We start from the raw sequence: 113,908 nt of genomic DNA on the forward strand, positions 1-113,908 counted from the left end.
ACAGGTCGAGGCATCGGCCACCGGCACGGCAGCCTCCTGCTGATCGAACGGCTCGACCGCAGCGACCTGTTCGAGCGCCTGCACCGCCACGCCGTGGACCTGGTCCAGCCGCACCGGGCGGGCGCCGATCCAGTCCTGCACCCGCGCACGGTTGACAGCCACCGACGCTGGGTCGTCGCCAACCTCGGCCTTGAGGTTCAGCGCGTCGAACGGTGCCTGGCTGATGCCGCCGACCCGCGTGCTCATGAAAGCGCCGATGGCCGGATGGCTGAAGACGGGCCAGAGGCCGCGAGCGTCGTGTCGCGTCGACGGTGGCGGCAGCACCCGCATCAGTCCTGGGCGTCCGGACAGGCCGACGGCTGGGCGGCCTGGAAGGCCGGCAGCGCCATGCAGGCCTCGAAGACGCGCATCACGTTCGGAAGGTCATCGAGACGGCAGTCGAAACGCTGGGCGTTGAAGATCTGGGGCACCAGCACGCAGTCGGCCAGTCCGGGCGTGTCGCCGTGGCAGTAGCGGCCGGTCTGCGCCTCCTGGTTCAGGCGACGTTCGACCACTTCAAGCCCGCCTTCGACCCAGTGGCGATACCAGGCGTTCTTGGCGTCCTCGCTGATCGCCAGGTCCTTGACCAGGTAGCGCAGCACGCGCAGGTTGTTCAGCGGGTGGATCTCGCAGGCGATGTCGAGCGCCAGCGAGCGGACCCGCGCCCGCCCGAGCGGATCGGCCGGCAGCAGCGCCGGCTCGGGCCGGGTCTCGTCGAGGTATTCGATGATCGCCAGCGACTGGCTGATCGACTGGTCGCCGTCGACCAGCAGCGGCACCAGGCGCTGGGCCGAGCGGGCGGCGTAGTCGGCGCCCTGCTGCTCGTTGCGAACCAGATGCACGGGCAGGTAGTCGTAGGACAGGCCCTTGAGCGCCAGGGCGATGCGGACCCGGAAAGAGGCCGAGGAACGGTGGTAGTTGTAGAGCTGCATGGTCTTCCTGAAGGCGCTGGAATCATGCCATGCGGACCCTCGCCGCTACACTGGAACGATGCCTCTCACGCCCCGCATCAAGCACTGCCGAGCCTGCGGCACGCCGGTCGAATACCGGGTGCCGGTCGATGACAACCGGGAGCGCGCGGTGTGCCCCGCCTGCGGCGAGATCCACTACGAGAACCCGCTGAACGTGGTCGGCACGGTGCCGCACTGGGAGGACAAGGTCCTGCTGTGCCGCCGCAACATCGAGCCCCAGCGCGGCCTGTGGACCTTGCCCGCCGGCTTCATGGAACTGGGCGAGACGACCGCCGAGGGCGCCGTGCGCGAGACCGTCGAGGAAGCGGGCGCCGCGATCGAGCTGCTGCCGCTCTACACCGTGCTGAACGTGGTCCGCGCCGGTCAGGTCCACCTGTTCTACCGCGCCGCGCTGCAGCACCTGACCTTCGATCCGGGGCCCGAGACGATCGAGGTCGGGCTGTTCAGCGAAGCCGACCTGCCCTGGCACGAGCTGGCCTTCCGCACCGTGCGGGTGACGCTGGAGCACTACTTCGCCGACCGCCGCCGTGGCCAGTACGGCATGCACCACAGCGACATCACCTGAGCCCGGTCACCGCCGGATCACCGGCGCGCCGACCGGGCGACGCCGACCGGCGCACCGCCCCACGCGTTCCGACCGCCCCCCAACGGCCTTCGACATGACCGACGCCGCAGTGCCTCCGCCCTCTTCCGCGCCTGGAACCGAAGCACCGGTCGAGGGGCCGGATCCGGTCATCGCCCGGCTGCGCGAGGACCTGATCCACCCCGATCCGCTGCTCGACTGCCTGATCGAGGTCTGCCGGCTGCACGGCGTCAACGTGTCGCGTGCCGCGCTCAGCGCCGGCCTGCCGCTGGAGGAAGGTCGCCTGACGCTGGAACTGGCCGACCGCGCCGCCGCCCGGGCCGGCATGAGCACGCGGCTGCAACGGCTGCGCCGCACCCGGATCGACCCGGCGACGCTGCCGGCCATCCTGCTGCTCAAGGGCGGCAACGCCTGCGTGCTGCTGGGCTGGACGCCCGAAGGCGACGCCCGCGTGCTGCTGCCCGAGACCGGCCAGGGCGCGATCGTCATGCACCGCAACGAGATGCGCCGGCGCTACACCGGTGTGGTGCTGTTCGTGCGGCCGCACTTCCGCTTCGACGAGCGCACGCCGCAGCCGGCACCGCCCGACACCGGCCACTGGTTCTGGTCGGCCGTCAACAGCCAGCGCGGCGTCTACCGCGACGTGCTGTGGGCGGCGCTGCTGATCAACCTGTTCGCGCTGGCCTTCCCGATCTTCACGATGAACGTCTACGACCGCGTGGTGCCCAACCACGCCACCGAGACGCTCTGGACGCTCGCCGTCGGCCTGCTGATCGTGCTGGGCGCCGACCTCTGGCTGCGATTGCTGCGCAGCCGCTTCGTCGACGAGGCCGGCGCGCGCATCGACCTGCAACTGTCGGCCAGCCTGCTCGAACGGGTGCTGGGCATGAAGCTGGAGAACCGGCCCGCCTCGGTCGGCAGCTACGCGGCCAACCTGCGCGGCTACGAGCAGGTGCGCGACTTCATCGCCGCCTCCACCGTCACGACGCTGATCGACCTGCCCTTCGCGGTGCTGTTCCTGCTGGCGATGACCTGGATCTCCGGCTGGCTGGCCCTGCCGGTGCTGCTGGCCTTTGCCGCGATCCTGTTCATGGGCTGGACGCTGCAGGGCCGCCTGCACCGGCTGGCCAAGTCGACCCACCAGGCCAGCGCCCAGCGCAACGCAACGCTGGTCGAGGCGCTGACGGGGCTGGAGACGCTGAAGACCCAGGCCGCCGAAAGCGTCATCCAGGCCCGCTGGGAGCGCGGCAACCAGTTCCTCGCGCAGGCCCAGGTCGCCATGCGCGGGGTGGCCAACCGGGCCAGCTACGGCACCTCGACGCTGGTGCAGACGGTCTCGCTGCTGATCGTCGTGATCGGCGTCTACCTGATCAACGACCGCCAGCTGACGATGGGCGCGCTGATCGCCTGCACCACGCTGGGCTCGCGCGCGCTGGCGCCGGCCGGCCAGATCGTCGGCCTGCTGATGCAGTACCAGGGCGCGCGCACGGCACTCGATGCGCTCAACGCGGTGATGGCCCAGCCGATCGAGCGCGAGGCCGGCCTGAACTTCCTGCACCGGCGCGAACTGCGCGGCGAGATCGAGCTGCGCAACGTCCACTTCGCCTACCCGGGCCGTGACGACGCGGTGATCGACGGCGTCAGCCTGCGCATCCAGCCGGGCGAGCGGGTCGCGCTGATCGGCAAGGTCGGCTCGGGCAAGAGCACGCTGCAGAAGCTGATGCTGGGCCTCTACCAGCCGCGTTCCGGTGCGGTGCTGCTCGACGGCATCGACCTGCGCCAGCTCGATCCGGCCGACGTGCGCCGCAACCTGGCCTACGTCTCGCAGGACATCACGCTGTTCTACGGCACGCTGCGCGAGAACATCACGCTCGGCATGCCCTACGCGGACGACCAGGCGGTCGCGACCGCCGCCGAGATCGCCTGCCTGACCGAGTTCATCCACCGCCACCCGCGCGGCTACGACCTGCCGGTGGGCGAACGCGGCGAGCTGCTGTCGGGCGGCCAGCGCCAGAGCGTCGGCCTGGCCCGCGCGCTGCTGCACAACGCGCCGCTGCTGCTGCTCGACGAGCCGACCAGCGCGATGGACTTCTCGACCGAGGCGATGGTGACCCGCAAGGTCGCCGAGTTCTCGGTCGGACGCACGGTCGTGCTGGTGACGCACCGCACCTCGATGCTGGCGCTGGTCGACCGCGTGGTGGTGGTCGACGCCGGCCGCATCGTCGCCGACGGCCCGCGCGACGCCGTCCTGGAGGCCCTGCAGTCGGGCCGGATCACGAGGGCCGCATGAGCGCCAACGACACCCCCCGCCCCGACACCGCGCCGGCTGGCCAGACGACGCTGATCGGCTCGGCCGCCTCCGCCGCGCCGGAAGCCGCCACCGAACCCGGCCGCTTCGAGCGCGCCCGCCTGATCGCCCATCGCGTGCTCAGCCAGGTCTTCGGCCGCACCGTCGACGACCTGCCCGATCCGGGCGCCGAGCAGCGCTCGCGCCAGAACCGCTTCAACTACGAATACGAGGCGCTCGACCTGATGAGCCGCGAGCAGACGGCGCGCGCCCAGCGCATCGTCCGCGTCGTCGCGTTGACGGTCGGCGTGCTGCTGCTGTGGGCGGCGGTCGGCCAGATCGACGAGGTCACGCGCGGCGACGGCAAGGTGATCCCGTCGCGCCAGCTGCAGGTGGTGCAGTCGCTCGACGGCGGCGTGGTCTCGGAGATCCTGGTGCGCGAGGGCGACAACGTCGAGGAAGGCCAGCTGCTGCTGCGCATCGACGAGACCCGCGCGACCTCGGGCGTGCGCGAGAGCGCCGCCCAGGTGTTCGCGCTGAAGGTCCGCCAGGCCCGGCTGAAGGCGCTGGCCGAGGGCGCCAGCTTCAACCCGCCGGCGCCGCAGCCGGGCAATGCAGAGGAAGGCCGCATCGTCGACGAGGAGCGCAACCTCTACAACGCCCGCGTCAGCGAGCTGCAGGCGACCCTGTCGGTCAGCGAGCAGCAGCTCAACCAGCGCGAACAGGAACTCGGCGAGGCGCGCGCCCGCCAGTCGGCCGCCCAGCGCGCGCTGGCGATCTCGCGCCAGGAACTGCAGAAGACCCGGCCGCTGCTGGCGACCGGCGCCATCTCCGAGGTCGAGGTGCTGCGGCTGGACCGCGAGGTCAGCCGCAACCGCGGCGACGTCGAGCAGGCCGCCGCCCAGATCGCGCGGGTCCAGGCCGCCATCGGCGAGGCCCGCCGCAAGCGCCAGGAGACCGAACTCCAGTTCCGCAACGAGGCCCGCCGCGAACTGTCGGACGTGCTCGGACGCCTCAGCGCGCTCAACCAGGGCGCCGTGGCGCTGGCCGACAAGGTGAGCAAGGCGCAGGTCAGGTCACCGGTGCGCGGGCGGGTCCAGCGCCTGCTGGCCAACACCGTCGGCGGCGTGCTGCAGCCGGGCAAGGACATCGTCGAGATCGTGCCGCTGGACGACACGCTGGTGCTGGAGGCCCGGGTCGAGCCCAAGGACATCGCCTTCATCCACCCCGGCCAGGCGGCCTCGGTGAAGTTCACCGCCTACGACTTCTCGATCTACGGCGGCCTGGACGGCGTGGTCGAGAACATCAGCCCGGACACGCTGATCGACGAGCGCGGCAACGCCTACTACCTCGTCCGCGTGCGCACGACCCGGCCCGAGTTCGGCGAGGACCAGCCCATCATCCCGGGCATGACCGCGACGGTGGACATCCTGACGGGCAAGAAGTCGGTGCTGTCCTACCTGCTCAAGCCGATCCTGAAGGCCCGCGCCTACGCCTTGCGGGAACGTTGAGCGGCCGGTCGACCGCCGACCTGAACTGAAAATTTCGCGCCCTGCACGGTTCGTGACTTCTGCACGCGTCACATGCACCAGATATGTGTTTCGAGGTGTGTGACGCGTATCAATCCGGCGGTTTCGGAATCGTCGTCCTGCAGTCGAAGCGATATGCTTCAACTCCATACATGGGTCACTTCAACCATTGCTTGAAGTTGGTCAGACTGCCTTCCTTGAGCAGTCTCCGGCGACCCGCTGCAAGCTTGGAGTGCACGACGTCATGGCCGATACAACCGACAACCTGGCTCCCGAGGCCGATCCGGGCGTGGCTGCCGCCGCCGCAGCGGCCGCGAGTGCCGCCTCGGCGCCGCAGGACATCCCGAGCCTGAAGTCGGTCCAGCTGATCCCCGACTACGTCCCGGCCCGCCTGCCCGCCGGCATCGTGCTGGGCATCACCGGCGAGGTGGTGATCCGCACGCCCGACGGCACGCTGCGCCAGCTCAAGGTCGGCGACGAGATCCGCAAGGGCGACATGATCCTGACGTCGCAGGACGGCATCGTCGAGATGAACGCCGAAGGCAGTCGCCTGGCGCGCAGCCCGATGGGCAACGACCTGCTGATCGACCCGCCGTCGGCCGGTATTGGCGACCCGGGTTCGCTGCTGCCGGGCCTGCGCATCGGCCGGATCGAGGAAGCGGTCGGCGGCCAGTCCTGGGACATCGCCGGCGCCGGCGGCGACCAGCGCGGTTTCGGCGAGCTGATCGCGCCCGAGCTGCTCGGCAACGACGTCAACGCCGGCATCGCCACCGTCATCCCGGCGCTGACCATCGCCAGCACGTCGGCCAACGAAGGCGGCGGCACCCTGCCCTTCACGATCACGCTGACCCAGCCGGCCGACCGGCCGCTGGTGATCAACCTCGACACCGGCGGCCCGGCCGACACCGCCACGCCGATCGTCGACTACGGCCAGATCGAGCACTCGCTGGACGGCGTCACCTGGACCACCGGCACCGTCGTGCAGGTGCCCACCGGCACGACCACCATCCAGGTCCGCGTGACGCTGGTGCCCGACAACATCCACGAGCCGACCGAATCGCTGACGCTGATCGGCCGCATCACCGACCCGGCGACCGACCTGCCGGCCGGCGGCGGCAGCGGCGTCGGCTTCATCCTCGATGACGACCCGGTGCCGACCGTCGTCACGGTGACGCCGCGCAACCCGGACACCGTCGGCAACGACAACATCGCCGACGTGCTCGAAGGCACGACCGCGCCGAACACCGTCACCTATGACGTCGTGCTGAGCAACCCGTCCAGCACGCCGACGACCTTCAACGTCGGCCTGGCCGGCCAGGCCAGCGGCGCGACCGGTGCCGCCGATCCGGCGACCGACCTGGGCCTGATGACCGTCACCTACCCGGGCGGCCAGCCGATCGTGGTCAGCGGTGGCTCGATCACCGTGCCGGCCGGCGTCACCGGCTTCACGATCGAGATCCTGACCCAGCCCGACGCGCTCGACGAGAACAACGAGACCTTCGCGCTGACCGTCGGCGGCGTGACGCAGCTGGTGACCATCCTGGACGACGACTCGTCGCCGATCGTGTCGTCATCGGTGATCCAGCCGTTCGAGGAAGGCGCGAACGTCAACCTCGGCCTGACCGCCCCGACCGACCCGGACGCCGGCACGACGCTGACCATCACCGTCACCGGCCTGCCCGTCATCGGCACCGTGCTGATGGCCGACGGCACCCCGGTCACCAACGGCAGCACGATCAGCGCGACCCAGCTGGCCGGCCTGCAGTACCAGCCGCCGGCCGACTACCTGCCCGGCACGCCGGTCGGCAACTTCACCTACAGCGTCAGCGACGGCACCAACGTCACCAATGGCCAGACGGTGATCGACCTGCAGCCCATCAACGACCGCCCGGTCGCCGTCAACGACAGCCTGGCGGCGACCGAGGACGTCGTCGCGAACTTCACCGCCGCGCAGCTGCTGTCCAACGACACCGACGTCGACACGCCGCACGACCAGCTGCGCATCGTCTCGGTCACCAGCGGCACCGGCGGCACCGCCACGCTGAACGCCGATGGCAGCGTGAGCTTCACGCCGACCGCGAACTTCAACGGCCAGGCCAGCTTCACCTACACGATCAGCGACGGCAGCCTGGAGAGCGCCCCGGCCACCGCGACGCTCAACGTCGCCTCGGTCAACGACCTGCCCGTCATCACACTGCCCTCGACGGGCGCGGCCGGCCTGACGACGCTGGAGGACAGCGCCATCGTCTTCACCGGCGCCAACGCGCTGCGGGTGTCCGATGCCGACGGCCCGGACACCTTGCTGTCGGTCACCGTCAACGTCACCCAGGGCACGTTCTCGCTGGGCTCGACGACGACCGGAGGCCTGCAGTCCGTCTCGGACAACGGCACCGGCAGCGTCCACCTGGTCGGCACGGCCGCCGCGATCAATGCGGCGCTGAACGGCTCGACCTTCCTGAACAACCCCGACCAGTACAGCCACGCCAACGGTGTTCCGGCCGCCGGCCAGCCGACGCCGACGCTGAGCCTGTCGGTCAACGACGGCATCGCGACGGTCAACAGCCCGACCTCGAACCTGGTCGTCCAGGCGGTCACCGACATCGTCTCGGCGACCACGCTGACGACCAAGAACACGCCCTTCACGGTCGACCTGACCAACGGCTTCGAGGATCCGGGCGCGACCGTCACGCGCATCAATGGCCAGGCGATCACGATCGGCGGCAGCATCGTGGTCGACCACGGCACCGTCACGCTGCTCGATGCCCATCGCATCACCTACACGCCCGACACCGACTTCATCTCCCCCACCCGGAACGGCCTGCCCGACGGCGTGCTGCAACCCAGCACCTTCGACTTCACGGTCCGGGCCGGCGGCAGCACCGAATCGACCATCTACAACGTGCAGGTGGCCGACACGCCCGCCGCGCCGCTGGCGGTGGCCCAGAGCGCCACGGCACCGACGGCCGACACGCTGACGGGCCTGGCCGGCCACAGCGACGTGTTCGCCTGGAGCCTGGCCGACGCCGGCACCGAGGTCGCACCGCACGCCTGGCAGGTCCAGAACTTCGACACCGCACCGGCAAGCCAGAACGGCGACGTGCTCGACCTGCGCGACCTGCTGGTCGGCGCGACCACCGGCAACATCGGGCAGTACCTGGACTTCGCCCAGGTCGGCGGCAACACCGTCGTGACCGTCAACAACGACGGTCAGGGCGCCGCCAACATGAGCATCACGCTGCAAGGCGTCGACCTGCACGCGGGCCTGGGCCTGGGGGCCGACGCGACCGATGCGCAGATCGTCTCGGCGATGGTCGCGCACGGCAAACTGCTGGCCGACATCACGACCACCTGAGCGCTCAGGGCCGGACCGCCGGTCCGGTCCAGGCGTCGAAGCCGACGTCGCGCACGCTGTCCAGATCTTCCGGACGGGCCACGCCCTCGGCTCCGACCTGCAGCCCCAGCCCGCGCAGCGTCGAGACCAGGCCACGAACGAACTGCTGGCGTGCCGGCTGTTCGGCCAGTTCATGCACCAGCGACGGCGACAGCTTGACGTAGTCGATGCCGGCCTGGGCGGCCAGCGCGAAGTCGGGTACCCGCTCGCCGGCGTGTTCCAGCCCCACCCGCACGCCCAGCGCGCGGACCTGCCGGCCCAGTTCGACCAGCGCATCGGGCTGGCGTGCCACCTGGACGGCATCCACGTCGAAGGACAGCCGCGTGGCCGCCGCACCGGCCGAGCGCAGCCGTGCCAGCAGACGCGGCAGGAAGCCGACCGTCAGCAGGGACACCGGCGAGACGCTGACGCAGCGCGGCCGGCCGTCGGCGGCGATGGCGCGCAGGGCCAGGTCGAGCGCGCACAGGTCGATCTCGGGCATCAGCCCGGTGCGCATCGCGTGGGGCAACCAGTGCGCGGCGACCTCCAGCGGACCGGCCGGCAGCAGCTGCAGGCGCAGCGGACATTCGAGGTGCAGCAGCCGGCCTTCGCGGTCGACCACCGGGAACTCGCCCAGCTGCGCGCGACCTTCGACCACCGCCTGCCGGATCGCCAGCCGCCAGGCCTGCTCGCCGCCGAGCGTGGCGTGGCTGGTCGCGGCGGCACCGAACTCGATCGCGCCGGGTTCGCGCGCCTCGGCCCGGGCCAGCGCGGCGTCGGCGGCGGCCAGCACCTCGGGCATCGGTTGGCCGACCACCAGCGGCTGCACCGCCAGCACCACCGCGACGCCCTCATAGGACTGGAGCCGCTCGACCAGGCGCGTCATCAGCTCGACCGGCACGCCGTCATGCCAGCCGGCCGGGCCGTGCACGACGGCCAGGTCGCTGCCGTTCAGGCGACCGCAGAACAGCGGCGACAGCGTGCCCAGCGGCAGGCGAAGTCGGTCGGCCAGCAGCTTGAGCATCGCGTCGGTGGCCAGGTGACCACGCTGCCGGTTCAGCTCGGCCAGCCCGGTCACCCGCAGCAGCAGCAGATGGCCGGCACCCGGCCCTTCATGGTCCAGGCGGGCCTGCAGCTGGGCCAGGAAATGGCTGCGGTTGGACAGGCCGGTCAGCCCGTCCTCGTTGGCCAGACGGCGCAGGTGTTCCAGCGCGGTCGTCTGCTCGACAAACTGGCTGTGGACCCGCTCGACCATCGTGTTCATCGCCCGGGCCAGCGCCCGCAGCTCGGGGGTCGCCGGCTCCTCGGTGGTGACGTAGCGGCGTTCGCTGAGCGCCTCGGCTTGGGCGACGACGGCGTCCAGCGGACGGCGCAGCCGCAGCACCGCGACGTGCGAGACCACGCCCGCGACGACACCCAGCAGCAGCATCCAGACCGTCGTGCTGAGCGCACCGTTCCACAGGTCGGCATAGGCGAAGACCGGCTGGCTGACGACCTCGACCTGGCCGATCGGGGTCCAGCCCGACGTGACCTCGGCGCGGCCGGGAATGGAGTCGATCGGCACCAGACGCTCGAACCAGACCGGCACGTCCGACAACCGGGGCTCGGCCCGGCGCACGAACAGCTCGCCGCCCTGTGGCGACAGCAGCCGGATCGACTGGTAGTGGCCGATGTCGAACTGCGAGGCGATCGCCAGCTCGATCAGGCTGCGGTCACCGCCCTGCTGGGTCAGCGTCAGCGCCAGCGACTGGGCGTTGTCGCTGTTCTTGAGCGCCAGCTGGGTCTGCAGATAACTGCGCGCCGTCCAGGTCGTCACCAGCACGCTGCCGACCAGTGCAAACAGGATCAGGGTGGCCACCAAGGCGCGCACCTGGCGTATCAGGGACATAAGGCACCCACGGAGTTACAAGACATCACAGAAAACCCTGTTCACGGGCCCGCGCGAGCAAATCACGCCAGCGCGACAGACGCGCCAGCGGATCGCCGGCACCCGGACCCTGGGTTCCGGTCCAGAGCCCTTCGGCGTTGAAACTGAATACCGGCGACAGATCCGGTCGGCGCGATGCCGGGCGAATCTCGGGGACGAGATTGTCCAGAATCGAGGGGTCGCTCGCGCCCGGCACCGGATAGTAGGCGAGCACCATGTGCGCCTGCTGACTGGAGCCGCCCGGGCCGTTCAAGGTCGCCTTCACATACACCAGCCGCAGGCGCGCCGGCTGGACGCCGGCGGCGATCAGGCTGAAGTACTTGGCGATCGCATAGTCCTCGCAATCGCCAGCACCCCGGCCGAGCATCTCGATGGGCGTCGCCCAATAATCGATCTGGCCCCACACGTCGATATCGTCGCGGAACATCACCCGCCGATTGACGAACTGGTTGACCTGCTGGAGCCGGGTCTCGTCGTCCTGCCCGGCCAGCTGGCTGACCAGATCGACCAGCGAGCGCATCGCCTCGGGCGCCTGCCCGCCTTGGCGCAGGGCCGACTGTCGCAGTCGATCCACATCCCAGGCCGACGAATCCCGGCCGGCGAGCAGCAGCGCCAGACCCAGCAACATCAGCAGAAGTCCCGACGACAGGCGCCGCAGATGCAGAGAAAAAATGCCGAAAACCCGCCTTCCGGTCACAAGTTGTGACCCGCTGGCGGTTTGCAGGATCGGCAGGAATCTCGGCATCGCTACCTTATCGGTCGGCAGTCCGGCAAGTTGAGCATGCACCGGCGACACCCAGAAGGCACTGCAAGGCCGAAAAGCCGCCGCTTATCGAACGTCTCGCTTGGGTTGCCTTGCCCAAGCACAGGGCGCTGTGGAATAATGTCCAAAATTAATATCGATGCGGTTCCGCATCTGCCACCACCATGATCAAGCCGTCCTTCCCGATGATTGGAAAACTGGCGCTGGCCTGCCAGATCGCCATGGTTTTCCCGGCCTGGTCGCAGGGTCCTGCGGCCGATCCGCTGAAGGATGCGGCGCAACGCGCGATTTCCACCAACCCGGAAGTCACCGCCCGCCTGAATGCTTTCCGGGCGGCTGTCGAGGAAGTCGGCGTGGCACGCGGCGCGTATTTGCCGCGAGTCGACCTGAGTGCCGATGCGGCACGAATCCGCGACCGCATCGAGAACCGCACGCCGATCAACAGCACGATGAACAGCACCGGCGTGGCCCTGACCGCGACGCAATTGCTGTGGGACGGGCTGAGTACCGTCAACCAGGTCCAGCGACTCGACCACGCGCGTCTAGTTCGGTATTTCGAATTCATCGATGCGAGCGAACAGGCTGCGCTCGAAAGTACCCGCGCCTATTACGACGTGTCACGTGCCCGCAAGCTGGTGCAACTGGCCGAGGACAACTATGTCCAGCACCGCCAGGTGTTCGAGCAGATCCAGTCGCGCGTCAAGGCGGGTGTCGGCCGCGGCGTCGACCTGGAACAGGTCGGCGCGCGTCTGGCGCTGGCCGAATCGAATCTGGCCACCGAGACGGCCAACCTGCATGACGTGACCGAGCGCTACCGCCGCATCGTCGGCGCGCTACCGCCCGCCGACCTGCCGCTGGGCAATGCGCTGGACCGCGGCCTGCCGGTCTCGGCCGGCAAGGCGGTCGAACAGAGCGTCAAGCGCAATGCGCTGGTGGCGGCCGCCGTCGAGAACTACCGTTCGTCGCAGTCGCAGAGCAAGGAGCGCGACGGCCTGTGGCAGCCACGTGTCGAGGCTCGCCTGCGCAGCGGCGCCGGCAACAACTTCGACGGCGTGCCGACGCAGAAGCGCGAGACCACCGCCGGCCTGTATCTCAACTGGAACCTGTTCAACGGCGGTGCCGACCAGTCGCGCATCCGCCAGGCGACCAACCTGCTGAACCAGGCGGCCGACCAGCGTGACAAGGCCTGCCGCGACGCCCGCCAGGCGGCGGCGATCGCCTTCAACGATGTGCGCACGCAGACCGAGCAGATCGGCTATCTCGACCGCAACGTCCAGTCGACCGCCAAGGCCCGCGACGCCTATCGCCAGCAGTTCGACATCGGCCAGCGCAGCCTGCTGGACGTGCTGAACGCCGAGAACGAGCTGTACGTCGCGCGTCGTGCACTGACCTCGGCTGAACATGACCTGTCGATCGCCAAGGCGCGCACGCACGCCTCTTCGAGCATGCTGGTCGCGGTCCTGGAACTGGTGCGTGCCAGCGAGGCCAACGAGGAGCCGGAAGACGGTCGCTTCTGGCAGGCCGACAACGACGCGGCCACGCGTTGCCCGGTCAGCGCCACCGAACTGGCCCTGACGACCAAGTCCGATCTGGACGCCCGTGCCCGTCAGACCGCGCCGTTCGAGGTCTCGGCCGTGACCGCACCGCCCGCCGCCTCACCGGCGCCGGCCGCCCGTTCGCTGCCGCCCGCCCCCGCCGAGGCGCCGGCCGTCTCGTCGGTCTCGCAGCGACTGCTGGACTGGTCGGCGGCCTGGTCCAGCAAGGACGTCACGCGCTACCTGAGCTTCTACGACGCCAAGTTCCAGCCCGCCAAGGTCTCGCGCAAGGCCTGGTTCGACAACCGCACCAAGCTGCTGCGCAAGCCCGGCCCGATCGACCTGCGCATCAGCAATGTCCAGCGCAAGACGATCTCGCCGACCCGCGTCGAGACCCGTTTCGACCAGGACTACAGCTCGGGCACGGTCAAGGACAAGAGCCAGAAGGTGCTGGTCTGGCAACGTCGCGGCACCGAGTGGTACATCGTCTCGGAATCGAGCCGCTAAGGCCCTGCCGCCTCACTTGCGCATCAGGGTGCTCTTGCCGAACAGGCTCTCGACCAGGTCGACGGCCAGTTCGGCGGTCTGGTTGCGCAGGTCGAAGGCGGGGTTGAGCTCGACGACGTCCAGCGAGGCCAGCCGGCCGGTGTCGGCAATCATCTCCATGCACAGCTGGGCTTCCCGGTAGGTCGGACCGCCGGGCACGGTGGTCGCCACGCCCGGCGCGATGCCGGGGTCGAGGAAGTCGACGTCGAAGCTGACGTGCAGGTGGGTGCGATCGTCGAGCGTGGCCAGCGCCAGCTCCATTGCATGGCGCATGCCCATCTCGTCGATGTAGCGCATGTCGAAGACCTCGATGTCCTGCTCGTGCACCAGGCGCTTCTCGCCGGCATCGACGCTGCGGATGCCGATCTGCCGGATCGCCTTCGACGAGATCGCCGGCACCGCCCCCGACATGCTCGTCAACGCGGCCGGACCGAGCCCGCACAGGCATGCGACCGGCATGCCGTGGATGTTGCCGCTGGGGGTGATGGCCGAGGTGTTGAAGTCGGCGTGCGCGTCGAGCCACAGCACCCGCAGCTTGCGGCCGGTCTCGCGGCAGTGGCGCGCCACGGCGCTGATCGAGCCGACGCCCAGGCAATGGTCGCCGCCCAGCATGATGGGCAGGTGACCGGCCTTCAGGCTGGCATGGACGGCGTCGTGCGCCAGCTGGTTCCAGGCCACCACCTCGTCGAGATGGCGATAGCCATCGTTCGGCGGCAGCCACGGATTGGCCGGACCGCTGACGTTGCCGCGGTCGTGCACGACCAGGTCATGGGCCTCCAGGCGCTGCCGGATGCCCGCCACGCGCAAGGCCTCCGGTCCCATCGAGGCCCCCCGGGCCGAGGCACCGACATCGGTCGGAACGCCGATCAGGTCGACGATCCGGGGCGGCTGGCTGCGCGGGTCACTCATCTCAGACATCCTCGGCATGGGCACCGGCCTGCGGCTCGGAGCGGTCCAGGTCGTAATAGGCCGACAGGTGTTCCCAGGCGTCGTCCGCGGTCTCGACGAACTGGAACAGGCGGACATCGTCCGCGCCGATCATGCCGGTCTCGATCAGCAGCTCGAAGTTGATCAGGCGGGTCCAGAACTCGCGCCCGAACAGCAGGATCGGTCGGCGGCGCGACTTGCCGGTCTGGATCAGCGTCAGCGTCTCGAACAGCTCGTCGAGCGTGCCGAAGCCACCGGGGAAACAGACCAGCGCGATGCTGCGCATGACGAAGTGCATCTTGCGCAGCGCGAAGTAGTGGAACTGGAAACACAGTTCCGGCGTGATGTAGGCGTTGGGCTCCTGCTCGTGCGGCAGCACGATGTTCAGGCCGATGCTCTTGCCGCCCACCTCGTGCGCGCCACGGTTGCCGGCCTCCATGATGCCGGGGCCGCCACCGGTGACGACATAGATCGGCGTCTCCAGGCGCCGCGACTGCTCGGTCACGATGCTCGCGAAACGGCGCGCCTCGTCGTAGTAGCGGCTCATCTGCTGCTGCGTGCGGGCACGCGCCAGGGCAGCGGCATCGCCCGCCGCCTCGGCCTCGGCGATGCGCTCGGCCGCCGTCTCCGGCGGCACGATGCGGGCACTGCCGAAGATCACGATGGTCTGCTCGATGCCCTGTTCCTGCTGGACCAGCTCGGGCTTGAGCAGCTCCAGCTGCATGCGCACCGGCCGCAGTTCGTCGCGCAGCAGGAAGGCGTTGTCGGCAAAGGCCAGGCTGTAGGCGCTCTCCGGACCGCTGTAGCGCGACGGCAGCTTCAGGGCCTGCGCCTCTTCCTCGGCGCTGGGGAAGTTGCGCACGGTCGAACGACCGGGCGCGTTCTTGGGGTGATGCTTGTCCATGGACTCAGGATAGCGGCGGACGGTGTCAAGGCAAGGTCAGGACCGGCGCGGTGGCGGTCTCAGTGACGCTTGCCGCAGACCGTGCAGGTGGTGTCGCGGCCGACCCGGATCTCGGTCCATTCGAGCGTGCGGCCATCGAGCATCTGCAGCCGTCCGGCCAGCGAGGTGCCGATGCCGGCGAGCAGCTTGAGCGCCTCGGCCGCCTGCATCGTGCCGATGATGCCCACCAGCGGCGCGAACACGCCCATCGTCGCGCAGCGGACCTCTTCCATGCCGGCATCGGGCGGGAAGACGCAGGCGTAGCAGGGGTGCGCATCGCCCCGGCTGTCCCACACGGAGATCTGGCCATCGAAGCCGATCGCGGCCCCCGACACCAGCGGCTTGCGGTGCGCGACGCAGGCCGCGTTGACCGCGTGCCGGGTCGCGAAGTTGTCGCTGCAGTCCAGCACGACATCGGCCTCGGCCACCCAGGCGTCGAGCAGCGCCGCATCGGCGCGCTGCTGCATCGGGCGGACGGTGACCTCGGGGTTGAGCGCCGCGACGGTCGCGGCCGCCGACGTGACCTTCGGCCAACCCACGCGCGCATCGGTGTGGGCGATCTGGCGTTGCAGGTTGGTCCGGTCGACGGTGTCGTGGTCGGCCAGCGTGATCGTGCCGACGCCGGCACTGGCGAGGTAGAGCAGCGCCGGCGAGCCCAGCCCGCCCGCACCGATCACCAGCGCATGGCCGCGCACGATGCGGCGCTGGCCCTCGACGCCCAGGTCGTCGAGCAGGATGTGACGGCTGTAGCGCAGCAGCTGGTCGTCGTTCAGGTCGTCGCTAGGTTGATCGGTCATGGAGGTGTTCCCGCTGAGGGTCGCAAGGATAGTCAACGAATGCGGCCCCAAACGACGAAGGGGCCCGCAGGCCCCTTCGCATTGGTGCGCCGTGACGCTTCAGTTCGTCGCGGCCTCGCCGGGCTTGCGCTCGACCTGGGTCTTGCTGACCTGGACCGTCTTGCCCTTCAGGCGGTTGAGCGCCTGCTGCAGCTGGAAGTCCTCGTTGGAGCCGAACTCGGGCAGACGCGGCGGCGCCTTGTCCTTGCTGGCCGATGCGTTGGCTTCCTCGAGCTTCTTCAGCGCCTCTTCGCGAGCCTTCTCGCGCGCGGCGTCCTTCTTGGCATCGCTGGCTCCGGCGGCGGCGCCCAGGTGACGGTCAAGGTCGGCCTCGCGCATGCGCAGGACGGCAAACGGGCTGCCCTCGGCGGTCTCGTCGACCAGCACGTCCGGCACGATGCCCTTGGCCTGGATCGACTGGCCGGACGGCGTGTAGTAGCGCGCGGTGGTGATCTTCAGCGACGTGTTGGGCATCGGCAGACGCGTCAGCTCGCTTTGCACCGACCCCTTGCCGAAGGTCTGCGAGCCCATGATGACGGCGCGCTTGTGGTCCTTCAGCGCGCCGGCCACGATCTCGCTGGCCGAGGCCGAGCCCTCGTTGACCAGCACCACCACCGGCACGTTCTTGATCAGCGCCGGGATGCTCGCCAGCACGTCGTTGCCGTCACGCGAGTAGTAGGCCGGCGCCGCACGCAGCGTGCTGCGCGACTCGGCGATCTGGCCGTTGGTCGTCACGACGATCGCGTCGCGCGGCAGGAAGGCCGCCGTCACGCCCACCGCCACGTCGAGCAGGCCGCCCGGGTCGTTGCGCAGGTCGAGCACGAGACCCTTGAGGCTGGGCTCCTGCTTGAGGATGTCCTTGAGCTGCTCGGCGAAGTCGCGCAGCGTCGGTTCCTGGAACTGGTTGATGCGGATCCACGCGTAACCCGGCTCGACCACCCGCGAGCGCACGCTCTTGGTCTTGATCTCCTCGCGCACGATGCTGACCGGGAAGGTGCGGTTCTCGGACTTGCGCAGGATGGTCAGCATCACCTTGGTGTTGCTCGGGCCGCGCATGCGCTTGATGGCCTGGTCCATCGTCAGGCCCTTGACCACCGTGTCGTCGATGCGGGTGATCAGGTCGCCGGTCTTGATGCCGGCGCGGTCGGCGGGCGAGCCCTCGATCGGCGAGACCACCTTGACCAGGCCGTCCTCCATCTCGATCTGGATGCCCACGCCGGTGAACTTGCCGCTGATGCCCTCGTGGAATTCCTTGAAGGCCTGGCCCTCGAAGTAGGCCGAGTGCGGATCCAGCCCGGCCACCATGCCGCCGATCGCGTCGCGGATCAGCTTCTTCTCGTCGACCGGCTCGACGTACGAGCGCTTGACGAGATCGAAGACCGCCGCGAGCTGCTGCATGTCCTCGATGGGGAGCGGCGACATCGCGCTGCGCGCGGTGGCCTGCAACTGCATCGTCGCCAGGGCCCCGGCCACCGCTCCTGCCAGCACCCAGCCCGCCACCTTCAACTTGCTACCCATGATGTCCATCCTCGCCGGGCCTGACATCAGACCCCTTCTGCATGGCACGGGAGTATAGGTGTCGGCCCCGTGACCCAGCAGGCTTGCAGGCCTCTGGAAAGGTCGATCAGCACGGCCTTCCCGGCTGTTTCATGCTGTTTCCGTGGCAATGGTCACCCCCCGGCTGCGGGGGCCGGGGGAAAGGTCACGACATGGTCGACCTGGGCCCGCACGCCGATCCACTCGCCGACGGCATGGTCATGGTGTGACGGCACGTGCGCCAGCACCTGTTCGCCGCTGGCCAGCTGCAGCGTGTAGAGGAACTCCGAGCCGCGGAAGGCCTTGGCCTGGATGCGCGCCTTCACCGGGCTGTCGTCGTCGTGGACGATGTCGTCGGCGCGCAGCAGCACCTCGCAGCGGCCGCTGGCGTCGGGCATCGGGCATTCCTGCGGATCGGCCAGTTCGCCCAGCGGCGTCAGCACCCGCGCGCCGCCGGCGTCGACACGGACCTCGCCGGGCGTGAAGACGCCATGCCCGACGAAGGTCGCGACGAAACGGGTTGCCGGGCGGTGGTAGAGCGCGTACGGCTCGTCCCACTGGTCGAGCTGGCCGTGCTGCATCACGCCGACCTCGTCGGCCACGGCGAAGGCCTCCATCTGGTCGTGGGTGACAAACAGCGCGGTCGTGCCGGTCTGCTTCAGGATCGCGCGGACCTCCTGCGCCAGCCGCTCGCGCAGGTCGACATCGAGGCTGGAGAACGGTTCGTCCATCAGCAGCAGGCGCGGCTGCGGCGCCAGCGCCCGGGCCAGCGCGATGCGCTGCTGCTGGCCGCCCGACAGCTGGTGCGGCAGGCGCCGCGCCGCGCCGCCCAGGCCGACCAGGTCGAGCATCTGCGCAACCCGGTCGCGCTGCTCCGCGCGCGACAGGCCGTGCAGCCCGAATGCGACGTTCTGCGCCGCCGTCATGTGCGGGAACAGCGCGTAGTCCTGGAACACCATGCCGACGCGGCGTTCGCGGGCGTCGAGGTGCAGCCCGCTGGCGGCGTCGCTGACCGGCTGGCCGTCCAGCGAGATCCGGCCCGACTGCAGCCGCTCCAGCCCGGCGACCGCCCGCAGCAGCGTCGTCTTGCCGCAGCCCGACGGCCCCAGCAGCGCGCCGATCCGGCCGCGTGCCAGCCCGAGCGACACGTGGTTCACGGCCGGGCGCGCGCTGCCGGCGTACTGGACGGTGGTCTGGTCGATCTGGAGGTACATGCTGGGGATCACGGACGGGGCCGCCTGGGTGCTCGACCTATCATAGCCAGCGCATGCCAATGACAATCATTCTCGATCGCAGCCGGAGCCCTGCATGAGGCTGGCCGGCACCGCCCTCGGTCTCCTGTGCCTGCTGCTGGCCCTGCCGGTGCTGGCCCTCGCCAGCGCCTGGCTGAGCCTCGACAGCGCCGCGCTCGACGTGCTGCGCCACCAGCTGACCACCGTGCTGCCGGGCTACAGCCGCGGCTCGCTGGTGCTGGCCGTGGCGGTCGGCGTCGGCGTGGCGGTGGTCGGCACCGGTGCGGCCATCGCGGTGACGCTGTTCGACTTCCCCGGCCGCCGCCTGTTCGAGCTGACCCTACTGCTGCCGCTGGCGATGCCGGCCTACGTGCTGGCCTACGTCTACACCGACACGCTGCAGTCCAGCGGCCCGCTGCAGATCTGGCTGCGCGAGCAGACCGGCGCGCGCGGCGCGCTGTGGCCGGACGTGCGCAGCCTGTGGGGCGCCGTCATCCTGTTCGTGCTGGCCCTCTACCCCTACGTCTACCTGCTGACCCGCACGGCGCTGGCCGGCCGGGGCTCGACGCTGCTGGAGGCCGCGCGGCTGCTGGGCGCCGGACTGGTGCGGCGCATCGTCACCATCGCGCTGCCGCTGGCGCGCCCGGCCATCGCCGCCGGCGTCTCGCTGGCGCTGATGGAGACGCTGGCCGACTACGGCGTCGGCGCCTATTTCGGCCTGCAGACCTACACCACCGGCATCTACCGCGCCTGGCTGTCCTTCGGCGACCGGCTGGCCGCCGCGCAGCTGGCGACCGTGCTGCTGGTGATCGTCGGGGCGCTCGCCTGGGCCGAACACCGCGCCCAGGCCCGCCTGCGCTACGCCAGCAGCCGGCCGCTCGGACGCGCTGCCGATGCCCAGCCGCTGCGCCTGACCGGCCTGCCCGCCGCCGTCGCCGTGCTGGCCTGCGCGCTGCCGGTGCTGGCCGGTTTCGTGATCCCCGTGGCCCTGCTGCTGCGGCTGGTCGTGCGCGAGGCGCTGTACGGCGAGTTCGGCCTGCCCTGGGCACGTTTCCTGGCCTGGTCCTGGACGACGCTGCAGCTGGCCGCCAGTGCCGCGCTGCTCGCCGCCGCGCTGGCGCTGGCCCTGTCGCTGGCCTTGCGCTGGCGGCCCGGCCGGCTGCTGCAGGCGGGCGTGCGGGTGGTCTCGCTGGGTTACGCCGTGCCGGGCGCCGTCATCGCGATCGGCCTGTTGCTGCCGGCCGGCTGGCTGCAACAGCGTTTCCCGGAATCGACCTGGGGCACCGTGCTGACCAGCACGACGCTGGGCCTGGTCTACGCCTACCTGGTGCGCTTCTCGGCGGTCGCGCTGCAGTCGGTGCAGGCGGGGCTGTCGCGCCTGCCGACCAGCCTGGACGAGAGCGGCCGCATGCTCGGCGCCGGCCCGCTGCGGCTGTTCCGGCAGGTCCACGGGCCGCTGCTGCTGCCGTCGGTGCTGGGTGCCGCGCTGCTGGTCTTCGTCGACGTGATGAAGGAACTGCCGGCCACGCTGGTGCTGCGCCCGTTCGACAGCGACACGCTCGCCGTGGTCGCCTACCAGCTCGCCCGCGACGAGCGCCTGGCCGAGGCCGCGCTGCCGTCGCTGGCGATCGTGGTGGTCGGCCTGCTGCCGGTGCTGCTGCTGGCGCGCGCCATCCGCCGCGCCGACCGCTGAGGTCCGGCCGGACAGGCTCGCGCGATGGACGACGACCTGGTCGTGCTGCGCCCGCAGGGGCTCTACTGCCCGCCGGGCGACTTCTGGATCGACCCGTGGCGGCGGGTCGACCGGGCCGTCATCACCCATGCCCATGCCGACCACGCCCGCAGCGGACACGGCCATTACCTGGCCACCGCCGTCAGCGCCGGCGTGCTGCGCGCGCGGCTCGGCGACATCCGACTGCAAGGCCTGGCCTATGGCGAGACGGTCGACCACCACGGCGTGCGCATCAGCCTGCACCCGGCCGGCCACGTGCTGGGTTCGGCCCAGGTCCGGCTCGAACACGGCGGACGCGTCTGGGTCGCCTCGGGCGACTACTACCTGCGCGGCGACGCCCCGCCCGGCGAGCCGGCCAACCCGACCTGCGCGCCGTTCGAGCCGGTGCGCTGCGACACCTTCATCACCGAGTCGACCTTCGGCCTGCCGATCTACCGCTGGCGCCCGGAGGCCGAGGTGTTCGGCCAGATCGACACCTGGTGGCGCGACAACGCGGCGGCCGGCCGGCCCAGCCTGCTGCAGGGCTACAGCTTCGGCAAGGCGCAGCGGCTGCTGGCCGGCGTCGATGCGGGCCTCGGCCCGATCGCCGTCCACCCGACCGTCGAGGCCGTCAACCGGGCCTACCGCGACGCCGGCATCGACCTGCCGCCGACCCGCCGCCTGGACGACCTGAGCCCGGCCGAACGCTGCCGCGCCCTGCTGGTCGCCCCGCCGTCGGCGCGCCAGGGCGCGTGGCTAGGCGACACGCCCGAGCCCGCCATCGCCTTCGCCAGCGGCTGGATGCAGGTGCGCTCGGCGCGCCGCCGGCCCGGCCTGGACCGCGGCTTCGTGCTGAGCGACCACGCCGACTGGCCCGGCCTGCAACGTGCCATCCGCGCGACCGGCTGCGAGCGTGTCATCGTCACCCACGGCCAGGAGGCGGTGATGGTGCGCTGGCTGCGCGAACAGGGCCTGGACGCCGGCCGCTTCACGACCCCGTACGGCGACGACCGCCACGAGGCATCCGACAATCCGTGACATGAACGACACGCCCGCCATGCCCCCCCACCACGACCCGGCCGGATCGCCGCTGGGCCAGGTCTCGGCCTACCGCGACACCTACGCGCCCGAGCTGCTGTTCCCGATCCAGCGCCAGCCCAAACGCGACGAGATCGGCGTCGCCCTCGGCGGCAGCGCCCTGCCCTTCATGGGCTGCGACCTGTGGACCGCCTACGAGCTGTCCTGGCTCAACCAGCGCGGCAAGCCGCAGGTGGCGCTGGCGCAGGTGACGGTGCCGTGCGAGTCGCCGGCGATCGTCGAGAGCAAGTCGTTCAAGCTCTACCTCAACAGCTTCAACATGAGCCGCTTCGATTCGGCCGATGCCGTGCGCGAGGTGCTGCAGCGCGACCTCAGCGCCGCCTTCGGCCAGCGCGTTGGCGTGAAGGTCCTGAGCGCACACGACTTCGCGGCCCAGCGCATCGAGGAACTCGACGGCGTCGACCTCGACCGGCTGGACCTCGACTGCGACACCTACACGCCGTCGCCCGAGCTGCTGACCGCCGCCTTCGACCAGAACCCGGTGACCGAGACGCTGACCTCCGGCCTGCTCAAGAGCAACTGCCTGGTGACCGGCCAGCCCGACTGGGGCAGCGTGCAGATCCGCTACAGCGGCCCGCAGATCGACCAGGCCGGGCTGCTGCGCTACCTCGTCAGCTTCCGCCAGCACAACGAGTTCCACGAGCAGTGCGTCGAGCGCATCTACATGGACATCCTGACGCGCTGCAAGCCGGTCCAGCTGCAGGTCTACGCCCGCTACACGCGACGCGGCGGCCTCGACATCAACCCCTGGCGCACCAGCCACCCGGCCACGCCACCGCGCAATGTGCGCACCGCGCGGCAGTGAGCCTTTGCCACGCCCGGCAGGAGACGACACCGTGATCACGCTCTACGGCATCCCCAACTGCGACACCGTCAAGAAGGCCCGTGCCTGGCTGGAGGAGCAGGGCCTGCCCTATGCCTTCCACGACTTCAAGAAGGCCGGCGTCCCCGAACCCGAACTCGACGGCTGGCTCGCGGCCGTCGGCTGGGAGACGCTGGTGAACCGCTCGGGCACCACCTGGCGCAAGCTCGACGAGGCCGTCCGCGCCGCCGTCGTCGACACACCGACCGCCCGCGCCCTGATGCTGGCGCAGTCCAGCGTCATCAAGCGCCCGGTCGTGCGCTGGCCCGACGGCCACACGACGGTCGGCTTCAAGCCCGACGACTGGTCCCGGCACATCGCCAAAGCCCGCTGAGCCGCATCCAACTCTCCCCCTGCCAAGGGGGAGTACGCCAACGGCGGGAGGGGGTGGTTTTCGGGCTCTGGCGCCCTGCCCAACCACCCCAGCACGCCACCGCCCCATTCCCCTCCTCCGGAGGGGTACGCCGTAGGCGAGGGCTGGTGGTTTTCGGGCTGTAGCGCCTTGCCACCAAACCACCCCGTCAGGCTGCGCCTGCCACCCCTCCATAGAGGGGAATGAAGACCCGTTGCCGAAGGCAACGCTGTTGCGCCGTAGGCGGGGGGTTTTCGGGCTGTAGCGCCTGCCCCCAATTCCCCTCCTCCGGAGGGGTACGCCGTAGGCGGGGGGTGGTGGTTTTCGGGCTGTAGCGCCCTGCCACCAAACCACCCCGTCAGGCTGCGCCTGCCACCCCTCCATAGAGGGGAACGAAGACACGTTGCCGAAGGCAACGCTGTTCTCGACATCCACCCCACATTTCGATAAGCTTGGAATCATGGATGAAAAGACCGCCGTCATCGCCCTGGCCGCCCTGGCCCAGGAAGCTCGTCTGCGCGTGTTCCGTGCGCTGGTCGGCGCCGGGCCCGAAGGCATGACGCCGGGGGCGTTGTCGGCGTTGCTGGACATCCCCGGCTCGACGCTGTCCTTCCACCTGAAGGAGCTGGCCAACGCCGGTCTGGTGGAGGTCGAACGCGACGGCCGCAATCTGCATTACCGCCCGGCGCTGGCCGCGATGGACGCCTTGATCGGCTACCTCGGCGACCACTGCTGCATGGGCCAGTCCTGCGCCGCGCCGGCTGCCCGGCGACGCAGCGTCTGCTGAACACCCTCTTGTCCCACGACGATCCGGAGCCCCGCATGAAGCGTTTCCACGTCCACCTGCATGTCGACGACCTGGCGCAGAGCGTCGCCTTCTATTCGCGCCTGTTTGCCGCCGAGCCGACCCGCGTCGAAGGCGACTACGCCAAGTGGATGCTCGATGACCCGCGCCTCAACTTCGCGATCTCCACGCGCGGTGCGAAGGCCGGCATCGACCATCTCGGCTTCCAGACCGACGACACGGCCGAGCTGGCCGAGCTGAAGGCGCGCGCCGAGTCGGCCGACCTGGCGTTGCTCGATGAAGGCCAGACGACCTGCTGCTACGCCCGCAGCGAGAAACACTGGATCACCGACCCGCAGGGCATCGCCTGGGAGCAGTTCCACACGCTGGCCGACATCCCCGTGTTCAACGAGGCTCCCGCGCCTGCAGCGGTCACCCCGGCAGCCGCCTGCTGCACCCCGACAACCCGCGGCAAGCCGATCGGCATCGCGGTGAAGTCGTCCACCGGCTGCTGCTGAGGACGCCCCGCCCATGTCGTCCACGGTCCTTCAGGCGCCCGCCGCCGCCCGCCCCGCGCCGATGAGCGTGTTCGAGCGCTACCTGACCGTCTGGGTCTTCCTGTGCATCGTCATCGGCATCGCGCTGGGCCAGTGGCTCAGCGGGCCGGTGCGTGCGATCGGCCGCATGGAGGTCGCGCAGGTCAACCTGCCGGTCGGGCTGCTGATCTGGATCATGATCATCCCGATGCTGCTGAAGGTCGACTTCGGCTCGCTGTCGCAGGTCCGCCAGCACTGGCGCGGCATCGGCGTCACGCTGTTCGTCAACTGGGCCGTCAAGCCCTTCTCGATGGCGCTGCTGGGCTGGCTCTTCGTGCGCCATGTCTTCGCGCCGTGGCTGCCGGCCGGGCAGTCCGACAGCTACATCGCCGGGCTGATCCTGCTGGCCGCCGCGCCCTGCACCGCGATGGTCTTCGTCTGGAGCCGGCTGACCGGCGGGCATCCGCTGTTCACGCTGTCGCAGGTGGCGCTGAACGACACCATCATGGTGTTCGCCTTCGCGCCGATCGTCGCGCTGCTGCTGGGCCTGTCGGCCATCGTCGTGCCGTGGGCGACGCTGGTGACCTCGGTGCTGCTCTACATCGTCATCCCGGTGCTCATCGCGCAGCTGGCGCGGCGCTGGTTGCTCGGCCGCGGCCAGGCCGCCTTCGATGCGGCGCTCGAGCGCATCGGCCCGTGGTCGATCGCGGCGCTGCTGGCCACGCTGGTGCTGCTGTTCGCGTTCCAGGGCCAGGCCATCCTCGACCAGCCGCTGGTGATCGCGATGCTGGCGGTGCCGATCCTGATCCAGGTCTTCCTCAACGCCGGACTGGCCTACTGGCTCAACCGCCGGCTGGGCGAGTCGCATGCCGTGGCCTGCCCGTCCGCGCTGATCGGCGCGAGCAACTTCTTCGAGCTGGCCGTGGCCGCCGCGATCAGCCTGTTCGGCTTCGAGTCCGGCGCCGCGCTGGCCACCGTGGTCGGCGTGCTGATCGAGGTCCCGGTGATGCTGCTCGTGGTCCGCATCGTCAACGAAAGCAAGGGCTGGTACGAGGCCGGCCTGCACACCCGGAGTCCAGCATGAGCAACAGCAACCGCACCATCACGATCTTCCACAACCCCTCCTGCGGCACCTCGCGCAACACGCTCGCGCTGATCCGCAACAGCGGCGTCGAACCCGAGGTGATCGAGTACCTGAAGACGCCGCCCGGCCGCGACCGGCTGGTCGAGCTGATCGCCGCGCTCGGCATCCCCGTGCGCGCGCTGCTGCGCGAGAAGGGCACGCCCTACGAGGAACTCGGCCTGGCCGACCCGAACTGGAGCGACGACCAGCTGATCGACTTCATGGTCGCGCACCCGATCCTGATGAACCGCCCCATCGTCGTGACGCCGCTGGGCACCCGCCTGTGCCGGCCGTCCGAGGCCGTGCTCGACATCCTGCCGACGCCGCAGCAAGGCGCCTTCACGAAGGAAGACGGCGAGGCGGTGGTCGATGCCAGCGGCCAGCGTGTCCGGCGCTGACAGCAACGGCAACGGCGCCGGTCTGGCGTCGGCACCGGGCTTCCTGACCGATCCGACCCGCCACGTCTTCTTCACCGGCAAGGGCGGCGTCGGCAAGACCTCGCTGTCGACGGCCACCGCGCTGAAGCTGGCCGATGCCGGCCGGCGGGTGCTGCTGGTCAGCACCGACGCGGCATCCAACCTCGACGAGATGCTGGGCATCGAGCTGCGCAACTCGCCCGTGCCGGTGCCCGGCGCGCCGGGGCTGTCGGTCCTCAACATCGACCCGGACCAGGCCGCCGAGTCCTATCGCCAACGTGTGCTGGCGCAGATGGACGGCGGCGCCAGTGCCGAGGAAATCGCGACGGTGCGCGAGCAGCTCTCCGGCGCCTGCACGACCGAGATCGCGTCGTTCGACGAGTTCGCGACGCTGCTGGCCGACCCGGCCGGCGGCTACGACCACGTGGTCTTCGACACCGCCCCGACCGGTCACACCTTGCGGCTGCTGAGCCTGCCCAAGGCCTGGACCGGCTTCCTGGCCGGCAACGACCGTGGCGCATCCTGCCTCGGTCCGCACTCGGGCCTGAAGATGCAGGAGGCCCGCTTCCAGGCCGCGCTCGACGCGCTGGGCGACCCGGCGCGCACGACGGTCGTGCTGGTGGCGCGCCCCGAGCCCGGCGCGATCGCCGAGGTCGCGCGGACGTCGCAAGACCTGCAGGCGCTGGGCCTGCGCAACCAGCGCCTGGCGATCAACGGCGTCTTCCACGCCAGCGACCGCAGCGACGCGGTGGCCTGCGCGATCGAGGCGGTCGGGCAACAGGCGCTCGCCGCCCTGCCCGCCGTGCTGCAGGCCCTGCCGCAGGACCGCGTGCCGCTGCGTCCGTGGGACACCGTCGGCCTGGTTGCCCTGCGCGCCCTGCTCGCCGATGGCGGAAACACCCTGGACAACGAGGGGGACGCGCCGACATCGGCACCCGGCGATCTGCCGGATCTGCCGGATCTGCCGGATCTGCCGGACCTGCCCGGGCTGGCCGCACTGGCCGATGACCTGGGCCAGGCCGGGCACGGGCTCATCATGGTCATGGGCAAGGGCGGCGTGGGCAAGACGACCGTGGCCGCTGCGCTCGCGATCGGGCTGGTCCGGCGCGGCCACTCGGTCCACCTGAGCACCACCGACCCGGCCGCCCACCTGGCGGCCACGCTGGACGGCGAGGTCGAAGGCCTGAAGCTCAGCCGCATCGACCCGAAGGCCGAGACACAGCGCTACATCGACAAGGTCATGGCGGCCCGTTCGCCCGGGCTGGACGAGGCCGCGCGGGCGCTGCTGCTGGAAGACCTGCAGTCGCCCTGCACCGAGGAGGTGGCCGTGTTCCACGCCTTCTCCCGCATCGTCGGCGAGGCCCGCAGCGCCTTCGTCGTGCTCGACACCGCGCCGACGGGGCATTCGATGCTGCTGATGGACGCCACCGGCGCGTACCACCGCCAGATGACGCGCGAATTCGAGGGCCACGGCGCGGCCCGCATCGTCACGCCGCTGATGCGGCTGCAGGACCCGGACTACACCCGGATCATCCTGGTCACGCTGCCCGAGGTGACGCCGGTCTCCCAGGCCGCCGCGCTGCAGGAAGACCTGCGCCGCGCCCGCATCGAGCCGCATGCGTGGGTCATCAACAAGAGCGTGCTGGCCGCGGGAACGCACGATCCGCTGCTGGCCGCCCGGCTGGCCGGCGAACGCCGCCAGATCGCGCGCATCGGCGCCGGCCTGGCCCGGCAGACCTGCATCGTGCCCTGGCTGACGGTGCCACCGGTGGGCGTGGCGGAGCTGGCCCGGCTGGTGACGACGACGCCGCGCTGACCGCTCAGGCCGGCGATCGTTCGCCGGACCGGGCCTCGTCCTGCCCCGACCCCGGCCGCGCCAGTTCCAGCCGCAGCGGCAGGTTCAGCGTCACCAGCCAGCAGGCCAGCAGCATCACGCCCGAGCCGAGCAGCGCAGCCATCAGGCCGCCCCATTGGTAGAGCAGGCCGGACATCAGCGTGCCGAAGAAACGTCCGAGCGCGTTGGCGGCGTAGTAGAAGCCGACGTCCTCGGCGGCCTTCTCGGAGCCGGCGTAGGCCAGCACCAGGTAGGAATGGACCGACGAGTTGACCGCGAAGGCGAAGCCGAACAGGCCCAGTCCGGCCACCACGACCCATTCGAGATGCGACACCTGCAGCGCCACCAGGCCGGCCAGTGCCAGCGGCACGACGGCCAGCAGGGCCGACCAGAGCCGCGCGGCCGGCACCTCGGTGCTCAGGCCGTCGGCGCTGCGCCGCACCAGGGCCGGGGCGCTGGCCTGCACCACGCCGTAGCCGATGGTCCACGCGGCCACGAAGCCGCTGACCATCGTGAAGGTCCAGCCCGATGAATACAGGAACACCGGCACGCCGACGACGAACCAGACGTCGCGCGCGCCGAACAGCGCCACGCGTGCAGCGGCCAGCAGGTTGATGCCCCGGTTCTTGGCGAACAGTTCCTTGGCCGACCCGGACGCCTTGCTCTTGCCCATCAGCGGCGGCACGAAGCCGACCACGCCCACGAAGACCAGCGCCAGCAGGCCCGCCATGATCCACAGGGCGACCTGGAAACCGACCGCCTGCAGCAGCAGCCCGCCCAGGAAGAAGCCGATGCCCTTCATCGCGTTCTTGCTGCCGGTGAAGAAGGCGACCCACTTGAACAGCTGACCCGACGCCTCGCCGGCCGTCGCCTTGATGGCCGACTTGCTCGCGGTCTTGGTCAGGTCCTTGGCGATGCCGCAGATGCCCTGCGCACCGACCACCCACGCGACCGACAGCGCAACCGACCAGGTCGGCGACAGCGCCGACATCAGCAGGAAGCCGGTGATCTCCGTGAACAGGCCGACGCTCAGCATCCGCTTGATGCCGTAGCGCGTGGCGAGCCAGCCGCCCACCAGGTTGGCCACCACGCCCATCGCCTCGTAGAGCAGGAACAGGAAGGCCAGCGTGAACGGCGAGTAGCCCAGCCGGTAGAAGTGCAGCAGCACCAGCATCCGCAATGCGCCGTCGGTGAGCGTGAAGCCCCAATAGGCTGCGGTGACGATCGCGTAGTTCCGTGTTCCCGTGTTCATGAGCGGTGCACCGGTCACAGGCCGCGCTGCTGCAGGTGACAGGCCAGGTCGACCATCCGGCAGGCATAGCCCATCTCGTTGTCGTACCAGGCGTAGACCTTCAGCAGGGTGCCGTCGGTGACCATCGTCGACGGGGCGTCGACGATCGAGCTGCGGGTGTCGCGGGCGTAATCGGCGCTGACCAGCGGGCGCGTCTCGTAGCCCAGGATGCCCGCCAGCGGACCGCGTGCGGCGGCCTCGAACAGCGCGTTGACCTCGTCGACGCTGGTCTCGCGCTTCATCTCGAACACGCAGTCGGTCAGCGAGGCATTGAGCACCGGCGCGCGCACGGCATGGCCGTTGAGCTTGCCCTTCAGCTCGGGGTAGATCAGCGCAATGGCGGTGGCGCTGCCGGTCGTCGTCGGCGCCAGGCTCTGCATCGCGCTGCGGGCGCGGCGCAGGTCCTTGTGGGGCGCGTCGACCACCAGGTTGGTGTTGGTCGGATCGTGGATCGTGGTGATCTGGCCGTGCCGGATGCCGATCGCCTCATGCACGACCTTGACCACCGGCGCGAGGCAGTTGGTGGTGCACGACGCGGCCGTGACGATGCGGTCGCGCGCCGGGTCGTACAGCTCGTGGTTGATGCCCACGACGATGTTGAGCACCCCGCCGACCTTGACCGGCGCGGCCACGATGACCCGCTTGGCGCCCCGGTCGAGGTGGCCCTGCAGCGTCTCGGGCGTCAGGAACCTGCCGGTGCATTCGAGCACCACGTCCACCCCCAGGTCGCCCCACGGGATCTCGGCGGCGCTGGCGTGCGACGAGAACGACAGGCGCCGGTCGTCGATGCGGACCGAGTCCTCGCCCTCGGCGGCGATGTCGGCCCGCCAGCGACCCTGCACGCTGTCGAAGGCCAGCAGGTGGGCGGTGGCCGCCGCGCCGCCCTTCAGCTCGTTGAGGTGCACGACCTCCAGCCGGTTGCCCGCGCGCGGATCGTCGCTGCCGCGCTCGGCTGCGCCCGTCGCGGCGCGCAGCGCCAGTCGGCCGATGCGGCCCATGCCATTGATGCCCACTCGCATGTCGGTTTCCTCGGGGTGCGTCGGACGCACGTTCTAACATTTCTAGATCCATCGAATCTTCCGGGGATTCCATGACAGATTCATGACGACGCCGAGCCACTGCCCCGATCCCACCCCGGTCACGCCGCGACCGGTTCGGCCGGCCCGGTGGAAGGCTCCTGACCATCCGGCCGGAAGCGCGCCCGGCGGGTCCGCCAGACGCGTCCGAAAACCCTCGTCAGATCAAGCACTTGTCGACGCAGCCCCGGACTTACCCGCAGGGCTTGATTTCCGGCATGTCTCTTGAGAACTCTCCATCGGCACACCCGGGAGCGGTGAGCGAGGAGACAAGACGATGGAGACCTTCTACGAGGTGATGCGGCGCCAGGGCATCTCGCGGCGCAGCTTTCTCAAATACTGTTCGCTGACCGCGACGTCGCTGGGGCTGTCGCCGGCCTTCGTGCCGCAGATCGCGCATGCGATGGAGACCAAGCCGCGCACCCCCGTGCTGTGGCTGCACGGGCTGGAATGCACCTGCTGCTCGGAGAGCTTCATCCGCAGCGCGCATCCGCTGGCCAAGGACGTCGTGCTGTCGATGATCTCGCTCGACTACGACGACACCCTCATGGCCGCCGCCGGTCACCAGGCCGAGGCGATCCTCGAGGAGGTGATGACGAAGTACAAGGGCAACTACATCCTGGCCGTCGAGGGCAACCCGCCGCTCAACCAGGATGGCATGAGCTGCATCATCGGCGGGCGCCCGTTCGTCGACCAGCTGCGCCACGTCGCCAAGGACGCCAAGGCCATCATCAGCTGGGGCTCGTGTGCCAGCTGGGGCTGCGTGCAGGCCGCCAAGCCCAACCCGACGCGGGCCACGCCGGTCCATCAGGTGATCACCGACAAGCCCATCATCAAGGTGCCCGGCTGCCCGCCGATCGCCGAGGTGATGACCGGCGTCATCACCTACATGCTGACCTTCGACCGCATCCCCGAGCTGGACCGCCAGGGCCGGCCGAAGATGTTCTACAGCCAGCGCATCCACGACAAGTGCTACCGCCGGCCCCACTTCGACGCGGGCCAGTTCGTCGAGCACTTCGACGACGAGTCGGCGCGGCGCGGCTACTGCCTCTACAAGGTCGGCTGCAAGGGTCCGACCACCTACAACGCCTGTTCGACGGTGATGTGGAACGAGGGCACCAGCTTCCCGATCAAGGCCGGCCACGGCTGCATCGGCTGCAGCGAGGACGGCTTCTGGGACAAGGGCTCGTTCTACGACCGCCTGACCAACATCCACGCCTTCGGCGTCGAGGCCAACGCCGACCAGATCGGCGGCACGGCGGCCGGCGTCGTCGGTGCTGCGGCGGTGGCGCATGCGGCCGTCTCGGCGATCAAGCGGGCCGGCACGAGCCCGGCCGGATCGAGCCCGGCGACCGCCGACACCGCCCGCTGAACCCCATCCATCCAGGAGACACCACGCCATGGGCGCTTACGAGACACAGGGCTTCAAGCTCGACGACACCGGCCGGCGCATCGTCGTCGACCCGGTCACGCGCATCGAGGGCCACATGCGCTGCGAGGTCAACCTCGACAGCAACAACGTCATCCGCAACGCCGTGTCGACCGGCACGATGTGGCGCGGCCTGGAGGTCATCCTCAAGGGCCGCGACCCGCGCGACGCCTGGGCCTTCGTCGAACGCATCTGCGGCGTCTGCACCGGCTGCCACGCGCTGACCTCGGTGCGGGCGGTGGAGGACGCGCTCGGCATCCGCATCCCGAAGAACGCCCACCTCATCCGCGAGATGATGGCCAAGACGCTGCAGGTGCATGACCACGCGGTCCACTTCTATCACCTGCATGCGCTGGACTGGGTCGACGTGGTGTCGGCGCTGAAGGCCGATCCGAAGAAGACCAGCGAGCTGCAGCAGCTGGTCTCGCCGTCGCACCCGCTGTCCTCGCCGGGCTACTTCCGCGACATCCAGAACCGGCTGAAGAAGTTCGTCGAGAGCGGCCAGCTCGGCCCCTTCATGAACGGCTACTGGGGCAACAAGGCCTATGTGCTGCCGCCCGAGGCCAACCTGATGGCGGTGACCCACTACCTGGAGGCGCTCGACCTGCAGAAGGAATGGGTCAAGGTCCACACCATCTTCGGCGGCAAGAACCCGCACCCGAACTACCTCGTCGGCGGCGTGCCCTGCGCGATCAACCTCGATGGCGACGGGGCTGCCGGGGCGCCGATCAACATGGAGCGGCTGAACTTCGTGAAGGCCCGCATCGACGAGATGGTGACGTTCAACAACAACGTCTACATCCCCGACGTGCTCGCGATCGGCACGATCTACAAGCAGGCCGGCTGGCTGCACGGCGGCGGCCTGTCGGCCACCAACGTGGCCGACTACGGCACCTACGAGAAGGTTGCCTACGACCCGAAGACCCAGCAGCTGCCCGGCGGCGTGATCCTGGGCGGCAACTGGGACGAGATCCACCCGATCGACCCGCGCGACCCCGAGCAGGTGCAGGAGTTCGTCAGCCACAGCTGGTATCAGTACGCCGACGAGACCAAGGGCCTGCACCCGTGGGACGGCGTGACGGAACCGCACTACGAGCTGGGCGCCAAGACCAAGGGCACGCGCACCGCCATCGACCAGATCGACGAGAGCGCCAAGTACTCGTGGATCAAGGCCCCGCGCTGGCGCGGCCATGCCGTCGAGGTCGGCCCGCTGTCGCGCTACATCCTGGCCTACGCCCATGCGAAGAAGGGCAACACCTACGCGCAGCGGCCCAAGGAACAGATCGAGCAGTCGGCTGCGGCCATCAACCACGCGATCCCCAAGGCGCTGGGCCTGCCCGAGACCACCTACACCGCCCAGCAGCTGCTGCCCACCACCATCGGCCGCACGCTGGCCCGGGCGCTGGAAAGCCAGTACTGCGCCGAGATGATGGTCGACGACTTCAACGAGCTGGTCGCCAACATCAAGGCCGGTGACCGCGCCACCGCCAACGTCGAGAAGTGGGATCCGAGCACCTGGCCGAAAGAGGCCAAGGGCGTCGGCACCGTGGCCGCGCCGCGCGGCATGCTGGGCCACTGGATCCGCATCAAGGACGGGAAGATCGAGAACTACCAGTGTGTCGTGCCGACCACCTGGAACGGCAGTCCGCGCGATGCCAAGGGCCAGATCGGCGCCTTCGAGGCCAGCCTGATGAACACGCCGATGGTCAATCCCGAGCAGCCGGTGGAGATCCTGCGCACGCTGCACAGCTTCGACCCGTGCCTGGCCTGCTCGACCCACGTGATGAGCCCGGACGGCGCCGAGCTGGCGACCGTCAAGGTGCGCTGAGAAGAACCCCATCAGGAGACACGCATGACACGCAACAAGACCTGGGCCGCCACGATCGGCCTGACGCTGGCGGGCGGCGCCTCGGCGCATGGCGGACATGGTGGGCAAGGCGGGCAAGGGCATGTGCATGACCTGTTCGCCGAGCTGTTCGGCTCGCTGCAGGTCGACCCGTCGCTGACCCTGTGGCTCGCCGTCGGCGCCATCGCCGTCGGCCTGCTGCTGGCCCGTTCGAGCCGCTGAGTGCCATCCACAGGAGGCCCCATGAACCACGCCACCCTGGACACGCCGGCCCGCCGGCTGGCCGATGCCACCGGCATCGACGACGCGGCGGTCGCGGCCGCGCCGTCGATCAAGTCGGTCTATGTCTACGAGGCCCCCGTGCGCCTGTGGCACTGGGTCAACGCGCTGGCCATCACCGTGCTCGCCGTCACCGGCTACTTCATCGGCCGGCCGCTGCCGACCGTGGCCGGCGAGGCCAGCGACCATTTCGTGATGGGCTACATCCGCTTCGCCCACTTCGCCGCCGGCTACGTGCTGGCGGTCGGTCTGCTGGGGCGGATCTACTGGGCGATCGTCGGCAACGCCCATGCCCGCGAGCTGTTCACGCTGCCCCTCTTCAGCCGGGCCTACTGGCGCGAGGTGGTGACGATGCTCAAGTGGTATGCCTTCCTGGTGCCGCAGCCGAACCAGTATGTCGGCCACAACCCGATGGCGCGGCTGGCGATGTTCACGGGCTACTTCCTCGTCACGCTGTTCATGGTCTGCACCGGCTTCGCGCTGTATGGCGAAGGCGCGCAGGCCGGTTCGTGGCAGAGCCGCCTGTTCGGCTGGGTGATCCCGCTGATGGGCCAGAGCCAGGACGTGCACACCTGGCACCGCATGGGCATGTGGTCGCTGGTGATCTTCGTGATCCTGCATGTCTACGCAGCAATCCGCGAGGACATCATGGGCCGCCAGAGCATCGTCAGCACGATGATCTCGGGCTTCCGGACCTTCAAGAGATGAGCGGCGCACCGAACCGCACCACGGTGCTGGGGATCGGCAACGTGCTGTGGGCCGACGAGGGCTTCGGCGTGCGCTGCGTCGAGGCGCTGCAGCAGCGCTGGGACCTGCAGCCCGAGGCGCAACTGATCGACGGTGGCACACAAGGGCTCTACCTGATCCAGCATGTGCAGTCGGCCCGCCACCTGCTGATCTTCGACGCGATCGACTACGGCCTGCCGCCGGGCACGCTCAAGGTCGTCGACGACGACGAGGTGCCGCGCTTCCTGGGGGCCAAGAAGATGAGCCTGCACCAGACCGGCTTCCAGGAGGTGCTGATGCTCGCGCAGCTGACCGGCCACTACCCGCAGCGCATCCGCCTGATCGGCTGCCAGCCCGAAGAGCTGGAGGACTACGGCGGCAGCCTGCGCCCGGTCGTCCGCGCGGCGATGGGGCCGGCGCTCGAACTCGGTCTGCAGACGCTGCGTGACTGGGGCCATGTCGCCGCTGAACGCCGCGCGCCGCTGGCCCAGGACGATGCGGTGACCGTGCCGACCTTGGCCCTGGGCGCCTACGAGGCCGGTCGCCCGCCGGCCGAGCAGGCCTGCCGCGTCGGCGACGACCGCTTCCTGGTGCAGGCGTCGCGCTGACCCCGCGCACGAAGGAAAGCCGCCCATGTGCATCGGACTGCCCCTGCAGGTGCTCGCCACCCGCCCCGGTTACGCCACCGTCGCCGGCCAAGGCCCGCGTGCCGTGCCACGCGAGGTCGGCACGCTGCTGGTCGACCCGCCACGGCCGGGCGACTGGCTGCTGGTCTTCCTCGACCAGGCCCGCGAAGCCATCAGTGCCGAACGGGCCGCCGAGGTCGGTGCCGTGCTGGACCAGCTCGACGCGGTGATGCAGGGCATCGAGCCGGATGCCGCCGACGCCTTCCACCTGCCCTCCGCCATCGACCCCCGCGTGCTGGCCGAGCTGACGGGCCAGACACCGAACTGAAAGCTGACGATGACCACTGACATGCTGGAACCCGTGAATGCGCCCGTGTATGCACCCGTCACCGCATCCACGCCCGCCGTCGACCCCGCCGACGGCAGCGCCCCGCTGGTCGCCCGGCTGGTGACGCAACACGGTGCGCGCTGGGCCAGCGTCGCCACGCTGGACACGCTGCTGGCCTTGCCCGGCGACCAGGTGCTGTTCTTCCACGGCGACCCGGTGCGTTTCCCCGAGGTGCTGGACGTCGCCGTCGTGCTGCCCGAACTTCAGCGCGCGGCGCCCCGGCCCTTCGCCATCGCCGTCGTCAGCCGAGCTGACGAGGACACGCTGGCGCGCCGCTACGCCAGCACGCGCTGGCCGGCGCTGGTGTTCCTGCGCGACGGCCAGTACGTCGGCGTGATCGCCGGCATGCACGACTGGACCGACTACGTCGCCCAGGTGGCTCAGATGCTGAGCCAGCCGACCCGGCGCGTGCCGGGCATCGGCATCCCGCTGGTGTCGGGCACGCCTGCGGCGTCCGGCTGCCACTGAACCATCACCCCTCTGACCAGGAATGCCGATGAACACGCGCTTCCCCGATGCCCGCCCCTTCCCGATCCCGGTCGTGGCCGAGCTGCCGCTCTTCGGCCCCGGCAGTCAGGTCGACGACGAGGACGGCACGCTCGACTACCTCGTGATGCCGCAGGGCATGAGCACCTGGGCACCGCCGCGCCTGCCCGAGCCGGAAGAGCTGGCCGGCCACGACGGCGCGATCCGCGCGCTCGATGCCGTGCTGGCCGCCGCCCGCGCGGCCGCAGCGGGTGCCATCGTCGAACCGGTCGTGCTGCAAGGCCTGCAGGCCGCCGACCTGACGCTGCTGAACCAGGTGCTGGGTGAAGGCGAGGTCAGCGCCCAGGTGCTGGCCGATCCGGACCTGCCGGGCGCACCGGTGGCGCGCATCCAGGAGTCGGTCTTTCCGGGCGTCTGGCGGGTCATCGGCACCGACGCGGCCGGCCAGTCCTACGACCACATCGAGGTCGGCGCCGTGCCGCAGGTGCTGCGCGAGGCCGCCTGGACCGACGGCCTGCGCCCCGCGCCGGTCGAGGTCAGCGCGCCGCCCAGCGTCGTCAACGCCCCGGCGCTGCGGGTCGAGCTGGACGAGCAGCGCGCGCTGCGCACGGGCCTGCCGGCCGACGCGCCGCCCCACGTCGTCAACCTGACGCTGCTGCCGGTCACGCCCGAGGACATCGGCTGGCTGGACCATCACCTGGGCACCGGCCGGGTCGTGATCCTGTCGCGTGGTTACGGCAACTGCCGCATCACCAACTGCCTGGCCGCCGGCACCTGGCGGCTCGTGTACTACAACTCGCAGGACCAGGTCATTCTCAACACCATCGAGGTCGGCCCGCTGCCCGAGGTCGCATGCGCCGCCGCCGACGACCTGCACGACAGCGTCGAGCGCCTGGCCGACGTGCTGCACTGGGTGCGCCAGTCGTGAACCCGTCCGTCGACACCGCACGCTTCGAAGGCAGTTACCTGGGCGACGCCGCCCGGCTGCCGGCCGACGCGCGGCTCGAATGCAAGATCTGCTGGTGGGTCTACGACCCCGCCCAGGGCGATGCCGTCTGGCAGATCGCGCCCGGCACCGCGTTCAGCGACCTCCCCTTGCATTGGCGTTGCCCGACCTGCGACGGCGCCGCCGACCAGTTCATGGTGATCGACACCCACGCCTCCTGAGCAGCCCATGCACCCGGTCCACGCATCCCTCGAAGCCCGCACGTCGCTGCTGCAATCGCGCTTTCGCGCCATCGCGGCCGGGCCGATGCGCGACCTGCCGCTGAACCACCCGGCGCTGCCGGTCGAGGTGATCGGCTTCGAGCCGGACCCGGCCGATCCGGCCTGGGCGGTTGGCGTGCTGCTGACGCCGTGGTGCATGAACCTGGTCCGTCTGCCCCTGCAGGACGACGTCGCCACGCTGCCGGTGGGCCGCCACGCCAGCCGCACGATCGGCGATGGCGAGGTCGCCTTCATCGGCGCGCATGACGAGGCGCTCGGCGGCTACGAGACCTGCTCGCTGTTCTCGCCGATGCAGGCCTTCGCGGACGCCAGCGCCGCCCGCGACACCGCACGCGAGGTGCTGGCGCAGCTGCGTCGCCTGGCCGTTCCCGCACGCGCCGTGGCACCCGAGCGCCAGGCCGCACCGAGCCGTCGCGGCTTCCTGTTCGGCCTGCGCGGAGCCTGAGGCGATGAGTTCACCTGACGTCTTCGGCCAGTTGCGCCTGCGCCCCGGCGTGCCCATGCCCGACGGCATCGTGGGCGGTCGTGCCGACGTCACCGAGCGGCTGTTGCGGGGCCAGACGCCGGCAGCCGCGATCGACCGAGTCGCGCTGCTGCACACGCTCTGCGCAATGGCCCATCGGCAGGTCGCGCGGCGCGCGGTCATGTTGGCCCTGACCGGTCAGGACGCCTCCCCCGACGCCACCACGCTCGACGCCCTGGCCGCTGACATCGCCCGCGAACACGCACGCCGCATCGGCCACGACTGGCCACGGGCCTGGGGTGCGGCATCGCAGGCCAAGGCGCTGGCCGGGTTGCCACGCGCTGCCGATGCGCGGGCGCTGGGCGATTGGCTGACCACTGCCTGGCTGGGCATGTCGCCCGCGCTATGGCTGCAGGACACGACACGGGCGGACGACACGATCGACATCCACGCTGCCCTCGCGGCCTTGCATCGCAGCGCACAAGCATGTCCGGAGGGCATCGCGGCGGCGCTGGCGCAAGCGGTGCAACGTGGCCTCGCGCTGCCCTTCTCGCCCGGCCCGGCCCCGTCGCCCCTGCGCCTGGACGACCCGGCGCAAGCCCGCGCGCTGGGCGATGCCATGAACACGCCCGGCTTCTGCCGCGCCCCGAGCTGGGACGGCGGTGTGCCGGACACGGGGCCCTGGAACCGCTTGGAACGGCCCTTGAAGACAACGTCAGCGGGACTGGCCGAACGCCTGCTGTCGCGCTGGATCGAGCTGCTGCGGCTGGCCTTGCCGGTCGAGACCGGCGGCTGGCGGCCGGCGCACGGTGCGGTGTCGCTGGGCGACGGTCAGGCGCTGGCCTGGGTCGAGACCTCGCGCGGCCTGCTGGCTCATCGCGTGAGCCTGGAAGGTCATGGCGACCACGCCCGCGTGGGCGGCTGGCAGGTGCTGGCGCCGACCGAATGGAACTTCTACCCGCGTGGCACGTTGGCCCATGCGTTGGGCGCCTGGCCGGCCGACCATCCGGACACGCCCGGGGGCGTGCGGCTGCTGGCCTGCGCCTACGATCCGTGCATGGCCTGCGAGATCGAGATGCCCACCGTGGAGAGCGCCCACCATGCATGAGCTGAGCCTGGCGGGCGGCATCCTGCGGCTGGTCGAGCAGACGGCGGAACGCGACCCGTTCGAGCGTGTGCGGCGCCTGCGCCTGAGCGTGCCGGCGCTGGCCGGTGTCGAGGTCCGGGCCTTGCGCTTCGCGCTCGAATCGATCGCACCGGGCACGCTGCTGGACGGCGCAACTGTCGACATCGACGAACCGCCGGGTCAGGCCTGGTGCATGAACTGTTCGACCTCGGTGACGCTGTTGCAGCGCACCGACCCGTGCCCGCAGTGCGGCGGCCATCGGCTGCACGTGACCGGCGGCACCGAGATGAAGCTGGTCGACCTGCAGGTCGATTGAGCCGATCCCTTCCACGACAACATCGACCAACACGACAGGAACCCACCATGTGCGTCGTCTGTGGCTGTGCCGGCGAGATGCGCGGCGATCAACCCGCCGTCGCGGCCAATGGCGACCTGCACTTCGGTGCCGGCGCTGCCCGCGTGTCGGTGCCCGGCATGAGCGCGAGCCGCACCATCGCGCTGGAGGCCGACGTGCTGGGCGAGAACCAGCGCCACGCCGACGCCAACCGGGCCCACTTCGCGGCCCACGGCGTGCGCGCGCTGAACCTGGTCTCCAGCCCCGGCTCGGGCAAGACCACGCTGCTGTGCGCCACCATCGCCGCGCTGCGCCAGCGCGCGCCGCAGCGTGACATCGCGGTCATCGAAGGTGACCAGCAGACCGCCCACGACGCCGACCGCATACGTGCCACCGGCGTGCCGGCCATCCAGGTCAACACCGGCAAGGGCTGCCACCTCGACGCCCCGATGGTCGCAGCGGCGTTCGGGCAGCTGCATCGGCATGAGGTGCATGGGCATCACGCTCACCACCACCATCACCACCACCACCACGATCACGACCACCATCACCACCCTCACGACACCGCCGGCTCGCTGCTGTTCATCGAGAACGTCGGCAACCTCGTCTGCCCCGCGCTGTGGGACCTGGGCGAGGCGGCCAAGGTCGCGATCCTGTCGGTCACCGAAGGCGAGGACAAGCCGCTGAAGTACCCCGACCTGTTCGCGGCCGCGTCGCTGATGGTCATCAACAAGGTCGACCTGCTGCCGCACCTGCAGTTCGACGTCGCGGCCTGCATCGCGGCGGCGCGGCAGGTGAATCCGGCCATCGAGGTGCTGCTGGTCTCGGCCACCACCGGGCAGGGGCTGGACGCCTGGCTGGACTGGTTGCTTGACGAGGACGTCGACAGCGCGACGCCCTCTGCCGCACCCGACCGGAACGCCGCCACCGCCGAGAGCCCCAACGCGCTGCTGGCCCGCATCGCCGTGCTCGAAGCCGAGCTGGCCGCCCTGCGCGCCGGCATCGCCTGAAGCGCCTCGACATGGCCCGCATCCTCGCCTCTGGCGCCTACCTGAAGAACGCCGCCGGCCTGTGGCTGGACGGCCAATGGGCCGCGTCGCCGTCCCATGGCGACCTCGGCACGCCACACGCCTGCCGGGCGCTGGAGGCCTCGCTCGAACAGCTGCTGGCACGGGCCGGCCATCGGCTCGACGCCGTCGCGCACGACCTGCATCCGGACTTCCACAGCACCCGGCTGGCCGAGGCCCTGGCCGATCGGCTGGGCGTGCCGGCCATCGGCGTGCAGCATCACCTGGCGCATGTCGGCGTCGTGCTGGCCGAACAGGCGCTGGCCGGGACACCGGTCGACGGACCGATCATCGGCCTCGTGCTGGACGGCTATGGCCGCGGCGCCGACGGCGGGGCCTGGGGCGGCGAGCTGCTGCGGGTCGACGGCGGGCGCTGGCTGCGGGTCGGTCACCTGGCCCATCTGGCGCTGCCCGGTGGCGACCGCGCCGCCCGCGAGCCCTGGCGCATGGCCAGCGCGGCCTTGCACGCGCTGGGCCGTGGCGACGAGATCGTGCCGCGCCACGCCGGCCATGTCGGCCTGGAACGCGCACATGGCCTGAAGGTGATGCTCGAACGTGGCCTGAACTGCCCGCCGACCTCCAGCGCCGGCCGCTGGTTCGACGCCGCCGCCGCCGCGCTGGGCCTGTGCTGGCAGCAGCAGGACGAGGCCGAGGCGGCGCAGGCGCTGGAGGCGCTGGCCGGTCAGCATGCGCTCGACGATCAGCGGCTCGCGCAGGACCTGTCGCCGGCCCGCGTCGTCGACGGCCGCATCGACCTGTCGCCCGTGCTGGCCGACCTGTTCGACGGCCGCGCCGAGCCGGCCCGGCTGGCGCACCACTTCCACCTCGCGCTGGCCGATGGCCTGGCCCGCGCGGCCGCACAGGCCGCTGCCGACGCCCGCACCACGACCGTCGTGCTGGCCGGCGGCTGCTTCTTCAACCGCCTGCTGTCGCGGGCCCTGACCGCGCGGCTGGCGGACCACGGCCTGCGCGTGCTGCGGCCGGTCGCCCACAGCTGCGGCGACGCGGCCCTGGCGCTCGGCCAGGCCTGGATCGCCGGCCAGCGGCTGTCCGCCGCCAGGCCACGCCCCTTCCCCCTGCCGGAGCCCTACGCATGTGCCTAGCCCTGCCCGCGCGCGTCGTCGCGCTGCTGCCCGAACAGCAGGCCCTGGTCGAACTCGGTGGCGTGCGCAAGACGGTCGACGTCGCGCTGGTCCCCGAGGCCCGCGTCGACGACTTCGTCATCGTCCACGTCGGCCATGCGATCGGCCTGATCGACCCGGAAGAGGCGGCGCGCACGCTGGCGCTGTTTGCCGAGATGGACGCCGGGCTGAATTCCCAGACTGCCGATCACCACGGAGATCCCGCATGAAATACGTCGACGAGTTCCGCGACGGTGAGCTGGCCCGCCGCATCGCCGAGCGCATCGCGGCCGAGGCCGATCCGGCGCGCGACTACCGCTTCATGGAGTTCTGCGGCGGCCACACCCACGCCATCGCCCGCTACGGCATCGCCGAGCTGCTGCCGCCGCAGGTGCGCATGATCCACGGCCCCGGCTGCCCCGTCTGCGTGCTGCCGATCGGCCGGGTCGACCAGGCCATCGACCTGGCGCTGAACCGCGGCGCGATCGTCTGCACCTACGGCGACACGATGCGCGTGCCGGCCTCGGGTGGGCTGTCGATGATCAAGGCCAAGGCCCGTGGCGCCGACATCCGGATGGTCTATTCGCCCGCCGATGCGCTGGCCGTGGCGCGCCAGCATCCGGACCGCGAGGTCGTGTTCTTCGCCATCGGCTTCGAGACCACCACGCCGCCGACCGCGCTGACGCTGCGGCGCGCGCAGGCCGAAGGGCTGGACAACTTCAGCGTGCTGGGCTGCCATGTGCTGACGCCGGCCGCGATCACGCACCTGCTCGATGCGGCCGAGGCGCGCGAGATCCGCGACACGCTCGGCGCCGTCCCGCTGGACGGCTTCGTCGGCCCGGCCCACGTCAGCATCCTGATCGGCTCGCGGCCCTACGAGGGCTTCGCGGCCGACTACCGCAAGCCCGTCGTCATCGCCGGCTTCGAGCCGCTGGACGTGATGCAGGCCATCCTGATGCTGGTGCGCCAGGTCAACGATGGCCGTGGCGTCGTCGAGAACGAGTTCGCCCGGGCCGTCACGCGCGACGGCAACCGGGCGGCCCAGGCGCTGGTGGCCGAGGTGTTCGAGCTGCGCGAGTCGTTCGAATGGCGCGGTCTCGGCGAGGTGCCGGCCAGCGCCCTGAAGCTGCGCCCGGCGCTGGCCCGCTTCGATGCCGAACGGCGCTTCGACCTGCGCTACCAGGCCGTGCCGGACCACAAACAATGCGCCTGCGGCCAGATCCTGCGCGGCGTCAAGAAGCCGACCGACTGCACGCTGTTCGGCAACGTCTGCACGCCCGATCACCCGATCGGCTCGTGCATGGTCTCCAGCGAAGGCGCCTGCGCGGCGCACTACAGCTACGGCCGCTTCCGCGACATCCCGATCCGGGTCGAAGCCGCCGCCGCCTGATCCGGACGCCGGACGCCGAACACCGTACGCAGACCGCACCAGGAGCCACGCACATGGCCTTGAAGCCCGACTACATCCGCCCGCTGGACCTGCGCCACGGCCGCATCGACATGAACCACGGCGCCGGTGGCCGGGCCAGCCTGCAGCTGATCGAGGAGGTCTTCGCGCCCGCCTTCGACAACCCCTGGCTGCGCCAGGGCGACGATGGGGCGCGCCTGCCCGCCTTGCCGGCCGGCCATGAGCTGGTGATGGCCACCGACGGACATGTCATCTCGCCGCTGTTCTTCCCCGGTGGCGACATCGGCTCGCTGGCCGTGCACGGCACCGTCAACGACGTGGCCATGCTGGGCGCGACGCCGCTCTACCTGTCGGCCAGCTTCATCCTGGAGGAAGGCCTGCCGCTGGCCGACCTGGTGAGGATCGTGCGCTCGATGGGCGAGGCCGCCCGCGCGGCCGGCGTGGCCGTCGTCACCGGCGACACCAAGGTGGTCGAACAGGGCAAGGGCGACGGCGTGTTCATCGCCACGACCGGCATCGGCGCGCTGCCGCCGGGCCGGCGCATCGGCGGGGCTCAGGCCCGGCCGGGCGATGTCGTGCTGGTCTCGGGCACGCTGGGCGACCACGGCGTGGCGGTGCTGTCGCTGCGCGAGTCGCTGGCCTTCGAGACCACGATCGAGAGCGACAGCGCCGCGCTGAACGGCCTGGTCGCCGCCTTGCTGGCCAGCGTGCCCGAAGGCGCCGTGCGCACGCTGCGCGACCCGACCCGCGGCGGCCTGGCCAGCACGCTCAACGAGATCGCCCGCCAGTCGCGCGCCGGCATCACGCTGGACGAGGCGGCCCTGCCGATCCGGCCGCAGGTCGAGGCGGCCTGCGAGCTGCTGGGGCTCGATCCGCTCTACATGGCCAACGAGGGCAAGCTGGTGGCGATCGTCGCGCCCGAGGCCGCCGATGCCGCGCTGGCCGCCTTGCGCGCGCACCCGCTGGGGGCGCAGGCCGCGCGCATCGGCACGGTCGGCGTCGACGCCCAGCACTTCGTGCAGATGCAGACCCGCTTCGGCGGCCGGCGCATGGTCGACTGGCTCAGCGGCGAACCCTTGCCGAGGATCTGCTGATGTGCCACGCGGGCCGGGCGCGGAGAATGCGCCGTCGCCCTGCCCACCCCCGATGAAGCCGCCGTACCCCGATCCCGACGAGCTGCCCAGCGTCCTGCTGGTCGACGACGAACCGCGTTCGCTCGACGCGATGCGGCGCACGCTGGACGAGGACTTCCGCGTGCTGACCGCCGGCAGCGCCGCCGAGGCGCGGCGGGTGCTGGAGGCCGAGCCGGTCGACGTCATCCTGTGCGACCAGCGCATGCCCGGCCAGAGCGGCGTCGACTTCCTGAAGGAGGCCCGTGCACGCTGGCCCGAGACGGTGCGCATCGTCATCTCGGGCTACACCGACAGCGAGGACATCATTGCCGGCATCAACGACGCCGGCATCTTCCAGTACCTGCTCAAGCCCTGGGTGCCCGACCACCTGCTGGCCACCGTGCGCCAGGCGGTCGAGGCCCGCACGCTGCGCCACGGGCTGGACCGGCTCGAACTCGACCTGCGCGCCGGCAACCCGGCGCTGCGCGCACGCCGGGCCGAACGCCAGCGCGAGGTCCGCGCCTCGTTCGACTTCCAGCGCATCGAACGCGCGCCGGGCAGTCCGCTGGACGGCCTGTGCGATCTGGCCGCGCGGGTCGCCCGCTACGACCTGCCGGTGCTGGTGCTCGGCGAGTCGGGCACCGGCAAGGAACTGCTGGCCCGCGCGATCCACGTCGCCTCGCCGCGTGCGGCCGGCCCCTTCGTGGTCGAGAACTGCGCCGCGCTGGCCGACACGCTGCTGGAGAGCGAGCTGTTCGGCCACAAGCGCGGCGCCTTCACCGGCGCGTTCGAGGACCACGTCGGTCTGTTCCAGCGCGCCCACGGCGGCACCGTCTTCCTCGACGAGATCGGCGAGACCTCGCCGGCCTTCCAGGTCAAGCTGCTGCGGGTGCTGCAGGAAGGCGAGGTGCGGCCGGTCGGGGCCTCGCGCGCCGTGCCGGTCGACGTCCGGGTGGTCGCGGCCACGCACCGGCAACTGGCCGACGAGGTGCGCGCCGGCCGCTTCCGCCAGGACCTGTACTACCGCATCGCCGGCGTGACGCTGCAGGTGCCGCCGCTGCGCGAACGGCCCGGCGACATCGTGCCGATCGCCACGCGGCTGCTGGCCGCTGTCGGCACCGAGCTGGGCCGCAGCGGACTGAGCTTCGGCCCCGATGCGCTGGCCTGCCTGCTGGCCTATCCGTGGCCCGGCAACATCCGCGAGCTGCGCAACGAGATCGCCCGCGCCATCGCGCTGAGCGACGACGACCGGATCGACGCGCATGCCTTCTCGAGCGCCGTGCTGCACGGCCAGGTCGGGCCGTCCCAGGCCGGTCTGGCCGATGCCCTGCCCGCCAGCGGCACGCTGCAGGAACGCCTCGACGCGATCGAGGCCCGGCTGCTGCGCGAGGCGCTGATCCGCCAGCGCTGGAACAAGACCCGCGTGGCCGACGAGCTGGGGCTGTCGCGGGTCGGCCTGCGCGCCAAGATGCAGCGTTTCGGGCTGGCGGACAAGCCGGGCAAGCCGGGCAACGGCGCCGAGGCCGAGGTGGACGCCGAGGTCGACGCCGACATCGACCTGAAGTCATCGCCTTCTCCTTCGCCCGCCCCATCGCCATGACCCGCCTCAACACCCTCTGGCTGCAATCGGGCGGCTGCGGCGGCTGCAGCATGTCGCTGCTGTGCGCCGACACGCCGGACTTCCAGGCCACGCTGCGGCAGGCCGGCATCGAGCTGCTGTGGCATCCGTCGCTGTCGCTGGACGGCGGCGTCGAGCTGCAGGCGCTGCTGGCCGATTGCCTGTCCGGACGCGTCCGGCTGGACGCCCTGTGCATCGAAGGCGCGCTGCTGCGCGGCCCGCACGGCAGCGGCCGTTTCCACGTGCTGGCCGGCACCGACGTGGCGATGGTCGACTGGGTCCGACAGCTCGCCGGTGTCGCGCAACATGTCGTGGCAATCGGCAGTTGCGCGGCCTGGGGCGGCGTCAGCGCGACCGGCCCCAACCCCACCGACGCCTGCGGCCTGCAGTTCGAGGACGAACACCGCAGCGGCCTGCTGGGCGCGGACTTCATCGCGCGCGGCGGCCTGCCGGTCATCAACGTGGCCGGCTGCCCGACCCATCCGGGCTGGGTCATCGACAGCCTGTCGGCGCTGGCCGCCGGGCTGCTCGGCGCGAACGACCTGGACACGCTGGGCCGGCCGCGCTTCTATGCCGACCAGCTCGTTCACCACGGCTGCACCCGCAACGAGTTCTACGAGTTCAAGGCCAGCGCGGACAAGCCGTCCGACCTCGGCTGCATGATGGAACACATGGGCTGCAAGGGCACCCAGGCCCATGCCGACTGCAACACCCGGCTGTGGAACGGCGAAGGTTCCTGCACCCGTGGCGGCTATGCCTGCGTCAGCTGCACCGAACCCGGTTTCCAGGACCCCGGCCACGCCTTCCACCAGACGCCCAAGCTCGCCGGCATACCCATCGGCCTGCCCACCGACATGCCCAAGGCGTGGTTCGTCGCGCTGGCCTCGCTGTCCAAGAGCGCCACGCCGAAGCGGGTGCGCCAGAACGCCAACGCCGACCATGTCGTGGTGCCGCCGGTGGCCCGCAAAACCCGCTTGAAGTGAAGGCGCCGACATGAGCCGCACGCTGGTCGTCGGACCCTTCAACCGCGTCGAGGGCGACCTGGAGGTGCGCCTGGAGATCGTCGACGGCCGCGTCACCTCGGCCCGCGTCAACGCGCCGATGTACCGCGGCTTCGAGCAGATGCTGGTCGGCCGCGACCCGATGGACGCGCTGTTCATCGTGCCGCGCATCTGCGGCATCTGTTCGGTCTCGCAGAGCGTGGCCGCCGCCCGTGCACTGGCCGATCTGGCCGGCGTGGTGGTGCCGCCCAACGGCCTGATCGCGACCAACCTGATGCTGGCCTGCGAGAACCTGGCCGATCACCTGACCCACTTCCACCTGTTCTTCATGCCCGACTTCGCCCGGCCGGCCCATGCGTCGCAGCCGTGGTTCGCCGAGGTCGAGCGGCGCTTCGCGGCCGGGCGCGGCGAACACGCCCGCAGCGCCACGGCCGCGCGGCAACGCTGGCTGACGCTGATGGGCACGCTCGGTGGCAAGTGGCCGCACACGCAGAGCATCCACCCGGGCGGCAGCAGCCGCGCCATCGACGCGGCCGAGCGGCTGCGCCTGATCGCCAAGGTCCGCGAGCTGCAGGCATGGTGCGAACAGACGCTGTTCGGCGCGCCGCTGGAACTGATCGCCAACCTGGCCGACGAGGACGCGCTGCAGGCCTGGGCCGACGGCCCCGGCGCGGCCAGCGACCTGGCGCTGTTCCTGCGCTGCGCCGACACGCTGGACCTGGCACACGCCGGCATCGGCCCGGGCCGCACCGTGAGCGTGGGCGCCTATCGACGGCCCGATGGTTCGCACCTGCTGGCCGCCGCCACCTGGACGGCTGACGGTGGTGTCCAGCCGCTGGACGCCGCGCGCTACGGCGCCGAACTGACCGAGGACGCCACCCACGCCTGGCTGGCCAACGCGCCTGGCGACGAGCCCCATGCGCCGCCCGCCCGCTCGCCGCGCGTCGGCCATACCCAGCCTCTGCCCGACAAGCCCGGCGCCTACACCTGGAACAAGGCGCCGCGCCTGGCCGGTCAGGTCGTCGAGACCGGCGCGGTGGCGCGCCAGCTCGCCAGCGGCCAGCCGCTGATCGAACGGGCGGTGCGGCGCGACGGCACCAGCGTGCGCACCCGCGTGCTGGCCCGCCTGATCGAGATCGCGCGCGTGCTGCCCGAGATGGTCGGCTGGCTCGCCGCGCTGCGCCCGGGCGAGCCGTGGAGCGTGCCGGTCCAGCTGCCCGAACACGGCCACGGCGTCGGCCTGACGGAAGCCGCACGCGGCGCGCTGGGCCATTGGGCGGAGGTGCGCGACGGCCGCATCGCCCGCTGGCAGATCGTCGCGCCCACCAGCATCAACTTCTCGCCCCGCGACGCGGCCGGCACGCCCGGTGCGCTGGAAGCCGCGCTGGTCGGCGCGGTGGTCGAGCCGGGCGAGACGACGCCCGTGTCGGTCCAGCACATCGTCCGGTCCTTCGACCCGTGCATGGTCTGCACGGTGCATTGATGGCTCCCCCCCTACGCGCTTCGCGCGCCCCCTCAAGGGGGCAACGCCGATGGACCGGCGAAGCCGGATCCACGGCTGATGGCTCGGTCACGCCACATGCCTGAACGCAACAGTTCCCGTTCGCTGCCCCCGCCGATGCCCGCCGGCGCCGAGGGCATCGACGAGTCGACCTGGCTGGACGTGATCCACAAGATGGACGAGGTCTACTCGCAGCTGGTCGCCGACGAGGTCGCGCTGGAGGAAAAGAACGCGCAGCTGGAGCAGTCGCAGCGTTTCATCTTCAGCCTGCTGGCCTCGATGAGCGACGTGCTGCTGGCCTGCAGCGAGGAAGGCCGCATCGAGGAAACCAACGCCGCGCTGTGCACGCTGGTCGGCCGCCATGACGCCGACCTGCGCGGCCGGCCGATGGCCGAGCTGATGTTCAGGCCGGCCGTCTCGGGCGACAGCCACGAGACAACCCCGCCGGAGGCGCGCCTGCGCTCGCTGACGCAGGCGGTGCAGGCCCGACGCGATGCGCTGTCGGTCGAGCTGGAACTGGTCGACGCGAGCGGTGCGCCAGTGCCGGTGGACTTCAACTGCACCGCCCGCTTCGACGCCGGCGGACGGCGCGTCGGCCATGTCTGGGTCGGCCGGCCGATGGGCGAGATCAAGCGGGCCTACCGCGAACTTCAGGAAGCGCATGAAGCCCTGAAGCGCACCCAGCAGCAGCTGCTGCACGCCGAGAAGATGGCCTCGCTCGGCCGGCTGGTCGCGGGGGTCGCGCATGAGCTGAACAACCCGATCAGCTTCGTGCTGGCCAACGTGCACGCGCTGCAGCGCTACAGCGAGCGATTGGGGCGTTACCTCGATGCCGTCCACGCCGGGGCCGATGCCGCCACGCTGGCCGACCAGCGCCGCGCGCTGCGCATCGACCCGATCCTGAAGGACCTGCCCTCGCTGATGGAAGGCACGCTCGAAGGCGCGCAACGCACCGCCGACATCGTGCAGGGCCTGCGCCGCTTCTCGGCCATGGACCGCGAGGAGCGTCAGGCCGTCGACCTGCACGCCGTCATCGAACGGGCGCTGCACTGGGTCGCCAAGGCCAGCCCCAGCCACCTGCGGGTCCACCGCGACCTCGGCCCGCAGGTGACGGTCAGCGGCAGCGCCGGACGCTTGCAGCAGGTGCTGATGAATCTGGTGCAGAACGCGCTGGATGCGGCCACCGCCACGCATCCGGACGCCGCCGATCCGCCCGAACTGTGGATCAGCAGCCGCATCGATCCGAGCACCCGCCAGGTCGAGATCCGCCTGCGCGACAACGGCCCGGGCATCCCGGACGAACACCTGCCGCGTGTCTTCGACCCCTTCTTCACCACCAAGCCGGTCGGCCAGGGCACCGGCCTGGGACTGTCGATCAGCTACGCAATCGTCGAACAGCACGGCGGCGACCTGCGCGCCGAAAACGCGCCGGAGGGCGGCGCGGTGTTCGTGTTGAGGTTGCCGGTGGGGGCCGGCTGAGGCTGGCGGCGGGGTCTACGAATACGACAGCGTCAACGTGGCCGCGCAAGTGACGTCCCCCACCGCAGCTGTCGTCGCGCCGGTGTATCGCTGATATTCCACGTAGAAATAGGCCGGCGTGAATGACGAGGTCGTGGCCGTGCCGATCGTCGTCACCGTGTTGTTGCCGATGGCTGCCGAGGTCGACGCTTGAGTCAGTCGACAACCGGTGTTGGTGGAACCTCCCGCCGCCGAATTCTTGATCACGTTGGCCTCCTGTTCCGTGAAGGTCCAGGTTCCCAGGACGTTGGTATACGCATTCACGTTCGGCGTTTGACAACCCGTTGCCTGGATGGCGATTTTCGTCTTGCCCGCACGTCCGTTGGCATCGAAGTTGGAAGCGTGGACGGTGGGCAGCTTGTAATCGGTGAGCGCAGCAACGGTGCAGGTGATTTCATATGCCGAGATCGAGACATTCTGCGTCAATGGCAACACGGCTCCAACAGTAGCGCCACTGTAGGCCGAGTAACCCCACCAACCCATCGTGCTATCTGACGATCCGACCAAACCGGTCAAAACACCCCCCGTATTGCCAACAGAAAACGATACATTCCAAGTTACCTGTGCAGTACATGTACCAGTACCTGAGGTCACGTAAAGCCGAACCAACGTGTAACGAAGATTAACCACCGGAGCATTCACAGCGCAATTTGTGCCGACAGGTGTTACTGTCAAAGAACTTGTTGCAAAATTAATTCCAGTGGTAACCCCCGATGTTGCAGTCGACGTACCAACCGGAAATAGCAGTTGCACCTTGTTGGTCGCAGAAAACGTCTCAACCGTGCAAGTTACCGACCCCGTCAACGAGATCGTCTTGATGAAACCAGCCGTTCGATTCGCCAGAAGGCTCGAAGAAGCAGGCGCAGCTAGCGCGGTACCGACCGTACAAACCTGAGCAACTGCGGAATCCGCAGTGGCAAACGAACCAATCAAAATCAACAAGGTCAATCTCAGGAACGCGCCAATCGCTGACACGTTAATAATATTGCGTAGACCAATCATCTCTTGAGCCCCTAGATTTGTCGAACCGACGGCGATGTCGCGCATGCGGCTGAAACCCTCGATTATTGACGCAGGGCTCAACGATCCGGATCTTCCATCGCCGAACGCTCGTGGCTCGGCATGAAATGCCGCATCATCGGCACGATCCGTCAAGTCCTCGGAACCCAATCAAACAACTGCTGGCAGACTCGCGGCGAAACCTAGCCGATCGGACCCATCCCAACCGCAGGAAGTCACCCGCTTGGGAATGAGAGATTCAACCCAACCAATATCACAAACACAACTCAAACAACAGTTCGTGCGCCTCCAGCGTCACTTCATGATCAAAACCAAGAACTTCAATACATTTACAAAAACCAGTGAACACCCCTTGTGAAACTTTGCGGCTGCAACCAGAACTGCGTTGCAGATCATCCCTATTCACACGAGGTACAAGATGAACTTCACCCGCAAGAATGCCAAGTCCGCCGTCGCCGCCCTGGCGCTGATCGCCGCCGCTGGTGGCGCGAATGCCGCCAGCCTGACGTTCAGCGGCAAGGTCAGTGCAGCGACCTGCACGATCACCGTCTCCAACTCCGGAACGATCACGCTGCCGACCATCGTCGCCACGGATCTGGGCACCGATGGCGCCACGGCCGGCGACACCCAATTCACCATCAGCGGCGCGACCTGCTCCGGCGGTGCGACCACTGCCACCGTCTATTTCGACGCCCTCGGCAACGCAAGCCTGACCTCGGCCGGCGGTCGCCTGTCCAGCGGCGTCGCCGGTGTCGAACTTGAACTGCTTCAAGGCAGCAACATCGTCGACATCTCGAAGAACACCAGCGCGCAGAACGTGACCGGCGCAACCATCACGTCCAACGCCTTCACGTCCTCCTTCAAGGTTCGATACAAGCGGAACCAGACGGCCGCCATCACCGCCACCGGCGCAATTTCGGTCAGCCTGAACTACATCATCAGCTACGCCTGAGCGACGTCTCACCGTGACGGACCTGACCCACCATTCCATGCCGCATGACCGGGAATGGTCGGTCGGGTTCCATCAAGTCATCAAGGGGATACCGCCCATGTGCAAACATACTCAAATCTTCCGCCTGGCGCTGTTTGCCGCAGCGCTGCTGTCAGGCCACGCGCAAGCAGCTACGCTGACGATGGCGGGCAAGGTTTCGGCCAACTCGTGCACGGTCGCCGTGACGGGCAGTGGAACCATCACGCTGCCCACCATCTCGACGTCCGACCTGGCAAACAACGGCGATACCGCGGGCGAAACCAGCTTCACGATCTCCGGATCAAGCTGCGCGGCTGGCCTCACGTCGGTCATGCCGTATTTCGACGTGAACAGCGCCAACGCCGCCGGACGGTTGGCCACCACCGTGGCTGGACTTGAACTCGAGCTGCGACAAGGCACCACGACCCTGGACCTGTCGAAGAACGCGGGGGCACAGGCTGTCACAGCCAGCGCCATCGGGAGCAACGCCTTCACCTCGCAGTTCAAGGTTCGATACAAGCGGAATCAGTCTGCCGCTTTCAGCTCGACGGGCACCGTGAACGTCACGCTGGTCTATGTCCTGAGTTACTCCTGACCGTGACCTGCACTGATTGACCGATTGCCACGGATTACACCGTGGCAATCGGTCGTCATGCATCGGATCCGAACGCCAGAACCGGACTCAGGAACCTGGGTCGCGCGGAGAGATCATGAAAACCACAAGAATTCTCAAGGCCATCCTGGGTCTCGTGTTGGCGGCCCATTCCTTGTCGGGCCAGGCCGCCATCCAGTTGGGCGCCACACGGCTCATCTACAACGAAGCCAGCGTCAGCGAATCCATCAGCGCGTCGAACCGCAGCGAGGAACGCCCCAGTCTGCTGCAGATCTGGATGGACGACGGCGACATCAAGGCCACGCCCGAGCAGGCTTCGACACCCTTCCATGTCAGCCCGCCGCTCGCCAACGTCGGCCCCAGCGCAAAGCAGGTCATCCGCGTGTCCCTGGTGGACCGCCAGACCTTGCCGCAGGACCGCGAAAGCGTGTTCTGGCTGAACGTACTGGACATTCCCGCCTCCAGCCAGGAACTTGACCCCTCGAATCTGCTCCGGGTGGCCGTGCGGACCCGGATCAAGGTGTTCTATCGGCCCAAGGCCCTGGCTCGCAACGATGTGGCCAGTTCGGTGAATGAGCTGTCCTGGGAAATCACCGGCAAGAACAAGGACGCGGTTGTCGTTCGCAACAAGTCGCCGTATCACATCACGATCAGCGGTCTGAAGATTGCCTACGACAAGAAGGAATACCAACAAAGTCCGGGCAGCCTGATGGTGTCGCCCCGTGACAGCGCCACGATCAACCTCAATCAATGGACGTCCAGCGCATTGACTGCGCCGGCGACAGAACCGAAGGTGCGCGGCAATCTGGTCAACGACCTCGGTGGCGAGGAAGCCTTCTCGATCAGCCTGCGCAAGTGAAGACAGGCGACCATGAACATGCAGTCCAGTCAACGAACACCATGGGTCGGCCTGCTCCTGGTCTTCTTGCCCTTCGCCACATGGGCCACCGAATCCGCACCGGACGCCGTGCAGCCAGCCCGGTACGCCTACAAGTTCGACTACCGGATGCTGTACGGGAAGATGGCCGAAACCGCAGAGACGAATGCACTCGTCCTGCCAGCTGCCAAGTCCGGCACCTACGGACTCGAGATCCGCGTCAATGACCGCCTGATTGGCGTTCACCAGGTGCGACTCACCCACGTGTCAGGCGTCTTTCGCGCATGTCTTGAAGCGGCGGTGATCGAGCGCCTCGGCATCTCCGAGAAGGCCTTGAGCCGCCACGCCCACGACATCCTGGATGGCAGCGCCAGTTGCGTCACCGCCGAGCGCCTGACGGACGGCGCCAAGTTCGTCGTCGATTTCTCGAACCTCAAGCTCGACATCTCGATTCCCCAGGCCAGCCTGGCCATCGCCAACGCCGACTGGCCCATGCCTGATCAATGGGAGTCAGGCGAAACGGCCGGCCGGATTGCCTACAACTCGAACTACTTCGAGGCTCAGAACCCTGCCGGAAAGAACAAGGGAGTCTTCCTCGCGCTGGACATGGGCCTGGACGTTGGCAAGTACCACGTTCGACAGCACGCAAACCTGAGCGCCCAGCAATCCGCTGGCGCGAAGAACTTCACCGCGCGCAATGACTCGATCGTCCTGTTCACGGACATCGAGCAGATCGGCGCCACGGCAACTCTCGGGCAGAGCTACACGCGAGCCCGTTTGTTCGAACCCACCGTCATCCGCGGCCTCAACATCCAGACGGATGACCGCATGCTGGCCCCGGAGTGGCGGTCCCCGAAGCCGGCGATCGAAGGCATCTCGCGCACGGGGTCCCGCATCGAGATCCGGCAATTCGGCGTCCTTCAGTACGAGACCAGCGTTCCGCCCGGGCCGTATCGGCTGACGGACCTGCCCTTGTCGGGCAACGGTTTCGATCTGGACGTCACGGCCATCGAATCCGATGGCGTGATCAGCCGATTCGCCGTTCCGACGGTCACGTCGACTTTCCTGCTGCCCGAAGGCAGCGACTTCGGCAACCTCTCGATCGGCGAGATGCTGAGTTCCGCACGCCGACGCCACGCCATTGCCCAGTTCGAATGGCAAAGCGGTGTCTCGCACGGTTTCACGTTGAACGCCGGACTGACCGGCTTGAAGCGTTACGCCGCCGGCCTGCTGGGGGCTGGCGCCTCCACGCCGCTCGGCGCCGTGTCGCTGAACGTGACCGGATCAAGGTCCGGCGCCGAGACGATGTCCGAGAAGATGCGCGGCGGCAGCATTTCCGGCAGTTTCAGCAAGGGCTTCTCGCGCACCAACACCAACTTCGTGATCGGCGCGATCCGGCTGTCGTCGAGAGGTTATGAAAGCGCGCTCGACAACGTCGACAGAAAGGATCAGGAACTGGGCCGATTCAGCGCTTACTGGCATGCCAAGTTCCGCAGCCGCGTCAACGTGAGCATCGGCCAACGGTTGGGCGATTTCGGCAACCTGACCCTGTCCGCCGCCCGTTCGGTGGCGTGGAATGGCGGGACGCCCAGCGATTCCTTGGCGGCCGCCTACTCGCTGATGTTCCGCAACGGAATGGCCTTGAACACGTCGGTCGCCCGCTCGCAATACGTCGGCAACAAGGCGCAATGGACGGGCACCCTCGGGTTGTCGGTCCCGCTGGGCGGCACGTTCTCGTCGAGCGGCGGCTCCACCGTGACCCTGTCAGGCACCGGCAGCAACTCGGGACCCGGCCAGTACGCCTTGGGCTACAACAATAGCATCGCGCTGTCCGACGGTCGTTCCGTCAGCTACGGCACCAGCGCGAGTTCACAGGTTGGCGCAACGGGCGACCTGTCGGGTTACGCCAACTACAACTCGACGACCACGAATGCCGCGATGCACCTGAGCGGAAACGCCAGCCATCGCCAGTTCTTCGGTTCCGTGAATGGTGCTGCCGTGATTCACCGTGGCGGCATCAACTTCGCGCGCAACCTGGGCGACACGCTGGTGCTGGTGCATGCACCGGGTGCCGAGGGAGCCCGAATTGGAGGCATGAACGAGCAACTGGTGGCGGACAACGGCTACGCGCTGCTGTCATTTGCCAACCCCTATGCGCGCAATGTCATCGACATGGGAACGGCTCAGGACAACATCGGCTATCGCGCGGACGACCCGATCAAGACGATCATCCCGCGCGCCGGCACCGTGACCACCCTCTCGTTCGCTGGATCCTTGCAGGACGTGTTCCTGCTGTCCTTGAACACGCACGGTCTCGGACAACCTTCCTTCGGCGCCGAGATTCGCAGCAGCGAAGGGACGCTGCTCGGGTATGTCGGACAGGGCGGCCGCGCGGAGGTGCGTGTCCCTTCTGACGTCCGATATGTTCAGGTGACCCTGGATGCCAAGAACAAACGCATGTGTCGCAGCGATCTGAACGAAGCGAGAAAGAAGTTCGTTCGGGTTGGCGACATCAAGCAGGCCTCGGTCAGTTGCGTTCCCGCGCAAGAGAGGACCGCTCCGGAGGCCGGTCGGCCTCTGGCGCGGTTGCCATGACGCCAGGGCCTCTGGTGGTCTAGTCGTAGTTCAACAAGAGGACGGTCTGTCCGAGCATGGTGGGCGCTACACCTGCCCGGACCACGCTGGCACTGCCGCAGATGGGCGCATCAGCCGATGGCCCGGTCACGACCGAGGTCTGCGGCAGGACACAGGTCGGCATCACCACCGCGCCCACGAATCGAATCGTCCCGGAGCTGGGTTCCAGTGCGGCAGCCTGGGCATGGACCGCCAGGAGGCCGGCACAGCAGAAGACCGTCCGCCATGGCCAAGAAGTGTTTCTCATACCTATTCCCTACAAGACATATCCCGTTATCGGCGTCTTGCAGATTCACTTGAGTCAGTCTGGCCAGTCTTTTCAGTCATGCGGACATCCTGAATTCGACGCATCAAGCGAGTCCGTACTCGGCTGGCCCACGCCGATCAACACATCCTGGAGGCATACACCTTGACCTCGCCCCAAGCTCATCCCAGTCTGCGCGTCGTCATCGCCGAAGACGAGCCCGCACAACTCCATCACCTGGAAAGCCTGATCCGACGACTGCAGCCCGATTGGCAGATCGTCGCGAAGGTCTCCGATGCATCGGGCGTGCTGGCCGCGATCGATCACGAGATCCCTGATCTGCTGGTGATGGACATTCATCTGGGCCTGACGCCGGAACGTGAATGGCTGGAACGGATCCCGAGCGACATGCTCGTGATCTTCTGCACCGGTGACCCGACGTTTGCGCTGGAAGCGTTCGAGCGCGGCGCGACGGACTACATCCTGAAGCCCGTCACGCCGCGTCGATTGAAGATGGCGCTGGATCGGGCTGCGTCACGTTTGCGCGGCCATCGACAGACCGAACCCGAGCGGCCGCCCGGTAGCGGATGGCTCACGGTCGGCGCCGGGCCCTCCATGCTGCTGGTGCCGTATGCCGAGATCATCTATGTCAAGGCCGATCTGCGTTACACGCGGATCATCTCGACCCGCGGTGAAGGCCTGGCGCGGATGGGCATCAATGAACTGGCGGAGCGACTCCCGTCAACGCAGTTCATCCGCGTGCATCGCGGGGCGCTGGTCAATGCCGAATGGGTGGCCTCGGTCACCCGCAACGAACTGGGCCAGCTGGATGTCAGGATGCGCGGCAGACAGGAAACCCTCCGCGTCAGCCGCACCTACCACGGTGCCTTTCGGCAGAACTAGAACCTCAGTTGTCCGATCGCGCCGACAGCGACTGCGCGATCGCCTCGAAGATCTGCGCCGGCCTGACCGGCTTGTAGAGCAGGCGGATGTGGTCCCGGCCCTCTTCGTCCGGGGCGACCTTGAAATCCAGGTTGCCGGACACGATCACCACCGGCAGATCGGGTTTCTTCAGCGCCGCGCGGACGGCACGCCAGCCCTGGATGCCATCACCGGCCTCGACCAGCTGAAGATCGGTCATCAGCAGATCCGGGTGGAATTCGTTGAGGACGATCCAGCGCAAGGCCTCGTCCACGCTGGTGGCGCCGCGCACCTCGAAGCCACGCACCAGCAGCATGTCCAGGGTTGCCGACAGGATGACCGCGTCATCCTCGACGACCAGGACACGCCGGCCGCCCCCCAGGTCGCCCCAGCCACTGACCGGATGGGCGGCATCCGTGACATCCGCAGCGCACATCAGCATCGAGGCCGGCAGGTGCAGGGATATGCGGGTGCCGACACCCGGTTGACTGCTCAGGCAGGTACCAAGGCCCAGCAGGCTGGCGACCTGCTGAACCACCGACAGGCCGATGCCCAGCCCCTGCTCCGAATTCGGTACGGCGTCCAGGCGTGTGTAGGGCATGAATATGTCGTGATGCCGATCTGGCGGTATGCCGATACCGGTGTCGGTGACGTGAATCAGCATCGACCCGCCCGGCCCCCACTCGGCCATCAATTCGACGAAGCCGGACGAGGTGAACTTGATCGCGTTGCCCAGCAGATTGCCGATGGCTCGCGCCAGGAGTACCTGGTCGGTCATGGCCGCAACCCGGCTGACGCGCAGATTGATTCGATAACCCAGGCCCTTGCGCGCGGCCGCGTCGGCATGGGTATCGAAGGTTTCCTGCAGCAGATCCTGCAGGATGAAGCGGGTTTCATTCATGCGGACCAGACCCCTGTCGAGACGGGAGATGTCGAGCAGGTTGTGCAGCATCTCGCCGAGCAGCTCCACACGGGCCTGGACCCGCTGGATCCGTTGCCGGTGGCCGTCAACGGAGTCGTTCGGGTCCCAGGCGTCGATCAGCACGCCCAGCGCATGCACCGGCTGCCGCAGGTCGTGGCTGGCGACGGCCAGCAGATCATGGCGCTGACCTTCGAGACGGGCCAGCAGCTCATCCTTCTGCAGCAGCGCTTGCAGGAGCTGCTGCTGGTCTTCCCGGGCGGCGATGCACGCCTGTTCCAGCCGCGCGCGGTTCTGCCGCGCTGACCCGGCGTGCCGGATCGCGGTCGCGACGGCGAGACCGCCTGCCACCGTGATCGCCAGGCACAGCATCCGGGTCGCTCAGCTGGCGGCGGCCACGAGCGGCTGCAGGTCCAGCCGCAGATCGCCGGACGACGGATCCCGGACGACGCGGATCCGCACGTCGGCCAGCGGCGGCTGGGCCCAGCGCTGCAGCGCATCGCGGACGGCCCGAACGGCGCGGATCGTGTCGGTCGGCGGCATGTCGACCTCGAATCGGCAGGTGACCCGGAGGTCGACCACGCCATGTCGATGACCTTGGAGAAACTTCCAGTACGCGACGATCGCGGCTTCGGCTCGTTCGACGATGTCCTGAGGCCGCGCCATTTCCAGCCGGTGGTTCTCGGCGAGATAGTCCGCCAGCGCTTCGATGTCGCGTTGACAGCCTTCATGTCCGGCCACGACCGTCATCAGCCGGCCGAGCGCATTCAGGCAGAGATGTGTATCCAGCGTCGCCTGTGCGGGATACCCGGAAACACCGTCATCATGCGGATTCGAGTATTGAAGCGAGACGCCGGAGATCATCACGGCGTGCGGCGTAGAGTTGTCCATGGAAGGTGATGGGGCTGCGGGTCCTGAATGTCCGAGCCATCGGACCGCCTCCAGATCATGTCCGGAGGGCGAATGGCGACAAGGCTGCGGGAATCCTATCCCCGGCCCTGTGGTGCGAGAACACCCAAGCGGATCGGTGGTTTGAAGATACCGCTCACGCCGAATCACGCAGGGCTGGACTTGCCAGATATCCCGCGAACCGGCAATACCCCATCACGCCAATTCGAAACCCGCCTCGGCCACGGCCTGACCATTGACCTGCACGACGACCCGATGCCAGCCCGGGTGATAGACCCGCGTCGTGATGGGCTTGACCGCGTGGCGCTTGAGCAGCCCGCGCTGCTCGCCGGCGGCCAGGTCGAGCTTCCAGCCCTTGAACACCTTGGGCGAGGTGCTGCCGTTGGCCTTGACGTGGTGGACGACGTAGTCGACCAGCAGCGGCTGCGGCTGCGCCGAGGTCGAGATCAGCGTCAGCGCCAGGTCCAGCGACTCGCCCAGTCGGATCGCGCCGGGCTCGATGCGCAGCAGCGCACGGCCTTGCAGCGGTCGGGCATGGCCCCAGGCGGCCAGCACCGCCGGATCGCCCTGCTTGACCAGCGTGCGGCTGGCGTGGCGCAGCAGCGCGCGCCGTGCTTCGCCGGCCTCGGGCAGGTGGCGCGACAGCCAGGCGGCGACCCGTTGCGGGTGATCCTTGGCGATGTCGTTGAGGTGGTTGGCGACCGAACGGCGCACGTAGGCGCTGCGGTCGTCCTGCAGGGCTTCGAGCAGCGGTTCGGTCGGCGACGGGTCCTGCACCAGCGCCTTGAGCTGCAGGCCCCAGGGCAGACGCGGGCGGCTGCCCTCGCTGACCAGCCGTCGAACATGCGTGTTGCGATCGGATGTCCAGCGCATCAGCGTGTCGAAGACCAGCGCCGGGTGACGGACGATGAAGGGCCGGATCGCGAACTCCGCCGTGAAGCGCTGGGTCATCGCGTGCAATGCCAGCAAGGCCCGTTCGGGCTGCATCTGACCGTGGCGGGCGACGTGTTCGGCCATCGCCCAGACGACCCAGCCGGCCAGACCCCGGTCGTGCGTGCGCAACTCCCCGGGCTCGTCGAAGTCGTGCGGCCCGGCCGGGGCCAGCGCGGCTTCCAGCGTGTCGGCCGCCCGTTCGAAGTCGTCGGGCAAGGCGATCTGCAGGGCATCGGCGAGCTGCATCGCGCGGGCCTTGAACTCGAGCGTGTCCAGGCCCGGCAGTGCTCGGGCCACGAAGGCATCGCGGTCGAAGTCGCGGCTGACCCGGGAGAGGTGCGACGCCATCGCGTCGACGCTGTCGGCGCCAAGCAGGTTCTTGAAGGGTTCGGCCATGGGCGGATTCTGGCAAGGCCCGCCGTCATCGAACCGTCACCGAAGTGTCAAGCACGGGTCACGGGGCGTCGCGATGCTCGCGCTCGTTTCACGACCTCAACAACGATCAGGAGTGCCCCATGGCCAAGGATTTCGACTCGATGGAAGACAGCAACCGCTCGTCCAACCCCAGCATCCACGAGGTGTCCGACCCCTCGCGCCGGCTGGTGCTGCGCGGCGGTCTGGGTGCCCTGATCGGCGGTTCGCTCGGACTGGGTTCGCTGACCGGTTGCGCCAGCATCGGCGGCATGGTCGGCGGCAAGCTGATCGGCTTCGAGAGCGTGCCGATCGGCACTGCCGACACCGTGGCGGTGCCCAAGGGCTACGTGACGCAGGTCATCGCCGCCTGGGGCGAGCCGGTCGGCCTGTCAGGTGAGACGCCGGCCTTCAAGTTCGACGGCAAGAACACCGCCGCCGAACAGGCCGCGCAGCTGGGCATGCACCACGACGGCATCCACTTCTACGCCCAGGAAGGAACGCCCGCCGCGACCAAGAGCGGTCTGCTGGTGCTGAACCATGAATACGTCGATGACGGCCTGCTGCACGCCGACGGCATGGCCACCTGGACGGCCGAGAAGGTGCGCAAGTCGCAGGCCGCGCATGGCGTGTCGGTGATCGAGGTCGAACAGAAGGACGGCCAGTGGACGCTGGTGTCGCCGTCGCCCTGGGCCCGCCGCATCACGGCCACCACGCCGATGGCGGTGGGCGGCCCGGCGGCCGGTCATCGGCTGCTACAGACGGCGGCGGATCCGACCGGCCGGAAGATCCTCGGCACCTTCAACAACTGCGGTTCGGGCAAGACGCCGTGGGGCACCTACCTGACCTGCGAAGAGAACTTCATCAACTACTTCAACGGGCCGGCCAACCCCGATGCGCACCAGAAGCGCTGGGGCCTGCAGAAGGTCGACGCGAAGATGTACCGCTGGCACGAACATGACGAGCGCTTCGACGCCGTCAAGCATCCCAACGAGATCAACCGCCACGGCTGGGTCGTCGAGATCGATCCGTTCGACGCCAGCTCGACGCCGGTCAAGCGCACCGCCCTGGGTCACGCCGCACACGAAGGCGCGACCGTGGCCGTGACGCGCGACCAGCGTGCCGTCGTCTACATGGGCGAGGACTCGCGCTTCGAGTACATCTACAAGTTCGTCAGCCGCGACGCCATCAAGCCCGGTGGCGCGCGCGCCAACGCGACGCTGCTGGACCACGGCACGCTCTACGTCGCCCGCTTCGACGCCGATGGCAAGGGCGCGTGGCTGCCGCTGGTGCATGGCCAGGGCCCGCTGACGGCGGCCAACGGCTTTGCCGACCAGGGCGAGGTGCTGGTCAAGACCCGCCAGGCCAGCGACCTGCTGGGCGCCACCAAGATGGACCGTCCGGAATGGACGGCGGTCGACCAGAAGAACCGCAAGGTCTACTGCACGCTGACCAACAACAGCAACCGCGGCGTGGGCAGCAACCCGGGCGTCGACGCGGCCAACCCGCGCGCCAACAACACGATGGGCAACATCATCGAGTGGACCGATGCCGGCGACTTCGACGGCACCACCTTCGCATGGCGGCACTTCGTGATGGCCGGCGACAAGTCGCTCGAACGCGCCGAGGCCAAGGGCAACGTCCAGGGCGACGCGTTCGCCTGCCCGGACGGCCTGTGGGTCGATGCCCGCGGCCTGCTGTGGATCCAGTGCGACATGTCGACCTCGGCGATGGGCAAGGGTGACCTCGTCAACATGGGCAACAACATGATGCTGGCCGCCGACCCGGCCAGCGGCGAGATCCGCCGCTTCCTGGTCGGTCCGAAGGGTTGCGAGATCACCGGCGTGACGATGACGCCGGACGGCAAGACGATGTTCCTGAACATCCAGCACCCGGGCGAGCCGGCCAGCGAGCGCAGCGATCCGGCCGCCCCGCGTGCCGTGTCGAACTGGCCCGACCAGCGCGCCGACGGCCGTCCGCGTTCGGCGACCGTGGTGGTGCGCAAGGCCGATGGCGGCGTGATCGGGACGTGATCACGCCGGTGCCGCCGGCCCTCACGCCATCAGCGGCACCGCCATGTCCTTGACCAGTTGCGGGGCGACGAGGCTGGGCGTCTGCGCGTAGCCCAGGTCGGCCAGTTCGCGGCCGACCGCCTCGACCAGTTCGGCGAAGGTCAGCGACGGCGCTGCAGCCTTGCGCCGCCCCGCGTCGGCACGGCGGCGTTCGCGTCGCAGTGTCTTGACGAGGCTGTAGGTGAAGGCGCCGTGCGAGATCGGGCCGTGTTCGTACTCGTGCGCGAACTGCTCGTCGCTGCACGCGTAGATCAGCGTCGGCAGGTAGGGCCCGGCATGGCCGCGCGTGGACGAGGTCGACGCCTGGCGCCCGCGTGCCGGCTGGCTGCCCGCACGCAGGTCCATCGCCTGACCAAGCCGGTGGGTGGCGCGCAGCGGCTGGTCACGCGGCCCGCCGGCATCGCGGCTCACGGCCTTGCCGTTGAAGCGCTCGTCATAGGCCTTGCTCGGGGCCTCGAAGCTGCGCGGCAACCACATCTCGCGCGCGGCATCCCAGCGCAGCATGCGGTGGCGGATGTCGTCGGGCGGATTCAGCCCGCGCACCCGTTGGGCCGCCGCACGGGTCATGCCGCCGGCATGGCAGCAGTCGAACATGCAGACCAGCCGCAGGTCATAGGGCAGCTGGCTGTAGAGCTCGTGAAACTGCACGTCGCTGAAGGCCTTGCCGGCGGACCAGTCGAAGTCGTGCAGCACCAGCGATTCGTTGATGCGGTCGACCTTGCCGTCGGCACCGTAGGTCGGCACCTGGGCACCGTGGCCCGAGTAGTAGAAGAAACACGTGTCGCCGCCGCGTGCGTCGTCGAGCAGCCAGTTCATGCGCTCGATCACGCCGGCCGTGGTGGCGCGGTCGTTCAGCACGATGCGGATGTCCTCGGCCGCATAGCCCGACTCCTGCAGCAGTGCGCTGACCAGCCAGACATCGTTGACACAACCTGCCAGGTTGGCGGCAGGGTCGGCGTATTCGTTGATGCCCACCAGCAGCGCGCGCTTGCGGGGTGGCCGCGCGGGCGTTGCCGAGGGCGGCACCGTCTCGATCGAAGCGACCGCCTGGCCGGTCGATCGCGCCTTCGCTGTCGTCGGGCGTGACGGCGATCGCGCCGCCAGCGTCGCCCACACCAGGTCGACCGTCAGGCGGTGCCGCATGTAGGGTTCGACGTCATGGTCGGCCATGCCGGCGATGTCGAACAGCGTGCGCAGCTGCGTGTAGTTGTCGGCATCGGCGCCCAGCAGGCGGATCGGGCCGGTGAAGACCGCGTCCTCCGGGTTGTGCAGGTGATACCAGTGTTCGGCCTGCGGCAGCGGCAGCAGCCGGCCGGCGGCGAACTGGCCCAGCACGAAGGGGTTGCCCATCTGCGAGGCACATGTGACCAGCGTGCGCCCCGCCAGCAGGTCGGCCGTCTTCGGATTCGTGAACGTGTCGTAGGCGACCAGCGTGCCCAGGCTGTGGGCCACGATCACATCGGGCTTGAAGTTCTTGATGCGCCGGGCCAGCGTCGCCCGGGTGGCCTGGCGCAGGGCCGCGTCCTCGACCCATTGCACGACCATGCCGGCGGTCCAGCGCACCCGGTCGACGACGTTGCCGACCCAGCCGCGCTCGCGCGTGGTGGCGCTGCCGAACAGCTGGTCGACCGCACTGCCCATCAGCATCGAGACCGCCTTGCGCGACTGCGCGAAGGTGACCTCGCGGGTGCCGAACTCGGCATCGAGGTGGACGAACTCGATCTGCACCTCCAGCGCCGGCGCCAGCCGTTGCAGGGGCTCGCGGATGGCCGCCGACCAGCTCGTCTCCCAGGTCGCGCCCGGTTCGTGCCGGCCGATGCCGTGGACGCAGAGGATCTTCAGGGTCATGGCGGGCTCCCGGGGTCAGGCGGTGGGCGGATAGACGTGCTGGCCGTCGAAGTCGGGCTTGCCCAGCGGCAGGCCGCGGGCACGGGCGATGGCGTAGGCCATGCCCAGGTGGAAGAAGAAGTTGGGCAGCAGGTGACGCTGCAGGAACTCGCCGGCCGGCAGGTCCAGCTCGGCCTCGCCGGCCCGGCTGCGGATGCGTCGACCCTCGGCCGCAGCGAAGTCCGCCGGCCGCATCGCCGCCAGCTCGGCGCGGATCCGGCCGATGCGCGAGCGCAGGCCGGCCACGCTTCCCGGCGGCTCGCCCGGCAGCACCGGCAGGCCGACCAGCGGACGACAGCCGCGCAGCGCGAAGTTGGCGGCGGTCTCGACCTGCTGGCCCCAGGCGAGCATGTCCGGTGCGAGTCGAGCGCCCAGCCAGTCGGCTTCGGCCTGCGCGGCATCGGGCGATGAGGCACAGGCCCGTTCAACCTTCGCGACGATGCCGTCGAGCCGTTCGAGGAAGTGCAGGAAGACCGGCACGGAGGCCTCGTACAGCGGCGGCACGGTCGGAGTCGAGATCGCAGGCGGCACCCACCCCATCGCCTTCAGGCTCGCCAGCGGCGCGAACAGCGGCTGCGGCAGGGCCTGCCAGTCGAACCACGACCAGGCCTCGCACTTGTCGGGCTCCAGCCGCTGCGGCGTGCCGCCGGGGTGGCGGGCCAGCATCACGACGGTCGCGTAGTGGCGGCCCTCGGCCGCGAAGACGTCGTTGGTGACGGGGCCGCACTGCAGCGCGCCCAGCACCAGCCCGGTCTCCTCGGCCACCTCGCGGCGAGCGCAGTGCTCGAAGGACTCGCCCCATTCCAGATGCCCGCCCGGCGCCGACCAGGTGCCCGCGCCGTGCGCCCCGCGCCGCAGCCCGAGCAGCACCCGGCCGGCATCGTCGAACACCAGCACGCCGACGCCGACGCGCGGATGGCGGTGGTCCGGATGTCGCGCGTCCGACGTCATCGCGGTCTGGCCCCGATCGCGTCAGCGGCCGGCCGGCACGGCGTAGTCGGCACCGTCGACGCAGTCACGCGCCTGGCGTTCGGACTGGAAGTGGTCGATCGTGTAGGTGCCGAATCCGCCACCGTTGACGCCCATCCACAGGTAGGCCAGTTCGCCGGCCTTGGTCTCGATGTCGATGGCCGGGTTGTAGACGCCGGCGATGCCGTCGTTCTTCATCTGGACCTTGTGGGCGCCGGGTTCGATCACCGTGTGCACGAAGGTGTTGGGCTTGACGGTGCCGATGTCGCGACCGTCGACCAGCACGACCGACTTGACGCCGGCGGCCACCAGCATGGCCTTCTCGCGGCAGACGTAGAGACTGGTCTTGCCGGGCACCGGCTGGTAGGCCTTGAGGTCCTTCGCGACGGCCTTGTCGCCGTACTGGATCGAGGCGCAGCCGCTCAGCAGCAGCAGCGCGGCAGCGGCGGAACTCAGGGTGATGCGGGTCATATTCATCGGGATTTCCTCCTGGTGGTTGTCGGGAACCCCGAAGGTTAGCGGCCGGCGTCAGGGTCCGGCCGGGCCGGATCACCGATCATTGAGGCTGCGCACACCGACCCGGTGGCGACCAGACCGAAAGCATCCACCGTGATCGAACTCATCATCCTCGTCGACTACGAGAACGTGCAGCCCGCCGCCGAGGACCTGGCCGATCTGGAGGTCGGCAAGCACCTGCTGAAGGTGTTCCACGGCCCGGGCCAGAACTCGATGCCGATCAAGCTGGCGACCACGCTGATGCCGGTCGGCGCGGCGGTCGAGTTCATCCAGTGCGAGAAGGCCGGCAAGGACGCGCTGGACTTTCACCTGTCCTTCCACTTCGGCCGGCTGTCGGTGCAGCACCCGCAGGCGCAATACGTGATCGTCTCGCGTGACCGCAAGGGCTTCGCGCAGCTGATCGAACACGGCAGCAAGCTCGGCATCAAGGTGACGCTGGTGCCCTCGCTGCGCGACGAGGACATGAACGACGACGGCACGCCGGTGGTGCGGACGGAAGCCGCCGCCCGTGAGACCCGCGAGCCACGTGCGCCGCGCAGCCGCGCCGGCAGCAAGGGCGGCCGCAGTGCAGCCGCGCCGGCCGCACAGGGACCGCGGCGGGGTGGCCGGGACAGCGGCCGCGACAGCGCCCGTCGCGACGAGCAACGTGCATCGCCACGCGCCGAGACCCGTCCGGCGCCGGTGGTCCAGGCTCCGGCTCCGGTCCCCGCTCCCGTCGTTTCGGTGGCCCCGCCCCAGGTCGACGACGACACTCGCGATGCGGTCGAGCAGCTGATGGCCGACATCGTCGCCTCGGACAGCGACGACGCGCCCGAGGTGGCCCCGGCACCTGCGCCCGCACCGGCACCCGCCGCGAAGAAGGCACCGGCCGGCAAGGCAGCGGCGAAGAAGGCCGTCGCCAAGAAGGTCGTGGCCAAGAAGGCCCCCGCGAAGAAGGCGGCAGGCAAGGCGGCGGACAAGGCAACCAGCAAGACCGTTGAAGCGAAGGAAGAGCCGGTCGAAGTGGCGCCGGCTCCGGCCAAGAAGGCCGCGCGGAAATCGGCCGTCAAGACGACTACCAAGACGACCACCAAGACGGCCGACAAGGCCATCGAAGAGGTCAAGGCCGAGGCCCCGGTTGCCGCACCCGCGCCGGCCAAGAAGGCGGCGCGCAAGTCGGCGGCTCGAAAGACGGTGGCAGAGGCCACGCCGGTGGCGGTGGCTGCGCCGGCTCCGGTTCCCGCGCCTCAGACCGCTCCCGCGCCCGCCCCATCCGGCCGCCAGCTGCGCGACGAGCCGATGCCGTCGGACACGCGCAAGGCGCTGGACAGCCTCAAGCGCCTGGGCGACGGCAAGCGGCCGGTCAAGGTCGCGTCGCTGCGCTCGCACCTGCGCTCGCACCTGCGGGCCGACCTGAGCGAGGCCGGCGTCGAGGCGCTGCTCGACCAGATGCGCGCGCAAGGCTGGATCAGCGAGCTGGACCACGGCAAGGTCGGCTACCAGCTGCCCTGAGCACATTCCCCACATCCAGGACCCTGAAGACCCATGTTCACCGGCATCGTCCAGTCCATCGCCCACGTCGTCGCCATCGACGACCGCCCCGGCCTGCGCACCTTCACGCTCGAATTCCCGCCCGGCTTCCTGGACGGCCAGGAGATCGGCGCCAGCGTCGCCTGCGACGGCTGCTGCCTGACCGTCACGCGCCACCAGGGCCCCCAACGCGCCGACTTCGACGTGATGCAGCAGAGCCTGAACCTGACCACGCTGGGCACGCTGCAGGTCGGCAGCCGCATCAACGTCGAACGCGCGGCGCGCGACGGCGTCGAGATCGGCGGGCATCCGATCTCCGGCCACATCGACTGCCAGGCCCGCGTCGAGTCGGTCCGCAACCCGGAGAACAACCACGTGCTGCGCATCTCGGTGCCGCCGGCGTGGATGCGCTACGTCTTCCCGAAGGGCTACATCGCCGTCAACGGGGCGAGCCTGACGGTGGCCGAGGCCGACCGCGCGGCCGGCTGGTTCGAGGTCTGGCTGATCCCCGAGACGCTGCGCCAGACCACCTTCGGCGACAAGCGCGCCGGCGACGCGCTGAACCTCGAGATCGAGCGCGGCACGCAGGTCATGGTCGACACCGTGCGCGACACGATCGACGAACGCCTGGGCCCCCTGCTGCCCGCGCTGGCCACGCTGCTGAGCGAACCCGACATCGCCGCGCGCCTGAAGGCGCGAGGGGTGGACGTCGCCGCAGCCACGGCCATGCTCCAGCTGAAGTGACCTGATGCCCGAACCGACCCCCATCCCCGACGACACGATGAGCGACACCCCTTCCACACCCAGCCCCGAACAGGTCATCGCCGACACCCGGCGCTGGCTCGAACGCGCCGTCATCGGCCTGAACCTGTGCCCGTTCGCCAAGGCCGTGCACGTCAAGGACCAGATCCGCTGGGTCGTCAGCACGGCCACCACGCCCGAGGCGCTGCAGGCCGAACTGGCGCTGGAACTGCACCGGCTGGCCGAATCCGATCCGGCCCAGATCGAGACCACGCTGCTGATGCACCCGCAGGTGCTGGGCGACTTCCTCGACTTCAACGACTTCCTCGAAGTGGCCGATGCCACCGTGGAAGAGCTGGGCTACGAGGGCGAACTGCAGGTCGCGAGCTTCCACCCCGACTACCAGTTCGACGGCACCGAGCCCGACGACATCGACAACGCCAGCAACCGCTCGCCCTGGCCCACGCTGCACCTGCTGCGCGAGGCCAGCATCGAGGCGGCGGTCGAGGCCTTCCCCGACGCGGCCGACATCTACGAACGCAACATCGAGACGCTGCGGCAGCTGGGCGCCGAAGGCTGGCGCAAGCTGCTGACCGATCCGGCCTGACCCTTCAAGACCCAACATGCCCGACGACGACATCGCCACGCTGCGCCGCATCCTCCGGACCTGCCGCACGATCGCGGTGGTCGGGCTGTCGGCCGAATGGCACCGGCCAAGCTACTTCGCCGCGAAGTACATGCAGGGCAAGGGCTACCGCATCGTGCCGGTCAACCCTCGCTACCCGCAGATCCTCGGCGAGACCAGCTATGCGCGGCTGGAGGACATCCCCTTCCCGGTCGACATGGTCGACGTGTTCCGCAAGCCGGCCGACGTGCTGCCGATCGCGCAGAGCGCCGTTGCCATCGGGGCCAGGTGCCTGTGGCAGCAGCTCGGCGTGATCCACCACGAGGCCGACGCGCTGGCCCGTGCCGCCGGGCTGGACAGCGTCATGGACCGCTGCGTGAAGATCGAACACGCGCGCCTGTTCGGCGGTCTGCACTGGGCCGGCGTCAACACCGGCGTGATCTCGGCGCAGCGGCCGGTCTGAGGCTGCTACCCACTTCCACATCGCACCATGGCCGACCACGCCTACAAGCCCGAGACGCTGGCGATCCACGCCGGCCAGATTCCCGACGCCGCGACCGGCTCGCGGGCGCTGCCGATCTACCAGACCACCAGCTTCGTGTTCGACAGCGCCGAACACGCCGCCAGCCTGTTCAACCTGCAGACCTTCGGCAACGTCTACTCGCGCCTGTCCAACCCGACCGTCGCGGCGCTGGAGGAACGGGTCGCCGCGCTCGAACACGGCCGCGCCGCGCTGGCCGTGTCATCAGGCATGGCGGCCGAGGCGACCGCGCTGATGACGCTGCTGCAGGCCGGCGACCATGTCGTCGCCGCCGGTGCGCTGTACGGCGGAACGGTGACGATGCTGGCGGTCAACCTGAAGAAGTTCGGCATCGAGACGACCTTCGTCGACGCGACCGACCCGCAGGCCTTCGCCGCCGCGATGCGGCCCGAGACCCGCGCGGTCTACGCCGAAAGCCTGGGCAACCCGAGCCTGGTGGTGCTGGACATCGCCGCCGTCGCCGACGTGGCCCATGCCCACGGCGTGCCGCTGATCATCGACAACACGGTGCCCTCGCCGGCCCTGTGCAACCCGCTGGACCTGGGCGCGGACATCGTCATCCACAGCGCCACCAAGTACCTCGGCGGCCACGGCACGACGCTGGGCGGCGTGATCGTCGAGGCCGGCCGTTTCCCGTGGGACAACGGCAAGTTCCCGGGCATGACCGAGCCGTCGCCGGGCTACCACGGCGTCAAGTTCTACGAGACCTTCGGCGACTTCGGCTTCTCGATGCGCTGCCGCATGGAGACCCTGCGCGTGCAGGGTGCCGCGCTGGCGCCGACCAGCGCCTGGCAGCTGCTGCAGGGCATCGAGACGCTGCACCTGCGCATGGAGCGCCACAACGCCAACGCGCTGGCGCTGGCGCGTGTCCTGCGCGACGACCCGCGCGTCGCCTGGGTCAACTACCCGGGGCTGGAAGACCACCCGCAGCACGCGCTGATGCAGCGCCAGATGCGCGGCGGCTCGGGCCTGCTCGCGTTCGGCGTGAAGGGCGGCATGGCGGCCGGCATCCGCTTCATCGAGGGGGCCCGGTTCATGAGCCACCTGGTCAACATCGGCGACACCCGCACGCTGATCAGCCACCCGGCCAGCACGACCCACCGCCAGCTCGACGAGGCGCAGCAGCGCACCGCCGGCGTGCTGCCCGACATGGTCAGGATCTCCGTGGGCATCGAGCACATCGACGACATCCTGTGGGACGTCGACCAGGCGCTCGACCAGGCCGCGCGCGGCGGCTGAGGCCTCAGCGGGCCGGTGGCACGCCGGCCAGTTCCGGCGCCACCCAGGGCAGCAGCCCGGCGCTGGCGTTGCGCAGCTGGGCCGAGGCGCTGAAGCCGTCGTGCAGCGCGTTGATGTAGGCGATGCGCAGCTGGTAGTGCTCGTTCTCGGCCGAGATCAGGTCGAACAGCGAGCGGCGGCCCAGCTTGGACCACTGCTCGAAGGTCGCGTTGCGCAGCTGGTCGCTTTCCTGCAGCACGCCGGCGTAGTGGCGCGCACGCAGGTAGGCGCTGCGGGCGGCGTCGTGGAAGGTGCCGATCGCCTTGCTGCGTTCGTTGATGCCCGATTCCATCGCGCGCCGCGTGGCCTCGGCACGTTCGCGGCTGGCGCTGGCGGCGGCGTTCACAGCGCCGCCGTCGTCCAGCACCATGTTGACCGCCACGCCCGCATTCCACGAGCTGGAGTTGACCTGCGCCTGGCGGGCCGAGTTGGCGCCGACCTGCCAGCGCACCTGCGGCGAGCCCTCGGCCGCATTGGCGCGCGACAGCCGGTCGAGCGCCTCGGCCTGCAGCCGCAGCGAACGGATCTCGGGGCTCTCGGGCACCTGGGCCAGCAGCGTATCCAGCGACGGCAGCTCGATCAGCGGCACACCGACGGCGCCCCACGGCGCGACGTTGTCGCCGACCACCTTGCGCAGCCGCGCATCGGCCTGGCGCAGCAGCGCCTGGACCTCGTCGCGCGCGATCTCGGCCTGCCGCACGCCCTTGCGGGCCTGGATCAGCTCGCTGTTGCGGCCCTTGTCGCGGGCGACGATCTGCTCGATCGAACGGGCCAGACAGCTCAGCTTGGCGACCTGCTGGCCGTGAACCTTGAGCTGCAGGCGGAAGCGGTTGCGGTCGATCACGGTCAGCAGCGCCTCGCGCACCGCGCGTTCGCGGGCATTGCCGATGCCCTCGTCGCTGGCCGAGACCAGGCGCTGGCGGTAGTCCTTCAGGGCATCGAGCCGACCGCCGTCGTACAGCGGCGCGGTCGCGTTGACACCGGCACTGCCGACGCCGCCGGCCGACTGGCTGCGCCCGGCGATCGTGCTCTGGCCGACGCCGACGGTGCCGTTGACGGAGATCTGCGGGCTGCTGCCGGCCTCGATCTGCTTGAGGTCCTGGCGTGCCGCGCGACTGCCGTGTTCGGCGCTGCGCACGTCGTAGCTGGCCTGGACGGCCTCGCGCGCCAGCGACGCCAGCTGCGTCATGCCGTCACCCTGGGCCGGACCGTCGAACAGCTCGGAGGCGCTGAAGGCCTGCGTGTCCGGCAGGGCCGGGCGTCCGGCCGGCGCACCGGCGACGGCATCGGCCTCGTCGCAATAGGCCTGCGCCAGCCCCGGCCCCCAGACCCCGATCGTGGCGACCAGGCTGGCGAGCGCCAGACGGCGCAGCGGCCAGCGGGCGGCCGTCGGCGTGGCAAGGTCGGGGTGGGACGGGCGGACTCGGATCGGCATGAACAGGCTCCTGGGCCGCACGAGGCGGCGTTTCGGGGGCGACTGTACGGATTTTCGCCAACCGGTCGGCCCGGAAAAGCGCCGTGAACGCGGCCCGCTTCACGAACCCGGCGGATCAGCGTTCGCGGAACGCCTCGGTGCCCTTCATCATGGGCTTGAGCAGGAAGTGCATCACCGAGCGGTCGCCGGTGCGGATCTCGATGCTGGCGGTCATGCCCGGCAGCACCGGCAGCGGCTGGTCGTCCTTGCCGCGCAGCGTCGCCGAGTCGGTGCGGATGCGGGCGCGGTAGTAGGTGTTGTCCGGCCCGGCCGCACGTTCGTCGCCAAGGGCGTCCGGGCTCAGATATTCGATCGTGCCCTTCAGGCCGCCGTAGGTGTAGTAGTCGTAGGCACTGAGCTTGACCTCGGTCTGGAGCCCGGCGCGGACGAAGCCGATGTCGGCCGGCTTGATGCGGGCCTCGATCAGCACCCGGTCGGTCAGCGGCACGATCTCCAGGATCGGCGCGCCCGGCCCGACGATGCCGCCCAGCGTGCCGATGCGGATGTTCTTGACGATGCCGCGCAGCGGCGAGGTCAGCGTGGTGCGGCGCAGCTGGTCGTCCTTGGCGACCTGCTGCTCACCGAGCTGGGCCAGCTCGGTGCGCACGCGCAGCAGCTCCGTGCTGGCGTCCTGGCGGAAGCGGTTGATGCGCTCCTGCAGCTGCATCTGCAGGTCGTTGCGCTGGCGGCGCAGCCGCATGACCTCGACGTCGGACATCAGGCCCTGGCTGGCCATCGACTCGGAAGTACCCAGCTCGCGATCGATCAGCCCGATGCTGCGGCGGATCACCGAGGCGGCCTCCTCCAGCAAGCGGCGACGGGCCTCGTAGGCCTCGGTCTCGGCGGCGACGACGCCGGGGTCGTTGCGCACGTCGGGCGGGAAGCTCAGCGGGCGGCCGTTGGCCTCGGCCGCCAGCCGCGCCGCCGTGCCACGCAACGCGACCTGACGGGCCTGGCCCTCGTTCTGGACCGCCGCGAAGCGGGTCGGGTCGAGCTGCGCCAGCTCCTGGCCGGCCTCGACCAGGTCACCTTCGCGCACATGCAGCGCACGCAGGATGCCGCCTTCCAGGCTGGCGATGACCTGCTCGCGCGCATCGGGCACGACCTTGCCTTCGGCCCGCGTGATGACGTCAACCTTGGCCAGGCTGGCCCAGGTCAGCGCGCTGGCGACGATCGCCGCCAGCAGCCACAGCGGCCACAGCGCGCCGGGCGTGGCCTCGACCGCGCGGGCGGCCTTCAGGCCCTGCAGGAAATCCTCGTCACCGGGCCGGACGTCGCCGAGGCGGTCCGGGCGGACGTCGTCCTTGTAGTCGCGCTCGGCGCTGTAGGCACCCCAACCGCGTTCGCCGGCACGTGGCATCGCCAGCCCCGGGGTCGCGCCGTCGTCGGACGGCATCGCGGTGCCGGGCGTGCGGCGTTCACCCCGGCGCAGCGCGGCGAGGTCGGCCTCCAGCCCCATCGCGGGCTCCTGTCGGACCTGATCGGTCGCGCGCCGGCCCGGGCCGTTGCGGCGCGTGCCGACCTGCGGGCGCTCGGCCCTGGACGGAGCCGGGGCGGCGTCCTGCGGCCCGGGCTTCGCCACGCCGTCGACCGGCTCGGCCACGACCTTGCGCCGCCACGGCGCACGCTGCGCCAGCGCGGCGAACCAGGCGCCGGGTTGCGGAAGGCTGAGCTTGAGGGCCATGACAGATCAGGTTCTGGGTCAGGGGCTGGGTCAGGGTCAGGGTCAGGACACGACGCTGAACGGCGGCCGGCCGGCGTGCGCAGCCTGGCCCATGCCGCCGGGCGGGCCGACGTAGATGCCGGTGTTCAGCGCCCCGGGCGTGACGCCCTGCGCCGGCAAGGCGGCACCGGGCTTCGGACCGCCGGCCAGGGCCTGCAGCACGGCCTGCTTCGGGCCGTCGATGACGACCTTGCCGCCGTCGACCACGACGATGCGGTCGACCAGTTCGAGCAGCGCCGGCCGGTGCGTCACGACCACCAGCGTGCGGTCGCGCACCAGCGGGCGCAGCTGGGCGATGAACTGCATCTCGCTTTGCGCATCCATCGAGCTGGTCGGCTCGTCCATCAGCAGCACCTTCGGGCTGGTGACCAGGCAACGCGCCAGCGCCACCAGCTGGCGCTGGCCGCCCGACAGCATCCGGCCGCCCTCGCCCACCGGCATCTCGATGCCCTGCGGATGGGCCGCCGCGACGCGGTCCAGCCCCGTCAGGCGCAGCACGTCGGCCAGCGTGGCGGTGCTGGCGTGGGCCCGGCTCAGCAGGATGTTGTCGCGCAGCGAGCCGCGGAACAGCCGCGGCTCCTGGGCCACGAAGCCGACCTGGGCGCGGTAGTCGGCCGGGTCGATCTGGCGCAGGTCGATGCCGTCGACCTCGGTGTAGCCCTCGGTGGGCAGGTAGAGGCCGCCGAGCAGGCGCAGCACCGTGCTCTTGCCGCTGCCGATCTTGCCGAGGATGGCGACACGTTCGCCGGCCTCGATGCGCAGGTTCACGCCCTTGAGCACCGACGGGCCTTGCGTGGTGCCGCCGCTCGCGTTGCTCTGGCTGTAGGCGAAGGCGACGTCGCGCAGGCCGACCTGGCCGGCGATGCGCGCGCGCGGCAGGTAGCCGTGCGCCGGGTCGCGTTCGCTCGGCTGGGCCATCAGCTGGTCGAGCATGCGCAGCGCGGCGCGCGCGCCCTGGTAACGCGAGGCCAGGCTGACCACGCCGCCCAGCGGCGCGACGACCCGGCCGGCGAACATCACCGCCGAGATCAGCGCACCGGCCGTCAGGTGACCGTCGGCGATCAGGTGGACGCCCCAGACCAGCATCACGACGGTGATGATCTGCTGCGACACCATCGTCAGGTTGTTGACCCAGCTCGACAGCGCACGGGCCTTCAGCGCGGCCTGCGCGGCCATCGCGTTGCTTTCCTCGTACTGGCGCTGGAAGTGGCCCTGGGCACTGGCGGCGCGGACCGTCTCGATGCCTTCCATCGACTCGATCACGATGCCCTGCATGTCGGCCTGCTGGCGCTGGTTGGCGGTCGAGGCCTTGCGCAGCACGTGCTGCACGCCCACGGTCAGCGCCAGGATCAGCGGCACGGCCACCAGCAGCACGACCACCAGCGGGCCGCCGACGAACCAGATCATCGCGATGAACAGGAAGATGAACGGCAGGTCGCTGATCGCCGACATCGTCGCGGAGGTCGAGAAGTCGCGCACCACCTCCAGCTGCGCCAGGTGATGGGCGAACGAGCCGGACGACTCGGGCCGGTGCTCCAGCCGCACCGACAGCGCCTTGCGGAACAGGATCGCGCCCAGCGCCAGATCGGCCTTCTTGCCGGCCTGGTCGATCAGGTGGCTGCGCAGCTGGCGCGAGATCAGGTCGAACACGATCGCCAGACCGGCACCGGCGGCCAGCGACCACAGCGTCACGAAGGCCTGGTTGGGGATCACGCGGTCGTAGACGACGGAGGTGAACAGGCCGATGAACAGCATCAGCACGTTGCTCAGCAGCGCCGCCAGCATCGCGCCGCGGTAGTACGGCATGAAGCGGCGCAGCGTGCTCCAGAGCCAATGGCCGCCCGGGTTGATCAGGTCCTCCTCGGCGCGGCGACGGCCGGTCAACGGCGCACCCAGGCGCGGCGTGGCCATCAGCACATGGCCGGAGTACTCGGCCTGCAGCTCGGCCTCGCTGGCCAGCACCTCGACCGGCGCACCGCCGGGCTCGCCGGCCGGCATCAGCATCCGGTAGGCAACCTGCTGGCCGCGCACGACCCGCTCGACCAGCACGCAGGCATCGCCATTGCGCAGCAGCAGGATGGCCGGCAGCAGCAGCGCCAGGATCTGGCGCGGCTCGCGCTCGACCACGCTGGCGTTGAAGCCGGCGGCATCGAGCACCCGCACCGCCAGCGGCGGCGTCAGCGTCTGCGCGATGCCCAGGCCGTCCAGCAGCGACTGCGGGGTGCGCTGCACGCCGTGGTGGCGGCACAGCCAGAGAACCGCGCCCAGCAAGGCGTCGTCTGCGCTGTCGACGGCGGCACCGCCGCCACCGGACGCGTAGGCGTCGGGGACGTGGGCGTGGGCAGCGGCTGAGGTCATCGTGTGCGGTCGCGGATCTCGTCTCGTTCGACGCGCCGGCTTCCAGCCGAGCGCGCCGGGCTCGCCCGATCCGGGTCCGCCATGCCCGACTGTCGCCCAGGGTGCTGCGGCGCAGCGGGTAGAAAAGGGGGTGGCGAGGGGGGCTTCTCGGGGGCGGGGGACAGCGACCGCCATCCGGTCCGCGCCTCGGACCTGCCCGATCAGCCGATCGGTGGCAGTTCGTCGATGTGGGCGAGCAACGCTGGCAAATCCCGCGTCACCGTCGTCCAGACCAGGTCGAGCTGGACCTCGAAATAGCCGTGGGCGATGCGGTTGCGCATCCCGCGCATGGCGCGCCAAGGCCACGCCGGATGATTCGCCACGAAGTCCGGATCACGTTCCATCAACTGCGTGGCGGCCTCACCCAGGATGACCAGGCTCATCAGCACCGCACGCTGCGTGCGCAGGTCGCCATCGAAGGCCGCTCGATCGAGACCGTCCAGGAATCCGCATGCATCCCCTGCTGCCTGGCGCATGTGCGCCAGATGGTCGATCGTGCGGTAGGCCGCACTCACACGGGACGAGCCTCGGAAAGCACCGACGCCCGGAAGCTCTGGGGCAATTCCAGCGGGGTGAGCAGATCGACCTTCAGTCCCAGCATCGTTTCGAGTTCGACCTGGAGAGCCCCAAGATCGAACAGAGAAGCGTCCGGCTGGACGTCGATTAGCAGATCGAGATCGCTGCCTTCGTGGTCGGTTCCATGCACCACCGAGCCGAACACCCTCGGGTTGCTCGCACGATGCCGCGCCACCAGCATGCGCACGGCCACGCGTTGGCGATCAAGGACGTCGGAGGGCTTCATGGCAAGGTGAATCGGACAGCAGGCACGGAGGCATGAAGCATACGCGCCGACCCTCGACCCTGAACAGCACACCGCCGCCCCTCACATCCCCGCCAGCACCTTCTCGATCCCGTCGACCACGCGCGGGTAGCCGGAGTGCTGCATGACGTCGCGCTGGACCGCCTCGATCAGCTTGCGGCGCTGGCTGGCGTGGCGCGGGTTGGCGAAATGGCGGACGCGGTCGTGCAGCTCGTCGGGCGTGGCGTAGCTGATGTCGGCGTGTTCACGGGTCAGTTCGGGCAGGCCGGGACGGCGGTCGGTCAGGCACAGGCCGCCGGCCATGAAGACGTCATGCACGCGGTTGACCACCGCATGGTCGAACTGCAGCGAGCTGATGTTGATGCTGCAGGCGCTGGCGCGGTAGATGCCGTGCACGGCGGCGTCGTCGTAGACCGGCGGTTCGTGGCGGATGCCGTGACCGAGCGTGGCCTGGCGGTCGACCCGGTGCAGGTAGGCCGGATCGCCGCCGTAGACGGTGACATCGGTCATGCCGGCCGCTGCGGCCTGTTCCAGCAGGCGACCGCGGAATGCCATCGTGCGCAGGTTGCACTGGCCGCGCAGCCAATGCACATAGGCCTGGCGCGAGACCGCCACGTCGCTGGCATCGGGCATGCCGCTGAAGGCCGACAGGCTGCGGTCGACCCACGGCAGCAGTGCCGGATGCAGGGCGGTGTCGAGCTGCGCGCTGCGCTGTTCGAGCAGGCCCGACAGCAGCTGTTCGAGCGAGGCATTGGCCATGCGCGGCTGGTAGGACCACGGCAGCGCGTGGCCGACGAAGCTGGCGCCGTGGCGGCACTCGGCGGTGTCCAGCGGCGTGGTCGGCGCGAACTCGCTGGCGTGCGGCACCCAGGCCGCATGGCCGATGCCGACGGCGGCCAGCGCGCTGACGCTGTCGGGCTCGATGCACAGGTGGGCCGAACGGCCGGCGACCCGTTGCCAGGCCCGCAGCCGCGACTGCGCGGCCTCGAAGCTCAGGCCGCCGAGCAGCGCGTCCTGGTGCAGGAACACGAGGCGGCCGGGGAAGTCCTCGAAGAAGTGGCCCGCACGGCCTTCGGCACGTTGCTGGATCACGTTCGAGCCGGCGCTCGACAGGTAGACGGCGCCCGTCTGGCCCTTCAGGAACTCGGGGAAGGTGGTCGTGTTGAAGCCGGCCGGCTTGACCAGCATCACCTCATGCCCGCGCCGCGCCAGTTCCGAGCCGAGCGCCCGGGCGATGCGGGCATAGATCGGCGTGGGGGATTCTTCGAGGTAGATGACGGGCATGGGCGGCGGTGGAACGGTTCGGGTGGGGCCGGGGTCAGGCGTCGTCGAGTGCGTAGTCCTCGCGGGCGACCCGCGCCAGCGTGCGTTCGGCCAGGCTGGTCTCGACCTTGCGCAGCACGATGCGCAACAGGTCCGGCGTGGCCGTCCGGGTCGGCAGGCCCTGCGCATCCAGCGCCAGCACCGCATCGACCGCCAGGCGGTGGCGGAACCAGCCGCTGCGCCAGAAGGCGTCCGTCTGCGCCGCCAGGCGTTCACGCGCCTGGGCGGGGCTCAGGCCGGCCACACGCAGCACCAGCACGCCGCCAGGCTGCAGCAGCGTCAGGGCATGGTCGAAGGTGCGGCGGGTGGCGACCGATGCGTCCAGCACCTGCTCGCCCAGGTCGACCTGCGCATGGCGACCGGCCTCGCGCGCCAGCAGCGCGGCGAGCGCCGCATCGCCGGCCGGATCGGCCGCGAGCGACACCGTCACGTCCGGCCGCCAGGCCGCATCGGCCGACAGGTTGAGCCAGCCGTGGCGATGGCCCTGGTGCGCCATGTCGGCGTTCAGGCGGTCCGGCGCGGCACGCGGGGCGCGGCTGGCCTGCGCCTGGGCGACCTGCTCGACCAGCGCGTCGAAGGCGGACCACTCGGCGCCCAGGTCATGGCGGCGATGCGCGTCCAGCCCGGCCTGCAGGCGCTCGAACAGCGCCGGCTGGTTCCAGTGGCCAGGGCCGAAGACATCGGCGCTGCGATCGGGGCTGACGCACAGCAGCGTCTCGCGCCACAGCGGGTCGATGCGGGTGACGTCCGGCAGTTCGGCGATCACCGGCGTGCCCAGCGCCATCGCGCCCATCGCGATGGCAACGTCCGGGCGGCCGTCGGGTGTCTCCGGCAGCAGCAGCACCGCACGGGCGTTGCGCACCAGCTCGTCGCGCTCGGGCCCGTGCACGGCGGCGTCCATGCGGGCGACGCGCACGCCCAGCGCCTGCAGGGCCTGCAGGCGTTGGACGCGCCAGGGTGTCAGGCGACCGATGTGCAGCAGCTCGATCGCACGGTCCGGCAAGGGCCGATCGGGACGGGCATCGTGGCCGTGCGCCAGCGCCGCGACGGACGGATGCAGCGCCGCGACGCGCCCCACCGCGACCGCCGCGTGCATCGGCAGGTTGGCGGCATCGAGTTCGAGCACCGGCATCTCCTGCAGCAGCCGCAGGTAATGCGGCGACAGCGGCGACACCAGCGAGGCGCCCTGCCCCAGCGGCTCGGCATTGACCAGCACGCAGGCCGCATCGGACCAGGCGGCCGGATCGACCGCGCGGTGCGCGCCGATCACGAGGTTGACCGCGTCGTCGCGCAGCCGGTTCTTGGCCAGCGTGACGGGGCCGCGGCCGGACTGGTGCAGGGCCGCGCGCAGCATCAGTGCGAGGTCCAGGCCAGCGAGGGCCTGCAGTTGTTCGGCTGGTCGGCCGGCGGGCTGGACGACGCAGAGGTGGATGGCGGGCATGCGGGCTCCGGGGCGGACGTTCGGGCGGTCGGTCAGATCAGGCAGCGCGCAGCTCGCGCTTCAGGCGCAGGCGCGCCTCCAGCGTCGCCAGCAGCACATGCACCTCGTCGAAGAAGACCTCGCGCTGGCCGGCGATCCACTGGCGGTAGGGCTCGAAGCGCTGGCTGAGCGTGTCGTAGTCGCGCAGGGCGGTCTCGATGCGGCGCAGCACCAGCGGCACGGCCATCGCCTGGCGCTCGTCGAACTTGAAGCCCGGCGGCAGCGGCAGGTCCTCGTCGAAGGCGGCACTGCCCTGGGTGCCGGTGATGACCACGCAGCCGCACAGCGCGGCCTCACGCGGGATGCGGTCACGGCCCGGGTGCGAGCCGAAGTCGATGTAGACCTTGCTGCGGCCGAGCAGGCTGGCGACCTCCACCGGCGTCATGTTCTGGATCGGCACCCAGCGGAAATGCGCCGGTGCGGCGGCCATCAGCGCGCGGGTGAACTCCAGCCCCTTCTTCGGGTTGAAGGCGACGATGTCTTCCTTGACCGAGCCGCGCACCGCGTTGGCGCGGTCGACCAGTTCGTCGCGGATGTAGTCGGTCAGCATCAGCGCGTCGAGCCCCTGGTCGGTCAGCCAGCGGCGGGCGTATTCGGACTGCGCCACGTGCACGACCTGCTGGGCCGGGTCGAGCACGAAGTCGAACGGGCTGGCCGCGTCCGGTGCCGGCCGGGCCTGTTCGGCGAAGTTGCGGAAGTGGTCGACGCTGAGCCAGCTCAGCACGCGGGTGGCGTGCTGCAGGCCCAGCAGCGCGGGGGCGGTGGTCTCGGCGGCGATGACGACGCTGTCGGGCGTGTCGGCCACGCGCAGCGCGGTGCGCGGCGCGTACATGCGGAACACCGGCGGGGTCGGATCCGGGTGGCCCTCGGGCGCGTAGACCATCGCCATGTCGTAGCCCAGGCGCTGGCCGGCGTCGACCAGCTGATGCAGCGCCTCGGGGCCGCCGGTCACCGTGGTGGCCGGGCAGAGCACGTGGACCTTCATGCGACGGTTTCCTCTTGACGGGACGGGGAGGCGGCGGAGGGCGTGGCCGGCGCCGTCTGCTCATGGGCCAGCTCGGCGATCAGTTCCTCGCACGCATGCAGCGCGGCGGCGACGACCTGGTCCATGTTGTAGTAGCGGTACTGGGCCAGCCGGCCGACGAACAGCACGCCCTTGCCGCCGACCGATTCGGCCTCGGCCATCGCCTGGTACTGCTTGAACAGCGCCTCGTTCTCGGCCGCCGGGATCGGGTAGTACGGGTCGCCCTCGTCGGTCGGGAACTCGCGCACCAGCGACGTGCCGCTGTGCGCCTGGCCGGTCAGGTGGCGGAACTCGGTCTCGCGGGTCCAGGCGTGTTCGTTGGGATGGTTGACCGTGCCCACCGGCAGTTGCAGCGTGTCGACATCGGCCACGTGGCGGTGCTCGAAGCGCAGCGAGCGGTAGGGCAGCTTGCCCAGCACGCAGCCGAAGTACTCGTCGATCGGGCCGCTGTAGACCAGCCGGTCCCAGCCGTCGACGGCGTCGTCCTGACGCAGGTCGCGCCAGTCGGTCGACAGCTGCACGCGGATGCGCGGGTGGTCCAGCAGGCGCTCGAACAGCTTCGTGTAGCCCTCGGCCGGCATGCCCTGGTGGCGGTCGGTGAAGTAGCGGTCGTCGTCGTTGGTGCGGGTCGGGATGCGCGCGGCCACGCCGGCCGACAGCTCGCTCAGGTCGCGGCCCCATTGCTTGCGGGTGTAACCGCGGAAGAACTTGTCGCACAGCTCGCGGCCGACCGAGTTCAGCACCACGTCCTCGCTGCTGCGCATGCTCTCGCGCGGCTCGCGCACGCGCTCCAGGAAGGCGGCGGCGCCGGCCTCGTCGAGGTCCAGGCCGTAGAGCGTGTTCAGCGTCGTCCGGTTGATCGGGATCGGCACCAGCTTGTCGTCCACCGAGGCCAGCACGCGGTGTTCGTAGGCCCGCCATGCGGTGAAGCGCGACAGGTAGTCGAACACCTTGTCGCTGTTGGTGTGGAAGATGTGCGGCCCGTAGCGGTGCACCAGCACGCCGTGTTCGTCCAGGTGGTCGTAGGCATTGCCGGCGATGTGCTCGCGGCGGTCGACCACCCGCACGTCATGACCGGCCTCGGCCAGCTGGCGGGCACAGGTGGCCCCGGCGAATCCGGCTCCGACGACGAGAAAACGCATGCTGAGGCTCCAGGCTGGGACGGTCGATTCAGGTTCGTGGCCCGCACGGCTGGCCGCCGCACGATTCACGCATCACTTTTCACTTTTCACTTTTCTCAGCTGGGACTCTAGGCAGCCCCGCGCGCGGCGAAGGCCCGATATCGGCCCGGTCTGGCCGCCATTTCGGCGCTGGCGGTGGCACGCCGACCGGGAACTGAAGGGCGGCACGCGCCCCGGTGTGTCGATCCGGTCACGCCCGGCGAGCTTTTCGCGCCGGGCGGTTGATCACCATCAAGCGCGTGATCGGCAAGCCGGATCGGGCCTCCTAGACTGCGCCGGTGAACATTCGGATGCGATTCACCGTCTGGCTGACCTGCCTGGCGCTGCTCTGGGGCGGCGCGATGGCGGGCTGGGGTCAGCTCGCGCTGGCCGCACCGGGCGCCTCGATCGACCTGCTGGCCGACTGGTGCGCGAGCCCGGCCGACACGCTGGCAGTCGACACGTTCAAGGCCGACACCCGCATCACCCCGCAGACGCACGGCGGCGAGCTGCAACTGCACGCCAAGGTCCATTGCGACCTGTGCGTGGTCGCCGCCGACCTGCCCAGCCCGCCTGCGCTGAAGGTGCCCTCGCAACTGCCGGCCGTATCGGCGGGCTGGCGTCCGACGGCCGGATCGCCGGTCGCCGGCCTGCTGCCCTGGCAGCGACCACAGTCACGCGGACCTCCGGAACGGGCCTGAAGCCCGCCGTCGTTCGACGGCCCCTTCAGGACGGCGAGCCCGCATGACAGGGCTGGCCGCCCCCCCTGCGCCTTCCGGAGTCCCGACATGAATCACCTACTCGGCCAGCACGGCCTTTCCAGCATCCAGGTCTCGCCCTGGTCGACCCTGGCGCCTGCCGCCGCCACAGCGCACCGCCTGCACGCCTCGCCCCGCCCGGTCGGCCACGGCCCGGTCCTGCCCGCAGCCCTGCCGACCCGCGTGTTCCTGGCCGCGGGTCACGAGCTCGACACCTTCCGCGCCCTCGCCCTGCCCCACGTCGTGTTGTCGGGCGTCGCGCTCAGCCGTCGCCCGTCCGACGCGCCGGAGGACCTGCAGCTGCTGCAACGCGGCGACCTGGTCGGGCTGGACGCCCTGCAGCGGCGCGCCGGCGAACGCCGGATCCATGCGCTGGTCGACTGCGAGCTGGCGCCGCTGCGCCGCATGAACGACGCCGAATGGCGCGAACTGCTGCTGCATGCGCTGCTGCGGCGCGAGTCGCAGCCCGGTCTGGCCAGCCTGCGCGTGGGCACCGTCGGCGAACGGGTGCGGCGGATGCTGCTGCTGCTCGGCGATGCCGTCGAAGGGCCGGCCGTGCTGGAGCTGCCGCCGCTGGCGACGATTGCCGCCGTCACCGCCTCGACCCACGAGACCGCCTGCCGCGTGGTCTCGCACTTCCGCCGCACCGGCCTGATCGAGGACGCCGGCCCGCGCCGGGTCCGGCTGATGCCCGGCCTGCAGCTGTCGGCCGGCGAACTGCCAGGCGGCGTGACCCGCAGCCGGACGCGGTGAACGTCCGCGCGCCGTGATCTTCCTCAAATGAGAAGCAGGGCCGGCTTGACGAAAATGAAAGCGCACCGCGTTCGTCGCGGCCGATTCGACTTGGAGACAACCCACATGGACCGTCGCACCCTGATCCAGACCGCCGCCAGCTCGGCCACCGCAGCCGCCCTGGCCGCCTTCGCCTCGTCGGCGTCGTCACAAGCCAATGACCCGCATGCCCACCACCATCACGGCGGCGGCATGAACGAGTCGCTGATCGCCTCGGCCGTCGCTTGCCTCAGCACCGGCGAGGCCTGCCTGGCTCACTGCCTGATCCTGCTGGGCAATGGCGACAAGGAGATGGCGGCCTGCGCGCAGTCGGTCAACCAGCTGCTGGCGATCTGCAACGCGCTGCACAAGGTCGCGATCCAGCAGGGCAGCGCCCTGAAGGACCTGGCCCGCGTCGCGGCCAAGACCTGCGACGAGTGCGAGAAGGCCTGCCGCAAGCACGCCAGCAAGCACGCCGAATGCAAGGCCTGCGCGGACGCCTGCGCCGACTGCGTGCAGGAATGCAAGGCGGCGATGGCCTGAGGCCCGGCGCCCGGGTTCAATGCCCGGTTCAGTACCCGCTCGGGCGGCGCAGCGCGCCGGACATCGCGTCCTGTGCGCCGCCCAGCTGGCTCTCGCGCCACAGCGCGACCCAGATGGCTTCGAGGTTGCGCGTGTAGCCGTCGATGTCGAGCAGCGCGCTGGTCGGGCGGGCCTCGGCCAGCTTGCGGCGGCAGTCGGCCAGTTCGGCCGGCTGCTGGCCCAGGCGGATCGCCAGCGCCTCGTAGTCGGCCACGCTGTGCGTGACCAGTTCGGGCAGACCGGCCGCGTGCAGCAGGCTGCCCGCCACGCGTGACGGGAAGGACTGGCCGCTGTAGGTCAGCACCGGCAGGCCCGCCAGCAGCGCATCCGACGCGGTGGTGTGGGCGTTGTACGGGTGCGTGTCCAGGAACAGGTCGGCCTGGCGATAACGCGCCAGATGGTCTTCGACGCGCGGCACGCGCTGCGCGAACACCAGCCGGTCCGGCGCGATGCCGGCGGCCTGGGCGGCCGCGCGCAGGTTGTGCTGCGAGGCGGCGCTGCGCGACATCAGCCACAGCACGCTGCCCGGCGTGGCGGCCAGGATGCGCATCCAGGTCGCGAACATCGGCGGCGAGATCTTGTAGTCGTGGTTGAACGAGCAGAACACGACGCCGGTCTCGGGCAGGCCGCATTCGGCGCGCGTCGGCGTGCGCTCGGCGATCTCCAGCCCGGCGGCGGCCGGCAGGTAGTTGTCGGGCAGGTAGACCACCCGCTCGTCGCAATGCTGCTGGTGCTCCGGCGGGATGACGTGGCGGTCGGCCACGATCACGTCGATGTGCGGGTTGCCCAGCGTGCCCGGGTAGCCCAGGAAGTTGACGTGCACGGGCGCGGGCCGCTCCGAGAAGATCTCGTTGCGCGAATCGGCCGTGTAGCCGGCCAGGTCGATCGCGATGTCGACCTCCAGCGCCCGCATCAGCCGGGCGATCTGCGGCGCGCTGAACGGCCGGGCGTCGATGAAGCGGTCGAAGCTGGCCTGCATCCGGCCACGCAGCCGGCTGCCGTCGTCGATGCCCAGCGAGATCGCGATGGTCTCGAAGCGGCGGCGGTCATGGCGCTCGAACACGCCGGCCATCAGGTGGCCGACCGGGTGCTCGCGCAGGTCCGGCGAGACATAGGCGATGCGGATGCGGTCATGCCGGTAGCGCTCGCCGCGCCACAGCGGCTCGCGGGTCGGGTAACGCTGGCGCGAGAACAGCTGCGCGGCACGCTGGTGATCGGCCGCGTCGTCGGTGACGGCCATCAGAGCGAGCGACTTGCAGGTGCGCTTGCCAGCGCGCAGGCCGTCGACGATCTGCGTCTTCAGCGCGTCGAAGCCGGTCCAGTCGCAGCGGTGCAGGCGCTCGTAGAGCAGCATGCCCGGGCCGTAGTCGTAGTCGGGGTTGATGGCGAGCAGGCGCTCGAACATCGCGGTCGCTTCCTCGCTGCGCTTGAAGTCGGTCAGCAGCACGGCGCAGTTGGCCAGCGCGGTCTCATGCTGCGGCTTGATCGCCAGCACCCGCTCGAAGCGCGCCAGCGCCTCGCCGTGGCGCAGCATCTCGCGCAGCAGCACGCCGGAGTTGATCAGCACCTCGGTGTAGTCCGGCTGCAGCACCAGCGCCCGGTCATAGCTCGCCAGCGCCGCATCGCGCTCACCGGCACCCTGCAGCGCGGTGGCGTGGGCGAACCACAGCGGCGCGTAGGTCGGCACGCGCTGCACGGCCTGTTCCAGCAGGACCCGCGCGGCCGCCATGTCGGGCTTCTTCAGCAGGATCACCGCCAGCGAATACAGCGCGGCCGGATCGGCCGGCTGATCGACCAGATAGGCCTTCAGCAGCGCCTCGGCCTGCTCGACCTGCCCGGCGTTCTGCAGCGTGATCGCCTGGATCAGGCGCTCGCGCGGGTCGGCCTCCGGGGCCGTCTCAGCGGTCTGGGGGCGGGCTTCCAGGGTGTCGGTGTCGGACATGAGAACGCTTCTTTCCAACGCACGACAGGTGCGCCGATCACCCTCGATGTTGGTCCGGCGGGCGACGGCCGAAGCGCGAAAAACGGCTGGGGGTGCGGGCCAGTTCGGTGCTTGGGTCAGGCGTCCGACAACTTCAGGCTGACCAGCCGGTTGAGGCTGACCCCCTGCTCGGCCGCCTGCACGACGAGGCGCCGGTGCTGTTCGGGCGGAATGCGGACCCGGAACTCGCCGCTGTAGTGCCGTTCGGCAAACGGCTGCGGCACGTCCTCGCCCCGCTCGCCCATGTCCGCGACCACCTCGGCCACCAGCCGCCGGATCCCCGCCAGCGCCGCCTCGGGCGTCGCATCCAGCCACGACAGCGACGGGAACTCCGCGCACAGACCGACATGCTCCTGGTCGTCGGCGGACCAGGTCAGGCGGTAGGTGTAGTGGTCAGTGTTCATGGCGATCCTCCTTCAGCTTGTCGATGGCCTGCAGGACCTGCCGGACCTGATAGGCCTTGGCCATGCCCCGGTCGTTCTGGATGTTCACGCGCGGATCGCCCGGCCACGGCGTCCTGAAGACCATGTGGCTCGATCCCGATTGGCGTGGCAGGCCGAAGAAATGGATGCAGACGCGGACGAGATCCGCATGGCGAACGCCGCGAGGCGCGCGCCGCATGTGTTCGATCAGGTCCTTCAAGGCCGGCTCCGATGGTGTCATTAATGGAACCATCTTTCAAGCTGACCGACGCTGCGGCCGACGCGTTGAGCGATGCAGCGCACGGACCCTTCCTGCACGCCGGATCGGACCATCGGCCGACCCCACCAGACCCACCATCCCGCTGAGGTGGGATGCGATACCGGAATCCCCCAGGAAGAACGCCCCCGACCTGACGTTCACGACCCGCCGCCCTCCAGCGGCGCTGGCCCGGTGGGCCGCCGTTGCGCAACCGCGTTGAACGCGCCCGTTGGCCACGACCCCGTCGGACACCCAAGGTGTCCGACCTACCGAACACATCCACGCGCCATTCACCGCACCACGCGCTGCCAACCTTCGGCGCATTTCCGGTAGGTCGGACACGTCCCGTGTCCGACGGGCTGGCGCCGATGGGCCGCCGATCGGCAACCGTGTTGACCGCGCCCATCGGACACCGCAGGCGTCCGATCGGCCGAAGACACCAACACGACCTTCACTGCACCAGATCCCGCCGCCCTCCGGCGGCGCTGGCCCGGTGGCCACCAACGGCGACGCCGCGCCGCCCCTGGCCGGTGCTCCCTTGCGGCGGGCATCGGACCAGGGGACGGGGACGCGGCGTTCGGATGGGCCGCTGCCGGGGGCCGTTCTGTGACGGCCCTCCGGCGGCGGCGGTTCCCTTCGATCGGGTCAGGTCAGGATCAGATCAGCGGCGTGTTGCGCAGCTGGTCGTCCAGGGTGCTGTCGGGCGTGGGCAGGATGACGGCGGCGTGCATGTCGGGCAGCGGCGTGGCGGCGGCGGTGTCGACGGCGGCGGTGGGGCCGCTGTCGGCGTTGCCGGTCGCCGGCTGCTGCAGCAGGGCGTCGGGCGCCTCGACCAGCACGTCCTGCAGGCTGACCGGCACGCTGGTCGACGTGGCGGCGTGGGCCGCCGCGTCGGCGCTGGGGTCGGCGGCGCCGGTCTGCTTGGCGAACCACACGTCGGCCATCTGGTGCGACTGGCCGTCGGCCGTCTGGTAGCTCGACGTCAGGCCCAGCAGGTTGCCGTTGTCGACCGTCTGGCCGGACACCGCATGCAGGTCCATCGAGACGATGCCCAGGTCGGCCAGGCTGCGCAGCTCGCCGGTGTCGGTGACGCCGTCGGCATCGCGGTCGACCCAGACCTTCAGCTCGCCGAAGGCGGCATCGGACTGGCTCAGGCGGCCGTCGTGGTTGCTGTCCAGGTCCGCCATGGCCGCGTAGCCGGTGCCGGCGCGCTGGCCGCTGGCCAGCTGGGTGCCGGCGCCGAACAGCTCGCGGCCGTCGTTGATCTGGCCGTCCGCGTTCAGGTCACGGACCAGCAGGCCGTCGTTGCCGCCGACCCAGCCGGTGCGCTCCACAGTGCCGCTGGCGTCGACGTCGAAGGTCACGCCCTGGGCCGCCGAGACGGTCTGGATGCCGTTGCCGTCGAGGTCCAGCACGATCGGGGTGGCCGCGATCATGGCGTCGATCTGGGCATTGCTCAGCACCGCCACGTCGGTGGTCTCGAAGGCGGCGATCTGCGCCGTCGACATCGCGGCGATGTCGGCGGTCTGCAGCGCGACCACCTGCTCGGTCGTCAGCGCGACGATCGCGTCGGTCGTCAGGTGGCCGATCTGCGTGGTCGTGAAGGCCACGATCTGGTCGGTCGTCAGCGCCTGGATCTGCTCGGTGCTGAAGGCCGCCACGAGGCTGGTGTGCAGGGCGGCGAAATCACCCGTCGTGATCGCGGCGATGTCGGTGGTCTCGAGCGCCTGGAACTGCGTCGTCGACAGCGCGTTGAACTGCGCGGTCGTCAGCGCCACCATGTCGTCGGTGCTCAGGGCCACCAGCTGGTCGGTCGTCAGCAGCGAGACCTGCGTGGTCGACAGGCCGGCGATCTGGGCCGTCGTCAGCGCGTCGATCGCGTCGCTGGTCAGCGCCTGCAGCTGGGTGCTGGTCAGCGCGTTGAGCTGCGCGGTCGTCAGCGCGGCGGCCTGTTCGGTCGTCAGCGCGGCGATGGCGTCGGTGCCGAGGCCGGCCAGCGAGGCGGTCTTGATGGCCGCCAGATCCTGGGCCTCCAGGGCCTGGACCTGGTCGGTCGTCAGCGCGCCGATGGCGGTCGAGCCGAGCGAGCCCACCTGCGTGGTGGTCAGCGCGGCGATGTCGGCGGACTCGATCGCGGCGATCTGGTCGGTGCTCAGGGCCGCCAGCTCGCCGGTGGTCAGCGCGGCGACCTGGCCGGTCGTCAGCGCGGCGATCTGGTCGCTGCTGAGGGCGCCGATCTGCGCGGTCGTGAGGGCACGGATCTCCGCCGTCGTCATCGCGGCGATGTCGTCGGTGGCGATGGCGCCCACCTGGTCGGTCGTCAGCGCGGCCACCTGGGCGGTCGTCAGCGCGGCGATCTGGCTGGTCGTCAGGGCCTCGATGGCATCGGTCGTCAGGCCTTGCAGCGCGCTGGTGCGGATGGCCACGAGGTCGGCCGTCTCGAGCGCCTGGACCTGGTCGGTCGTCAGCGCACCAAGCTGGGTCGAGCTCAGGGCCGCCGCCTCGGCGCTGGTCAGCGCGGCGATCTGGGCGGTGCCGAGGGCGGCCACCTGGTCGCTGCCGAGGGCGGCCACCTGGGTGGTGCTCAGGCCGGCCACCTGGCTGGTCGTCAGCGCGCCGATCTGGTCACTGGACAGGGCGGCCAGCTGGCTGCTGCCCAGGCTGCGGACCTGCGCGGTGCCGAGCGCGGCGATGTCGTCGGTGGCGATGGCCGCCACCTGGGCGGTCGTCAGCGCGCCGACCTGGGCGGCCGTCAGCGCCGCGGCCTGGGCGGTGGTCAGGGCGACCACGCCGTCGGTCGTCAGGCCCTGCAGCGCCGTCGTCTTGATGGCGGCCAGGTCGGCGGTCTCCAGCGCCTGGACCTGGTCGGTCGTCAGCGCGGCCACCTGGGTCGACGTCAGCACGGCGGCCTGCGCACCCGTCAGGGCGGCGATGCCGGCGGTCGACAGCGCGCCGATCTGGTCGGTGCCCAGCGCGACGACCTGGGCGGTCGACAGGCCGGCCACCTGGCTGGTCGTCAGAGCGCCGATCTGGTCGCTGGTCAGGGCGCCAAGCTGGGTCGTGGTCAGGCCACGCAGCTGGGTGCTGGACAAGGCGGCCAGGTCATCGGTCGCGATGGCGGCGACCTGGGTGGTCGTCAGCGCGGCAATCTGGGCCGAGGTCAGCGCGGCGGCCTGGGCGGTGCTCAGGGCCTCGATGCCATCGGTGCTCAGGCCTTGCAGCGCCGCCGTCCGGATCGCGGCGAGGTCGGCGGTCTCGAGCGCCTGGACCTGGTCGGTCGTCAGCGCACCCAGCTGCGTCGAGCTCAGGCCGGCGGTCTGCACCGCCGTCAGCGCGGCGATGTTGGCGGTCGACAGCGCGCCGATCTGGTCGCTGCCGAGAGCGGCCAGCTGGGTCGTGCTGAGGCCCGGGACCTGCGCGGTGGTCAGCGCGGCGATCTGGTCGGTCGACAGGGCACCGAGCTGGGCGGTGGTCAGCGCGCGGATCTGCGCCGAGCCCATCGCGGCCAGGTCGTCGGTGGCGATGGCGGCCACCTGGGTGGTCGTCAGCGCGGCCACCTGGGTGGTCGCCAGCGCGGCCACCTGGGCAGTGGTCAGCGCATCGATCGCGGCGGTGCCGAGAGCCTGCAGCGAGGCGGTGCGGATGGCGCGCAGGTCATCGGTCTCCAGTGCCTGGATCTGGTCGGTGCCGAGGGCGCCCAGCTGCGCGGAGGTCAGCGCCGCTGCCTGCGCCGTGTTCAGCGCGGCGATGTTGGCGGTCGTCAGGGCGGCGACCTGGTCGCTGCCGAGCTGGCCGATCTGGGTGGTGCTGAAGCCGGCCACCTGGGTGGTCGTCAGGGCCGCGATCTGGTCGGTCGACAGGGCGCCAAGCTGCGCGCTGGTGAAGGCCCGCACCTGGGCCGAACCCAGCGCGGCCAGGTCATCGGTCGCGATGGCGGCGACCTGGGCGGTCGTCAGCGCCGCCACCTGGGCCGAGCTGAGCGCTGCTGCCTGGGTGGTCGTCAGGGCGTCGATGGCGGCCGTGCCCAGCGCCTGCAGCGAGGCGGTGCGGATGGCACGCAGGTCGGCGGTCTCCAGCGACTGGACCTGGTCGGTCGTCAGCGCGGCGACCTGGGCCGAGGTCAGCGCCGCCGCCTGCGCGGTGGTCAGCGCGGCGACGTCGGTGCTGCTGATCGAGGCGATCTGGTCGGTCGTCAGCGCGGCCACCTGACCGGTCGTCAGCGCGGCGATCTGGGCCGAGCCGAGGGCGGCGATCACGTCGGTGCGCAGGGCTTGCAGCGCGGCGGTGCGGATGGCGGCCAGGTCGGCGGTCTCGAAGGCCTGGATCTGGTCGCTGGACAACGCGGCCACCTGGGTCGACGTCAGCGCAGCGGCCTGCAGCGAGGTCAGCGCGGCGATGTTGGCGGTGCCGAGCGCGGCGATCTGGTCGGTGCCGAGGGCGGCGACCTGGGCGGTGCCGAGGGCGGCCACCTGGGTGGTCGTCAGGGCGCCGATCTGGTCGGTGCCAAGGGCGCCGAGCTGGGCGGTCCCGAGCGCCCGCACCTGGGTCGCGCTCATGACGGCCAGGTCATCGGTGGCGATGGCGGCGATCTGGGTGGTCGTCAGCGCCGCCACCTGGGCAGAGGTCAGCGCGGCCACCTGGGCGGTCGTCAGCGCGACGATGCCGTCGGTGCCCAGGCCTTGCAGCACGCTGGTGCGCAGGGCCCGCAGGTCGGTGCTCTCGATCGCCTGGACCTGGTCGGTCGTCAGCGCGGCCACCTGGGTCGACGTCAGCGCGGCGGTCTGCGACGAGGTCAGCGCGGCGATGTTGGCGGTCGACAGCGCCGCCACCTGGTCGCTGCCGAGCGCGGCGATCTGGGCGGTGCCGAGGCCGGGGATCTGGCTCGTCGTCAAGGCGCCGACCTGGTCGGTCGTCAGCGCGGCGAGCTGGCCCGTGCTCAGGGCGCGCAGCTGGGCGGTGCCCATCGCGGCGAGGTCATCGGTGGCGATGGCGGCCACCTGGGTGGTCGTCAGCCCGGCCACCTGGGCGCTCGTCAGCGAGGCGACCTGCGCGGTGCTGAGGGCCTCGATCGCATCGGTGCCGAGGGCCGCCAGCGCGGCGGTGCGGATGCCGCGCAGGTCGGTGGTCTCGAGCGCCTGGACCTGGGTGGTCGTGAAGGCGCCGACCTGGTCGGAGCTGAGCGCGGCGGTCTGGGTCGAGGTCAGCGCGGCGATGTTGTCGGTCGTCATCGCGGCGACCTGGTCGGTCGTCAGCGCGGCCACCTGGCGGGTCGTCAGGCTGCCGATCTGGTTGCTGGTCAGCGCGTCGATCTGGCTGGAGCCCAGCGCGGCGATCTGGTCGGTGGTCAGCGCGCGGATCTGCGCGGTGCCCATCGCGGCCAGGTCATCGGTGGCAATGGCGGCGATCTGGGTGGTCGTCAGCGCCGCCACCTGGGCGGAGGTCAGTGCGGCGACCTGGGCGGTCGTCAGCGCGTCGATCGTGTCGGTGCCGAGGGCCTGCAGCACGCTGGTGCGGATGGCACGCAGGTCGGCGGTCTCGAGCGACTGGATCTGGCCGGTGGTCAGCGCGGCAATCTGGCCGGAGGTCAGCGCCGCGGTCTGCGCCGAGGTCAGCGCGGCGATGTGATCGGTGCTCAGCGCGCCGATCTGGTCGCTGCTGAGGGCGGCAACCTGGGTGGTGCTGAGGCCACCGATCTGGCCGGTGGTCAGCGCGCCGATCTGGTCGGTCGACAGGGCGCCGAGCTGGCTGGTGCCAAGGGCGCGGATCTGGGCCGAGCCGAGCACGGCGAGGTCATCGGTGGCGATGGCGCCGACCTGGGTCGACGTCAGCGCAGCCACCTGGGTCGAGCTGAGCGCAGCCGCCTGGGCGGTCGTCAGCGCCTGGATTGCATCGGTGCCGAGCGCCGCCAGCGCGGCGGTGCGCAGCGCCCGCAGGTCGGCGGTCTCGATCGCCTGGACCTGGTCGGTGCTGAGCGCGGCGGCCTGGGCCGAGCCGAGCGCGGCGACCTGGGCCGAGGTCAGCGCGGCGATGTTGCCGGTCGACAGCGCGGCGATCTGGGCGGTGTCGAGCGCGGCCACCTGGCCGGTCGTCATGCCGGCGATCTGGCTGCTGGTCAGCGCGCCGATCTGGTCGGTCGACAAGGCGCCGAGCTGGGCGGTGGTCAGCGCGCGGATCTGGGCCGATCCGAGCACGGCGAGGTCATCGGTGGCGATGGCGCCGACCTGGGTCGACGTCAGCGCCGCCACCTGGGCGGAGGTCAGCGAGGCGGCCTGCGCGGTCGTCAGCGCCTCGATCGCATCGGTGCCGAGGGCCGCCAGCGCGCTGGTGCGGATGGCGCGCAGGTCAGCGGTCTCGATGGCCTGGATCTGGTCGGTGCCGAGGGCGGCCAGCTGGGTCGACGACAGCGCGCCGGCCTGCAGCGAACCGAGCGCGGCGATGTTGTCGGTGCCGAGGGCGGCCAGCTGCGCGGTCGTCAGCGCGCCGATCTGGGCGGTCGTCAGGCCGGCCACCTGGCTGGTGTTCAGGACCGCGATGGCGTCGGTCGACAAGGCCTGCAGCGCGGCGGTGCGGATGGCGCGCAGGTCGGCCGATTCGAGGTGCTGGACCTGGTCGCTGCTCAACGCGGCCACCTGGGCGCTGCTGAGCGCGGCAGCCTGCGACGAGGTCAGCGCGGCGATGTTGTCGGTCTGCAGCGCCTGGATCTGGCCGGTGCCGAGTGCGGCGATCTGGTTGGTGTTCAGGCCGGCCACCTGGCCGCTGGTCAGCGAGGCGACCTGGTCGGTGCCAAGTGCGGCGATCTGGGCGGTGGTCAGCGAACGCACCTGCGTGCTGGTCAGCGCGGCGATGTCGTCGGTGGCGATGGCGGCGACCTGGGTGGTCGTCAGCGCCGCCACCTGGGCGCTGGTCAGCGCGGCGATCTGCGCGGTGGTCAGGGCCTCGATGCCGTCGGTCGTCATGGCCTGCAGCGCGGCCGTGCGGATGGCGCGCAGGTCGGCGGTCTCGAAGGCCTGGACCTGGTCGGTCGTCAGCGCGGCGACCTGGGCGCTGGTCAGCGCGGCGGCCTGGGCACTGGTCAGCGCGGCGATGTTGGCGGTGCCCAGCGCCTGCAGCTGGTCGGTGCCCAGCAGCGCCAGCGCGCGGGTGCTCAGGCCGGCGGCCTGGGCGCTCGACAGGGCGGCCAGCTGGTCGGTGGTCAGCGCGGCGATCTGGCCGGTCGTCAGCGCGTTCAGCTGGGCACTGCCCATCGCGCCGAAGGCGGCGGTGCCGAGCGACTGCAGCTGGCCGGTCGTCAGCGCCGCGACCTGGGCGTTCGACAGGCCGGCGGCCTGGGTCGAGCTGAGCGCGGCGATGCCGTCGGTGCTCAGGGCCTGGATGGCGGTCGAGGACATGCCCCGCAGATCGGCCGACTGCATCGCGGCGATCTGGTCGGTGCCGAGCGCGGCGACCTGGCTGGAATTCAGGGCGGCGACCTGGCGGCTGTTCAGCGCCACGATCTGGTCGGTCGTCAGTGAACCGATCTGGGCGCTGCCGAGCGCGGCAACCTGCTGCGAGCTCATGCCGGCGACCTGCGCCGTGCCGAGCGAGGCGATGCCGTCGGTGCTGAGGGCCTGGACCTGCGAGGTGCTCAGGCCGGCGACCTGGGCGCTGGTCAGCGCGGCGGCCTGGTCGGTCGTCAGCGCGCCGATCGCGGCGGTGCCGAGGTTGCGGACCGAGGCGGTGCGCATGGCCTGCAGGTCTTCGGTGGTCAGGGCCTGGACCTGCGCGCTGCCGAGCGCGGCGGCCTGTGCGGTGGTCAGCGCGGCGGCCTGGTGGGTGCCCAGCGCGGCGATGTCGTCGGTGGCGATGGCGGCGACCTGGGTGGTCGTCAGCGCGCCGATCTGGGCGCTGGTCAGCGCGGCGGCCTGTTCGGTCGTCAGCGCATCGACGCCGGCCGTCTGCAGGCCGCGCAGCGCGGTGGTGTTGAGGGCACGCAGGTCGGCCGTCTCGACCGCCTGGACCTGGTCGGTGGTCAGCGCGGCAATCTGCGCGCTGCTGAGCGCGGCGGCCTGGGCGGTGGTCAGCGCGGCGATGTCGTCGGTCTCGATCGCGGCGACCTGGCTGGTCGACAGCGCGGCAATCTGGCGGGTCGCGAGGTGTTCGACCTGACCGGTCGTCAGCGCGGCGATCTGGTCGGTCGACAGCGCCCGGATCTGGCTCGTCGAGATGGCCTGGATCTGGCTCGTCGTCAGCACCGCGACGTCGTCGGTGCCGATGGCGGCGACCTGCGTGGTCGTCAGGCTGGCGACCTGGCCGGAGGTCAGCGCGGCGACCTGCTCGGTCGTCAGCGCCTCGATGGCCGAAGTGCCCAGACCGCGCAAGGCGGTGGTGCGGATGGCGGCGAGGTCCTGGGTCTCGAAGGCCTGGACCTGCGCCGTGCCCAGCGCGCCGAGCTGGGTCGAGCTGAGCGCGGCGGCCTGGTTGCTGGTCAGCGCGGCGATGTCGTCGGTCTCGATCGCGGCGACCTGGCTGGTCGACAGCGCGGCAATCTGCTGGGTGCGCAGGCTGCCGACCTGTTCGGTGGTCAGCGCCGCGACCTGCGCGGTGCCGAGGGCCGCCAGCTGCGTGGTCGAGATGGCCTGGACCTGCGAGGTGGTCAGCGCGCCGATGTCGTCGGTGGCAATCGCGGCGATCTGCGAGGTGGTCAGCGCGCCGACCTGGCCGGTGGTCAGCGCGGCGACCTGGTCGGAACTCAGCGCGACGATCGCGTCGGTGCCCAGCGAACGCAGCGCGGTGGTGTTGATCGCGGCGAGGTCGGCGGTCTCGATCGCCTGGACCTGGTCGGTGCTCAGCGCGGCCAGCTGCTGGGCCGTCAACGCGGCGGCCTGTGCGGTGGTCAGCGCGGCGATCGCGGCGGTGCCCAGGGCCCCGATCTGCGTGCTGGTCAACGAGGCGATCTGCGCGGTGGTGAAGCCCGCGATCTGGTCGGTGGTCAAGGCGGCGACCTGGCCAGTCGTCAGCGCCTGCATCTGGCGGGTGTTGAGGCCACGCAGGTCCGCCGTCTCCATCGCGGCGATGGCGTCGGTCGTGATCGCCGCGAGGTCAGCGGTCTCGATCGCCGCCACCTGCGTCGACGACAGCGCCGAGATCTGTTCGCTGGTGAACGCAGCCCAGTCCTCGGTCGTCAGGGCGGCGATCGAGCGGGTCGACAGGCCGGCGACCTGGGAAGTGGTGAGTGACGGGACGATGGTGGCCATGGACTTTCCTGCGTTGACTGGGCGGTGAGCGGCTTGCCGAAGATCGGATAAACCTGAGTGCTCGTCGGGATATCGCCTACGGTGCCGGAAACTTGAGGTGGTCCATCGACCGAAATGAGGCACCTCCGACCGGCACTTTCGAGACGGTGCCCTCCCCCTCGATCGGAGGCCTTGCGGCATGTGACATCGGTCACGACCGGCGGCCGTGCCGGCGCCGCTCCGGCGCGGGTTCTGCCGCTTCTGCCGGTTCCACCACTTCCGGAACGGTCGACAGAAGAACCGCCCGCACCGGTCTTTTCGGACCCTGGCGACCCGCCGTCGCCCCTACCCTGACGGGAACGCGCAGGCACCTGGAACCCTTCATCCATGCCCCTTCCCATGTCGTCCCCGACCCCCGAACCCGCCCGCGACGGCCCGAGCGCCGCCGCCCTGCCCTGGCCACGCTGGCAAGGCGCCGACCTGCCGCCGCAACGTGCGCTGCTGATCCTGGCCGGGCCGGATCTGGCCGCCAACCTGGCCAGCGCCGATGCCTTCGCCACGCTGGCGCGGCGCGGCATCCGCGTGCTGCTGCGGCTGGGCACGACGCAGGTCGACTGGCTGTCGCGCGTCTGGGGCGTCTGGGCGGTCTGGCCGACACCGGACGGCGACACGCCCGACGCGCTGCCCGATCCGGCCGACGCGCCGCCCGACCTGATCGCGGCGGTCGATGCCTGGATCCCGCTGGCCGACCTGCCGGCGCTGCTCGAACCGGTCGCCGACGGCCCCTGGCCGCGTCTGCACCTGGGCGCCGCCTACGTCACCAGCCTGCTCGACGAGGCCGATACCCAGGGCCAGCCCGAACGAGCCGACACGCTGTGGATCGGCAGTTGCCTGGCCGACGATGCGGTGGGCGGTCCGGCGATGGACCTGCTCGACGGCCTGGCCGGCCCGCTGAAGCTGGTCGCCTGGCAGTGGCGCGAGCCGGTCGCCGGCCTGGACGACGCGGCGCGCGCCCGGCGCCTGGGTCGCTGGCCGGATCTCGCCGCCGCCGACACCGACCGCCTGCTGCTGGCCCGCCGGATGGCGACGCTGGACCTGCTGATCACCCACCAGCGCGAGGCCGCGACGCTGGCCTGGGCGCTGGGCAAGCCGGTCTGGTGGCTGGTGGCGAGCGGCGACGACGCGGTCGCCAGCCCGCCACCGGCGCTGGGCGACCTGCCGGTCGTCACCTTGCAGGACCTGCCCGGCGCGCTCGCGGCCTGGGCGCCGTCGCGCCGCCATGCCCTGCGCAAGCTGGCACCGGACGACGCGCTGGCCGGCGTGGTCGAGGCCATCAACGCCTGCCAGCAAGGCGCCCTGGACGCCGCCCGCGCCCATGCCGTCCAGCTGCTGATCAGCCACCCGCAACGCCCGGACGCCTGGCGGCTGCTCGGCCTGATCGGCCAGACCACCGGCCAGCTGGCCTGGGCCGAGCGCTGCCATGCCCGCGTCACCGAGGTCGCGCCCGCCTGGCCGGACGGCTGGAAGAGCCTCGGCCTGCTGCGGCTGGAACTCGACCGCCCGGACGCCGCCCGCGAGGCCCTGGCCCGCGCGCTGCCGCTGGCCCCGCAGGACGCGGCGGTGCGCGGCCCGCTGGCGCGCCTGCACGACGAACACGGCGACACCGACGTCGCCATCACGCTGTACCGCGACGGCCTGGGCCACCAGCCGCGCGAGACCGACTGGCAGCTGGCGCTGGCCCGTCTGCTGGTGCGCGCCGGCGAGCCCGATGCCGCGCTGTCCTACCTGGACGCCTGCCTGCGCCAGATGCCCGACGACCACCGCAGCCATCCGCTGGCGCTGCGCCTGTCGGCCCGTGCCCATGCGGCGCTGGGCGACACCGACGCGGCGGCGGCCTGCCTGCGCCGCTGCCTGGAACGTCGCCCGGGCGATGCGGAGGCGGCGGCCGCGCTGGCTCGCCTGTATCGGCTGCGCGGCCAGATGTCCCGTGGCCGCGAGGTGCTGCAGAAGGCCCTGCAGGCGACGCCCGAGACCCCCGACGCGCCGGCCGATCGCGCCCGGCTGAAACTGGAAGCGTGGGCGCAGCTGCGGCTGGCGGATCCGGCGCGGGCGCCGTCCGATGACCTGGCCCGCGAGGCCGCCGCGACGCTGGCCGCAGCCCGCGCCGTCGACCCGCACGATGAAGCGCCCGACACCGCGCTGTGGTGCGCGCTGGCGCCGCTGCTGGACGACCGCACGCGCCGCGCCTTGCGCCCGGCCGCGCGCACCGATCGCGCCGGCCCGGCACCGGAACGCCGTTCGCTCGGCCATCGGCGCCCCCGGCTGGCCTATGTCGGATCGCCGGCCGCGCTGGTGCGCCATCAGGATCGCCTGCGCAGCCTGCTGGCCCGCCACGACCGCAACCGTCACGACGTGCAGGTCTGGCACTGGTCGGCGCCGCAGGACGACGGTCGGGCGCCGACCCCGACCGGCCTGGACGCGGAAGACCTGGGCGCCGCCAGCGACGCCGAACTGGCGCGGCAGGTGCTGAGCCTGGAACCCGATGCGCTGGTCGACCTGGACGGCGACGGCTGCCACGCCCGCCCGGGTCTGTGGTCACGACTGCCCGAAGGTCTGCGCCTGGCCGCCTTCGACCGCTGCGACGTCACCGACGTCAGCCCGTGGCCCTTGACGCTCGCCTGCGCCGGACCGGCCGACGCGCTGCAGTCCGCCAGCCCCATGCGCCCGCGCTGGCGCGAACGCCTGGGCCTGCCGGCCAAGGCACCGGTGCTGGCCTGCCTGGCGCCCGTCTGGACGCTGTCGGGCGAGACGCTGTCGGCGCTGTTCGCGCTGCTGCAGGCCTGCGCGCCGGCCCATCTGTGGCTGGCGCCGGCCGACGATGCCGTGCGCGCGGCGCTGGTCGAGCGCGCCACGGCCGCTGGCGTCGACCCGGTCCGTCTGCATCACCTCGACCCGGACGCGCATGCCCACGCGCTGCGCCACGGCGGGCTGATGGCAGTCGACCTCTACCTGCAGCTCGCACCCGACTGGCACGACGCGCTGCTGCCCGACCCGCTGGCCCAGGCGCTGGCAGCCGCCGTGCCGGTCGTCGCGCTGGCCGAGCCGAGCGGGCGGCTGTCGCGGCTGCTGCAGGCCGCCTCGGACGACGGCGCGCTGCACGCCGATCTGGCCGCCTGGCAACAGGCCGCGCTGGCCGCTTTGCGCCAGCCGCGCGAGCTGCTCGCCGCCCGTCAGGCCGCCATCTCCCGCCACCGCAGCGCCGCGCTGTTCCAGCCCGTCGAACTCGCGCGTCGGCTGCAGGACGCCCTCACGCCGGCCGCACCCGCAGCGCCTGCGAATGCCGCGCGTGACATTTCCGGCAAGCGCCCGTCCCCGCGTCGACAGGCCCACCACAGCCCCGCTTGATCACCCCACCGTTTTCACCCTAGAATCGCGGTCTTTCGCCGAAGCCGGCATAGCTCAGTTGGTAGAGCAGCGCATTCGTAATGCGAAGGTCGGGGGTTCGACTCCTCTTGCCGGCACCAGGATCTGAAGGCCCAGCACCGCAAGGTGCTGGGCCTTTTCGCTTTTGGGCGCCCCGAAAAGGGTGGTTGATCGGAGCCGCGATATACACTCGTACATCGCGCTTTTCTTCCCCGATACGCCATGCCCCGTTCACGGTTCCCGTCGCTGGCAAGCCTGATCATCGGCCTCGTACCCCTGTGCGCAAGCCCGGGTGCCCACGCCGCCGACGTCACCGTCTCGGCCGCTGCCAGCCTGACGAACGCGTTCAAGGACATCGCACCGCTGTATGAGTCCGCATATCCCGGATCGAAGCTGCTGCTGAACTTCGGCGCCTCCGGGGCGCTGTTGCAGCAGATCGCCAAGGGCGCACCGGTCGACGTGTTCGTCAGCGCGGACGAGGAGACGATGGACCAGGCCCAGGCGCAGGGTCTGCTGAAGGCCGGCAGCCGGCGTGACCTGGTGTCGAACACGCTGGTCGTGATCGTGCCGGGCGCGGCGGCGGCGCTGCCGAAGTCGCTGGCGGACCTGACCCAGCCGGCCTACGGGCGCATCGCGATCGGCCTGCCGGCCAGCGTGCCGGTCGGGCGCTACACCCGCGGCGTGCTGGAAGCCGCGAAGCTCTGGGGCGCGATCGAGCCGAAGATGATCGGCGCGACCACCGTGCGTCAGGCGCTCGACTACGTCGCCCGTGCCGAGGTCGACGCCGGTTTCGTCTACGCGACCGATGCCGCCGTGATGCCCGACAAGGTCCGCGTGGCCTTCACCGTGCCGACGCCGAAGCCGGTGCGCTACCCGATCGCCGCGCTGGCCGCTGCGCCCAACCCCGCCGATGCCGCACGTTTCATCGCCTTCCTGCAGACTGCCCCGGCGCAGGCGGTGCTGGCGCGACACGGCTTCGGCAAGCCCTGAACCGGCGGGAGCGTCAACCTTGGACGGTGCCTGGATTGCCCTGCTGCTGACCCTGAAGGTGGCCGGCTGGGCGACCCTGATCAACCTCGTGCTGGGGGTCGGTGCCGGCTACGCGATGGCGCGCTGGCGCTGGCCCGGCCGTGACCTGCTGGACGCCGCGCTGACGCTGCCGATGGTCATGCCGCCGACGGTGCTGGGCTACTACCTGCTGGTCGTCATCGGTACCCAGGGGCCGATCGGCGGCTGGCTGCTGGCGCACTTCGGCATCCGGCTGATCTTCACGTGGCAGGCGGCCGTGATCGCGGCGGCGATCGTCGCCTTCCCGCTGGTGTTCAAGGCCGCACGCGCGGCGTTCGAGAACGTCGAGCCGCAGCTGGAGGACGCCGCCCGCTCGCTCGGCCTCGGCGAAGGCGCGGTGTTCCTGCGGGTCTCGCTGCCGCTGGCCTGGCGCGGCATCCTGGCCGGGCTGCTGCTGGCCTTCGCCCGCGCAATGGGCGAGTTCGGCGCCACGCTGATGGTCGCCGGCAGCATCGCCGGGAAGACGCAGACGCTGTCGATCGCGGTCTACGAGGCGGTGCAGGCCGGGCAGGACGACAGCGCCAGCTTCCTGGTCGCGATCACCTCGGTGACCTGTCTGGCGGTGCTGCTGAGCGCCGGCCGGCTGGTGCCCGGCCGGGTCGTGGCAAGGGGCGGCGCATGACGACCTGGGACCTCGCGCTGCGCAAGCGCCTGCATCCCGGCCCGGGCCACGAGTCGGCACGTTTCGACCTTGACGTCCGGCTGCGCAGCGACGCCAGCCGGGTCGTGCTGTTCGGTCCGTCGGGCGCCGGCAAGAGCCAGACGCTGCGCCTGGTCGCCGGCATCGGCCGGCCCGACGCCGGGCGTGTCGAGGTCGCCGGGCGGGTGCTGAGCGACAGCCAGAGCGGCCTGTGGCTGTCGCCGCAGCAACGCCGGCTGGCACATGTCTACCAGGACTACGCGCTGTTCCCGCACCTCAGCGTGCGGCAGAACATCAGCTTCGCGCGCCGCTGCGGCGGTCTGCGCGGGCTGTTCAATCCGTCGCGACAGGCGCGCGACGCGGTCGCCGAACGCTGGCTGCGCGACTTCCACCTCGAAGCCGTCGCCGACCACCTGCCACACCAGATCTCCGGCGGTCAGCGCCAGCGCACGGCACTGGCCCGGGCGCTGGTGAACGAACCGTGTGCGCTGCTGCTCGACGAGCCCTTCGCCGCGCTGGACCGGGCGCTGCGCCGGCAGCTGCGCCGCGAGCTGAAGGCGCTGCAGCAGGACCTGCGCCTGCCGATGCTGCTGATCACCCACGACGACGAGGACGTGGCCGAGCTGGCCGAGCAGGTCGTGCACCTGCAGCATGGCCGCGTCGTCGAGGCGCCCTTGCCGGCAGACGGGCCCGAACTGGAGCCGCTGCGATGAAGACCGCCCGCCGCCCCACCCCGCCACCACTCGCGCTGAACGGCTCGGTCTGGCTGTCGGTCGGCGACCAGGACCTGGCCGGCGCGGTCCGCATGGGCCTGCTGCGCGCGGTCGACCAGCAGGGCTCGATCACGCAGGCGGCCAAGGCCTACGGCATGAGCTACAAGGCCGCCTGGGACGCGATCGACGCGATGAACACGCTGTCGAGCGCACCGCTGGTCGAGCGCATCAGCGGCGGCAAGGGCGGTGGCCGCACGGCGCTGACGGACCACGGCCGGCGGCTGCTCGACCGCTACGACCAGATCGAGGCCATACATCGCCGCTTCCTCGACCTGCTGGACCTCCGGGCGCTCGACCTGGACCAGGACTTCTCGATCCTCCAGGCCCTCAACATGAAGACCAGCGCACGCAACCAGTGGATCGGCAGCGTCGCGGCGATCCGCGCCGGGGCCGTCAACGACGAGGTGGAGATCGACCTGCCGGGCGGCCAGCGCCTGTCGGTCATCGTCACGCGCCAGAGCACCGAGGCCTTGCAGCTGCGGCTGAAACAGTCGGTGATGGCGCTGGTGAAGTCGTCGGCGGTGATGCTGGCGACCGGCCTTGGCGAGGGTCAGGCCGTCTCGGCCCGCAACCGCCTCGACGGCACCGTCCGAACGATCCATCCCGGCGCGGTCAACGCCGAGGTGACCGTGGCGGCGGGTGCGCTGACGATCGTCGCGATCGTCGAACAGCAGGCCGTTTTCGACCTCGGCCTGCAGCCCGGCTGCGCGGTGTCCGCGCTGATCAAGGCGTCGGACGTGATCCTGGCCGTGGCCGCCTGAAGCGGTCCGGCCCGGTCGTCCTCAGCCCCGTCCGCCCAGCGAACCGAGCAGGCCGCCCAGCGCCGACAGGTCCAGGCCGCCACCCGATCCGCCTTCCGGCAGCTGGCCGTCCGGCGTCAGGTGGTCGATGACCTGCGGCAGCAGCTGCGCCAGCGTGTCCGGCGACAGGCCGAGCTGCTGGACGATGCCCTGCAGCGGGCCGCTGGCGAGCACCGACTGGATCTGCTCGGCCGACACCGGCAGGTTGGCGCCGGTGCCGATCCACGACTGGATCAGGCCGCCCAGGCCCTGGCCTTCGAAGGTCTTCACCAGCCCCGGCAGGCCGCCGACCTCCGGATGGTCCAGCAGGCCGCCGATGGCCTGTGCCAGCCCGGCAGGGCCTGCGCCCTCCCCGGCCCCTTGCGTGACGGCGCCCAGCAGCTGGCCGGCGACGGAATCGAACAGTCCCATGGTTTTCCCTCGGTTGGGTTGAGGGAAGGCTTATAGCAGCCCGCTGTCCGCCTCAGGATGACACCACCCGCCCGGCCTCGGTCGGCGGCGCCAGTTCATCGGCGGGCACCGGCCGGCCGAACAGGTAGCCCTGGAACAGCTCGCAGCCGTGGCGCGCCAGGAAAGCCCGTTGCGCCTGGGTCTCGACGCCCTCGGCGATGACCTCGAAACCCAGCTGCTGGCCCAGCGCGATGACGGTGCGGACGATGGCCGCGTCGTTGGCGTTGTCGGGCAGCCCGCGCACGAAGCCGCGGTCGATCTTGATCTGGTCCAGCGGCAGGCGCTTGAGGTAGGCCAGCGACGAGTAGCCGGTGCCGAAGTCGTCGAGCGAGAAGGTCACGCCCAGCGCCTTCAGCGCCGACATCTTCTGCGCGATGACGTGCAGGTCCTGCGCCAGCACGCTCTCGGTCAGCTCCAGCTTCAGGCGCTTCGGGTTGGCGCCCGACCGGCGCAGTGCGGCGACGACCTGGTTGACGAACTCGGGATGGTGGAACTGCCGCGCGCTGACGTTGACCGCCATCGACAGATCGGCGCGGTCGGGGTCGTGCGACCACGCCGCCAGCTGCGTGCAGGCGGTCTGCAGGATCCACGGCCCGAGCTGCAGGATGTGGCCGCTGCTCTCGGCCAGTGGCACGAACACGGCCGGCGAGACCGGGCCGCGGGTCGGGTGGAACCAGCGCAGCAGGGCCTCGACGCCGATGGTCAGCCCGTCGGCATCGACCTGCGGCTGGAAATGCAGCGCCAGCTCCTGGCGCGCGATGCTCAGGCGCAGGTCGGCTTCCAGCTCGGACAGGTCGACCAGCCGGGCCTGCAGCTGCTGGTCGAAGAAGCGGAAGTCGTCGCGGCCGTCGGCCTTGGCCTGGTACATCGCCGAGTCGGCGCGGCTGAGCAGGTCGTCGGCGCTCATCGGCGCATCGCCGAACAGCGCCACGCCGATGCTGGCCGAGCAGACGTGTTCGCGCTCCTCCAGCAGGAACGGCGCCGACAGCGCCGCCAGCAGCCCGCGGCAGGTGGCCGCGACCCGGTCGGATGCGGCCTGCGGTTCGGCGCCCAGGCCGGTCAGCACGGCGATGAACTCGTCGCCGCCGAGCCGGGCGACGAAGGTGCCTACGGGCAGCGTCGCCACGAGCCGGCGGGCGATCTCGACCAGCAGCTTGTCGCCGCTGCGATGGCCCCAGTTGTCGTTGATGGCCTTGAAGTTGTCGAGGTCGATCAGCAGCGCGGCGCCCAGGTTGCGCCGGGCGTTGGCGTCCTGCAGCGTGGTCGTGACCTCCTCGACGAAGCGGGTCCGGTTCGGGATCTGCGTCAGGCTGTCGAAGTAGGCGAGCTGCTGGACCCGGTGCTGCGCCTCGCGCAGCGAGTTCTCGCTCTCGCGCAGGGCCTGGAAGGCGCGTTCGCGCTCGGTGACGTCGCGGATGATGACCAGGTCGCTGGCCTGACCGCCGGCGTCGAAGGTCGAGATCGAGGCCTCGATCGGGAACACCTCGCCGCTGGCGCGCATCGCCGTCAGGCCCGACAGCGGCCCGATCGAGCGTGGCAGCTCGGGCAGCAGCAGGTCCAGCGGCTGGCCGATCATGTCGGCGGCGGTCCGGCCGAACATCGATTCGGCGGCCGAGTTGAAGACGATCACCCGCTGCGACGCGTCGATGCTGATGATGGCGTCCTTGGCGGTGTCGATCAGGCCGGTCAGACGCCGCTCGCTGGCCGTCAGGGCCGCGTTGTTCTGGCGCGCCTTCACCAGCTGACGGAAGGCGAGCAGGCCCATCGCGCCGACCAGGATCGACAAGGCCAGCGCCGTCATGCCCGAGACCACGGCCTGCTGGCGCAGCTGCGCGTGGCGTTCGAGGGCCATGTCCTTGTGGATCGTGTTGATGTTGAGGATCAGGTCCTGCATCGAGCCGCCCATACCCTCGAGCCCGGCCCGCAGCGAACGCACGCGCAGCTCGTCGAAGGCCGGCCCGTGACCGCCCGGCTCGCCGCCGACGCCGAAGTACGCATCCCCTTCGGCCGCGAAGGCTTCCATGCGCTCGAAGAAGGGCCGGTTCTCGGGCAGGCGGAAGGCCTCGCGCGGGCCGGTGCCCGAACGCATGATCTCGAGCCGGCTGATCAGCACCTCGTAGCGCAGCGCCAGGCTGTCCATCACCTCGGGCTCGCCGTGCGTGAGCAGGGCCTCGTTGAGCTTGGCGAGCATCTTGTAGCGCTCGGCCTGCAGCTGGAACACGTCCCACTCGATGCTGGCGCGGTTCTCGCTGACGGCGGCCTCGAAGCGGTTCCACTGCCAGTACTGCAGCCAGCCGATGCCCAGCACCAGCGCCACGACCAGCGCCGCGCCGGCCCGGAAACGCTCGAATGGCAGGAGGTTCCTCATCGGACCTCGATCGCCTTCAGCTGCCAGATCGACCGGGCGTAGAACGTGTCGTTGCGGGTCCGCTCATCCTCGTCAAACGGAAAGATGAGGAACAGCGGCCCCTTGTCGCGCACCGACAGGACCGAGCCGTCCGCGCGCCGCGCCAGGATCGGATCGTGCACCAGCACCTCCCCCGCCGGCATGCGGACCTGGTAGTCGTTGAGCGCCGTCATCTGCAGCATCTGCCCGCTGGCACCGGCCCGCGTCAGCACCTCGGACAGGGCGGGACCGGAGAAGCTGACGACGCCCTTGTGCCAGGGGGTCCGGGTGCGGATCACCCGGGTCGGCAGGGCGTCGAGCATGTCGGCATCGAACTCGAAACGCCTCGCGCCGTCACCGGCGTTGCCACGCGAGATCGCGCCGCTGACGCTCAGCAGCACACGCCCCCTGGGCGCCTCCATGGCCTGTGCGGGCGCGGCGCCGAACAGGGCGACCAGCGGACTGGCCACCATCCAACGGGACATCTGGCGGCGCGTCAACGCGCCCGGGTACTGCTTGTGCATCGACATGGGGCCAGGGCCAGGACTCGACGTGGACGTGCACCACATGCTGCAACGAACCGTCTGGAAGGGACTGCATGGGATCAACCGACGTCGTGTCTTCGGTCAATGTCGCCCAAACCTTCAGGCCTGTCCCGCCCGTGGCTTGCCCGGGCGTGCGGTATTCACGACGACCGGGGCCGGACCGCTGCACCCCGAGCCGATTCAGGACCGGTTCTTTCAGTTCTCGATCGACTCGTGGAAGGCCGCCGCGCCGGGCTTCCAGTAGGCCGACACGCGCAGCGCCTCACGCGGCAGGCGGTGGTGCGTGACCAGCACCTGCCGCAGCCGGGCCATCGTGGCGGCCTCGCCTGCGGCCCAGGCGTGGCCTTCGCCGGCGGGCAGGTGCAGCCGCCCGACCGCCTGCAGCAGCGTCTCGGCCGAGTCGACCCATTCCAGCTGGACCTCGGCGGCGCTGACCGGCGCGCGGCGGTCGGCCGGGTCCGGCACCCACAGGACGACCTGGGCACGGGCGCCGGCCGGCAGTTCCTCCAGCCGGCGGTGGATCGCCGGCAGCGCGCTCAGGTCGCCGGCCAGCAGGTGCCAGTCGTGGTCGATCGCGATGACCATCGAGCCGCGCGGCCCGCCGATCGTCGCGCGCGTGCCGGGCTGCGCGCGGCGGGCCCAGGCGCTGGCGGCGCCGCCGTCGTGCAGCACGAACTCGACCGTCAGCTCGCGCCGTTCGGCATCGAAGCGGCGCGGCGTGTAGTCGCGCATCAGCGTCTGGCCGTCGGGGCCTTCGACGATCAGCTTCAGGTGATCGTCGAACGACAGCGACGTGAAGCCCGCCAGCGACTCGCCGCCGAAGGTCAAGGCCAGCAGGTGCGGGCTGAGCGGTTCGGTGCGCAGCACCTCGACCTCGCGGCGGACGAGTTCATGGCGGATGCGCTGGACACGCGGCGTGCGCGGGGGCATGAAGGGATCGTGGATGGCGTTCATGTCACGGGCGGCCGGTCAGCCGCCTGAATGGTTGATAATGTCATCCATCATGCGCAAACAAGTTGATCATGTCAACCATTCCGGCAAGTCTGCGGCCGGGTCGGCCACGACCGACGTGCTGGAAGCCGTGCACGGCCTGATGCATGCGGTGCGGGCGCACCAGCACCGCGCCATGCGCGATGGTGGCCATGAGCTGTCGCCGATGGAGGGCAAGCTGCTGGGCCACCTGGCGCGTCATCCGGGCACGGCGCAGAGCGAGCTGGTCACTCACTGGGGCCGTGACAAGGGCCAGATCGCCCGGATGGTCAATGGCCTGAAGGAGCGCGGCCTGGTCGACGCCCTGCCCGATGAGCAGGACCGCCGCATCCAGCGCCTGCACCTGACCGACACCGCCCGCGTGCTGCACGAGGCCGTGCACCGCGAACGCCGCCGGCTGGCTGCGCTGGCGGTGTCCGGTCTGGACGCCGACGAGCGGGCGCAGCTATTGGCGCTGCTGGCGCGGGTGCGCGCGAACCTCGACGCGGCCGGCTGAAGGCGCTGCGGCGGACCTGGCCTCAGCCCGGCTCGCCGAAGCCGAACAGCCGCCGCGGGTTGTCCCACAGCAGGCGGCGACGCGCGACCGGATCCGGCCACCAGCGTTCGACCAGCCGCAGCAGCGGCCCCATGTCGAGCCGTTCCGGGGCGCGCAGGAAGGGCCAGTCGGAGGCCCAGATGCAGTGGTCCGGCCCGTAGGCATCGACCAGCGCACGCACGTAGGGCTCGGCATCGTCGTAGGGCCAGGCCCCGGCCGAGTACTTCTGGTGGCCCGACAGCTTGATGACCGCCCGGCCGCTGCGCGCCAGTGCCAGCACGGCCTGGAAGCCCGGCTGCTGCAGGCCGCGCGAGGGCACCGGCCGGCCGGCATGGTCGACCAGGATGCCCGCACCGCTGTCGAGCAGCAGCGGCACCAGCGGCACCATCTGGTCATCGGTCACCTGGACCTGGATCCACAGGCCCAGGTCGGCCAGGTGCCGCAGCAGCGCAGCGCTGCCGAGGTAGTGCGCGGCGCCGTGGATCGTCGCGTTGAAGGCGACGCCGACGACACCGGCCTGCTGCAGCCGCTGCAGCTCGTCGCGGCCGGCGTCGAGGGGCACCACCGCGATGCCCTTGTAGCGGCCACCGCTGCGGGCCAGCGCATCGAGCAGGCAGCGGTTGTCGAACCCGTAGCCCGAGTTCGGCCCGACCACCAGCGCGTGCCGGATGCCGTAGCTGTCCATCACCAGCCGGTGCTGCGCCTGCGTGCCGATCTCCTGCCCGGCCGGGCGGTAGGCGACGTCGTCGGCGTAGGGGTGCCGGACGGGGTCCAGCACGTGGTTGTGGCAGTCGATCTTAGGCTCGTCAAAGATGTTCATGCGCCCTCCAGCGAGCCCGTCCGTTCGATCGTCACCCGCCTCACTTGCGGCCCAGCGCGGGCAGCACTTCCTTGACCACCTGACCGCCGTTGCGGGCCTCGACCAGGAAGCTCTCGCGGTCCAGGTCGCCGTTGGCGTCGATGCTGACGTCCATGATGACGCCCGGCTCCTTGGCCGCCGAGATGCTCAGGCCATGCAGCGCGGCGGCAACCGCCTTGCGGTCGAACTTGCCGACCTTCTCGATCGCGGCCTTCAGGATGTAGACGCCCGTGTAGCCCTTGATGCCGTTGTGGTCGGTGACGTACTTGTATTCCTTCTGGAACTTGGCGTTGAAGGCCTTCATCGCGGGCGACGGCGCATCCACCGTCAGGCCGACGTGCGCGACCGCGCCGTTGGCGGCCTCGCCGGCCAGCTCGATGACCTTCTGGCCGACCAGCGTGGTCTCGCCGACGATCGGCTTGGTCACGCCCTGCTTGCGCAGTTCGCGCAGCGCGCGGGCCGACTCTTCCTCGTTGGTGTAGACGAACACCACGTCCGCGTTGGCCTGCTTGGCCTTGAGCACCGGCGCCGAGAAGTCGAGCTGGTTCTGGTCGGTCGAGATGTCGGCGGTGATCTTGACGCCCAGCGGCTCCAGCGCGGCCATCAGCGCCTCGCGGCCGCCCTTGCCGTAGTCGTTGTTGACGTAGATGAGCGCGACGGTCTTGGCCTTCAGGTTCTGCGCGATGTAGCGCGCCACCTTGGGCATCGCGGTGTCCTGCGTGAAGCTGGTGCGGAAGATGTACGGGTTGCCCTGCTTGGTGATCGCCGCAGCCTCGCCGCCGGTGAAGTTGGGCACCTCGGCACGGCGCGTCTCGGCCATGCTGACCATGATCGAGCCCGAGAACACCGGCCCGAACACCGCGAAGACATCGTCGTCGACGGCCTTCTGCGCCAGGCCCTTGGCCACGCCCGGGTTGCTCTGGGTGTCCGAGACGGTCGTCTCGATCTTGCGGCCCAGGATGCCGCCGGCCGCGTTGATCTCCTTGACCGCCAGCTCGATGCCGTTCTTGAAGTTGGTGCCCGAGGTCGCGCCCGCGCCGGACAGCTCGACCAGCGCGGCGAGCTTGACGACATCGGCCGCCTGTGCCGGCAGGCCGGACAGCGAGGCGACGGTGGCGGCCACGGCGGCCACGACGGCCTTCAGGCCGGTGCGGCGGGTGGAATGCGTGTTCATGGGCGGGTCTCCTGTGGATGGCCTCTGCGGCCTGGTGTGAAGGCTTGAACGGGGAAGGCGCGGCGCCTCAAGGGGGCCTCAAGGGAGCATCAACGCGGCCGCAGCAGCGTGCGCACCTCGGCGAGGTCGTGCTGCAGCGTCTGCGCCAGCGCCTCGTGGCCGAAGAAGCGCAGGTACTCGGGCACCTGCTGCACCAGCATCTCGAAACCGGCATGGGCGGCGATGCCGCGTTCGGCGCAGGCGCGCAGCAGCGGCGTCGGTTCGCGGCTCATGATGATGTCGACCACGGCCGCGCCGGCATCGATGCGGGCCGGGTCGGTCGGCATCGGGTCGTCGGCCTTCAGGCCTTGCGAGGTGCAGTTGACAACCAGCCCGTAGCCGGCCGGATCGGTGTCGTCGGCCACGCGGATGACGCTGGCCGAGCCAGTCGCGCGGGCCTCGGCCTGCAGCTGCGTCACCAGCGCCTCGGCACGGGCGCGGCTGCGGTTGTGGATCGCGAGTTCGCCGATGCCACGCGACAGCAGCGCGGCGGCGACCGCCTGGCCGCCGCCACCGGCGCCCAGCATCAGCGCGCGCTGGCCGGTGATGGTGATGCCGGCCTGGTCGAGGCCCTTGACGAAGCCGATGCCGTCGAACAGCGCGCCGTCGGTGCTGCCGTCGGCGCAACGCCGCACCGCGTTGACGGCGCCGGCCACGCGGGCCAGCGGGTCGATCCGGTCGACCAGCCCGACCAGCGCGGGCTTGTGCGGGATCGTCGCCCACAGCCCGCCGACGTTCTGCGCCTTCAGCGCATGGCGGACCCAGCCCTGCAGGTCGACCGCCGCCACCCGCATCGGCACCAGCACCGCGTCGATGCCGTGGCGCGCGAACAGCGCGTTGTAGACCTCGGGTGCGCGGACCTGCGAGACCGGGTCGCCGATGATGAAGTAGACCTGGGTGTGGCCGGTGATGCTCATGCGTGATCCTGGGGGGCCGAAGCGGGCGGCACGCAGTCTAGGAGACCGCCCCCCCTTCAGGAAGATGCGTCAAACACGGGGGTGATCGCGCATCGGCATCATGGTTTCCCCGACGATCCGGTCAGAGCGGCGCGGCGCCGTAAGGCGTGAACCAGTCGCTGGCGGCCCAGTCCGCCGTCGTCGCGGTGGTCAGTGCCGCACCCTTGGTGTAGCTGGTCGCGGCATTCACGTCGCCGGAGCCGTCGTACTTCGCGACGGCCGGATAGGGATAGACCGGCCGGGCGCTGGTGACGGCGTTAGCGGTGTCGGTGCGCACGGTGGTGATGGCCTCCGGTGCCGTGCCCTTCTCGACCCAGTCGACCATCTTCGTCACCAGGTCCATGTTGGGATGACCGTCGCCGCCGCCGCAGTGGCCCACGCCGGGCACCAGATAGGTCCGCGAGAAACCGTCGACCAGCGTCTGGCCCATCGTGTTCACCATCGCCTCGCGGTAGGCGACGGTGTAGCTCGGCGAGATGTGCTGATCGGCCCAGCCGTGCCACAGGATCAGCTTGCCGCCGGCGGCCTGGAAGGCCCGCAGGTCGGGGTTGGTCGCGTCGTTGAGCGGATGACGGGTCCGCAGCCGGGCCAGGAAGGCCTCGGTGAACTCGAGCTCGTCGATCGTCGGCGGCGTCGCGTCCGTGAAGATCAGGTTGCGGGCATTGGCGACGATCATGTCGCTGAAGAGGTTGGTGGCCGTGGCGGTGGCGGGCAGGAAGACGCCGGCCCACAGGTTCTCGGAGCCGTATTGCGGGCCGCCGGCCAGGATGCGGCGGTTGCTCACGGGATCACGCGGACCGGCATAGATCCGGGTGGCCGCCGTGACCTCGCTGGCCGTCAGGCAGGTGGAGGTGTCGGTGGCACCGCTGGCGCACTGGATCGTGGCCGGGTCGAAGCTGCAGCGGCGCGGATCCGTCAGCAGGCCATCGGTCTGGCCGTCCAGCGCGTCACAGGCGGCCATCACCGCGTTGTGCAGCACGGTGGCCTTGGCCGGAAGCAGCACGACCGCGCCGGTCGACAGTCCGGTGTCGCGGTTGGAACGCGACAGCCAGGCGTGGTGCAGCGAGTTCTGGATCTGGAAGTGGAAGGCCGGCGCACCGGCAATGATCCCGTTGTAGTCGGCGGGATAACGCTGCGCGGCCATCAGCGCCTCGCGGCCACCGTCCGAGCAGCCGACGAAGTAGCCGTACTTCTGGCTCTGGCCGTAGTAGGCCTGGATCAGCTTCTTGGTCGCCAGCGTCGTGATGTGGACGCCGCGGTAGGCGAAGTCGACACGCTTCTGCGCATCCAGCGTCCAGGCGCTGGAGAAGCCGCTGTGGCCCATGTCGGTGGCCGACAGCACGAAGCCGCCCTGCTGCGCCAGCGGGCAACCCCAGGCCTGGCCGGGCTCGACGGCGGTGCTGACGCTGCCGCACAGCCCTCCGCAGCCCATGTGCAGCGACCGTTGCGTCCAGCTGTCGACCGGCAGGCTCACGCGGAAGCCGACCGTCGGTGCCAGCGTGCCCTGGACGGTGCAGAACTTGACGCTCGCGCCGTTGAGGGTCGACGTCGTCTCGGTGGCCGAGCTGACGACGCTGCCCACCCCGCCGATGTCGGTGAGGTCCAGCGTGGCCAGGCTGGCGCAGGTGGAACTGGGCTTGACGACCGCGAGCGTCGTGTCAGGCACCACGTCGGCTGCGGCGGTGGCGTTGTCGTTGCCACAGGCAGCCAGCACCGTGGCGAGTCCGCACGCGAGCAGCGCGAAGAACCGTTTGCATTTCATGATTTCCATGTTTTCCCCTTGTTTGCGTGGTCGGCTGTCGCTTTCTTGATGCAGCGCAAGCCGTGCGGCGCAGTCTAGAAATGCAAAAAACGCACGTGAAGATCCATCAAAAGCGGGGGTGATATCTCCTGGTTATCATCTTCCGGATGAAGCTGAACTCCCTGCAGGCGCTGGTGGCCGCGGTCGACGAAGGCAGCCTGCGGGCGGCCGCCCGGCGCGTCGGTGTTTCCCAGCCGGCCATGACCAAGATGATTCGGGAACTCGAGGTCGAGCTGGAGACGACGCTGCTGACGCGCTCCATCAAGGGCGTGATCCCCACGCCCCAGGGCACCGTGCTGGTCGAGCAGGCGCGCAAGGCGCTGCGGGAACTCGATGACGCGGTCGTCCGGATCGACCACCTGAACGGCCGCATGGTCGGGGAGCTGGGCATCGCGGCCGTGCCGCTGGCCGTGCTGTTGCTGATCCCCGAGACGCTGCGGACCTTCGGGCGCGAGTTCCCGGACATCCAGCTGCGGATCCGCGAGGAGCTCTACATCGCCGAGCTGCGCGACCTTCGGCAAGGCGAGATCGACGTGGCCCTCGGCCCGATCCCCGAGCCGCTGCCGGCCGGCGAGTTCCATGTCGAGTCGCTGATGCCGATCCAGATGGCCGTCGTGGTCGGACGCGACAGCCCGCTGGCCCAGGCCACGTCGCTGGAGGACCTGCTGCAGGCGCGCTGGGTCTACACCAGCGTCTCAGGCCACACCGGTTATGCGCAGACGCTCTTCACGCGTCACGGCATCCGGCCGCCCGAACCGGCCGCGATGGTCAATTCGACGCTGGCCCTGATGACGCTGATCTGCAGCGGCGAGTTCGTCGGCCTGATGCCGCTGCCGCTGGCGCGCCACCCGGCCGCCGCGCCGTGGCTGTCGGTCGTCCCGATCCTGGAAGGCGAGCTGGAGATGACCCTCGGCGCGATGGTGCGGCAGGAAGCCTTGCTCAAGCCGGTGGTGCGGCAGTTCCTCGCCCACCTGCAGCGGGCGGCCGCTCAGGCCGGCCTGCAGAATCTGCCCGGCACCTGATCGCCCCCCGCCAGCGGACCCACCCATGCCACTCATCACCCCTTGGGCCCTGTCGCAGGTCCAGACCGCCGTCGAGGTGGTCGCCACCGTCGCCTTCGCCCTGTCGGGCGTGATCGAGGGCGCGCGCAAGCGGCTCGATGCCGTCGGCATCTGCGTCGTCGCCGGCCTGTCGGCCTTCGGCGGCGGCACGCTGCGCGACATCCTGCTGGACCGCCGGCCGCTGTTCTGGGTCCAGCACGCCAACTGGATCTGGGCCCTGCTGGCGATCTGTGCGGCGGCGATGCTGTTCATGCGCGCCCGTCACCTCGAACCCACCGAACGCGCGATGCAGTGGCCCGACACGCTGGGCCTGGGCCTGTTCAGCGCCGGCGGCACGCAGATCGCGGTCGATGCGGGCATGCCGGGCATCGTCGCGGTGCTGCTGGGCATGGTCACGGCCGTGTTCGGCGGCGTGCTGCGCGACATCGTCTGCAACGAGATCCCGCGCGCCTTCAGCGACCACCGGCCCTACGCGGTCTGCGCCTTCGCCGGTGGCTGGGTGCTGATCGGCCTGCACCAGGCCGAGGCGCCTCAGTGGCTGGCGCTGCTGGCCTCGGCCGCCACGGCCACGTCGCTGCGGGCGCTGGCGGTGCGGCTGGACTGGCGGCTGCCGGCCTGGCGGGCGGGGGCCTGAAGGAAACGCTCGGCCAGCGCGACCCAGTAGGCCGCGCCGATGGCGATGTTGGCGTCGTCGAAGTCGTAGCCCGGGTTGTGGACCATGCAGGCGCCCGGGCATGGCTCAGCCGATGAGCCACCCGATGCGTCTCGCACGCCGTTGCCGATCAGCAGGTAGCTGCCCGGCACCCGTTCGAGCATGAACGAGAAGTCCTCGCTGCCGCTCAGCGCCGGACCGTCGAGCGTGACCTGCCCCGGGCCGACCAGGTCGAGCGCAACCTCGCGGGCGAAGTCGGTCTCGGCCTTGGTGTTGACCAGCACGGCATAACCCGGCCGCCAGTCGATGCGGGCGGTCACGCCCAGGCTCGCAGCCTGCGCGGTGATCAGCTCCTTGATGCGGCGTTCCAGCAGCGCGCGCACCTCGCGGTCCAGCGC

The 113,908-nt window shown here is 70.3% G+C and carries 97 protein-coding genes and 1 tRNA gene (2 of these 98 running past the window's edge); 58 read left to right on the forward strand and 40 right to left on the reverse strand.

Annotated features, from left to right (window positions below):
* Together pgeF and maiA are read right to left on the reverse strand one after the other, a co-directional pair.
* A protein-coding gene (gene pgeF, locus ACWA7K_RS09025; RefSeq protein ID WP_456167732.1) for a peptidoglycan editing factor PgeF crosses the window boundary here: on the reverse strand, positions 1–246 show its start. The gene continues 495 nt to the left of window position 1, outside the view; only the first 246 of its 741 coding nucleotides appear in the window; the start codon lies at positions 244–246; the stop codon falls past the left edge of the window.
* Positions 247–329: 83 nt separating this feature from the next.
* Positions 330–971, reverse strand: a complete 642-nt coding sequence (gene maiA, locus ACWA7K_RS09030; RefSeq protein WP_456167734.1) for a maleylacetoacetate isomerase — start codon at positions 969–971, stop codon at positions 330–332.
* Between the two features lie 58 nt (positions 972–1,029).
* On the opposite strand from maiA, the gene ACWA7K_RS09035 reads away from it, so the two are divergent.
* The 4 genes from ACWA7K_RS09035 (at position 1,030) to ACWA7K_RS09050 (ending at position 8,761) form a co-directional block, all read left to right on the forward strand.
* Complete coding sequence (locus ACWA7K_RS09035; protein ID WP_456167736.1) at positions 1,030–1,575, forward strand: NUDIX hydrolase; 546 nt, start codon at positions 1,030–1,032, stop codon at positions 1,573–1,575.
* Positions 1,576–1,669: 94 nt separating this feature from the next.
* Positions 1,670–3,883 carry a type I secretion system permease/ATPase gene (locus ACWA7K_RS09040; protein ID WP_456167738.1) on the forward strand — a complete coding sequence of 738 codons (2,214 nt, stop codon included), beginning with the start codon at positions 1,670–1,672 and terminating at the stop codon, positions 3,881–3,883.
* Positions 3,880–5,391, forward strand: coding sequence for an HlyD family type I secretion periplasmic adaptor subunit (locus ACWA7K_RS09045; protein WP_456167740.1), 1,512 nt, complete (start codon positions 3,880–3,882; stop codon positions 5,389–5,391). The genes ACWA7K_RS09040 and ACWA7K_RS09045 overlap by 4 nt, the downstream gene beginning before the upstream one ends.
* A 262-nt stretch (positions 5,392–5,653) precedes the next feature.
* Entirely contained in the window at positions 5,654–8,761 is a 3,108-nt protein-coding gene (locus ACWA7K_RS09050) for a tandem-95 repeat protein (RefSeq protein ID WP_456167742.1), read from the forward strand.
* Positions 8,762–8,765: 4 nt separating this feature from the next.
* On the opposite strand, the gene ACWA7K_RS09055 is transcribed toward ACWA7K_RS09050, so the two are convergent.
* A complete protein-coding gene (locus tag ACWA7K_RS09055; protein WP_456167744.1) occupies positions 8,766–10,637 on the reverse strand; it encodes a bifunctional diguanylate cyclase/phosphodiesterase in 1,872 nt (623 codons plus the stop codon).
* 55 nt (positions 10,638–10,692) lie between these two features.
* A complete protein-coding gene (locus ACWA7K_RS09060; RefSeq protein WP_456167746.1) occupies positions 10,693–11,451 on the reverse strand; it encodes a transglutaminase-like cysteine peptidase in 759 nt (252 codons plus the stop codon).
* A 182-nt stretch (positions 11,452–11,633) separates the two neighbouring features.
* Here ACWA7K_RS09060 and ACWA7K_RS09065 point away from each other — a divergent pair, with 182 nt between their 5' ends.
* The gene (locus tag ACWA7K_RS09065; protein WP_456167748.1) at positions 11,634–13,511 is read left to right on the forward strand and encodes a TolC family outer membrane protein; all 1,878 of its coding nucleotides are present in this window, start codon (positions 11,634–11,636) and stop codon (positions 13,509–13,511) included.
* A gap of 12 nt (positions 13,512–13,523) precedes the next feature.
* Here the strand turns inward: ACWA7K_RS09065 and rocF are convergent, their stop codons facing one another.
* From rocF to ACWA7K_RS09090, 5 genes are all read right to left on the reverse strand, one after another.
* On the reverse strand, positions 13,524–14,459 hold the full coding sequence (gene rocF / locus ACWA7K_RS09070; protein WP_456167750.1) for an arginase: 936 nt from the start codon (positions 14,457–14,459) through the stop codon (positions 13,524–13,526).
* A 1-nt stretch (position 14,460) separates the two neighbouring features.
* The gene (locus ACWA7K_RS09075) at positions 14,461–15,381 is read right to left on the reverse strand and encodes an LOG family protein (protein ID WP_456167752.1); all 921 of its coding nucleotides are present in this window, start codon (positions 15,379–15,381) and stop codon (positions 14,461–14,463) included.
* Between the two features lie 59 nt (positions 15,382–15,440).
* Positions 15,441–16,193, reverse strand: a complete 753-nt coding sequence (locus ACWA7K_RS09080; protein ID WP_456168746.1) for a HesA/MoeB/ThiF family protein — start codon at positions 16,191–16,193, stop codon at positions 15,441–15,443.
* Between the two features lie 123 nt (positions 16,194–16,316).
* On the reverse strand, positions 16,317–17,774 hold the full coding sequence (locus ACWA7K_RS09085; RefSeq protein ID WP_456167754.1) for a S41 family peptidase: 1,458 nt from the start codon (positions 17,772–17,774) through the stop codon (positions 16,317–16,319).
* Between the two features lie 152 nt (positions 17,775–17,926).
* On the reverse strand, positions 17,927–19,006 hold the full coding sequence (locus ACWA7K_RS09090) for an ABC transporter ATP-binding protein (RefSeq protein ID WP_456167756.1): 1,080 nt from the start codon (positions 19,004–19,006) through the stop codon (positions 17,927–17,929).
* A gap of 94 nt (positions 19,007–19,100) precedes the next feature.
* On the opposite strand from ACWA7K_RS09090, the gene ACWA7K_RS09095 reads away from it, so the two are divergent.
* The 9 genes from ACWA7K_RS09095 (at position 19,101) to arsA (ending at position 27,722) form a co-directional block, all read left to right on the forward strand.
* On the forward strand, positions 19,101–20,717 hold the full coding sequence (locus tag ACWA7K_RS09095; protein ID WP_456167758.1) for an ABC transporter permease: 1,617 nt from the start codon (positions 19,101–19,103) through the stop codon (positions 20,715–20,717).
* Positions 20,718–20,741: 24 nt separating this feature from the next.
* Positions 20,742–21,773 carry a ligase-associated DNA damage response exonuclease gene (locus ACWA7K_RS09100; RefSeq protein ID WP_456167760.1) on the forward strand — a complete coding sequence of 344 codons (1,032 nt, stop codon included), beginning with the start codon at positions 20,742–20,744 and terminating at the stop codon, positions 21,771–21,773.
* Between the two features lie 19 nt (positions 21,774–21,792).
* Complete coding sequence (gene queF / locus ACWA7K_RS09105; protein WP_456168748.1) at positions 21,793–22,638, forward strand: NADPH-dependent 7-cyano-7-deazaguanine reductase QueF; 846 nt, start codon at positions 21,793–21,795, stop codon at positions 22,636–22,638.
* Positions 22,616–23,029 carry an ArsC family reductase gene (locus ACWA7K_RS09110; protein WP_456167762.1) on the forward strand — a complete coding sequence of 138 codons (414 nt, stop codon included), beginning with the start codon at positions 22,616–22,618 and terminating at the stop codon, positions 23,027–23,029. The genes queF and ACWA7K_RS09110 overlap by 23 nt, the downstream gene beginning before the upstream one ends.
* Positions 23,030–23,507: 478 nt before the next feature.
* Positions 23,508–23,834, forward strand: coding sequence for an ArsR/SmtB family transcription factor (locus ACWA7K_RS09115; RefSeq protein ID WP_456167764.1), 327 nt, complete (start codon positions 23,508–23,510; stop codon positions 23,832–23,834).
* 35 nt (positions 23,835–23,869) lie between these two features.
* Positions 23,870–24,349 carry an ArsI/CadI family heavy metal resistance metalloenzyme gene (locus ACWA7K_RS09120; protein ID WP_456167766.1) on the forward strand — a complete coding sequence of 160 codons (480 nt, stop codon included), beginning with the start codon at positions 23,870–23,872 and terminating at the stop codon, positions 24,347–24,349.
* Between the two features lie 13 nt (positions 24,350–24,362).
* A complete protein-coding gene (gene arsB, locus ACWA7K_RS09125; RefSeq protein WP_456167768.1) occupies positions 24,363–25,451 on the forward strand; it encodes an ACR3 family arsenite efflux transporter in 1,089 nt (362 codons plus the stop codon).
* On the forward strand, positions 25,448–25,888 hold the full coding sequence (gene arsC, locus ACWA7K_RS09130; protein WP_456167770.1) for an arsenate reductase (glutaredoxin): 441 nt from the start codon (positions 25,448–25,450) through the stop codon (positions 25,886–25,888). Before arsB ends, arsC begins: the two co-directional genes overlap by 4 nt.
* Positions 25,875–27,722 carry an arsenical pump-driving ATPase gene (arsA, locus tag ACWA7K_RS09135; RefSeq protein WP_456167772.1) on the forward strand — a complete coding sequence of 616 codons (1,848 nt, stop codon included), beginning with the start codon at positions 25,875–25,877 and terminating at the stop codon, positions 27,720–27,722. Before arsC ends, arsA begins: the two co-directional genes overlap by 14 nt.
* Before the next feature lie 4 nt (positions 27,723–27,726).
* Here the strand turns inward: arsA and arsJ are convergent, their stop codons facing one another.
* Together arsJ and ACWA7K_RS09145 are read right to left on the reverse strand one after the other, a co-directional pair.
* Positions 27,727–28,992, reverse strand: a complete 1,266-nt coding sequence (gene arsJ / locus ACWA7K_RS09140; protein WP_456167774.1) for an organoarsenical effux MFS transporter ArsJ — start codon at positions 28,990–28,992, stop codon at positions 27,727–27,729.
* A 14-nt stretch (positions 28,993–29,006) separates the two neighbouring features.
* Entirely contained in the window at positions 29,007–30,050 is a 1,044-nt protein-coding gene (locus ACWA7K_RS09145) for an ArsJ-associated glyceraldehyde-3-phosphate dehydrogenase (protein ID WP_456167776.1), read from the reverse strand.
* A gap of 334 nt (positions 30,051–30,384) precedes the next feature.
* On the opposite strand from ACWA7K_RS09145, the gene ACWA7K_RS09150 reads away from it, so the two are divergent.
* The 21 genes from ACWA7K_RS09150 to ACWA7K_RS09250 all read left to right on the forward strand — a co-directional run bounded on the left by ACWA7K_RS09150 (position 30,385) and on the right by ACWA7K_RS09250 (position 49,344).
* A complete protein-coding gene (locus tag ACWA7K_RS09150; protein ID WP_456167778.1) occupies positions 30,385–31,479 on the forward strand; it encodes a hydrogenase small subunit in 1,095 nt (364 codons plus the stop codon).
* Positions 31,480–31,507: 28 nt separating this feature from the next.
* Entirely contained in the window at positions 31,508–33,364 is a 1,857-nt protein-coding gene (locus tag ACWA7K_RS09155; RefSeq protein ID WP_456167780.1) for a nickel-dependent hydrogenase large subunit, read from the forward strand.
* A gap of 24 nt (positions 33,365–33,388) precedes the next feature.
* Positions 33,389–33,604 carry a hypothetical protein gene (locus ACWA7K_RS09160; RefSeq protein ID WP_456167782.1) on the forward strand — a complete coding sequence of 72 codons (216 nt, stop codon included), beginning with the start codon at positions 33,389–33,391 and terminating at the stop codon, positions 33,602–33,604.
* A gap of 21 nt (positions 33,605–33,625) precedes the next feature.
* Positions 33,626–34,369, forward strand: coding sequence for a Ni/Fe-hydrogenase, b-type cytochrome subunit (gene cybH, locus ACWA7K_RS09165; RefSeq protein WP_456167784.1), 744 nt, complete (start codon positions 33,626–33,628; stop codon positions 34,367–34,369).
* The gene (locus ACWA7K_RS09170; RefSeq protein WP_456167786.1) at positions 34,366–34,995 is read left to right on the forward strand and encodes a HyaD/HybD family hydrogenase maturation endopeptidase; all 630 of its coding nucleotides are present in this window, start codon (positions 34,366–34,368) and stop codon (positions 34,993–34,995) included. Before cybH ends, ACWA7K_RS09170 begins: the two co-directional genes overlap by 4 nt.
* A 25-nt stretch (positions 34,996–35,020) precedes the next feature.
* On the forward strand, positions 35,021–35,341 hold the full coding sequence (locus ACWA7K_RS09175; protein WP_456167788.1) for a HypC/HybG/HupF family hydrogenase formation chaperone: 321 nt from the start codon (positions 35,021–35,023) through the stop codon (positions 35,339–35,341).
* 9 nt (positions 35,342–35,350) lie between these two features.
* Complete coding sequence (locus ACWA7K_RS09180) at positions 35,351–35,869, forward strand: hydrogenase (protein WP_456167790.1); 519 nt, start codon at positions 35,351–35,353, stop codon at positions 35,867–35,869.
* Positions 35,870–35,897: 28 nt separating this feature from the next.
* Positions 35,898–36,815 (forward strand): hydrogenase expression/formation protein, encoded by a 918-nt coding sequence (locus tag ACWA7K_RS09185; RefSeq protein ID WP_456167792.1) that lies wholly within the window; start codon positions 35,898–35,900, stop codon positions 36,813–36,815.
* Positions 36,812–37,054, forward strand: coding sequence for a rubredoxin (locus ACWA7K_RS09190; RefSeq protein ID WP_456167794.1), 243 nt, complete (start codon positions 36,812–36,814; stop codon positions 37,052–37,054). The genes ACWA7K_RS09185 and ACWA7K_RS09190 overlap by 4 nt, the downstream gene beginning before the upstream one ends.
* A 7-nt stretch (positions 37,055–37,061) precedes the next feature.
* Positions 37,062–37,559 carry a [NiFe]-hydrogenase assembly chaperone HybE gene (hybE, locus tag ACWA7K_RS09195; protein WP_456167796.1) on the forward strand — a complete coding sequence of 166 codons (498 nt, stop codon included), beginning with the start codon at positions 37,062–37,064 and terminating at the stop codon, positions 37,557–37,559.
* Positions 37,560–37,563: 4 nt separating this feature from the next.
* Entirely contained in the window at positions 37,564–38,685 is a 1,122-nt protein-coding gene (locus ACWA7K_RS09200; RefSeq protein WP_456167798.1) for a nickel-dependent hydrogenase large subunit, read from the forward strand.
* Positions 38,678–39,019 (forward strand): hydrogenase maturation nickel metallochaperone HypA, encoded by a 342-nt coding sequence (gene hypA / locus ACWA7K_RS09205; protein ID WP_456167800.1) that lies wholly within the window; start codon positions 38,678–38,680, stop codon positions 39,017–39,019. The genes ACWA7K_RS09200 and hypA overlap by 8 nt, the downstream gene beginning before the upstream one ends.
* Before the next feature lie 47 nt (positions 39,020–39,066).
* Complete coding sequence (hypB, locus tag ACWA7K_RS09210) at positions 39,067–40,047, forward strand: hydrogenase nickel incorporation protein HypB (RefSeq protein ID WP_456167802.1); 981 nt, start codon at positions 39,067–39,069, stop codon at positions 40,045–40,047.
* An 11-nt stretch (positions 40,048–40,058) separates the two neighbouring features.
* Positions 40,059–41,207: a Kae1-like domain-containing protein gene (locus ACWA7K_RS09215; protein ID WP_456167804.1), complete on the forward strand. Its 1,149-nt coding sequence runs from the start codon at positions 40,059–40,061 to the stop codon at positions 41,205–41,207.
* Positions 41,198–41,455: a HypC/HybG/HupF family hydrogenase formation chaperone gene (locus tag ACWA7K_RS09220; protein ID WP_456167806.1), complete on the forward strand. Its 258-nt coding sequence runs from the start codon at positions 41,198–41,200 to the stop codon at positions 41,453–41,455. The genes ACWA7K_RS09215 and ACWA7K_RS09220 overlap by 10 nt, the downstream gene beginning before the upstream one ends.
* The gene (hypD, locus tag ACWA7K_RS09225; RefSeq protein ID WP_456167807.1) at positions 41,452–42,615 is read left to right on the forward strand and encodes a hydrogenase formation protein HypD; all 1,164 of its coding nucleotides are present in this window, start codon (positions 41,452–41,454) and stop codon (positions 42,613–42,615) included. The genes ACWA7K_RS09220 and hypD overlap by 4 nt, the downstream gene beginning before the upstream one ends.
* Positions 42,616–42,668: 53 nt before the next feature.
* Positions 42,669–43,727 carry a hydrogenase expression/formation protein HypE gene (gene hypE, locus ACWA7K_RS09230; RefSeq protein WP_456167809.1) on the forward strand — a complete coding sequence of 353 codons (1,059 nt, stop codon included), beginning with the start codon at positions 42,669–42,671 and terminating at the stop codon, positions 43,725–43,727.
* A gap of 52 nt (positions 43,728–43,779) precedes the next feature.
* Positions 43,780–45,345, forward strand: coding sequence for a sigma-54-dependent transcriptional regulator (locus tag ACWA7K_RS09235; protein ID WP_456167811.1), 1,566 nt, complete (start codon positions 43,780–43,782; stop codon positions 45,343–45,345).
* Positions 45,342–46,346, forward strand: a complete 1,005-nt coding sequence (locus tag ACWA7K_RS09240; RefSeq protein ID WP_456167813.1) for an NADH-quinone oxidoreductase subunit B family protein — start codon at positions 45,342–45,344, stop codon at positions 46,344–46,346. The genes ACWA7K_RS09235 and ACWA7K_RS09240 overlap by 4 nt, the downstream gene beginning before the upstream one ends.
* Positions 46,347–46,356: 10 nt before the next feature.
* A complete protein-coding gene (locus ACWA7K_RS09245) occupies positions 46,357–47,847 on the forward strand; it encodes a nickel-dependent hydrogenase large subunit (protein WP_456167815.1) in 1,491 nt (496 codons plus the stop codon).
* Positions 47,848–47,943: 96 nt separating this feature from the next.
* Positions 47,944–49,344 (forward strand): sensor histidine kinase, encoded by a 1,401-nt coding sequence (locus tag ACWA7K_RS09250; protein WP_456167817.1) that lies wholly within the window; start codon positions 47,944–47,946, stop codon positions 49,342–49,344.
* Between the two features lie 15 nt (positions 49,345–49,359).
* Here ACWA7K_RS09250 and ACWA7K_RS09255 read toward each other — a convergent pair whose 3' ends face one another.
* Positions 49,360–50,430, reverse strand: coding sequence for a hypothetical protein (locus tag ACWA7K_RS09255; protein ID WP_456210428.1), 1,071 nt, complete (start codon positions 50,428–50,430; stop codon positions 49,360–49,362).
* Positions 50,431–50,788: 358 nt separating this feature from the next.
* Between ACWA7K_RS09255 and ACWA7K_RS09260 the strand changes: the two genes are divergently transcribed.
* The 5 genes from ACWA7K_RS09260 to ACWA7K_RS09280 all read left to right on the forward strand — a co-directional run bounded on the left by ACWA7K_RS09260 (position 50,789) and on the right by ACWA7K_RS09280 (position 56,644).
* Positions 50,789–51,355 carry a fimbrial protein gene (locus ACWA7K_RS09260; protein WP_456167821.1) on the forward strand — a complete coding sequence of 189 codons (567 nt, stop codon included), beginning with the start codon at positions 50,789–50,791 and terminating at the stop codon, positions 51,353–51,355.
* Between the two features lie 13 nt (positions 51,356–51,368).
* Positions 51,369–51,968, forward strand: a complete 600-nt coding sequence (locus ACWA7K_RS09265; RefSeq protein WP_456167823.1) for a fimbrial protein — start codon at positions 51,369–51,371, stop codon at positions 51,966–51,968.
* A 115-nt stretch (positions 51,969–52,083) separates the two neighbouring features.
* Positions 52,084–52,845: a fimbrial biogenesis chaperone gene (locus ACWA7K_RS09270; protein WP_456167825.1), complete on the forward strand. Its 762-nt coding sequence runs from the start codon at positions 52,084–52,086 to the stop codon at positions 52,843–52,845.
* Positions 52,846–52,857: 12 nt separating this feature from the next.
* Positions 52,858–55,458: a fimbria/pilus outer membrane usher protein gene (locus ACWA7K_RS09275; protein ID WP_456167827.1), complete on the forward strand. Its 2,601-nt coding sequence runs from the start codon at positions 52,858–52,860 to the stop codon at positions 55,456–55,458.
* Positions 55,459–55,906: 448 nt separating this feature from the next.
* Positions 55,907–56,644, forward strand: coding sequence for a LytR/AlgR family response regulator transcription factor (locus tag ACWA7K_RS09280; RefSeq protein ID WP_456167829.1), 738 nt, complete (start codon positions 55,907–55,909; stop codon positions 56,642–56,644).
* 4 nt (positions 56,645–56,648) lie between these two features.
* Here the strand turns inward: ACWA7K_RS09280 and ACWA7K_RS09285 are convergent, their stop codons facing one another.
* From ACWA7K_RS09285 to ACWA7K_RS09295, 3 genes are all read right to left on the reverse strand, one after another.
* Entirely contained in the window at positions 56,649–57,953 is a 1,305-nt protein-coding gene (locus ACWA7K_RS09285; RefSeq protein ID WP_456167831.1) for an ATP-binding response regulator, read from the reverse strand.
* 9 nt (positions 57,954–57,962) lie between these two features.
* Positions 57,963–58,472, reverse strand: a complete 510-nt coding sequence (locus ACWA7K_RS09290; protein WP_456167833.1) for a hypothetical protein — start codon at positions 58,470–58,472, stop codon at positions 57,963–57,965.
* 213 nt (positions 58,473–58,685) lie between these two features.
* Positions 58,686–59,819, reverse strand: coding sequence for a DNA alkylation repair protein (locus ACWA7K_RS09295; RefSeq protein WP_456167835.1), 1,134 nt, complete (start codon positions 59,817–59,819; stop codon positions 58,686–58,688).
* A 119-nt stretch (positions 59,820–59,938) separates the two neighbouring features.
* On the opposite strand from ACWA7K_RS09295, the gene ACWA7K_RS09300 reads away from it, so the two are divergent.
* Complete coding sequence (locus ACWA7K_RS09300) at positions 59,939–61,867, forward strand: PhoX family protein (RefSeq protein ID WP_456167837.1); 1,929 nt, start codon at positions 59,939–59,941, stop codon at positions 61,865–61,867.
* A 21-nt stretch (positions 61,868–61,888) separates the two neighbouring features.
* Here ACWA7K_RS09300 and ACWA7K_RS09305 read toward each other — a convergent pair whose 3' ends face one another.
* Genes ACWA7K_RS09305 through ACWA7K_RS09315 form a run of 3 tightly spaced genes read right to left on the reverse strand, consistent with a single transcriptional unit; the run spans position 61,889 to position 65,239 of the window.
* Positions 61,889–63,754 carry a caspase family protein gene (locus tag ACWA7K_RS09305; protein WP_456167839.1) on the reverse strand — a complete coding sequence of 622 codons (1,866 nt, stop codon included), beginning with the start codon at positions 63,752–63,754 and terminating at the stop codon, positions 61,889–61,891.
* A 15-nt stretch (positions 63,755–63,769) separates the two neighbouring features.
* Entirely contained in the window at positions 63,770–64,744 is a 975-nt protein-coding gene (locus ACWA7K_RS09310; protein WP_456167841.1) for a DUF1993 family protein, read from the reverse strand.
* A 21-nt stretch (positions 64,745–64,765) separates the two neighbouring features.
* On the reverse strand, positions 64,766–65,239 hold the full coding sequence (locus ACWA7K_RS09315) for a DUF2846 domain-containing protein (RefSeq protein WP_456167843.1): 474 nt from the start codon (positions 65,237–65,239) through the stop codon (positions 64,766–64,768).
* A 132-nt stretch (positions 65,240–65,371) separates the two neighbouring features.
* Here ACWA7K_RS09315 and ACWA7K_RS09320 point away from each other — a divergent pair, with 132 nt between their 5' ends.
* From ACWA7K_RS09320 to ACWA7K_RS09340, 5 genes are read left to right on the forward strand one after another with little or no spacing between them, the layout of a single operon-like run.
* Complete coding sequence (locus tag ACWA7K_RS09320) at positions 65,372–66,769, forward strand: PIN domain-containing protein (protein WP_456167845.1); 1,398 nt, start codon at positions 65,372–65,374, stop codon at positions 66,767–66,769.
* Between the two features lie 33 nt (positions 66,770–66,802).
* Positions 66,803–67,531 carry a riboflavin synthase subunit alpha gene (locus tag ACWA7K_RS09325; protein WP_456167847.1) on the forward strand — a complete coding sequence of 243 codons (729 nt, stop codon included), beginning with the start codon at positions 66,803–66,805 and terminating at the stop codon, positions 67,529–67,531.
* A gap of 37 nt (positions 67,532–67,568) precedes the next feature.
* Positions 67,569–68,135, forward strand: a complete 567-nt coding sequence (locus ACWA7K_RS09330; protein WP_456168750.1) for a DUF1415 domain-containing protein — start codon at positions 67,569–67,571, stop codon at positions 68,133–68,135.
* A 16-nt stretch (positions 68,136–68,151) separates the two neighbouring features.
* Positions 68,152–68,616 (forward strand): CoA-binding protein, encoded by a 465-nt coding sequence (locus ACWA7K_RS09335; protein ID WP_456167849.1) that lies wholly within the window; start codon positions 68,152–68,154, stop codon positions 68,614–68,616.
* A 27-nt stretch (positions 68,617–68,643) separates the two neighbouring features.
* Entirely contained in the window at positions 68,644–69,933 is a 1,290-nt protein-coding gene (locus tag ACWA7K_RS09340) for an O-acetylhomoserine aminocarboxypropyltransferase/cysteine synthase family protein (protein WP_456167851.1), read from the forward strand.
* Positions 69,934–69,937: 4 nt separating this feature from the next.
* Here ACWA7K_RS09340 and ACWA7K_RS09345 read toward each other — a convergent pair whose 3' ends face one another.
* The 9 genes from ACWA7K_RS09345 to glf all read right to left on the reverse strand — a co-directional run bounded on the left by ACWA7K_RS09345 (position 69,938) and on the right by glf (position 81,355).
* On the reverse strand, positions 69,938–71,407 hold the full coding sequence (locus ACWA7K_RS09345; protein WP_456167853.1) for a TolC family protein: 1,470 nt from the start codon (positions 71,405–71,407) through the stop codon (positions 69,938–69,940).
* A 115-nt stretch (positions 71,408–71,522) separates the two neighbouring features.
* Complete coding sequence (locus ACWA7K_RS09350; RefSeq protein ID WP_456167855.1) at positions 71,523–73,130, reverse strand: HlyD family type I secretion periplasmic adaptor subunit; 1,608 nt, start codon at positions 73,128–73,130, stop codon at positions 71,523–71,525.
* Positions 73,131–73,172: 42 nt separating this feature from the next.
* Entirely contained in the window at positions 73,173–75,527 is a 2,355-nt protein-coding gene (locus tag ACWA7K_RS09355) for a type I secretion system permease/ATPase (RefSeq protein WP_456167857.1), read from the reverse strand.
* Between the two features lie 200 nt (positions 75,528–75,727).
* Positions 75,728–76,042, reverse strand: coding sequence for a HepT-like ribonuclease domain-containing protein (locus ACWA7K_RS09360; RefSeq protein WP_456167859.1), 315 nt, complete (start codon positions 76,040–76,042; stop codon positions 75,728–75,730).
* 35 nt (positions 76,043–76,077) lie between these two features.
* Positions 76,078–76,368 carry a nucleotidyltransferase family protein gene (locus ACWA7K_RS09365; protein WP_456167861.1) on the reverse strand — a complete coding sequence of 97 codons (291 nt, stop codon included), beginning with the start codon at positions 76,366–76,368 and terminating at the stop codon, positions 76,078–76,080.
* Between the two features lie 81 nt (positions 76,369–76,449).
* A complete protein-coding gene (locus ACWA7K_RS09370; RefSeq protein WP_456167863.1) occupies positions 76,450–77,670 on the reverse strand; it encodes a glycosyltransferase family protein in 1,221 nt (406 codons plus the stop codon).
* Between the two features lie 34 nt (positions 77,671–77,704).
* Positions 77,705–79,150, reverse strand: coding sequence for a hypothetical protein (locus ACWA7K_RS09375; RefSeq protein WP_456167865.1), 1,446 nt, complete (start codon positions 79,148–79,150; stop codon positions 77,705–77,707).
* Positions 79,151–79,187: 37 nt separating this feature from the next.
* Complete coding sequence (locus ACWA7K_RS09380) at positions 79,188–80,174, reverse strand: hypothetical protein (RefSeq protein WP_456167867.1); 987 nt, start codon at positions 80,172–80,174, stop codon at positions 79,188–79,190.
* Positions 80,171–81,355: a UDP-galactopyranose mutase gene (gene glf, locus ACWA7K_RS09385; protein ID WP_456167869.1), complete on the reverse strand. Its 1,185-nt coding sequence runs from the start codon at positions 81,353–81,355 to the stop codon at positions 80,171–80,173. The genes ACWA7K_RS09380 and glf overlap by 4 nt, the downstream gene beginning before the upstream one ends.
* Positions 81,356–81,684: 329 nt before the next feature.
* Between glf and ACWA7K_RS09390 the strand changes: the two genes are divergently transcribed.
* The 3 genes from ACWA7K_RS09390 to ACWA7K_RS09400 all read left to right on the forward strand — a co-directional run bounded on the left by ACWA7K_RS09390 (position 81,685) and on the right by ACWA7K_RS09400 (position 83,445).
* Positions 81,685–82,074: a DUF2946 family protein gene (locus ACWA7K_RS09390; protein WP_456167871.1), complete on the forward strand. Its 390-nt coding sequence runs from the start codon at positions 81,685–81,687 to the stop codon at positions 82,072–82,074.
* An 87-nt stretch (positions 82,075–82,161) separates the two neighbouring features.
* Complete coding sequence (locus tag ACWA7K_RS09395; RefSeq protein WP_456167873.1) at positions 82,162–82,884, forward strand: hypothetical protein; 723 nt, start codon at positions 82,162–82,164, stop codon at positions 82,882–82,884.
* A 105-nt stretch (positions 82,885–82,989) separates the two neighbouring features.
* Complete coding sequence (locus tag ACWA7K_RS09400; protein ID WP_456167875.1) at positions 82,990–83,445, forward strand: four-helix bundle copper-binding protein; 456 nt, start codon at positions 82,990–82,992, stop codon at positions 83,443–83,445.
* A gap of 28 nt (positions 83,446–83,473) precedes the next feature.
* On the opposite strand, the gene ACWA7K_RS09405 is transcribed toward ACWA7K_RS09400, so the two are convergent.
* From ACWA7K_RS09405 to ACWA7K_RS09420, 4 genes are all read right to left on the reverse strand, one after another.
* Positions 83,474–85,426 (reverse strand): O-linked N-acetylglucosamine transferase, SPINDLY family protein, encoded by a 1,953-nt coding sequence (locus tag ACWA7K_RS09405; protein WP_456167877.1) that lies wholly within the window; start codon positions 85,424–85,426, stop codon positions 83,474–83,476.
* Positions 85,427–85,542: 116 nt separating this feature from the next.
* Positions 85,543–85,869, reverse strand: a complete 327-nt coding sequence (locus tag ACWA7K_RS09410; protein WP_456167879.1) for a type II toxin-antitoxin system HicB family antitoxin — start codon at positions 85,867–85,869, stop codon at positions 85,543–85,545.
* Complete coding sequence (locus tag ACWA7K_RS09415) at positions 85,859–86,107, reverse strand: toxin HicA (RefSeq protein ID WP_456167881.1); 249 nt, start codon at positions 86,105–86,107, stop codon at positions 85,859–85,861. The genes ACWA7K_RS09410 and ACWA7K_RS09415 overlap by 11 nt, the downstream gene beginning before the upstream one ends.
* Before the next feature lie 695 nt (positions 86,108–86,802).
* Positions 86,803–95,379, reverse strand: a complete 8,577-nt coding sequence (locus ACWA7K_RS09420; RefSeq protein ID WP_456167883.1) for a beta strand repeat-containing protein — start codon at positions 95,377–95,379, stop codon at positions 86,803–86,805.
* Positions 95,380–95,757: 378 nt separating this feature from the next.
* On the opposite strand from ACWA7K_RS09420, the gene ACWA7K_RS09425 reads away from it, so the two are divergent.
* The 6 genes from ACWA7K_RS09425 to ACWA7K_RS09450 all read left to right on the forward strand — a co-directional run bounded on the left by ACWA7K_RS09425 (position 95,758) and on the right by ACWA7K_RS09450 (position 102,023).
* The gene (locus tag ACWA7K_RS09425) at positions 95,758–98,763 is read left to right on the forward strand and encodes a tetratricopeptide repeat protein (protein WP_456167885.1); all 3,006 of its coding nucleotides are present in this window, start codon (positions 95,758–95,760) and stop codon (positions 98,761–98,763) included.
* 43 nt (positions 98,764–98,806) lie between these two features.
* Positions 98,807–98,882: transfer RNA gene (locus ACWA7K_RS09430), tRNA-Thr, on the forward strand.
* Between the two features lie 121 nt (positions 98,883–99,003).
* Positions 99,004–99,771, forward strand: coding sequence for a molybdate ABC transporter substrate-binding protein (modA, locus tag ACWA7K_RS09435; RefSeq protein ID WP_456167887.1), 768 nt, complete (start codon positions 99,004–99,006; stop codon positions 99,769–99,771).
* A gap of 19 nt (positions 99,772–99,790) precedes the next feature.
* Entirely contained in the window at positions 99,791–100,471 is a 681-nt protein-coding gene (gene modB, locus ACWA7K_RS09440) for a molybdate ABC transporter permease subunit (protein ID WP_456167889.1), read from the forward strand.
* Positions 100,468–101,202, forward strand: a complete 735-nt coding sequence (locus tag ACWA7K_RS09445) for a sulfate/molybdate ABC transporter ATP-binding protein (protein ID WP_456167891.1) — start codon at positions 100,468–100,470, stop codon at positions 101,200–101,202. Before modB ends, ACWA7K_RS09445 begins: the two co-directional genes overlap by 4 nt.
* Positions 101,199–102,023, forward strand: coding sequence for a TOBE domain-containing protein (locus ACWA7K_RS09450; RefSeq protein ID WP_456167893.1), 825 nt, complete (start codon positions 101,199–101,201; stop codon positions 102,021–102,023). The genes ACWA7K_RS09445 and ACWA7K_RS09450 overlap by 4 nt, the downstream gene beginning before the upstream one ends.
* Before the next feature lie 21 nt (positions 102,024–102,044).
* Here the strand turns inward: ACWA7K_RS09450 and ACWA7K_RS09455 are convergent, their stop codons facing one another.
* The 4 genes from ACWA7K_RS09455 to ACWA7K_RS09470 form a co-directional block, all read right to left on the reverse strand.
* Positions 102,045–102,473 carry a YidB family protein gene (locus tag ACWA7K_RS09455; RefSeq protein ID WP_456167895.1) on the reverse strand — a complete coding sequence of 143 codons (429 nt, stop codon included), beginning with the start codon at positions 102,471–102,473 and terminating at the stop codon, positions 102,045–102,047.
* Positions 102,474–102,525: 52 nt separating this feature from the next.
* Positions 102,526–104,880 (reverse strand): putative bifunctional diguanylate cyclase/phosphodiesterase, encoded by a 2,355-nt coding sequence (locus ACWA7K_RS09460; protein ID WP_456167897.1) that lies wholly within the window; start codon positions 104,878–104,880, stop codon positions 102,526–102,528.
* A complete protein-coding gene (locus tag ACWA7K_RS09465; RefSeq protein ID WP_456167899.1) occupies positions 104,877–105,428 on the reverse strand; it encodes a hypothetical protein in 552 nt (183 codons plus the stop codon). Before ACWA7K_RS09465 ends, ACWA7K_RS09460 begins: the two co-directional genes overlap by 4 nt.
* Before the next feature lie 210 nt (positions 105,429–105,638).
* Positions 105,639–106,397 carry a siderophore-interacting protein gene (locus tag ACWA7K_RS09470; protein ID WP_456167901.1) on the reverse strand — a complete coding sequence of 253 codons (759 nt, stop codon included), beginning with the start codon at positions 106,395–106,397 and terminating at the stop codon, positions 105,639–105,641.
* Between the two features lie 49 nt (positions 106,398–106,446).
* Here ACWA7K_RS09470 and ACWA7K_RS09475 point away from each other — a divergent pair, with 49 nt between their 5' ends.
* Positions 106,447–106,929: a MarR family winged helix-turn-helix transcriptional regulator gene (locus ACWA7K_RS09475; protein ID WP_456167903.1), complete on the forward strand. Its 483-nt coding sequence runs from the start codon at positions 106,447–106,449 to the stop codon at positions 106,927–106,929.
* A 22-nt stretch (positions 106,930–106,951) separates the two neighbouring features.
* Here ACWA7K_RS09475 and ACWA7K_RS09480 read toward each other — a convergent pair whose 3' ends face one another.
* From ACWA7K_RS09480 to ACWA7K_RS09495, 4 genes are all read right to left on the reverse strand, one after another.
* Complete coding sequence (locus ACWA7K_RS09480) at positions 106,952–107,788, reverse strand: amidohydrolase family protein (RefSeq protein ID WP_456167905.1); 837 nt, start codon at positions 107,786–107,788, stop codon at positions 106,952–106,954.
* Between the two features lie 40 nt (positions 107,789–107,828).
* On the reverse strand, positions 107,829–109,001 hold the full coding sequence (locus ACWA7K_RS09485; RefSeq protein WP_456167907.1) for an ABC transporter substrate-binding protein: 1,173 nt from the start codon (positions 108,999–109,001) through the stop codon (positions 107,829–107,831).
* Positions 109,002–109,090: 89 nt separating this feature from the next.
* Positions 109,091–109,957 (reverse strand): shikimate dehydrogenase family protein, encoded by an 867-nt coding sequence (locus ACWA7K_RS09490; protein WP_456167909.1) that lies wholly within the window; start codon positions 109,955–109,957, stop codon positions 109,091–109,093.
* Between the two features lie 121 nt (positions 109,958–110,078).
* Positions 110,079–111,758, reverse strand: coding sequence for a tannase/feruloyl esterase family alpha/beta hydrolase (locus ACWA7K_RS09495; RefSeq protein WP_456210430.1), 1,680 nt, complete (start codon positions 111,756–111,758; stop codon positions 110,079–110,081).
* Positions 111,759–111,904: 146 nt separating this feature from the next.
* On the opposite strand from ACWA7K_RS09495, the gene ACWA7K_RS09500 reads away from it, so the two are divergent.
* Both ACWA7K_RS09500 and ACWA7K_RS09505 read left to right on the forward strand, forming a co-directional pair.
* Positions 111,905–112,819 carry a LysR family transcriptional regulator gene (locus ACWA7K_RS09500; protein ID WP_456167913.1) on the forward strand — a complete coding sequence of 305 codons (915 nt, stop codon included), beginning with the start codon at positions 111,905–111,907 and terminating at the stop codon, positions 112,817–112,819.
* 25 nt (positions 112,820–112,844) lie between these two features.
* The gene (locus ACWA7K_RS09505) at positions 112,845–113,492 is read left to right on the forward strand and encodes a trimeric intracellular cation channel family protein (protein ID WP_456167915.1); all 648 of its coding nucleotides are present in this window, start codon (positions 112,845–112,847) and stop codon (positions 113,490–113,492) included.
* Here ACWA7K_RS09505 and ACWA7K_RS09510 read toward each other — a convergent pair.
* On the reverse strand, positions 113,390–113,908 hold the 3' portion of the coding sequence (locus tag ACWA7K_RS09510; protein WP_456168752.1) for a M20 aminoacylase family protein. 768 nt of this gene lie beyond the right edge of the window; 519 of the gene's 1,287 nt are visible here — the last part of the coding sequence; its start codon lies off the right edge, out of view; it ends in the stop codon at positions 113,390–113,392. The two genes, ACWA7K_RS09505 and ACWA7K_RS09510, sit on opposite strands and share 103 nt — an antisense overlap.

It is taken from the genome of Leptothrix mechoopdaensis (SeqCode), from assembly GCF_053893855.1.

What these genes read in the sequence shown, in the direction of transcription:
- maiA (WP_456167734.1), bottom strand. Translation starts at nt 971, where the DNA reads ATGCAGCTCTACAACTACCACCGTTCCTCGGCCTCTTTCCGGGTCCGC.
- ACWA7K_RS09035 (WP_456167736.1), top strand. Translation starts at nt 1,030, where the DNA reads ATGCCTCTCACGCCCCGCATCAAGCACTGCCGAGCCTGCGGCACGCCG.
- ACWA7K_RS09040 (WP_456167738.1), top strand. Translation starts at nt 1,670, where the DNA reads ATGACCGACGCCGCAGTGCCTCCGCCCTCTTCCGCGCCTGGAACCGAA.
- ACWA7K_RS09045 (WP_456167740.1), top strand. Translation starts at nt 3,880, where the DNA reads ATGAGCGCCAACGACACCCCCCGCCCCGACACCGCGCCGGCTGGCCAG.
- ACWA7K_RS09050 (WP_456167742.1), top strand. Translation starts at nt 5,654, where the DNA reads ATGGCCGATACAACCGACAACCTGGCTCCCGAGGCCGATCCGGGCGTG.
- ACWA7K_RS09060 (WP_456167746.1), bottom strand. Translation starts at nt 11,451, where the DNA reads ATGCCGAGATTCCTGCCGATCCTGCAAACCGCCAGCGGGTCACAACTT.
- ACWA7K_RS09065 (WP_456167748.1), top strand. Translation starts at nt 11,634, where the DNA reads ATGATCAAGCCGTCCTTCCCGATGATTGGAAAACTGGCGCTGGCCTGC.
- rocF (WP_456167750.1), bottom strand. Translation starts at nt 14,459, where the DNA reads ATGAGTGACCCGCGCAGCCAGCCGCCCCGGATCGTCGACCTGATCGGC.
- ACWA7K_RS09075 (WP_456167752.1), bottom strand. Translation starts at nt 15,381, where the DNA reads ATGGACAAGCATCACCCCAAGAACGCGCCCGGTCGTTCGACCGTGCGC.
- ACWA7K_RS09085 (WP_456167754.1), bottom strand. Translation starts at nt 17,774, where the DNA reads ATGGGTAGCAAGTTGAAGGTGGCGGGCTGGGTGCTGGCAGGAGCGGTG.
- ACWA7K_RS09090 (WP_456167756.1), bottom strand. Translation starts at nt 19,006, where the DNA reads ATGTACCTCCAGATCGACCAGACCACCGTCCAGTACGCCGGCAGCGCG.
- ACWA7K_RS09095 (WP_456167758.1), top strand. Translation starts at nt 19,101, where the DNA reads ATGAGGCTGGCCGGCACCGCCCTCGGTCTCCTGTGCCTGCTGCTGGCC.
- ACWA7K_RS09100 (WP_456167760.1), top strand. Translation starts at nt 20,742, where the DNA reads ATGGACGACGACCTGGTCGTGCTGCGCCCGCAGGGGCTCTACTGCCCG.
- queF (WP_456168748.1), top strand. Translation starts at nt 21,793, where the DNA reads ATGCCCCCCCACCACGACCCGGCCGGATCGCCGCTGGGCCAGGTCTCG.
- ACWA7K_RS09110 (WP_456167762.1), top strand. Translation starts at nt 22,616, where the DNA reads ATGTGCGCACCGCGCGGCAGTGAGCCTTTGCCACGCCCGGCAGGAGAC.
- ACWA7K_RS09115 (WP_456167764.1), top strand. Translation starts at nt 23,508, where the DNA reads ATGGATGAAAAGACCGCCGTCATCGCCCTGGCCGCCCTGGCCCAGGAA.
- ACWA7K_RS09120 (WP_456167766.1), top strand. Translation starts at nt 23,870, where the DNA reads ATGAAGCGTTTCCACGTCCACCTGCATGTCGACGACCTGGCGCAGAGC.
- arsB (WP_456167768.1), top strand. Translation starts at nt 24,363, where the DNA reads ATGTCGTCCACGGTCCTTCAGGCGCCCGCCGCCGCCCGCCCCGCGCCG.
- arsC (WP_456167770.1), top strand. Translation starts at nt 25,448, where the DNA reads ATGAGCAACAGCAACCGCACCATCACGATCTTCCACAACCCCTCCTGC.
- arsJ (WP_456167774.1), bottom strand. Translation starts at nt 28,992, where the DNA reads ATGAACACGGGAACACGGAACTACGCGATCGTCACCGCAGCCTATTGG.
- ACWA7K_RS09145 (WP_456167776.1), bottom strand. Translation starts at nt 30,050, where the DNA reads ATGCGAGTGGGCATCAATGGCATGGGCCGCATCGGCCGACTGGCGCTG.
- ACWA7K_RS09150 (WP_456167778.1), top strand. Translation starts at nt 30,385, where the DNA reads ATGGAGACCTTCTACGAGGTGATGCGGCGCCAGGGCATCTCGCGGCGC.
- ACWA7K_RS09155 (WP_456167780.1), top strand. Translation starts at nt 31,508, where the DNA reads ATGGGCGCTTACGAGACACAGGGCTTCAAGCTCGACGACACCGGCCGG.
- ACWA7K_RS09160 (WP_456167782.1), top strand. Translation starts at nt 33,389, where the DNA reads ATGACACGCAACAAGACCTGGGCCGCCACGATCGGCCTGACGCTGGCG.
- cybH (WP_456167784.1), top strand. Translation starts at nt 33,626, where the DNA reads ATGAACCACGCCACCCTGGACACGCCGGCCCGCCGGCTGGCCGATGCC.
- ACWA7K_RS09170 (WP_456167786.1), top strand. Translation starts at nt 34,366, where the DNA reads ATGAGCGGCGCACCGAACCGCACCACGGTGCTGGGGATCGGCAACGTG.
- ACWA7K_RS09175 (WP_456167788.1), top strand. Translation starts at nt 35,021, where the DNA reads ATGTGCATCGGACTGCCCCTGCAGGTGCTCGCCACCCGCCCCGGTTAC.
- ACWA7K_RS09180 (WP_456167790.1), top strand. Translation starts at nt 35,351, where the DNA reads ATGACCACTGACATGCTGGAACCCGTGAATGCGCCCGTGTATGCACCC.
- ACWA7K_RS09185 (WP_456167792.1), top strand. Translation starts at nt 35,898, where the DNA reads ATGAACACGCGCTTCCCCGATGCCCGCCCCTTCCCGATCCCGGTCGTG.
- hybE (WP_456167796.1), top strand. Translation starts at nt 37,062, where the DNA reads ATGCACCCGGTCCACGCATCCCTCGAAGCCCGCACGTCGCTGCTGCAA.
- ACWA7K_RS09200 (WP_456167798.1), top strand. Translation starts at nt 37,564, where the DNA reads ATGAGTTCACCTGACGTCTTCGGCCAGTTGCGCCTGCGCCCCGGCGTG.
- hypA (WP_456167800.1), top strand. Translation starts at nt 38,678, where the DNA reads ATGCATGAGCTGAGCCTGGCGGGCGGCATCCTGCGGCTGGTCGAGCAG.
- hypB (WP_456167802.1), top strand. Translation starts at nt 39,067, where the DNA reads ATGTGCGTCGTCTGTGGCTGTGCCGGCGAGATGCGCGGCGATCAACCC.
- ACWA7K_RS09215 (WP_456167804.1), top strand. Translation starts at nt 40,059, where the DNA reads ATGGCCCGCATCCTCGCCTCTGGCGCCTACCTGAAGAACGCCGCCGGC.
- ACWA7K_RS09220 (WP_456167806.1), top strand. Translation starts at nt 41,198, where the DNA reads ATGTGCCTAGCCCTGCCCGCGCGCGTCGTCGCGCTGCTGCCCGAACAG.
- hypD (WP_456167807.1), top strand. Translation starts at nt 41,452, where the DNA reads ATGAAATACGTCGACGAGTTCCGCGACGGTGAGCTGGCCCGCCGCATC.
- hypE (WP_456167809.1), top strand. Translation starts at nt 42,669, where the DNA reads ATGGCCTTGAAGCCCGACTACATCCGCCCGCTGGACCTGCGCCACGGC.
- ACWA7K_RS09235 (WP_456167811.1), top strand. Translation starts at nt 43,780, where the DNA reads ATGAAGCCGCCGTACCCCGATCCCGACGAGCTGCCCAGCGTCCTGCTG.
- ACWA7K_RS09240 (WP_456167813.1), top strand. Translation starts at nt 45,342, where the DNA reads ATGACCCGCCTCAACACCCTCTGGCTGCAATCGGGCGGCTGCGGCGGC.
- ACWA7K_RS09245 (WP_456167815.1), top strand. Translation starts at nt 46,357, where the DNA reads ATGAGCCGCACGCTGGTCGTCGGACCCTTCAACCGCGTCGAGGGCGAC.
- ACWA7K_RS09250 (WP_456167817.1), top strand. Translation starts at nt 47,944, where the DNA reads ATGCCTGAACGCAACAGTTCCCGTTCGCTGCCCCCGCCGATGCCCGCC.
- ACWA7K_RS09255 (WP_456210428.1), bottom strand. Translation starts at nt 50,430, where the DNA reads ATGCGCGACATCGCCGTCGGTTCGACAAATCTAGGGGCTCAAGAGATG.
- ACWA7K_RS09270 (WP_456167825.1), top strand. Translation starts at nt 52,084, where the DNA reads ATGAAAACCACAAGAATTCTCAAGGCCATCCTGGGTCTCGTGTTGGCG.
- ACWA7K_RS09275 (WP_456167827.1), top strand. Translation starts at nt 52,858, where the DNA reads ATGAACATGCAGTCCAGTCAACGAACACCATGGGTCGGCCTGCTCCTG.
- ACWA7K_RS09285 (WP_456167831.1), bottom strand. Translation starts at nt 57,953, where the DNA reads ATGCTGTGCCTGGCGATCACGGTGGCAGGCGGTCTCGCCGTCGCGACC.
- ACWA7K_RS09290 (WP_456167833.1), bottom strand. Translation starts at nt 58,472, where the DNA reads ATGGACAACTCTACGCCGCACGCCGTGATGATCTCCGGCGTCTCGCTT.
- ACWA7K_RS09295 (WP_456167835.1), bottom strand. Translation starts at nt 59,819, where the DNA reads ATGGCCGAACCCTTCAAGAACCTGCTTGGCGCCGACAGCGTCGACGCG.
- ACWA7K_RS09300 (WP_456167837.1), top strand. Translation starts at nt 59,939, where the DNA reads ATGGCCAAGGATTTCGACTCGATGGAAGACAGCAACCGCTCGTCCAAC.
- ACWA7K_RS09305 (WP_456167839.1), bottom strand. Translation starts at nt 63,754, where the DNA reads ATGACCCTGAAGATCCTCTGCGTCCACGGCATCGGCCGGCACGAACCG.
- ACWA7K_RS09310 (WP_456167841.1), bottom strand. Translation starts at nt 64,744, where the DNA reads ATGACGTCGGACGCGCGACATCCGGACCACCGCCATCCGCGCGTCGGC.
- ACWA7K_RS09315 (WP_456167843.1), bottom strand. Translation starts at nt 65,239, where the DNA reads ATGAATATGACCCGCATCACCCTGAGTTCCGCCGCTGCCGCGCTGCTG.
- ACWA7K_RS09325 (WP_456167847.1), top strand. Translation starts at nt 66,803, where the DNA reads ATGTTCACCGGCATCGTCCAGTCCATCGCCCACGTCGTCGCCATCGAC.
- ACWA7K_RS09330 (WP_456168750.1), top strand. Translation starts at nt 67,569, where the DNA reads ATGAGCGACACCCCTTCCACACCCAGCCCCGAACAGGTCATCGCCGAC.
- ACWA7K_RS09335 (WP_456167849.1), top strand. Translation starts at nt 68,152, where the DNA reads ATGCCCGACGACGACATCGCCACGCTGCGCCGCATCCTCCGGACCTGC.
- ACWA7K_RS09340 (WP_456167851.1), top strand. Translation starts at nt 68,644, where the DNA reads ATGGCCGACCACGCCTACAAGCCCGAGACGCTGGCGATCCACGCCGGC.
- ACWA7K_RS09345 (WP_456167853.1), bottom strand. Translation starts at nt 71,407, where the DNA reads ATGCCGATCCGAGTCCGCCCGTCCCACCCCGACCTTGCCACGCCGACG.
- ACWA7K_RS09350 (WP_456167855.1), bottom strand. Translation starts at nt 73,130, where the DNA reads ATGGCCCTCAAGCTCAGCCTTCCGCAACCCGGCGCCTGGTTCGCCGCG.
- ACWA7K_RS09355 (WP_456167857.1), bottom strand. Translation starts at nt 75,527, where the DNA reads ATGACCTCAGCCGCTGCCCACGCCCACGTCCCCGACGCCTACGCGTCC.
- ACWA7K_RS09360 (WP_456167859.1), bottom strand. Translation starts at nt 76,042, where the DNA reads ATGCGCCAGGCAGCAGGGGATGCATGCGGATTCCTGGACGGTCTCGAT.
- ACWA7K_RS09365 (WP_456167861.1), bottom strand. Translation starts at nt 76,368, where the DNA reads ATGAAGCCCTCCGACGTCCTTGATCGCCAACGCGTGGCCGTGCGCATG.
- ACWA7K_RS09370 (WP_456167863.1), bottom strand. Translation starts at nt 77,670, where the DNA reads ATGCCCGTCATCTACCTCGAAGAATCCCCCACGCCGATCTATGCCCGC.
- ACWA7K_RS09375 (WP_456167865.1), bottom strand. Translation starts at nt 79,150, where the DNA reads ATGCCCGCCATCCACCTCTGCGTCGTCCAGCCCGCCGGCCGACCAGCC.
- ACWA7K_RS09380 (WP_456167867.1), bottom strand. Translation starts at nt 80,174, where the DNA reads ATGAAGGTCCACGTGCTCTGCCCGGCCACCACGGTGACCGGCGGCCCC.
- glf (WP_456167869.1), bottom strand. Translation starts at nt 81,355, where the DNA reads ATGCGTTTTCTCGTCGTCGGAGCCGGATTCGCCGGGGCCACCTGTGCC.
- ACWA7K_RS09390 (WP_456167871.1), top strand. Translation starts at nt 81,685, where the DNA reads ATGCGATTCACCGTCTGGCTGACCTGCCTGGCGCTGCTCTGGGGCGGC.
- ACWA7K_RS09395 (WP_456167873.1), top strand. Translation starts at nt 82,162, where the DNA reads ATGAATCACCTACTCGGCCAGCACGGCCTTTCCAGCATCCAGGTCTCG.
- ACWA7K_RS09400 (WP_456167875.1), top strand. Translation starts at nt 82,990, where the DNA reads ATGGACCGTCGCACCCTGATCCAGACCGCCGCCAGCTCGGCCACCGCA.
- ACWA7K_RS09405 (WP_456167877.1), bottom strand. Translation starts at nt 85,426, where the DNA reads ATGTCCGACACCGACACCCTGGAAGCCCGCCCCCAGACCGCTGAGACG.
- ACWA7K_RS09410 (WP_456167879.1), bottom strand. Translation starts at nt 85,869, where the DNA reads ATGAACACTGACCACTACACCTACCGCCTGACCTGGTCCGCCGACGAC.
- ACWA7K_RS09420 (WP_456167883.1), bottom strand. Translation starts at nt 95,379, where the DNA reads ATGGCCACCATCGTCCCGTCACTCACCACTTCCCAGGTCGCCGGCCTG.
- ACWA7K_RS09425 (WP_456167885.1), top strand. Translation starts at nt 95,758, where the DNA reads ATGTCGTCCCCGACCCCCGAACCCGCCCGCGACGGCCCGAGCGCCGCC.
- modA (WP_456167887.1), top strand. Translation starts at nt 99,004, where the DNA reads ATGCCCCGTTCACGGTTCCCGTCGCTGGCAAGCCTGATCATCGGCCTC.
- ACWA7K_RS09445 (WP_456167891.1), top strand. Translation starts at nt 100,468, where the DNA reads ATGACGACCTGGGACCTCGCGCTGCGCAAGCGCCTGCATCCCGGCCCG.
- ACWA7K_RS09450 (WP_456167893.1), top strand. Translation starts at nt 101,199, where the DNA reads ATGAAGACCGCCCGCCGCCCCACCCCGCCACCACTCGCGCTGAACGGC.
- ACWA7K_RS09455 (WP_456167895.1), bottom strand. Translation starts at nt 102,473, where the DNA reads ATGGGACTGTTCGATTCCGTCGCCGGCCAGCTGCTGGGCGCCGTCACG.
- ACWA7K_RS09460 (WP_456167897.1), bottom strand. Translation starts at nt 104,880, where the DNA reads ATGAGGAACCTCCTGCCATTCGAGCGTTTCCGGGCCGGCGCGGCGCTG.
- ACWA7K_RS09465 (WP_456167899.1), bottom strand. Translation starts at nt 105,428, where the DNA reads ATGTCGATGCACAAGCAGTACCCGGGCGCGTTGACGCGCCGCCAGATG.
- ACWA7K_RS09470 (WP_456167901.1), bottom strand. Translation starts at nt 106,397, where the DNA reads ATGAACGCCATCCACGATCCCTTCATGCCCCCGCGCACGCCGCGTGTC.
- ACWA7K_RS09475 (WP_456167903.1), top strand. Translation starts at nt 106,447, where the DNA reads ATGCGCAAACAAGTTGATCATGTCAACCATTCCGGCAAGTCTGCGGCC.
- ACWA7K_RS09480 (WP_456167905.1), bottom strand. Translation starts at nt 107,788, where the DNA reads ATGAACATCTTTGACGAGCCTAAGATCGACTGCCACAACCACGTGCTG.
- ACWA7K_RS09485 (WP_456167907.1), bottom strand. Translation starts at nt 109,001, where the DNA reads ATGAACACGCATTCCACCCGCCGCACCGGCCTGAAGGCCGTCGTGGCC.
- ACWA7K_RS09490 (WP_456167909.1), bottom strand. Translation starts at nt 109,957, where the DNA reads ATGAGCATCACCGGCCACACCCAGGTCTACTTCATCATCGGCGACCCG.
- ACWA7K_RS09495 (WP_456210430.1), bottom strand. Translation starts at nt 111,758, where the DNA reads ATGAAATGCAAACGGTTCTTCGCGCTGCTCGCGTGCGGACTCGCCACG.
- ACWA7K_RS09500 (WP_456167913.1), top strand. Translation starts at nt 111,905, where the DNA reads ATGAAGCTGAACTCCCTGCAGGCGCTGGTGGCCGCGGTCGACGAAGGC.
- ACWA7K_RS09505 (WP_456167915.1), top strand. Translation starts at nt 112,845, where the DNA reads ATGCCACTCATCACCCCTTGGGCCCTGTCGCAGGTCCAGACCGCCGTC.